We start from the raw sequence: 115,343 nt of genomic DNA, 5'->3' as shown, positions 1-115,343 counted from the left end.
TGATAAAATTGATTTTGATCAGGGAACCATTCAGATAAATAAACGTGCCCATCCACTGCTTGACAAAAGATTTCAGACCGTCACCCCGGAAGATCCTTACACCCTGACACCTGCAGAACAACATGTGGTTGCACGGTTGAAAACAGCATTCCTGAACAGTGATAAATTACAGCAGCATACACGCTTTCTTTTTGCCAAGGGCAGTATATATAAAACCTGCAATGGAAATTTGCTCTACCATGGTTGCATTCCCATGAACAATGACGGCTCTTTTATGTCACTGCAGATAAACAATAAGAATTATGCGGGAAAGGATTTGATGGAAAAAATGCATCGCCTGGCCCGGCAGGGTTTTTTTACCACAGATGATTCCCCAAAAAAACAAGAGGGGTTGGACGCCATGTGGTACTTATGGTGCGGACCCTGTTCGTCTCTTTTTGGCAAGGAAAAGATGACAACCTTCGAACAATATTTTATTGCAGATAAAGCCACTCACAAAGAGCCACGTAATATCTATTATACCCTGCGGGACGACGAAGGAACGGTCCGACAAATCCTCGAGGCCTTTGCGCTTAATCCCGATACAGGGCATGTTGTAAACGGGCATGTACCGGTGATCGTCAAAGAAAAGGAAAGTCCGTTAAAGGCGGGCGGCAGACTGATTGTCATCGACGGTGGGTTTGCGCGGGCCTACCAGAGAAAAACGGGAATCGCCGGCTACACCCTGGTTTTTAATTCATGGGGAATACTGCTGGCCACTCACCAGCAGGACGAGGCAAATTCCTCTGCCGACATGGAAATTCACGATATTAACTGTACGACTGAAATCATTGAAAACCAGAGTCGCCGTATTCGCATCAAAGATAGTGATGCAGGTCAAGAAATTCAACACCGTATTGACGAACTGATGGCTCTGAAGAACGCTTACCAAGAGGGACTGGTGTAACTGCCCCCAAAAACCTTGTGAATACAAGAGCATTTCAATTGGAAAAGCTTAATAATATGGCTGCCAAAAAAAGAAGGAGATGGACACCCCTCATATATCCTTTTCGGCTGACTTTTTTCTGGAAGATGTCTCCAAGCAGAAAACCGAAGATTACCGCCGGAAAATGCGGAACAGATTGTTTCAAGGTATTTAAACTCAGCACCCCGTTAAAGAGAAACAGAACAAGCAGTCCCAGTCCAACCAATAAGAAATAGACACTCAGCATTCCCTTTGCTTTTTCAGTATCCGGAAACTTAGCCGCAGCATATATGACGGCGGGCGGACCGCCAGCCGTATAGGCACCCATAAACCATCCGCTTAAAACCCCCAGAAAAGCACCGCCTGGAACGGTTTCTGCTATGCGATGGAGAAATTTTTCACCCATTGAATACCTGGCCGTTAAAATAGATATTACCGTAAACATTGCCAGGGTCCGTTTCATGACAATTTCAGAAAACCAATGAAAAGAAAACGCCCCGAATAAAACCGCAATGGCTGCACCTAAAAAAAAAGGTTTTATTTCCGTCCAGCTGATCCGGTGTCCATACCGGTAGGTATTGATAAAAAACAGGGGAAAAGTAAGGGGGAACTGGATGGCGACAGCCAGTTTTATCGGTAATATCAAGGCCAGAAGCGGAACCGCAATCAAACCGTATCCAAATCCTGCAAAACTAAAGGAAAAGGAGGCAACACCAAGAATTAAACTTATTAACAACTCATCCCGCTTTCAATAGATTAAATAGTGGCTGACCGAATTCCAATCCCATTCAATTTTTTGACAAAAATACCTGCTATAGGGGTTATTGTCAAAGTTTGTTTATGGCAGCAGGCAGCGGTCACCTTGAGCATGAGACTTGAAAGTTCAACAGGAATGGCTGATCCTGGAAATTTTTTCGTGATAGGTATTGAGCATATCTGCTTCAAATTGTTCATTGGAGTCATAACTTCGCCCGAAAACCGGCTGCCACAGATCTATATGCTCCATGCACATATAAAAGAAGACAGCGTCTTTCCAGGAATCCGGGAAGGCTTGATAAACCGAGGAGAAAAGTTCTTTTTTGAGTTCAAGGGGATAACTCAGTTTCCCGGCACAATCCTCCATGGGCATCTGCAAAATGGAGCTGTCCGGCATTCGCGCCCGGAGCCTCTTCAGGACCGGTTTGATAAAAGTCAGCGTCCCCAGGGAAACCATGACCACCTCTTGGGGCTGAAAACTGTCTGCCAGACGGGACACCAGGGCCAGATAGTCTTTGCGCCACCCCTCATACCAGACAATGGGATGGAAATGAAATCCTACTGGGATGCCTTTATCCGCTAGTTTCCGGGCACTTTCCAGCCGTTTATCCAGGGAGGCCGTTCCCTTTTCCTCATGCTGAATCACCGTTGGCGTGTTAAGGGACCAGGTAAAAACCATGTTGGCAGGCGGCCGGTTTTCCAGGAAATAATCGATCCGGCCGCTCTTGGATTTCATTTCAAGGATTACATTGGGATGCTCTGCAGCAAACCGACAAAGGGCGTCCAGAAGCCCAAACCGGTTGCCCCACATCAGGGAATCGGAAGACTGGCCAGTTCCAATGTGATAAAGTTTGTCCGTATCCAGCTCCATGGTTTCCAGATGGGACATGAGATTCTGGATGAAACGCACCTGATTCCCATGGTAAAAGGACTGGATGGAACAATAACTGCAATCAAAACCGCACTGCTGCACCGCATCCAGGGTGTTCAGGTTACAGCAGCGGGTTTTCTCGGAGGCAACCGGACATTTTCCCATGATATTTCCCTTAAGCTGAACCTCAACCATCTGCGCTTCTGGAAATTTTTGTTCACCGGCGGAAAACCGGCTTGCTCCGCTATACCGTTTCTGTCCGTTTTTCAACGTTTCATACCCCTGGCGAAACTGCTGAAAAACCTTACCTGCCGCCTGTTTCCCCTTTGCCTGCCCCACTGCTTCCGGTAGGTAAAACTGCGCCAGGGATCCGGCCTTCCAGCAGATCAGGTCCGCGCTGTATTCAGTCAGCATCCTCAGCTGCTGAAAGGAAAAGGCATAGGTTTCGGACATGGTGAGCAGCCACTGCTGTTGATCCCCAGGAAGACTGTGAAAAAGAGTAATCTGTAAAAGTTTATTTGATGCCATGGCGTCCTTATACCTGAAAAAACACCCCCCGTCCAGTTTGAAGGTTGGAAGCATGCGCTATAAACCAGATGGGCAATTCGGCTGTAATTTTCGCGTCCCTGGAAATTGTAAAAGAGTTAGACTTTTCATAAAAAAATAGATATTTGTACCTATTGTCTTCTCCTTCTTCAATGGCTGAGCTTGCTTGTATTAAAAATTCCGAACACTTGACTGGAAGAACAATGGAAAAAAGACTGCTTATAGTTGATGACGAGCCCCGTCTGACAAAATCATTCAAGGTTATTTTTGAAAACCGCGGGATTGATGTCCAAACAGCCTCCAATGGACATGATGCCATTAAAATTTTTAAAAACCATCCTTTTAAGGTTGTACTATCCGATATTCATATGGATAAAATGAACGGTATTGAGATGATGCACGCTTTAAAAAAGATTGATTCCTGTGTACAGATCATCTTTCTTACCGGGTACGCCAATCTTGAAACTGCGGCAGATGCTTTGAAACAGAACAATGCCTTTGAATACCTGGTAAAGCCTGTCAAAAGCCTGGAGAACCTTTACAAAACCGTTGAACAGGCTGAAACCAAATATGACCAGGAGAGGTATCAGCTCACCCAAAAAGAAAAAAATGAAACCGGGTTTGCCAGATTCAAGGACATCTTTGATTCAATGGAGGCCATCGTCTATGTGTCGGATATGCAGACCCATGAATTAATTTATGCCAATAAAAAACTAATGGAGACATTTGGGTACGATGATCCCCAGGCCTTTGAAGGACTCAAATGCTGGCAGGTTATCCAGAAAGACCAGACGGGTCCCTGCCCCTTCTGTACAAACAAAAGACTGGTTCATCCTGACGGCAACCCTTCTGAGCCCTATGAATGGGAATTTCAAAACACCCTCAACAACCATTGGTACAGCATTGTTGACAAGGCTATCCAGTGGTATGATAAACGAGTCGTCCGGCTTGAAACTGCGTTTGATATCACAGAGAAAAAAGGACATGAAAAACTTTTCCGGGAATTTGAAAAAGCCATTGAAACATCCAAAAAGCTTGAAAGCATTGGAACCCTGGCCGGCGGTGTTGCCCATGATATCAACAATACCCTGGCCTCAATTATCGGGAATATTAACCTGGCCCAGCTCTGCTGCACAGATAACGAAACACAAAAATATCTGCGAATCGCGGAGAACGGTATCATGCTGGCCAAAGACATATCATCAAAGCTGATGGCCTTTGCAAAGGGCGACAGGCCGTTAAAGGCCAAAATTGATATTGAGAAACTGATCCTGCAAGCCCTTGAAAAAAGCTTGGATCCTGAGAAAATTACCTGTTCCTTTGAATCAAAGCCGATTCCTGATTCTTTTTATGCGGACCCAGGTCAGCTAAGGGTTGCAATTGAGAATATCCTCCAAAATTCCGTTGAATCCATGGATGGCTCCGGCCATATCGATGTTGCTGTGAAATATCAGGAACAGCCACGGACTTCACCCCGGATTTTCATTACCATTTCAGATTCAGGCTGCGGGATATCCCGGGAATATCTGGATATGATCTTTAATCCCTACTTCACGACCAAACCATTGAACAACCGGAAAAGCACCGGTCTTGGTTTGAGTGTTGCCTGGTCCATCATCTCCAGACACGGGGGAAATATTCATGTCGAATCAGCCGTGAACAAAGGAACAACCGTCCACATCTTTCTGCCGGTTACTAAAAATGGGATTGAAAAAAAACCAAAGGGTTAAAGCATACTGCTTTAAAATTGTCCCCCACATCCTGTCAATCACACACCACGATAAAACGCCAGTTTCCGGGCCATTGGCATAAACGGCGCCATGATCTCTTTTCTCTCGTTCAAAGTCATTTTCTGATCCGACGCCCCTGCCTTTACAAGTTCTGAAACCTCTTCAACGCAGCTGCATCCCACAATGGCCAGGGTAATGTCATGGGACAGGGCAAAACGGGTGAGCAGTTCGGCTGTAATTCCCGCTTCCCTGGAAATGTAGTGTTTTGCGCCCAGCACTTTCATACCAATGACGGCAATCCCTCGTTTGTGAGCGGCCTCAAGGGTATGGGTTAAAAATCCGCCGATGATTTCCTCCACGGGATTTACCGGCATGAGCACCGAATCCACCGGCCATTGTTCAACAGCCCGGGTCAGAATTTCAGGGTCATGGTGGCCGGTAACCCCGATATGCCGGACCAGCCCCCGCTCCCTGGCTTCAACAAAGGCCTCCAGGGCACCACCTTTTCTTGAAATCAGATCCAGGTCTTTTTCATCCCGCACATCATGGATCTGCCAGAGATCCAGGTAGGTTGTGTTCAGGCGCTTCAATGTCTGGGAAAGATCATCCAGGGCGCCCTGGCGGGTTCTCTGGGCGGATTTACTGGTATGAAAAACCTTTTCCCGTTGTTGAGGATGTTTTTCCCAGAATGCCCCATAGTAAAGTTCACTGTCCATATACACCCTTGCAGAATCATAATAGGTTATGCCCTGATCAACTGCAGCAGAGATGACCGCCTGGGCCTGATCTTTCATCCCGGTTGTCCTGAGCACGCCCTCTCCTCCGAGCCCCACAACGGTCAGCCTTTTATCCGTGTGTTGAAATCCAGGAACCGAGGGGGATTGGATTTGAGGAACCATTGGGTTTGTCATTGTTGTTCTCCTTTGATTTTTACCTAAAAGGTGCAAAGTTTTATCTTTTTCCAGACCATGTAAATATGGGGAATGCCCGCTTCAAAGCAAGGTTCAGCAACCGACCGCTTTAAAGCTGAATTGCGTTGCCTTTACGATAAATCATAATGCTTTTGACTGGCATGTTCAACAATACTTTCAAAACGCCTTGACCTTGAATCTTGTTAATGGGCACCCGCAATGTCTTTGCCCGGATTTCAGACAATGGACACATTGCCCATTTTGTTTAAAAAAAACTATCAATGAAGAACTCTTGAACTTATGAACGAATTTGAGGTAAGGTATACCATTATTATTTTCAACCAAAGGAGTTTCTCTAATGAAAAGCATTATTGTTGCATTATTGATAGCCACGCTCATCACCATGTCGGGATGTGCCTTGAAAAAAACCACTTTTGGGGATCGTATCCTTGCTGAAGGCAAATCCAGAATCGAAATAGCCGAACAGTGGGAACAGGGTAAAAATGATTCCAAAAAAGGGGAAGATCAAGTGCTGAAGGGACGAAAAATGGTTGAAAAAGGCCGCTCTGATTTGCGCGAAGGGGAGCAATTGATTGCCGCTGGAAACGTTGAAGTACAGACCAATCGTCAGGCCTACCAAGCGCTCTCCCAGATTTCTCAAGCCACGGATTCAGCAGAGATGGCTTTTGGCAGAGCGACTGACCTTAAAAAGATTGCAAAGGACTGGGAGGATGGAGAAGAAAAAATTCAAGAAGGCAATGACCTGATCCATCGTGGCAATACCCAAATAAATGAGGGCGAATCTGAAATTCAAAAAGGTCAGCTCCTGATCAAACTTGGCCGCAATAAAATGCAGGAAGCAGAAAACAGCTATCACCAGGAACTCCAATAGCCGGAAAAAACAGGAGGGAACGGATCGGGAATGAAAAACAACCTCACAAGACTGACCTCCACGGTTTCTGCCATAAAAACAAATTTTCTTTTTAAAACTCAGCTGCTGCCCACCCATGTATTTGTTCTGGAATCAGACAAGGGGCTTGTTCTCTTTGATACCGGAAGCCCGGGATGCGGGCGATTGATTGTTGAATCATTAAAAGAGGCTGGGCTGGATCCGGGATCCATCCGGGCCATCTGCCTGAGCCATTGGCACAGGGACCATGCCGGAAGCCTTGCAGAGCTGACCGAACATCTGAAACCTGAATCCCAGATCGATATCTTCATTGGCCAGGCTGACCTGCCCCTGTTAACAGGCAGACAGGCCCAGGTGTTGTGGCTGCACCCCCTTCTGAATCTACCCGTACGCCACAGCCCCGGGCGATGCCCCTCCCCGTCCAACGGCCGGTTCATAGCCCTTGACCCGGCCGGGTGTGCACAGCTTGAACAGCAATATGGCATACGGGCAATCCCTACCCCGGGGCACACCCCCGGGCACACGGCCTTCCTTCACCGGCAGACAGGATCTCTTTTTTCCGGATGCGCCATATCGCTGCTGAAACACAATCTTGCAGGCCTGGTTCCCATTTTCCATAACAGAAAAGAACAGATCCGTTCCGGGACCCGCCTGGCTGAACTTGAATTTAAATATCTGTTCCCGGTACACATGTTCCTGAGAAACGATGAAATTCCTCTGGAAAAGCGCCTGCCCTGCACCGGGAAAAAAGGATTCGCAGCAAGGCTGATGGGAACCCATTTTCTGTTCAGGTACGGGGAAGAATAATACGGCTTTGACCCGGTGATGGTCGCCATATGACAAAAACCCGCCGGAATCTCAAATGCGTCGACCAGGAGACCTCCCTGACAGGTCTTTCAAAGGATTAGCTCACCTGGAAGCACCACCTGAAGTAGGCTTTCCAGCCGCTGCTCCGGGAAGAAAAAGCCAGATACCCAGTATGAACCCACCGACCACTGTTCCCAGCACACCAATGGTATGAACCTTGTCGCTCCACTCCAGGGAGATCAACCACATGGCAAACGCACCCAGCATGAAATAGATGAAAATCAGGAGCGAGGATGCAGCCCCGGCATATTGATCCACCTGCTCGAGCACCAGGTTGTTGCTGGGGGGGCGGCTGAGGCCAAAGGAAAAGGAAAGAAGGGCCATGGGCAAGGCCAGGCCCCAGGGACCGGGGAAAAGATGAGCCACCATTCCCAGCCCTCCGAGCATAATTCCTGCAAAACCCAGGGTCAGTATCCGCCTTGACCCGATCCGGTGCAGCAGACGGGTACACAAAAAGGCGCCGGCCATGATGGACGCCGCGTTAAGGGCAAAGAAATAGCTGAATACCTGCTCCGACAGGCCGAAACGGGTGATATAAATATCCGCCGATCCCCCGATGAACGCAAAATGCGGGAGCACGACCAGGGACATCATCAGGGAAAAGCCCAGATAACGACGATTACGAAGCAGGCGCAGGTAGATTCCGGCGGTCTGAAATACCCCCATGGCTGAGGGGACCTTCAGGGTTTCGGACATGCGAAATACGCCGATCCACGCGATCAGCCCGACAATACTCTGGATCACAAATATCCAGCGCCAGGAAAACCGGGTCAGCACCCATCCCCCAAACACAGGAGCCAGCATGGGAGCCAGGGCCATGATCACGCCGATATATGCAAGGATGCGTCCCCGTTCATGGGATTTATAGACATCCTTTGTGATGGCCATTGAAAGGGCCGATGCAGAAGCTGCCCCGGCGCCCTGGATCACCCGGGAAATAATCAGGACAAACACCTGGTCTGAAATGGCGCACAAAAGGCTTCCCATAATAAAAATGGCAATCCCCACCAGCAGCAAAGGCCGACGGCCGAACCGATCCGACAGGGGGCCATAAAACAGCAGGAACACGCAGTAACTTATAAAGAAACAGACCAGGGTCAGGTTGAGCATGGCCAGGGGCTGGTTCCAGGCCTTTTGAAGCAGAGGTATGGCCGCCAGATACATGTCCGTTGAAAGGGGAGGAAACGCCGCCAGCAGCGACAGCAGTAATAATAATTTATTTTTTGAAAGCATACTTCTTTACACCTGTTTTTGAATATTCCATATTGCCGACAAAGATTCCACTCGTTCAGCAACAAGAGTTCGTTGATTTTTATTGGATGAAACCCCCACCAAAGCATTGCAAACAGAGACGTTTCATTGTTCGTTGTGGCCAGAGCAGATATCATGCTCCGGCCATGCCGGTTATATATTAAATTCGTATCATACCAGCAACCGGAGTAAGGGATTACCCTCTACTTTCGGTCAGCCACTATTTAACATATTCTGAATGAAAAATATTCAACTTGTTTAATCAGACTCGTTTGGATAAGCTAATCAGATACCATGGAGGCAGAATGAGTTTAAACTACAAGGAATTGGATTTTCAACAAACGCCCCTCGGAGAGTTGATGCTGCGGCGACGCCGCTTGCTGCAACTCGGGGGACTTGAGATATACGAGGTCAAGCTTGGTGAGGATTTTCTCATGTCAAGCCTGTTCCATGAGGCAGAATCACAGCTGTCCAGTCTCGGGCTTGGCGTATTGAAAAGAAAAGAACTCGACGTTGTGGTCGGCGGTCTCGGACTCGGTTACACGGCTGTTGCCGCCCTGGAAGATAGGCGCGTCACCTCACTTGTGGTTGTGGAATTTTTAGAGGCAGTCATCCAATGGCACCAGAACGGTCTTGTTCCCCTGGGCAGGACATTGACCCAGGATCCCCGCTGTCGACTGGTTCATGCAGATTTTTTTGCCCTGTCCCAGGACGTATCAAAAAACTTTGACCCGGCAGATCCGCATAAGAAACACGATGCCATTCTTCTGGACATAGACCATACCCCCACGCGGGTTCTGCACCAAACAAATACCCGCTTCTACAGTGAACAAGGACTGAGGGAACTGGCGCAGCATTTAAAGCCTGGCGGGGTTTTTGCCCTCTGGGCCGATGGTTTTCCCGAAGCATCTTTTACCCGTCAACTGGCAGGCGTGTTTGCAACGGCCGAATCCCACACCATAACGTTTGAGAATCCAATAACGGGCGGTTCTTCCGAAGGTGCCGTTTACGTGGCCCAGACAACCCCATAGAAAGATTGCAGTCCAAGCCCTTTTCCCACCATTTTCTGCCTTCCAAAGCATAGAGAAATGGCCCGAAGCGAGTATTAAGTTCCGCTTTTCATCTCCAGACCAAGGAAAGCAGCACCCTGAAAAGTTTCCCCCTGGGAAATTTATTTTTAAACTTCCTGAACTTTTCCCTTGTAAATTAAAGTAAGAAACTGAATTGAGTTGACAAATGAAAAACATTTGGGTACTCAGAAGAACTTTTTGTTCCTATGTATCAATACATTTGAATCCATATTTTTTAAGGAGTCTTTGAAATGATAAAACCGTTGTTTCGTAAAACTCGTCTCATCATATCCCTGGCAGCCCTGATGACCCTGACCTTTTGCCTGCCGGCATCTGCTGAAAACATTAAGTTCGGCCATGTAGCGCCCCCCTTCCACGGTCAGGCAAAGGCGGCCGATGCCTTTGCCGCCTATGTAAAGGAAAAGACCCAGGGACGCATTGACATTACCACCTTCCCCACGGGTCAGCTGGGTGGTGAACGCTCCATGGCAGAGCAGGTACAATCGGGAACCCTGCAGATAGCCGCCCTGACCACGGCAGTGCTTCAAAATTTTGTTCCCCAGTGCGCCATCCTGGATATGCCCTTTATCTTCCCGGACAGACAAACAGCCTATGCCACCCTGGATGACCCGGAGGTCCAGGAACGAATATTTTCCTATTTTCCCAAAAAAGGATTCATTGCCATTGGCTGGACCGAGAATGAAATCCGTGACTTTACCAACAACAAACGCCCCGTACGTACCCCCGAAGACATCAAGGGGCTCAAGGTCCGGGTAATGAATTCACCAGCCTATATTGACACCTTCAAACAGCTGGGCGCTTCACCCGTGGGGATTCCTTTCCCAGAGATCTACAATGCCCTCCAGACCGGGGTAATTGACGCCCAGGAGAACCCCCTCATGACAACGGTTCTCATGAAGTTCACCGAGGTGACCAAGTATGTCACCAAGACCCAGCACTGTCTGACCGAATGCATCATCGTGGTGGGCATGGATTACTGGGAAAGCCTCGCTGACGGGGACAAACAGATTTTCATGGATGCAGCAAAATTGGCCACCGGCGTTAACCGTTCGGTCAATGCAGCCCTGCATGAATCCTTGCCCAAGATCAACATTTCCATTGCCGACTATGCCAAACAGCATGATATTGAAATCATTGAACTGACACCGGATGAACGTGAAGCCTTCCGGGTCTCCATGACCCCGGTCTGGAACAAATACCGTAAAAGAATCGGTGATGACATCTTTGATTTCATGCTCGATAAAATCAAATTGCACCAGCAATAAGCTTTAAATTCCCCCTTGCCGAAAAATCTTTCCCGGCCAGGGGGTTAGCATTCAGGAGAACCATTTAAATTGCAGCGGATCCATGATTTCATAGACAGGGTGGAAAACATAACCCTGGTCTGGACTATTATAGGACTTGCCCTGGCGGGATTCATCCAGGTCATTACCCGGTATCTGTTTAATTACAGCTTTTCCTGGTTTGAAGAACTGGGTCGGTATCTCGGTGTGTTTATCGCCTTTCTGGGCGCCGCCATCGGGGTTAAAACCGGCAGCCATTTCACCATGGATCTGATGGTGACAAACCTGAAGCAGCCCTGGCAGCAACGGGTAAAGGGCATGACCAGCACCCTTTCCGCCCTGTTTTTCTTTACCGTATCCTGGTATTCCTGGAAAATTGTCCTGCGGATGTACGGATATGCGACCACCTCACCGACCATGCAGATCCCCATGTACATTGCCTATCTTCCCATTCCCGTCTTCTCCATTGTCATCGGGGCACGGTTTCTGATCAAGGCATGGGAATTTTTAAAACAGGGGGAGGCCGGATGATACTCACCATCTGCATCTGTTTTGGCTGCCTGCTTTTTCTCGGGGTTCCCATTGCGGTGATTCTCGGGATCACCACCATGGTCTGCCTGATCTTTTTTACCTCCACCCCCCTGCACATCATCACCCAGCAGCTGTTTAATGCCCTGGACAATTTTGTGTTGCTGGCCATTCCCTTTTTCATCCTTGCAGGGTCCATCATGACCCGGGGCGGAATTGCCAAAAAACTGGTGGCCTTTGTCAATGCCCTGGTGGGATGGTTTCCGGGCGGGCTGGCCATGGCCGGAATCCTGGCCTGCATCTTTTTTGCCGCCATTTCCGGTTCATCGCCGGCAACGGTTGTGGCCATTGGTTCCATCATGATCCCGGCCCTGATCAAGGCCGGATACGGCGAACGATTCTCCCTCGGGCTGATCACGGTCTCCGGATCCCTGGGCATCGTCATTCCGCCGTCCATTCCCATGATCCTCTACTGCCTGGTCATGAACGTGTCTGTGGCGGAAATGTTCATGGCAGGCATTGTCCCCGGACTGCTCATTGGTTTTGCCCTCATGGCCTACACCTTCTTTATTGCCCGGAAAAACAATTGGCGGGTTGAAACCCGGGCATCCCTTGCCGAGATCGTCCGCACGGCCCGGGAAGGGGTGTGGGCACTGCTGCTGCCCTTTATTGTCCTGGGCGGGATATACTCGGGTCTGTTTACCCCCACGGAGGCCGCTGCCGTCTCGGTTGTCTATGCCCTGGGGGTTGAGCTATTTATTTACCGGGAATTTAAATTCACCGAGATCACAGGGGTATGCCAGGAGGCGGCCGTACTGTCTGCCTGCCTGCTCTTTATCCTTTCCACGGCCATGACCTTTATCTGGCTTCTGACGGCAGAACACCTGCCCCACCAGCTGGCAGATATCATTATCCAGCACATCAACAGTCCCTGGATGTTTCTGCTCACGGTGAATGTCTTGTTTCTCATCCTGGGCTGTTTCATGGATGATGTTTCAGCCATGCTCATCCTGGCTCCCCTTTTTTTAGAAACCCTGAACCGCTACAACATTGACCTGGTTCATTTTGGCATTGTCATGGTCCTGAACATTCAGATGGGTATGCTCACCCCGCCATTCGGGCTCAATCTGTTTGTGGCATCAGGCATTACCAAAGCCCCGCTTCTCACCATTGCCAGGGGTGTTGCCCCCTTTCTTGCCATCATGCTTACCTGCCTGATGCTGGTCACCTACATTCCATGGATCTCCCTGGCCCTGCCCGGGTGGATCCTTCGTTAAGGAGTACCCATGATAACCGATTCGATTAAACAAGAATTCATCGCCATTGTTACGGAAAAACGTTACCTGGACCGCCAGGAAGAACTGACCTGCTATGCCTACGATGCCTTTCTCGTAGAAGCCATGCCCCATGCCGTTATTTTTCCTGAAACCACAGACGAAGTCTCCCAAATATTAAAAGTGGCCTCCAGCCACAACATACCCGTCACCGCCAGGGGGGCCGGCACATCGGTATGCGGTGCGCCAGTTCCGATTCTTCATGGCATCGTGGTCTGTTTTTCAAAAATGGACAAAATCATTGAAGTCAATACAAGGGATCGGTATGTCATTGTCCAGCCAGGGGTGATCAATGCCGATGTGCAAAAAGCCCTGCAGCCCTTTGGATTTTTCTATCCTCCGGATCCCGGATCCATCAACACCTCCACCATCGGCGGCAACATCGCCCAGAATGCGGGTGGCCCCCGCTGCCTCAAGTACGGGGTGACCATGGACTATATTCTCGGCATGGAAGCGGTATTGGCCGACGGAAAGATTGTCCAGTTCGGTTCCAGAAACGTCAAGGATGTCACAGGTTACAAAATGGCAGCCCTGTTTTGTGGATCTGAAGGTACCCTCGGTCTTGTGACCCAGGCTATTTTAAAGGTGGTCCCCCTGCCGGAAACCACCAAAACCCTCATGGTTAACTTTAATGACCTGGATGACACAGCCAATGCGGTCAGTGATATCATCGGATCTGGTATCCTGCCGGCCGCCATGGAATTGATGGACAAGTTCACCCTCAACGCCATTGAGGACAGTGCCGGGCTGGGGCTGGACCGTGAGGCTGCAGGGTCTTTGCTCATTGAAATTGACGGAACAGCAGAAGCCTGTGAAAAAGAGATGGGCCGGATTGTTGAGCGACTCAAGGCCAACAATGCCGCCAGGATCCAGGAGGCCACAAGCCAAGCAGAACAGGCCCAGATCTGGACGGCCCGTCGATCGGCCTACGGGGTATTTGCCAGGCTGGCACCGAATTTGATCTCCGAGGATGTCACCGTTCCCGTAAGCCAGGTGCCTGAAATGATCCGCCGAATCGTTAAAATTGCCAAGAATCATGGACTCAAGGTCGGTGTCCTGGCCCATGCCGGGGACGGCAACATGCACCCCATGATACCGGCTGACAAGGGCAACAAAGAAGAATGGGCCCGGGTTGAACAAGCCTTTGATGAAATCTTTGAGGCTGCTGCGGATCTCGGCGGCACCCTGTCCGGGGAACACGGCATCGGCCTTGCCAAAGTCAAGTACCTGCCCCTGGTAATGAACCAGGATTCCATCAATCTCATGACCCGGATCAAACAGGCCATTGATCCCCAGGGCATTCTCAATCCGGGGAAATTTGTATGAAACAGACGACCAAATCCCTCCAGAACTGCGTAAAATGCGGCCTGTGTCTGGCCACCTGTCCGGTTTACCGGGTATTAAAAGAAGAACAGGCCTCACCCAGGGCAAGGCTTCAATTGATCAACGCCTTTGAGGACAATACCCTTGGGGCATCCCCCCTGTTGAAAGAGCTGATCTCCAAATGCCTGATGTGCGGTTCCTGTGCAGTTACCTGCCCTTCGGGCATCAACCACTATGAAAAATTCATGGACATGCGCCAGAAAATGGTGGCCGATCTTGGGGACACCCCGGCCATAAAAGGTCTGATCTACCTTTTGTCCAAGGAATACCGCATACGCATGGGTGCCGGCATGGCAAAGATCGGCCAGCGACTGACCCCGGATTTTCTGGCCCGCAAGTACAGGCTGGGCAACATCCCGGTCAAACAATTTCCCCAGCTCAATGAAAAGCCCCTGCGAAGCGGATTGCCTGAAAAGATTGCCCCTGTTGGCAAAAAAAAAGGGTGTGTGGTCTATTTTACGGGCTGCGCCACCAATTACATGTATGGGGATACAGGACGATCCGTGGTCGGTGTGCTTACCCTCCTGGGGTACGAAGTGATCATCCCCCGGGACCAGACCTGCTGTGCCATCCCCATGATGTTCCATGGCGCCCAGGAACAGGCCTTTGAAAACATCCAGACCAACGTCACTGCCCTTGCCGCCTATGACTGCGATGCCGTTATTGTGGACTGCACCACATGTGGGGCCGCCCTGAAGGACGAATACCCGAGACTCCTTGATCGAATGCTCGACCAGAACATTGAACAGAACGTTGAAAGTACAGGAAACAATCACAATGCTTTAACGAAAAAAAACCCGGTCCAGACTTCAGCATTAAAGACCCTGGCGGCAGATGCCCGGCAAATTGCAGATAAAACCATTGATATCCTTTCATTCCTTAGCACTCACATTGCTGAACTTGAATTCAAACCCCAGGAGGATTGCCCGGAACGTGCCGCCTACCATGCCCCCTGTCATTCACGAAACAGTTTTCATACCCTGGACCGGGTCCGGGAAATCTTAAAGGGGTTACCGACCATTGACTACGTATCGACCCCGGGTGAAGCCGACTGCTGCGGCGGAGGTGGCACTTTTTTTTATGAGCACCCGGACATTGCCGATGCCATGATCCACAAAAAAGTGGACCAGGTCCGATCGGCCCGGGTTGATTTATGGCTCACAGACTGCCCGGTCTGCCGGATCAACCTGGCAGGCAACCTTGATGAAAAAGATCCCATCAAGGTGCTTCATCCCGTAACCATCATTCACAGGGCATTGAGACAACCATGAAGATAACACTTGAACAAGGCAGGGGACACCTGAATTTTGAAATCCCTGATGAAAAGGTCATTGAGGTTCTCACTGGCCAAGATGTACCGCCCCTTGATCATGTGAAGATCCATGAAATCATCGATCAGGGCATAAGGCAGTGTTCCCCGGTCAATATAAACCAAAAAACCATTGCCGTTATCATCCCGGATGATACCCGGCTCTGGGCCCGGGGCGATCTTTTTGTTCCGGTCATTCTGGATGCCCTGGCAGCCCTGGGGGTTCCTTGGGACAAGGTTTGCATCATGATTGCCCTTGGCACCCATCCAGAGATGCCGCCTGAAAAATTTAGCGGCCTTGCCGGAGCCGGGTCAATGGAACGTGTTAAAATCATCAACTCTGCAGGCCTCCGGCCCGAAGATCTGGTCAACATCGGCACCACATCCAGGGGCACGCCCCTCTGGGTGACACGCCAGGCCTGGGATGCCGATCACATCATCATCTTTGGCGGAATTCTCCACCATATGCTGGCCGGATTTGGCGGGGGACGTAAATATATACTGCCCGGTATTGCCGGGGAAGCATCCATCCGTCACAACCACAGTCTTGCAATGGGCAGCAACGGCATTCCCCTTCCCCAGGTTCGCCAGACCCAGCTCCAGGGGAACCCTGTCAGTGAAGACATGCAGGAGGGGGCTGATCTTTTTTTAAGGGATAAGACCGCCTGTTATGTAGCCGTGGCAGCCAACGGCCAGGGGGAAATATTCCATGCCGCCGTGGGCGATGTTGAGCAGACTTTTATGGACGGATGCACCCGGCTTAACCATGCCTGCTGTGTAGCAATCCCAGCCAGGGCGGATTTTGCTATTTTTTCCGCCGGCGGCCACCGCACCGATGGCCAGCTCTACCAGTCCACCAAGGCCCTGTTCAATGCCGTGAACGGGGTCAAGGAAGGCGGACATCTCCTGTTTACAGCAGCATGCAGCCAGGGAGAGGGCAACGAAATTTTTGCCCAGGCACTCAGAACATTTAAAGACGAGCCTGAACGACTGGGCAGGCACCTGACAACGGATTTTAATATGCCCGCCTATGTGGCCCTGCGGGTGATTGACCTTCTCAGGCGTTTTCGCATCACCCTGGTGTCGGATTTTGATGCACCCACCACCCAGGCCCTTGGGTTTGAGTTTACCGATGATATTGCAGACTATGTCAAAATGCTCCCGGGCAAAGGATACATCATCCCCTTTGCTGAAAACATTCTGCCCCGGGTCAATGACATGGAAAAAGCCTCCCCCAAACAGAATACCGGCCCCAACCATCAGGGATAACAATCGGAACAAAAAATATGGACGAAAAAATCATATCCGTTAATATCAAACGATTCCGGACTTCGAAAAGGTTGACCCTCCAGGAACTGGCCGACAGAACAGGCCTGACCAAAGGGTATCTTTCCAAGGTGGAACGCTCCCAGAAAGCTCCTCCCTATTCGACCCTGAGCAAAATTGCAGCAGCCCTGGAGGTTGAAATCACCACCCTTCTGTCCCAGGGAATTGATTCTCCAAAAAATGTCCCACTCTGCCTTTCAAGAAAAGCCCAGCGCACCTTGATTCCCGGAACCGAACAATTTCCAGGATATGACTATGAGTTACTGGCAGAAAAAAAACCCGGCAAAAACATGGAACCCTTTATCATACATGCACCCTTTGAAGCACAAAGGACTTACTCCCACGAGGGGGAAGAATTCATCTATGTCATGGACGGCCAACTTGAATTTTATTACGGGGACGACACCTATCACCTGGATCCCGGAGATAATGTTTATTTTGATTCAGTGATACCCCATGTGGGCAAAAGCATGGGGCATGAGAAATCAAAACTGCTGGTGGTCATCTATTTTTACAAGCGCAATCACCAGTAAACGATGATCAGATAGAACCCACGATTCACCCGGAGTGCCGCACTTTTTTTGACAAAGATCAAGTTCACACCTGTATATCTGTTACAAAACTGTACCCAATTCAATCTTTATTTACCCGGTCACAGTATCCTGAATCGGATGCAGGCTTTCCGGCAGAAACGGCACCATGGTGAGACTGGCCATGGGACAAAAAACAACACATGGCCTTGTCTTCCTGATCTAGACAAAAGGGTCTCAGCCTTTTTCTCAATCCCTATCACAGCGGCATCTCAAACAAACCAAATCCGTGATCAATGGCAAAGACGTTAATCTAAATTTTTCCTGACCGAGCCACCACCACCCCATATTAACATTTACGTAATTTTTAGCATTTTATCTACGTTTTTGTAATTTATTTTTATAAAAAAAGCTATTGACATCAATTTTCAGGGCGATTAAGACTGTCAACAGTCAACATTAAAACGGCAATAGAAAAACCCCACAAGAACAGACAGGGACAATGTCCCCGTCAAAAGACATAAAGGGCATAAACTTGTTTTTGTCTTTTTAAAAAAGCCCAACAACACAAAAAGGAGAATATGGGAAATGAGAAAACCACTGTTATTCGGCACGATTCTGATGCTGTTCATGGTATTTACTTCAGGCGCTTTTGCCGGAGACACTCTAAAAAAGATTTCTGACAGCAATAAATTCATTGTAGGCGCAAGGGATGGTGCCATCCCCTTTGGCTTTCATAATGCTGAAAATGAACATGTCGGATTCAGTATAGACCTTGCAAAAGAACTTCATAAAGCACTTGAAGAACGACTTGGAAAACCCCTTGAATTTGAGATCAAGGTTGTGAATCCCAAAACCAGAATTCCACTGGTTGCCAACGGAAACCTGAATATGGTTTGTGGCGCTGCCACCCATACGGTTCCCCGTGAAGACACGGTTGATTTTTCGTTAACATTTTTCCTCACCGGCAGCCAGCTGCTTGCTAAAAAAAGTGGCGGTTATATGGTTGCAAAAGATCTTTCAGGCAAAAAGATTGGTGCGGCCCAGGGCTCAACCAATGAAAAGACCATTCGCAACCTCAATGAATCCGGTTATTTTAATCCACCCGTAAAATTGGTCGTTTACCAGGAGCATACCCAGGGAATGCTGGCCCTTAGAAATGGCGCCATCAATGCGTACTGCGGCGACGGAAGTCATCTTGCGGGCATGAAGGCAAAGGCAATGGACCCTGATAATTATGTCATTCTGGGTGAATTGCTCTCCTATGACCCCTACGGATTTATCCTTCCGGAAAATGATTCCAACTTCAAGGATTTCGTCAATGAACAGTTGATCCGAATGTTTGTTGACGGCCGATACATGAAATACTATGAAAAATGGTTCGGTCCCGAAGGCGAAGTCCCCTTCCCCATGACAGCCGACTTTAAAACATTACTCAAACTTCAGTCCTGGCCCCTCTAATCTTCCAACTTTCTCTAGGGATAAAACCAAAACCGGGAAGGGTGGCACAACCCTTCCCGGATATGGAGTAACAGATGCTAGTCTATGATTTCAAATGGTCAATTTTATGGGAAGAGCCATATGGTGGCTGGTTGCTGAGCGGGGTGGCGACAACGGTCAAACTGGGCATAATCTGCTGCTTCCTGTCTTTACTGATGGGAATCATCATCGGAACCTTTAGAATTACACGCAACCGACCACTCAGAATATTTGCAGAAGCCTATACTGAATTTTTCAGGGATATCCCTCTACTGGTGCAACTTTTTTTCTGGTACTTTGCCATGCCCACACTTCTGCCTGAACAGACAAGAATCTGGATGTACCAGGAAATCCCAAATTTTGAATTCTGGATCGTAGTTGTGGGTCTTTCCCTGTATTCATCGTCCAGAATGGCCGAGCAGATCCGGGCCGGAATTAATTCAATTTCTCCAGATCAGTTAAATGCAGCCCTGAGTTCGGGTTTCAGCCATTATCAAGCCTATCGGTATATCATTTTACCCCTGGCCGTAAGACTGGTTATTCCACCACTGACAACAGAAGCATTGACTGTGTTTAAAAATACTGCCCTGGCCATGACGGTGGGCGTGCTGGAGACAACTTTTATGAGTCAGCAGGTGGAAGCCTATACCTTCCACGGCCTGGAAGCCACTACGGCAGCCTGCATAATCTATATGATTATTACTTTGGTCGTGGTCGGAATAATGGGCCTTTTGGAAAAAAAATTGGCGATTCCTGGCCTGATTATTAGAAAAGGGGCCTGCTGATGAATTTTGAATGGCAAGTTATCACCCATAATTTCACCTTCTTGATGGGTGGTCTTCTCACCACCTGTGAGTTGGCAGTCATTGCAATTACAGGCGGGCTTTTCCTTGGTATTCTGTTGGGTATGGCCCGGTTGAGCACCATCAAGGCCATTTATTACCCCGCAACTTTGTTTATTAACCTCATGCGAACCCAGCCGCTTATCCTTGTGATCTTCTGGCTCTACTTTCTGATGCCCCTTATTCTGGGTAAACCCATTGGTGATTTCACCTCAGCCTCAATTGCATTTATTCTTTTTGAAGCATCGTATTTTGCTGAAATCATACGGGCCGGCATACAATCCATCCCAAAAGGACAGGCGGAAGCCGCCTATTCCAGCGGTTTTACCTATTGGCAGACCATGAGATATTTTATCATCCCCCAGGCTTTAAAAAATATGCTTCCATCACTTATTACCCAGGGGGTCGTTGTTTTTCAGGACACCTCCCTTGCCTATGTTATTGGACTCCGGGAATTTTTAAGGTCTGCAAACGTAGTGGACGCAAGGGAAATGAGAAGTTTTGAACTTTATCTGTTTGTGGGCCTTGTCTATTTGCTTGTCTGTTTCAGCATAAGCAGAATAGGTAAAAGAATGGAGCTTAAAAGAGGAATTGCATAAATGATAGAAATAGAAAATGTCAGTAAATGGTTTGGCAAGCTCAAGGTCCTTGACAATGTCAACGAGACCATTAGCAAGGGTCAGGTTGTGGTTATTTGTGGTCCTTCAGGCTCCGGGAAAAGCACTCTTTTAAAAACACTCAATGGGTTGGAGCCTTTCCAGGAAGGAGATATTCGTGTGGATGGAATTTCCCTTAAAGATCCTGGAACAAATTTTATGAAGCTCAGGCAAAAAATGGGCATGGTTTTTCAAAGATTTGAACTCTATCCTCATATGAAGGTAATAGAAAATATAACCATTGCACCCATCAAACTTTTAAATCAGAGCAAATCACAGGCAGAGCAAAAGGCCATTGAACTCCTTGAAAAAGTGGGTATTACAGAACAGGCCCACAAATATCCGGGCAACCTTTCCGGGGGTCAGCAGCAAAGGGTCGCCATAGCACGGGCCCTTGCCATGGAGCCGGATATCATGCTTTTTGACGAACCCACTTCTGCCCTGGATCCTGAAATGATCAAAGAGGTCCTTGACGTTATGGTTAACCTTGCCAATTCAGGTATGACAATGGTTGTTGTAACCCATGAAATGGGATTTGCAAAGGAAGTGGCCGATGAAATCATTTTCATGGATCAAGGTCGAATTATTGAAAGAGGAACAGACAAATCCTTTTTTGAGAATCCTGAAAGCCAGCGGGCAAAAGACTTCCTGGAAAAAATCATACATTAGCCGGTTCGGAAAATCACCAGCTCAACTTTCTGAGAAGTAAATCTATCTCAAAACCCCCACCAATTGGGGGTTTTTTGTCATCAGATAGTCCGAAATATGCAACAGCTTGCCCCATGATCACGTCAAACATGGCGGTTATGCCCTTTGTTGTTACCGTTAAGGTTCAGCCGGTTCGATAGCAAAGTGACGATCAGGAGAAGGAGCTCAATGGTTAATGTGAAGACGGGTGACAGATTTTATTCAAGCTTGATCATGGCTTTGACTTTTTATACGGCCGCTTTGATATCTATAGATTCAATCTTCACCCGTTGTCTCCTCAACCCGTTTATCAATTGAGGAGATTATAATACAGGTTTTTAGAATTGATTTTTTGCCCCTGAAATGCTGATTTTGACCTTTTATTTTTTAGAGCGGTCCTGGTATTTAGGAGGCTAAACAAACTATAAGCGGAAGGGGACACCGCCACCTCTACACCGAATTACAGCGGGACGATTAAAGTCGATTGAATCGCAATTTTTAACGAAAAACCCTATCAGGTAAAAAATGCAATTTTTACTATTTTCTTAGCTGAATAGTTACATTATTTCTTAAGATAATTTCAATTAGTTGATTTTCGTTTAAAATGTACCTGAGCAGGGTATAAATAAAAACAGCAACTCCGAGCATCTCGAGCAACTCTTCACAAGTATAGAATATGGAATAAAGAAGCCCTTTGGTACCATATAATTCTGCTTGCCATCCACCAAGCATTTCAAAACCTATGGCGCCTAGAACAAATAATCCACCAGACAAAAGGAATAACATCATGATACTTTTGGGTACTTCAAGTAGAAATTTAATATACGAAACGACAAAAATTATTAAAGCGATGCCATAAGGTATAATCCATGCGTAATAAAAAAAGGCTGAAGTATCGAAGAACCTTCTAGTTGGTGCAATAAGCCTTTCATGAATCGAGGATATTTCATCAATCGATAAAAATAGAAATATAAAAGACAATACTCCCCATGAAAAAAATGTTTTTTGAGATTTCCAACGAAAATAAGTGATAAAAGCCAGTATAATGCTGGCAAAGATTAATGTTATTGAAGAATAAAGAGTTGGGATGTTTTTTTCGGTATTAAAGTCAAAAAGATTAAATAATCCTCGCAAATAATCATGATTAAATAATATTCTGTGAATTATTCCCATAATATTAGCTATAAGTAACAAAACAATAATACATAGGAAGAATGTCAATGTTTTCCTAGGGTTAATCTCAATAGTCAAGGTGGGCTCTTTTTATAATAAGTAATTGTGCAGATCTGGATAACATAACCCTTGTAAGGCTATCCGACCAAATGCGCACCTTAATGTCTTTATATGAAACACTCGCCAAAGCATTGTCAATGAAGGTGTTTCAAAGTTCGTTGAGGCCGGAGCCATACCTCGCTCCGGCCATGCCGGTTATACAGATACGTTGATAGTATCACACGAGAAACAGGCCATTAAAATCGTGCCATAACATAATCCAAATATACCGCCTACTGATTACGCTGCCAGCAAACAACAAAACCCCATCACTCAGTATTCTTGAGAAATGGGGTTTTGTATATTCATCGTATCTGCTTATCCCTACCTGTTTTAAAGGTTAAGAACGCTTCAGATCTTCATATTTAAGTAAACATGCAGAAAAACGATAACAAGTAATGGGTTAATAGTCAAGTTCTGAATATGGCTGTATTCACTTACAATCATTTCGATATAGCAAGCTGATGGACAAGAATAATTCTAAAAACGTCGGTGTAGAAACAGGGGATATTCGTGTAGAATGTTCACAAGTCTAAATTAATGCCATCTATTTCCGGCTTCTTCCTTGTTGACCTCGTCAAATGCATAATCCCCCGGTAGCACCTCAAGATCAAACAATAAACCCTGATAAGCTCGGAATTTTTGGTAACTACTTCTGAGCTTTGGGGGTACACCGGCGCGACCTCCGTATATCCTCGCTTCGATATGGAAGGTGATACGCCACCCATTTGCATATCAAGGCAGCGGGCTGGGCAGCATTGGCGCCATGAAATGGGACAAGGCCTGGGATACCACCGGGGTATTTCCTGAATATCGAGATTTCCACATTCAGGCAAGCTCAAGGGTGGGAGCGCAACTGACCGAGATCAAATACAAAATTGACCGGCTAACCGGCGGTATTTCCGGGAAGGTAGCCGTGACCCTTCTGCGTCGGAAGACAAGGTCGTTATTGATAATAACTCAACTTTCGGAGTTTAGTCACTCTAAATTTTAAAAATACAACAATTTGAAATAACTATTAATATTGACGAGATTCACTACCTATGATACGTGTTCTTTACCCCTAAAAAACAACAATCAAAGATAGGAATCTCATCAAAATGCATATTACCTCGACAGAATATCAAAATCAAACCATAAATCCTGAAAAGCTCGGAATTTTTGGTAATTATTTTTCCAAATTAAAAGTTGGAAGCATGCTCAACAATTCAGGTATAGTCAAAACCAAAGGTGCTTCTCCCCTGGAATTGTTCACTATCGTTTTCAATCTGGCGTTTATTGGCAAAAACTTCTTCCAAGGCGTAGTGCGGAATAAAAAAGTGGGAGTCGGAAAAGATGCCGTGTATGACTTTTTAAATTCGCCCACCTATAACTGGAGACGGTTTACAACTCTTCTTAGCAGCCGAATTTATTGTATAATTAAGGGTCTTCTGGATAATTCTTCTGAAGAGGTTCTTATCTTTGATGACTCGCCATACGACAGAAGCCGTTCCAAAAAAGTGGAACTTCTTTCCCGTGTATATGATCATGCAACTCACAAATATCTAAAAGGCTTCAGGCTGCTTACTCTTGGCTGGTCAGATGGTAACAGTTTTCTCGGGATTGATTTTGCCTTGTTATCATCAGCAAACAAAAAGAATCGATACAATGAAATCAATCCAGATATTGATAAAAGAACGTGCGGTTATCAACGCCGCAAAGAAGCGATAACAAAATCCACAATGCATCTGGAACCAATGGTAAAAAAGGCCCTCAAGATTGGTATCAGGGCGAAGTATCTTGTAATGGATAGTTGGTTTTCAATGCCTTCGGTGATTTCGAGCCTTCGCAAGCATATCCACATTATCTGCATGCTTAAGGATCATCCAAAATGGTTTTACGAGTACAATGGAAAGAGACTCAGGTTAAGTGACCTTTATGGAAAATTAAAGAAAAAAAGAGGGAAGGCCAAAGTTAAGGCCAGTGTCCTTGTTCGGTTACCTGACGGGAACAAAGCCAGAGTCATATTTGTCCCCTGTGATAAAAAACGAGGATGGCTCGCCCTTTTATCAACAGATATTACCATAGCAGATGATGAAATAATAAGGCTGTACGGTAAACGCTGGGATATCGAAGTATTTTTTAAAATGTGCAAACAGCATCTAAAACTGGTTAAAGAGATCCAAATCCGGAACTATGATGGTTTGATCGGACACACTTCCCTGGTAATGGCCAGATACAATATTCTGAGTCTGTTCCAAAGGAAAAGCGTTGATCAACGATCATTTGGAGATTTATTCAGAGCCTGCAATGAAGAATTGGCCAACATAACTTTCCTTGATGCACTAACGAGGATAATGCAATTAGCCATGGCTACGTTACGAAAGGTTCATAACTTGTCTGAGAAGATCATAAATTCCATGCTCGACCTGATAATGGGTGAAGCACTTGTATATTTCGGCCTTTCCAATCGGTAAACGCCCCTATTGGAAGGGGAATAGAGATGAATTTACTTCTCAGAAAGTTGAGATAATAATACAAAATCCTGACGAAAAACGATATATTTCTTGAATAAAGCTGCACGTCATGTAAAGTATTTTTCACTAAATTTAATGGGGGTTAAACTAAACTTGGAATTTTCCATATCATAGATATAAAATCGTTTAGCAACCATCCCTGATTAGAAACAGCGGTCTTTTATATACAGAAGTAAGAGGGTGGCAGGGATAGGTTTGACCCTTGCTGAATAAATAAACAATCCAACGAATCGGATGGTATTGCTTATTTGGGAACCATGGTCACGGTGAAACAATAAGACATGGTCACGGTGAAACAATAAGAGATGAAGTCCAAAAGAACAGAAAACATGACCCCATTGCTTCAGCGAGCAGGGAAAATAAAGGCTCGACGGCTGGCTATCGGTATATTTTTGGCACTTGCCGTTGGCGCAATTGCAGGCGGAATCCGTTACTGGTATGGGTATTTTGTGCTGGGTCAGGGGACCATGGTCGGACTTTTTATTCCTTGGGCGGCAAATATGTTATGCCCAAAAGATCTGCCCCCTGGAAAAACCCTGAAAATCCCCGGGTCAATGATGCAGGTCCTGATCCTGTTCATTTGTTTCATGATTGCCCATGCAATTGGTTTTGGTATGGCCCAGCCGTGGTTTGACCCCTTGGGGTGGCTGGGTCGGGTCCTCCAAGATCAAACAAGGGAAACGGTATGGGGAATCAGCCTTATGGGGGGCGTTGCAGCAAAGAATTTTCAATTGGGGGTTAATGGCGGTTTCTGGATTTTTTTAAATCTGTTTGACCTTTTTTTCATGGGATTCTTTCTGCTTGTGGGCGTCAACAGTCAGCCGGAGGGCAGGCAATGATTAAATGGGTCCGGGGGGTGACAATTATTGCGGCACTATCGGTCATGGTCACAGGCGTTTTTATCCTGGATGCTGAAGAGGAACTTAATCAGGCATATCGGGCATATGAACGCCGGGATATGGACCAGGCCATGCGCCATGCAAGAAGGGCAAATTTTTCCAGTGGAGATAATAAAAAAATTATCAGGCGTGCACTCAAACTTGAATACGCCATTGCCATCCGACTTGACCACCATGAAAAAGCAATGGGTTACCTGGATCAGACAATTTTACTTCAGCCTGCCTGTGGCCTGTGCTATCTGCAAAGAGGTGATCTGGAGTACCGACGAGAAAATTATACCGCCGCCCTCCATGACTTTGAGAAAGGCTTTGAAAATGCAGCGTCTGTAAAACCCGTAACCAAAGCCTATTATTATGTCCGGCAGGGATTGTCTCACTTGGCGGTCGGAGATAACAAAAAAGCCCAGGCAGATTCCCAGAACGCCCTGGAGTCTGATCCAGGTTCGGCTTTGGCCTTTTTCCTGGAATCAAAAATAAGGGATAAAGATGGGGATATTGAAGGCGCTAATGGGAATGTACAGGAAGCGTATCGCCTTGGTCAGAAGAAAGCCAGGTTTTTTTCTTCTCCTGAAGGGGATCTGTGGCTGAGATACTATGCTGATGTTTTGATCCGGTATAAAAGGTCACACCGGTAACCATGAAAAGGATCTTCGAAAAGTTTATGGAAGATCTTTTCCTGGAAACAGATTAAATTTAATGATTTTGTTAGTATGGCTACCCCTTAATTATTTTTCATGGAGACTTGATAATGGTGGTTGATTTCAAGATATACAGGGCTTGTATCATCGCATGTGTCTTGATTTTGGGCGCTTCACTGCAGGTTGGGAATGCTTCTACTATAAATGCATTCCCAGAGGCGAAAGAGATGTGGATGAGTGGCAATTTAGATGGCGCTATCCACCAGATTATAAAAGACGCTGAAAAGGCAAATAGTACCAGTGATGTTGAATCTCTGGTCAGAGCCATGACCTTGCAAAAGGAAAAAATGGATGCCTGGGTGAACAAGGCCCGCAATTTGATACAGCAGAAAGAACTCAACGATGCCAGAAACGCCTTATCCCTGGCACCCACTATCAGTGTTAATTATCCCCCGTATATAAGCGTTCTATCTGAAATTCAAGCCCTGGAAGATGAGCTGAAATATCCAAAGCAGATCCTTTTTAACGGCAAAACAATAGAACCTGTATTCTCAGCATATGATTATGACGCAAAACTGGCTGATTATGGATCCTTTGAGAATGGCGTTCTGCATATAAATATTCCTGAAAATCACAGCTGGGGAAGAGTTGGCCTGGTGTCAAAAGAACCGCTGGCTGTTTTTGACTCTGTGGCGGACAAACAGGGTTATCGTTTTGAATTCAATTTTATTGACAGGCTTACCAGTGGCTATGTCATTGAATTGGATGCAGTTGATTCCCAGGCAGATATAAAAATCACTTACAAACCAGAGGGCAATGGGATGGCATCTATTCGGTTGGACGCAAGCAGTGGCCTCAGTCAGAAAGCCTTTGTCTCCAATGACAAGTCCAAACGCCTTTCCCTTGTCCTGTATCCCAATCAGTACTGTTATGCACAAATGGCAGATGCGCTGCGCGTCGAGACCTCGTTTTATAGCCAAGGCACCCCAAAGAAAGGCTATCTTGTAAAAGTCTACTCCCAATCTGAAAAACATAAACTCCCGGCCCAGATGGGGCTTGAATCCATATCCATGGCCCGGATACCGGTAAAAACAGTTGAACCCCTGTCAAACCTGTCTGATTCAAACACGGCAATAACCCTGTTTGACGGAAAAAATTTTAATAGGCAGTGGATCCCCTACCCCCGGGTCAAGCACAGCGATATGTTTGGTAATTTTGTCACACTCACAAAGGGGATGCTGGTTGCAGATGTCGGCCCTAAAAACAACTGGGGAGAAGTGGGCATCGGCTCTCCAGAACCGCTTATCTGGCTTGACAAGCTCGATCAAGAGGGCACACAGATCCATACAACCGTCAGGTTTGACCCTGAAAAAACAACCGGATTTTCAATTGTTGCCGGAGATATCAACTCTTCCTGGAAATCTCCCGGCAACAAGATTTTTATGCTGACCTGGACACCGTTGCCGGAGAGCCAAACATCCCAAATGAAACTGAAAATCCTGAATAAAGAGGTTTTAACCGAAATTCTTCCCATAACGGCTCCATCCCAGGTCACATTTGGTTTTACGCAAGGCATGCTCAGTATTGAAACAGACGGACTTGAGAAAAAATCGGTTGCCTGTCCGATGCTTGTTGCAGACTACGGCCTGCACATGTGGGTTACCTCCCTGGCTGGCAAAAAGGATGCTCCGGTAACCATGGCTTTAAAAGAGATTACACTCAACAGGGTCATTGAAAAGAAGAACATGACGGCAAAAGTTATTCCCCCAATCCCCCCCCTGCCAGTTAAAACCCTTTTTGGGGCGGACCAACTCAAGGACTGGGAATGTTTTGAGGGTAAGGACCGCATTGTTGACTGTGCCATGCAAGACAAAAAGGTCAACATTAATGTAAGCCCGGAAGAAAAGACCATAAAAGGGATACGCTCTAAAAAGGATGTCATTGTCCTTGATAAGAGAAGAATTGACAAAGGCAGATTTCAAATCGTGCTAGCGTTTGACCCAGGGCAGACAGATGCCTTTGATATCGGACTTGGCAAACACCATGTGGTTTTAAAAAAAGATGCAGACGATCAATACCTGTTCAGCCTTGGGGACAGGCAGCGCACAATTAATACAAAATGGCTTCAGACCCAATGGAACGGCAGGATAATGGTCCAGCTTTCCAAACTGTGGATAAAGGCCGTTCTGGATGGGAGTGTCGGAATTCATCTGTTTGAAAACCCCAAACTGACAATGCCCATTGTTGTTTCCTCAATACCGCCCAAAGAAATATCAACAGATGGCTGTCGTATGGCACTGCAAATGATAACCAAGCAATGGGTGATGCCCGAGGACGCAACTGCTGCACATCGATGGAATTATGTAGATGATGAAGACTTTAACCCCGATGAATTTTTAAGAGAACTGAAGGGGGCATTAAAATGAAAACACTCGGTTATATTCTGTTTTTTTCACTGTTTTTTTGGGGAACAGTTAATACTGCCTGCCTTGCAGAAGAAGATAAAAAGCAGGTTAAGAATACAGCGGAATATGTATCTCAGCTGAATCATGAAAAAATGAAAAAACTGATGAACTCGGTTGGCAAACCCATGCCGGATGCATTTTACAATTGCCTGTGCCGTAAAGATGGGGGCGGCGCTGCCAGTGGCGTCAGTGTCTCCTATCATCCGGCCCCCCTTGAACCGGTTGATAAACGATATTCCTGCAATAGCAACGGTCCCCCCTGCATGGCCCGCGGAATGGGATGCTGGCGGTTTCCATTGCCCAGTGATCAAAGAATATGGGAGTATTGCCTTGAAAACTATAAACTTGAAGGTGACGTCTCTGTGGTGGATACGCTGACCCTTGCAGCAGATAACCTGCCTCCGCTTTCAGCCGCGGACATGCCCTTTGAAACGGGTCCGACGGTTCAGCAAACCCCTGCCCTGCCACGGTTAACCCCATCTGAAGAAAAGCTGTGGCATAAACTGACAAATTATCGCAATAACTGCCTGCCATCTGTTTCTCAAAAAATTGAGGATATTGTGGTGTGGAGTACCAAGGGTACATCCATTGTCCAGGAAGCTTTAAAGATTGCTGACCAATCTGATAGTCTTTGCGAAGAAGCGATTGCTGTCTCTCTTTTTTTAAAAGGCCAGGATGGATTGTATCCTTCAGAACTTGCTGTGGAATTAATAAAACCCTGGATACCGTCAGACCCCATATTGAATTTAGTAAAACCCTGGGGTGAAATAGATGTGATGGATGCCATCTTACCGCCCCATCTTAATAACCTGAGGAACTTAAAAAGCAATATAGAAGTACTGGATAAGGCCTATAGTACAAACCGGTCAAACCAAGAGTTCAGGGACGCGTCCAAACTCTTTATTGAAAGCCGGTCCTGGTCAAAGGACAATCAGGAGTTGTATGTCAGAACGCTTGAAAAGGAATTAAACCAGACGGATCAGGAGATCGTCGACATCCGGAATACGCTTGGCAAGGAGATAAAAGCCATTTATCCGACGGAAAGAGAAGTTCAAGTGTTTGGTCCGATGTTTTTACCCAATACAAAAGTACCCAATGATGCCGTTGTCTGGCAGCGATTCTCGGAAAACCGGGATCAGATTTTACGGAAAGCAGAAATTAATTTAGGCTCCCTGTTGCGAAAACGTGCAGGCTTGGAGATGAAAAAAGGGGTGATCAAAAAGTACCGGGGTCCGTTGCGTGAAAAAGGATGTGATGCGTTTATGCAGGAGATGAAAGGCGATTGTGACAAATAAAAAACGGCACGGGAAAGCCGGTGATTTTGAAACGTTCATGCTGTCACTGCGGCCTGAAGGTTGGCAAGAAAAATAGGTGAAATACCAGCGGATTCAGATCTAATCATAATTGCAAAAGGAAAAGATATGGATAAATCTAAAAGAAAGGGATATTCAGATAAAATTGGTGACCCGGCATTTGCAAAATATATAGAAAACAGTTCAAAATATGCCTGGATATTTTCTTTCATTATTGCAAGTGCAGCAATTATTGGTTTTTTCATATATGGCCAGACAAGCCGTGAAATGGATAATCCCCAGGCGTTATACATAGGTCTTGGGATCGGCGGCATGTTCATGGCGATTGCTTTCTTAACGAATCGTTCCAAACAAAAAAGCACGACATGGGATGGGACGGTTTGTGACAAACAGATAGAAAAGAAAAAACGAAAAGTGTATAACACGGGTAATGACTATTATATTCAAGACTATCAGCTCTTTAAAGTTATTATTCAGTCAGATCACCGGAAAAAATATGAACTTACTGCAGAAAATGATGACACGGTCTATAATTATTATCACATTGGTGACAAGGTCCGTCACCACGGCAAACTTAATTCCTACGAGAAATATGATAAATCAGATGATACCATTATTTTTTGCAATGCCTGTGCAAGTTTGAATGAAATGTGTGACGATACCTGTCACCGATGCGGCTGCCCGCTGCTTAAATAATAGTTGATATCAAACGTTGGTATTGTTTTTCTCCCTCAAGCCCCCACGCCACCCCACAAGCGGGTCCAACTTGCTTTTCTTCCCGTTGACCTTGAGTCGAAGCTCTCTCAAGAAACCGGCGAATGCTTGCCATCACTCGTGTAGCAACGGAGAGATAACGAACTAGGATAGATCGACCCAGAGATTCCCCTGGCCGAGATGCGATATCTATCTCCACGGAAAAGATTCAGGAGGCTCCTTTGTTGTTTTGAACTGCACTGACTATTGACAAGTGCAAAGATCTTGAGTTAATACATCTTGGCGATAAACATTCAATTTGGCATTATTTACAGGACCCGGGGATTTTTGTATAAGCCTTATCTTTAAAATGGCAAAGAAGTCTCAAATCATCAAGTAATACAGGAGGTTTACATTATGTTGAAAAAGTGTTTTTTGCTGTTACTCATTTCCTGTCTGGCCATTCCGGTATCTGCAGCAGAGCGGCGAAAACCTGTTTCAATAGAAGGTAAAAACGTATTACCGTTGCGGGTTCTGGCCAGACCGCGTTCTCACATATACAATAGCAAAGATCTCAACGGCGGCACGGTAAAGGAAAATGTTCCTGCGTTTCAGCCCTATTATGTATACACCCGGCCAAGCGCTGAAGACATAGAACTTCAAGACGGCTGGTATGAAGTCGGTTCTGACAACCGGGGAAATGCTCTGGGATGGATGCAGGCCAAAGACGTTTTTGAGTGGAAACAGACCATGTGTCTGGCCTATACCCACCCGGAAGGACGAAAACCGGTTCTCATGTTTGCCCGGCGCGGTCCCCTGGCCGACTTGGTTCAAAAAGATACTGACACCCGTCTGGCAGAGGTGGATAAACTATACCATGCCCTGAATACAAAACAGATACCAGAGAATTTCCCCATCCGGTCAGTAGAGCCCAAGCAGGCAGTGGATATCGCAAGCCAGTTCTATCTTCTGCCGATTTTATCCTTTGAAGAACTGGAAATAGACGGGCGAGAAGGCAGGCTTCTGCAGATCGCAGCCGCAACTGCCGGGGGGCCAGATGCCAGACAGTCCACAGATATCAGTCAGAATAAGGACTATCTGGATGAGGCCAATCAGGATGTGGCTGGGGTTGGCGCAGAGGTATTTAAGGCAATGAAGATGGACGTGGTTTTTGTTTCTGACACCACAGTTTCCATGCGTCCCTATATTCAGGCGACTTTAGATGTGATCAGGCAGGTGGCCCAGGACCTTGGGTCAGACCCGGCCACGGCCCAAAGCCTGCGTTTTGGGGTATGGGGATACCGGGATCCTGTGGACAAGATCCCAGGTATCGGTTACACTACCTTTAATTACACACCGGCGCTTTTACCTGCAAATGATTTTGTGCAGGCCCTTTCCAAGGTGGATGTGACCCAGGTGGACAGTGATGACTATGCTGAAGATGTTTTCAGCGGTATCAATGACGCCATTTCACAAACTGCCTGGACCCAGGGCGCCATAAGGATCATCGTCCTTTTGGGGGATGCGCCCGGACACGAACCCGGACACAAGTACAATGCCTCGGGGCAGTCTGCCCAGACCCTGAGGGCCATTTCAGATGATGCATCCATCTACCTGTATGCCATGCATGTAAAAGCCCCCAGAGCCAAAAAGTATCATGAATCGGCTGAGATGCAGTTCATGAAACTGAGCGCCAACCCCGGCATGCAGGGTGGGAATGCTTATTTTTCCATGAGTTCTGAGAACATTGAGGGGTTTAAACGAATCGCCTCGGACATTACCTATGCCTTGACCACCATGCTCAGGACGGTCAAGCAGGGGGATATCGGGAAAAGTTTCAGTAACGCTGACGGCCCAGGATCTTCCCCGGGCGGTGCCCAGGGTGAAGCGGCCGCCCCCAGCGAGGAAGCCATGCTCAGTCAGCCTTCAGCCTCGATGGCATCGGCAACAGCCACCACCGGAACCACAGGTGAGACCGCACCAGAAACCGGCACCAGGGTGTTGCCGGTGGCAGAGGAGAGCGTAGCCCAGGAGCCAAGTGCCCAGGATCTGGCCTTTCAGATGGTGAAGGCTGCCATGGTGGAGTGGGTGGGTAAGCAAAGCGGTGCCCAGGCCCCCAGGGATATTGTGGCCTGGGCAACGGACAAGGACCTGGTTGTGCCCAATATTCAAGCCATGGAAGTCAGGCTTTTAATCAACAAACGTCAGCTGGATTCATTAAATACCATTTTAAAAGAAGTCATGGCAGCGGGAAGAAGGGGCCAGATCGGGGGGGAGGATTTTTTCAGTGCACTCCAGGCCACATCTGCTGCTGCCTCCCGTGATCCCAACCTCATAAAGAACGCAAAAACCATGGCAGATACCGGCCTCATCCCTGAATTCCTCTCAGGTCTGCCCTATAAGAGCAGACTGATGAGCATGAACAACGATCTGTGGATGAGCTGGTCCGTGGATGAGCAGGATGAATTTCTAAACGAACTGGAATCCAAAATTCAGGCCTATCAATCCATCCATGACAGGCCCGAAGGCTGGGTCGCCCTGAGCCCGGAGGATGACCCGGATGAACATGTATACCCTGTGAGCCTGGAGCTCCTTCCCTGAGGGAGTGTAAAATGCCAAAAACAGGGGATGCACTTCACCTGAGTCAATTGATGCATACACGGTCCCAGGCCCGGGTGAGTTTTCAGCTGATTGTGCCTGGGATGGACCTGGAGCCTGGACAGTTTGCCGCCCTGGTCGGCCCCAGCGGGTGCGGAAAATCAACCCTTCTGGACATTCTGGGGCTGGTGCTCAAGCCGGAAAAGATAGGGGCGTTCCGCATTGGCGGCACCCAGGTACCCATTGATCTGGTCGGCTTGAGCCGGGCAAACCAGGCAGCTGTCCGCAGCAGATATATAGGCTATGTACTGCAGACCGGCGGTCTGTTGCCCTTTTTAACCGTCCGTCAGAACATTGCCCTTCCCCTGCGCCTGAACCGGCAGTATGACCATCAGCTGGTGGAAAGCATGGCCCGGAACCTGGGCATAGAGGGACAACTGGATAAACGGCCGAGTTTTCTTTCCGGAGGCCAGCGCCAGCGGGTTGCCATTGCCAGGGCCCTGATTCACAAACCCAGAATCGTACTGGCAGATGAACCAACGGCTGCCGTGGACGAATTAACGGCCATGGAGATCCGGGACCAGTTCCGCCAATTGAGTCAGAAATTCGGTACCACAACCATCATGGTCACCCATGACCGATCGTTGCTCAGGGATCAGGTGGACCGGATATTCGGTTTTAAGGTGGCACGAAAATCCAGGGAATTGACAACCTCTACCCTTGAGGAACTTGAAACCCTATGAAACAGCAGCGATCAACCGGTCTGATTCCAGGGCTGGCATTGGCAGATCTTAAACACGAATGGATACTCAGCCTCTGCCTCTTTCTGGCCGTTGCTGCCGTGGTTGGCCCGCTTTTGCTGCTGTTCGGCTTGAAAAACGGTACCATGGAAACCCTGCGGTCCCGTCTTCTCCAAGATCCCCGCAATAGAGAAATCCGCCCCATGGTAAGCCGCTCCTTTACCCCTCAATGGCTGAATACGCTGCAGAATGATCCCAAAGTCTCTTTTCTGGTGCCCACCACCCGCAGTATCTCGGCCAGTGTGGAACTTAAATTCCATACAGACAAGCTTGTTCTGGAAGCCCTGCCCAGTGCCCAGGGTGACCCGCTTCTGGAGGAGAACCAGGCGGTTCCCCCTGGGGAGCGTCAATGTGTCCTGTCGGATGAGGCAGCCCGAAAGCTTGGGGCAGGAGCCGGGGATGAAATTGAGCTTTGGGTCAAACGATTAAAGGGCAGCCGGATTGAAACGGGCAGCACCCGCTTAACCGTCTCCGGGGTGCTGGACCCAAGGGGAACCAGCCGGGATGTGGTATACTTTCCCCTGGGGCTTTTAGAGGATATAGAGGGGTTTAAAGACGGTCAGGCTGTGCCGGATATGGGCTGGGAGGGATCGGTTCCCCTGGCCCAGCCTGTGTTCGACGGTGTGGTGTTGGGGCTGGATACCCCCATGGATCCCGTACTCAAGGTCCGACTGACCTCGGGTACCGGCTTGAGCCGGCTTGAGGAACTGGAAGAGGACCAGCAGATGTCCCGTCTGGGTTACCAGGTAAAAAACAAAACATATGTTTATCTGATCACCACCACCCGTGCCCAGGGAGAGGATGTCTTAACCGCTGTCACCCTTCGCCTGCGGGGCAGAAACGCCCTTGTACTGCCCTGGGTGGAGCCCATGGAGATTGAGCTGGCTCAGGATTTAAAATTGCCTGTACTGGCATTGCCCCAGGCAGACGGATTAGACACCCCCTGGGGCAAAGACCTGCCCATGGGTCCTGCCTGGCGGCAGATTATTCTGCCCAAAGAGATCCATTTAAAGCCCGGCAGTCGGTTAACCTGCCCGGGGAAATCTTCCCTCAGCCTGAAGGTTCAACCGGTGGATGGGGTGTTCTCCAAAGGCCGCCACGGCCTGGTGCCACCCCAGCTTGCCGGAATTCTGAATTTAAGCCTGAGGCGCGAAATAGACTGGCTGCCTGAAAAAGACCTGTTTATTTTAAAGCGAAGGGGCTATGCCGCTTTCAGGATGTATGCAAAGACCCTGGAGCAGGTGGAGCCCCTGAAACTGGAACTGGAAGCCCAGGGTATTCCTGTCCACACCGAGGCCGCGCGAATCCGGGATCTCAGGGAACTGGACAGGCACCTGGGCATGATTTTCTGGCTCATTGCCCTGGGCGGTGTTCTGGGGGGTTCAGGATCCTTGACGGCCAGCCTATATGCCTCTGTGGAACGCAAACGAAGGGACCTGGGTGTTCTGGCCCTTATCGGTTTTGGCCGGGGCGGGCTTTTGTGTTTCCCCCTTTGCCAGGCCCTTTTTTTATCCCTGGGCGGATTAGGGCTTGCCTTTGGGTTCTACTGGGGAATGGCAGGTTTGATCAACCAACTTTTTTCCACTCAACTGGCAGCAGGGGAACGGTTCTGCCAGCTGGATTATGTCCATCTGATTTATGCGGCATCCGGGGTGATTCTTCTGGGACAAACCGCTGCTGCACTTGCTGCCTGGCGGGTCATCACCATTGACCCGGCCGAGGCCCTGAGGGATGAATAATGATGAAATTCTGTCTGCGACTGGTTTTTGTATTTATACTGATTTTTTTTCTCAATATCCCGGCCTATGCTGAGAAAAGCCCTGACAACCCGAGTCCGGCCGATGATGATCTTATCCTCCCCCTGCCCCATAACCGGCAGATGGTTTTCAGGCCAATTTTCCTGGGACAGGGGGAGGCACCTTTTGCCCAGCGCAGTTTCCGCATGGGTGACCCGGATGGCGGGTTTAAGGAACATCCCACAGAGGTGAGCCTGAGCGGCTCTTTTCTGGGCCAGGGAAAATCCGGAAAAGACTGGCTCTACTACATGGCCAAATATGAGGTCAATCAGGGGCAGTGGGCTGCTGTCCTGGGCCTGGCAGCCCCGGACCAGAATGCAACGGACAAACCCATCACCCGTATTACCTGGTTTGAGGCCCAGCAGTTTTTAGACAAATTAAACCAGTGGCTGTTTGCCAATGCCCTGAATAAACTGCCCAAATCCGGAGCCAGTCCAGGTTTTGTGCGCCTGCCCTCGGAAGCTGAGTGGGAGTTTGCCGCCCGGGGCGGTGCGGGTGTGTCCGCAGATGTTTTTGACCGCAGAGTCCCTTACAAAGACCGCCTGAGCAGCTGCGAGTGGTTTGCCGGGCCCAAATCCAGCCACGGCAAATTAAAGGCCATGGGCCGCCTCAAACCCAACCCCCTGGGCATCCACGATATGCTGGGCAATGTATCTGAAATGACCGGCGGACTTTACATGATCGAGTACTACCAGGGCCGGCCCGGCGGGTTTGTTGCCAGGGGGGGACATTATCTCTCTTCGGAAAAAATGCTGCGTTCCAGCCTGCGTACTGAAGAGCCCTTTTACATTGCCCGGGGCAGTGCCCCACCCGTACCCAATCAAAAAGAGACCATGGGCCTGCGCCCTGTTCTGGCAGCGGTTGTTTTCGGTGACCGCAGCGCAGCCCAGTCCTATGCCGATGCCTGGGACAGCTATCGAAAGGGTGCTGGCGCCGCCACCCCTGCTGCAGTGAGTACAGCACCCACCAGCCAGAAAACCCAGGTCAGCATCGACCAGGCCGGCCAGTATCTTGCCCGGCTGGAAGAGATGGCCGTGAATAATCCTGGCATGCAGCAGGAGCTGGGCAGGCTGAAAAGTGTCATGGCAGATGTGCAGTTCATCCAGGCCAAGGCAGATGGTGAAACCGCCTATGCCTGGTTTAAAATTGCTGCGGAACGAGGTTTTTTTGTTTACCTGGAAAGTAAAAAACTACCCATGGTGAAACAGCTGATAGATGCGGCAAAGACCGGCAAGCGAGAGGCCATGATAGAAAAACTGACCACCCGCCTGGCTGAGATTGAAGCAAATATCAGCCAGTCCATGGAGAATTACACAGCCTCCCTGCGCCAGCTGGAGACGTTGGGGCAGGCAGCCAGGCAGACAGGTGAAAATCGGTACCTTAAATTCCTTCTGGAAAATGATGCGGCCGAGCAGGTCCGGGCAGCTAAACTGGTGACAACCCATCTTGAGGCCCTGGTAAAAACCAAACGCACCACCCCTGAAGCGTGGCAGAATGATTTAAGTTCCCTTGGTTTATAAGGAGGTTGTTTTGAAAAAGAGTTGGGACATCGTGTTGATCAGTGCTGGAATTATCCTGTTTTACCTGATTCCGGGGTATGCCCTTGAACAGGGGGAGCCGGTTAATGGATTAAGTCTGGAAGGGATCACTTTTTTTGAATTTGACACGGACAAAAAAACAGACTCAAAAAAATTTGAGTTGAAACTGCCTGTGGCCATGGAAACCCAGGGCCTCTGGGGACCCTTGGGCCAGGAGAATCCTGTGGCCGCCTATTTCTGGGAACGATACAAAGAATCGGGCATGAAACGTGAAATTGAATACAACCCCAATGCAGAGAAACAGTTTAAAACCCCGTTCATCCGCCTGACAGCCATGCAGTCCCCGGGCACCCCGGTAAAGATAAAACTACTGGCCCCGGCACCCCATGAGATCACCATGCCCCTGTCAGGGGCAGGCAGAGCAGGCCGCAATATAAGATACCAGGTCATTAAACGGATCTGTAATTTTAGAGTTCTCAGCAGCGAGGGGGATGTTTTTCTTGATAAAAGCAAGGAAAAGATCAGCCTTGTGGAAGACAAGGATGCCATGGAGATCAGCTGGACCCCTTCCAGGGTTGAAGACAAATACGGATCAAAGCTGAAGGCCCCTGTGGTATTGGAAATTAATCTGCTTTACAACGTAAAAAGAGAGATGATTGTTGACGGCAAAGTCCATGACGCATGGAGCCGTAAGGAATGGATAGAACGGCGGGTGGCCTGGCTTGCCCTGCCCGTCTGCGGCCAGGAATTTGGAGAAGATGATGAGCCCATTGCCTGCCCAGGCAGCATTCATCCGGGTTCTTCATGGAAGGAGTACACCCTGGGGCCGGTCAGCCTCCAGGTCCCTGACACCTGGGACAGCAAAATCCGAAACGAGAGCGGCCGGTTTGAACTGGGAAACGGGCTGGCAGGCATTAATGTTGTCAGAGAAACGGGCGGTGAGAAACAATTAACGTTCATGACTGAGGTGACAGAAAGAAAGATCAAGATCAGCGGACTGGATGCAGTTGAATATTCAGGTCGGGTCAAAGACGGCAAAGTCAGGGCCCGACTGATTCTGTTTGAGGACACGCCTTCCGACAGCAAGGTGATGGGTATTGCAACCATTCTCAAAGATGAAAAATACAGGGAAATTCTGGACGCATCTTTAAATTCTGTAAAAATAGACAGCGGAAAATCAGATCCCCCGGACAGGTCTGCCGCACCGATTTCCAATCTACCTGAATTGTCAGATCTCGGCAAGGGCGCCTACAGCTATTCACCCAACAATATTCCCCAAAAGGAGTATGCCAAGGCAGAGCCGGCAGTTCAGGCTCCCCAGACAGGAGCTGTGGTTTCCGTGGGGAGTGTGCCGCCTGACAATACCGTGGGGACCGGCCAGGCCGCCACTGCCAGGGCCAGCCTCAAGCTGCGAAAGGTCAAGGGAGCTAGTGATTTTGTGGGCCGCAATGAGGTGTTCCAGGGGAACGGGTCCCCGGACAGCCAGCTTAAACTGGAGATTGAGGTCCCGGACAGAACCATCACCAGCCTTGTGCTCAGACAGGCAGACACCCAGAAACCTGTCTGGGATACCATTCCGGATAACAAAACCTGGCTCATGGCAGTAACCCAAAAAAATAAAGCCATTAACCGGACAGACGGATCCCTGCAGTATACACCGGGCAAGGGAAAAGAAAAACTGGTCCTCTGGCTTCAGGACAATCATATGATTGCCGCAGGAAAACAGGAACTGGAGCTTGTTATAAGCTTTGACAATAATGAGTCTCTTATCATTCCCATGGAAAGATAAGGCCAATAACAAAGGAGTATGGATATGTCTCGTATGTTTCGATTTGTTGCCGTGGTTCTCATTCTGGCAACGTGTTCAATGGGGTGCATCACCACGGGCACCACGAGTGACGCCCAAAGGACCCGGAAAGAAGGCACGGCAGTGGGTGCTGGCACCGGAGCCGTCCTGGGCGGTATCATCGGTGCACTGGTGGGGGATTCTAAAGGCGCCCTGATCGGGGCGGCCATCGGGGCCACCGCCGGCGGTGTTGCCGGCTATGCCTATGGCAATCATGTGGCCTCCAAAAAGGCTGAATACGCCAAAGAAGAAGACTGGCTGGATGAGTGCATTGTCAGTGCACAGAAGATTAACCAGGAGACCCTGGCATACAATAAAAAATTAGGTTCCGATATTGCCCAGCTGGATGAGAAGACCCGCAAGCTTTCACAGCAGTATGCGGCCAATCAGGCAAGCAAAACAGACTTGCTGGCCCAGAAAAAAAGTATAGATGCGGCCAGAAAAACGACCGACGACAAACTGGCCCGGGCAAAGTTTGAGCTCGATTCCCAGAAACAGGCCCTGGCCCAGGTGGAAACGAAGAATGCTTCTGACCAGTCCAAAGCCCTGGATGCTGAAATTGCAAAGCTTTCAACCCTGATCTCCGAACTGGAACAGCACAGTGAAAACCTGGCCAGCCTGTCCGGCCGAATGGCGGTTTAACAAGCGAGGTATTCACCATGACATTCATCATTCGCACGGCCCTGGCCCTGATTATACTCTTAACCCTTGGATCCTGCGTGTCTAACGAGACCGATCCGCGCAAGGGCGGATTGTTCAGCTACAACCCCAAGGCCTATGAAAAACGCCTTGAAGAGAAAAAAGCAACCCTCTCTGAAACAGAGGCAGCCACTGAACAGGCAAAGCAAGAGGGGCAGAACCTGGCGGCAAGCAAGCAGGAAAAACAGGCCCGGCATGAGGCCCTGAAAAAAGAACTTGCGGTCCTGTATGCTGAATCCGCTAAACTGCAACAGCAGCTGGACCAGACAAAGACCGCCAATGCCGGCCAGGAAAAAAAGTTGAAAGTTCTGAAAACCCAAGTGGCCGACCTCCGTGCCAAGACCATAGCGACCAATAATTCAGGTGCCTCTGATGCTGCCAAGCAGGCTGAAGTTGCCCGGCTGCAGAAACGTATGGACGAACTCCTGGAAGAGGCGGCGACCTTAAGCGAGTTATAGGTATATGCGATTTGTAGCCATCATCATTCTTGGGTTGCTACTGTGGCCGGGCGCGATCTGCCCGGCCCATGCCGACAGCATGGCCTGGACCAACAACCAGGCCATGCTGACTTTTTTCGAGGCCGTGACCAAGATCAAGAAACATGGTCTTGACTCACCCGGCCCAGGCAGAATTGTCACCTCAGCCTTAAAGGCATACATGGAGCAGTATGACCCCTATGGCGACTATTTATCCCCGGCAGAATACAGAGAATGGAAACAGGCTCAAAGTTTTCGCTACTACGGTGTTGGCATGGAGATTCTCCAGCGGGACAGCCGATTTTACTGCCTGCCAAGGCCAGACAGCCAGGCTCAGACAGCCGGCATAGAACAGGGGGATGAACTGGTGGCCGTGGATGGCCAGCCTGTTGCCAGCCGGTCCATATACCGGGTGGCAGGCAGCATCCGGGGGGAAAAAGACACCCGGGTCAAGCTGACAATGAATCGGAACAGCGTGGTTTTCCAGGTTAATATTGAACGAGGCCCCCTCAAAGACAGGTCGGTGTGGTTAAGTCAGACAGGCAGGCTTGATATCCTGCGCATCAGCCATTTTACGCCCCAGAGTTTATCTGAGATAAAAGCAGTCCTGGGCGAACTGGATCAAACCCGGCAATTGGTACTGGACCTGCGCAACAATCCAGGGGGAGATCTGTTTGCAGCCGTGGATATTGCCGGCCTGTTTCTGCCCCCGGGCAAAAAAATTATTTCCATAGAAACCAATACAGGAAAGGTCGATTACACAGCCAAGGGCCAGATCTGGACCGGTGAAAGGCTGGGCATCTGGCAGAATCGTTTTACAGCCTCAGCCTCGGAAGTATTGATCATTGGCCTGGCTGACAATCTTGCGGCAAAAAGTTTTGGGTCCACAAGCTATGGAAAAGCCCTGACCCAGAAGGTAATGGAATTGTCCGATGGTTCTGCCCTGGTCATCAGCAGGGGACGAATAACCGGTCCCAGGGGCATAGGCTGGCAGAACCATGGACTTACACCCATGGTGAGGATACAGGATTCAGACAACACCTGGGTCCAGATTACCCAGCAAGCCTTAAGATAAAGGTGTGTATTATGGGAAAAACCCACATGATGTTTGATAAAGAGTCGGTTCATCTTATTGTTGATTTAAGCCCGTTAAAGAAGAATGAACTGACATTTCTCATTTTAGGAGGTTAAATCATTATCATGAAAAAACGGTTCTTTCTGGGTTCTCTAATGTTGTTATGCCTTGGTGTCATTACAGATTTTGCTGGGGCATCGATTAACGGGGTATACAAGACCGACTTCAGTGAGATGTCACTACAGGCAAACGGGAACCAGGTCACAGGAACATACAAATACAAAGACGGTAAAATCAATGCTGATCTTCAGGGCAACCGGCTGACCGGAACATGGGTACAAACCAATGCCAGGGGGCGGCTGGAATTTGTTTTTACCGATGATTTTTCTTCTTTCATGGGGAAATGGGGATATGATGATGCCGCTCTTAGCCGGATATGGAACGGCCGTAAAACAGATATTCAGCTGCCTGAAAGCCCAGCACCCGAGGGCAGCGGTGGAATTTTTCCAGATACGATTTTGGATACCGTGGAAAAAACCACCACACCCCCCTCCCAGAACCCGCCGGTTGTCAAAGAAGAAGGAGTAAAACCTGGACAGCCCGAACAGACCGAGGGCGGTGAAGTCTTTCTACGGCCGGGTCAGGCGGCCATGCGTGACGATCTTGAAATTACACTGCTTAGCCTGAAAAAAACAAATCAGTATATTAATCAACCCAAAACAGATCATTTTTACGCAATCATTCGGGTAAGGGTTAAAAACCTGGGCAAAGAACAAGACTCGGCGCTTATTTTCAGCCAACTGCAGTGGAAAGATCCGAAAAGCAGTATAAGCCACAGCTTCCAGCGAACCACAGGTGTTAAGCTGGACAAGACCAGGGATTATGAATTACCACCGGGAGTTGAGGGTGAATTTGAAGAGGTCTATATGCTTCCCAATGGTATGTCAGAAACACAATTTGTCCTCTCGAAAGGATGGACAAAAACCATCGCCATCTGGCTGCTGCCTATTGAATAAGGGGGTGGGTAAAACCTGGACCTGGGGAAATTAAGGCCTCACCATTTTTTAAAACTGTCAGGCGTTCTTTCATTTGTCCCAACTGTGATTTGGACAGCGCCTCCTGGCTGTGGGTCCCAGTTACTGCCATTCCATTTATATATTCCGAAACCACCAGGAACAGGGTTGGTACCAATGATCCATACCGCACCATCAGGGCCGGCACCAATATCCGCTGCGGATCCAGGCATCCGCTTCCAGTTACTTTCCGTCCATTGATAAATATTGCCGTTGGAATTAACAATCCAGGGAATTTGTGTGGTGGCTAATATTGTTTTTCCAGCGATGACGTTTGGTTTTTCAACTCTTTTCTTCGTAATTTCAGGAACTTTCGGCATTGCATTGATCCGTTCCAGTTGCTTGACATCAACCGTATCAATGGCATCCGCTTTATCTGTGGCATTGACCTTCGGGGTTGAAACCGTCTGATTGGGGATTCCTGTCTGTATTTCTTCTTGGGTCGGGATACCCCATGAAGAGTCGGCGGCAAAGGCAAGCAGGGCAAGGCTGTGAATAACCAGGGCCAATACAATCAGGATAAAGATTTTGTTTTTCATTTTTATTCCTCCTCTGGTTTAGCAGGTGATGCGGTCCAGGCAAAGGATTTTTTCGACCCTTTAACCATATGGCCGTTAATTGTTTTTCCTTTGGCCTGACCGATCAGTTTTATCTCCTTGGATATCCCAGAAGGAAGACCTCCCGCATTCCATTTCCCATCCTTTTTTATCATCTGGAACGTGGTCCCCTTGTTCAATTTCGCCTCAAGTTTTCCTGTATCAGGGTTCAGGGTGCCGAGGAATTCACCCTCGATAATGACTTTGACTCTTTTGTCGCCATTTTCTTTTTCCTGGATGCATTTGAACTTACCGGAAACCGTCTTGTTATCTTTGCCCACATGTATTTGAATTTCCCCGTCAAACCCTTCATCCTTTCCCATGGGGCCTTTATAAAAATGTCCACCCTTAGTCGCCTGTATCCTCTGGTTTTCCGACGCTTTTTTCTGCGCTCTTATTTCATCGCTTTTTTCATATTTACGCTTTTGTACAGCTTCATCCATTTCAAAGGTTACAGAAACTGGGGGCAGATGCGTTTCTACCTTTGGATTGGATCGAATATCCCCAAGAACCCGAGTTTTCCCCCATACATACACCCCGTTTTTAAGATTCGCTTCCTGGGAAGTTCAATGGGCAGGGGCAGATGGTTTAAAGTCAGCGGGGTGGTCCTGAGAAAGTCGATATAAACAAAATATTGTTTAAGCCCTGATTTAATTCGGTCTGCCTGTGCTTTTATCTGTTTTTCTGCAGCCTCAGCTTCAGCAACAGCAGCGGCCTCTTCCGCCCTTATCCGCTCCCGGGTTTCTTTAAATAATTTTTTTAACGGTGTGGTATCATTGTTTTCATAGGCATTGATGGCGGATAAAGCCTGTTGTGAGTCGACACCGGCACTGACCAATTTCTGGAAAATAGTTGATCTGCTTGAGGCGGTCTGGCTTGTGGCATAGGCGTCGAGATGGGCCTCGGCAAGCATTCCTTCAGCATAGGCGTCCATGTTGGTCTGATTGGCCCGCTGGATATCTTTACGGGCAGCCAGGTAATCCTGGGAGGTTTTGACAACATGCTTGCCTGTGCCGATCGTGCCTTGTGTTATATATTGATCCACAATGGTCACCGTGACCTCACCCAGACAGGTTTTTCCCTCCATATAGTCTTCCACAGTCTGGCAGGTCTGCCCTATATCAGCAATTTGCATCACTGCACCAAAGGTTTTTAAGGCTTTCTGCTTTACAGAAGGCGGCTCGGCAGAACCGATTTTTTTTATCTCAATGTCCGTTTTTTCTATTGTTATTTTGGTTGTATCTGGCGGGCTGTCCGGAAGGACATGGGTCTTTTTACGGGCCGGGCCGGAGGACAAAAATTCGTCATTGACCGCCTTGGTCTGCTTCATCTTGGTGACCGTGTCCAAGATTTCTTCTTCAATATTCCTGCGAACTGGATCATTGGGCGGCTTGGACGCAGCTTTTGCCCTTAAGTCTACAATATCCCGTTTGGCCTGTTTAAAAGTGGCCTGTTCTGCTGCGGCAAAAACATCTTCGCTGGCCCTTCGCATCCGTTCTGCCACCTTGGGATCCTCAATCTTGATCCGGTTTTCTTTAATACCCCTTAGTTTCTTTTTAAATTCAACCGGCGAATCCGAAATGCCATTTTGTTTGAGGATCTTTCCCAGTGTCTCGTCATTCACCCGGCCCATGTCCAGGGTTTTGCCGGTTCCCTTTGCCATGCCCTGCATTTTTTCCGGATGGCGAACCAACATATCTCCATCCGAGGACAGCCCCTTGGACGCTTTTTTTCGATGGTCCTGAACCTCGACATATTCGGTGCCGATCTGCTGTTTGACAAGCTTACCATCCGCCCGGGTTTTCATGGACTCGGATACATAGGTTTCCGGATTCCGGGCATCCACTTCCACTTGTATTTGATGGTATTCGGTTCCGGCCTTGGGCCTTAAGCCCTCTTTGTTTATGGTCAGCTCAAAATCACCTTTTATTTCCAGGGTACCTGCTTTTGAATCCACATCCACAACAGAGGTACTTTTATTTTTAGGATCATACAGCCCCATGTCCTGAAGAACCTCTTCAACCTTTTGGGTTGTGTTTGAACCGCCGCCCATGTCCCGGTCCCCAGCCATTGCCCGGTGCCCTTTTTCGCCAAACTTGGTTCCGGCAGTATCTGTAAGCTGCCCGGAAACAGGACCGTTACTTTTTTTCACCCTGGCATTGGCTTCCATGATAAGAACATTCTGAATCTGGTCTCTTTTGGTAGAAAGAAGATGACTGCGCTTCATATGGCGGGTAAGTTCGCGTTTTAAAAGGAGCTTTTTTTTAAGATCAGATGTTTTCAGAGACGTGATGCGATCTATCCGGTTTTTATGAAATGCTTTTTCAGCTTTCCACGGGGTGCTTGTTTCTACCCACATTCCTCCGGTGGCAAGCAGTTTTTTTTAGTATAAAGAACACTTGCAGAACTTGAAGATATGACAAGAAGAGCTATAAGCAATGCGATCAATACAAATCCTAAAGTTATTATTATGGCTTTTGGCAATCGATACGGCATCAGTTTGGTCTCCTTTTAATCTAATCTGCCACATACACAAAGCTGTATTGTGTAACGTTTCGAATAGATCGGCTCTTTTTTATTATAATTCAAAATCAGCCTGAATGTTATAAAATTTGAACCTTGCTTTTGTCGATGCAGATAGAAAAATGCTGGTGACAAAAGATTCGCTTATCTATTAATTTTATTGATAAACAAAGACCTATACTGACTGTATCATTGCAGACGTTAGGATAGCAATTGATGAAACATTTCTACAGTTCATGATGATTTCCTGTGTAAATATTGAGTTGTTTTTTGCAACTATCGAGTAGCGTTCGAATCGATGCCGCCTTAGTCCGGAACGACGGTATCAGCGCGACTGATGGCGTTTCACCTCGTGAAACCGTGAGCCACCCCGCAAATTCTTCCATTGTGATATTGCGATTTTTCAGTTCAACTTCGAATCGCTCACAACTTCCGGGGGAGGATATTTCCGACATACGCCACGCTTCGCGCACTTCCTTATCAACATGATCAATCCATCGCATATTGCCGTTGTCGATGGCCTCTTGTATGACTGGAATACGATTGATTCCCTACGACATGCGCGAGCGAACGGCACCTTCAACCCTTTGGTCCCATTTATTTCAGTCTTGGGGATATTTAGCTAATTCGCGGCCTGTCTTACCTTTGCCGGTATGGCAAACAGCTAATAGAGTGGCCCGGGCGCAGACAATTGCCTGCACATTAAATTCCCTTGACAACTGGTCTGATGAGTAGTACGACCATTCCAATATGAAACCTCTCCTATCAAAAATATCCACCGGTGAAGCAGTGGTAAACTATTTTAAATCGGAAATCGAAGCCGGCCGGCTGTTGCCGGGTGACCAGCTACCCAGCGAACGGGTTTTGCAGGAACAGCTGGCCATCAGCCGATTCAGCCTCAGGGAGGGCTTGGCCCGCCTGAGTGCCTTGGGCATTATCGATATTTTTCACGGCAAGGGCGCCTTTGTGTCTAAAACGATCAACCCGGATAGTATCGGTATCCTGCTAGTGCCCTTTCGATCCAGCAATCCCGACGGATTTTACGAAGACCTTTTTGAAGCCCGCATGTTTATCGAAGGGTCTCTGGCCGTTCTGGCAGCCCAGCGGCGCCCGGCAAAACACCTTGCAGCCATGCGTGAAAACCTGGCCCAATCCGAAGTGAAGCTGGACAATCCTGAAGAATTCGGCAAACTGGACTACCAGTTTCACCGGCTGATCTCCACCATGGCAGGCAACAAGTTTTTAACCCAGATGCTCGACGTTATCGATGATTCGATTCAATCTTTCCTGATCGAACATGCCAAAAATCGATTAAGCCGTGACAACGCGCTTAGCGTCCATCGAGAAATCTTTGGGTGCATTGAAAGAAAAGACGCCGAGACCATCGGCGCGTTAACGCGCAGACATATCAAAGGCTGCAAAAATAATTTTGAGTCCGCTAACCTGGATAACAACAAGGAGGAATTATGAGCAATCTGCTAAACGGAATAGAAGACATCCTGCTGATGGGTCCCGGCCCCTCCAACGTCCCCGATGAGGTCTATGCGGCCCTGGGCACAAAGACCATCGGACATCTGGATCCTTATTTTATCACCATCATGGATGAAATTAAGGCTCAGCTGCAAAAACTGATCAAAACCTCGGCCAAACTAACCCTCCCAGCGTCGGGCACCGGTTCCGCCGGTATGGAAACCTGCTTTGTCAACCTCATCGAACCCGGAGATGACATACTGATACTCATCAACGGAGTGTTCGGCATGCGCATGCAGGACCTTGCAACGCGCCTGGGCGCCAATGTCGACACGCTCGAATTTGAATGGGGCACTCCGGTAATTGTGGATGCGGTAAAAAAGAAACTTGATGCGAAAACCTATAAGATCGTTGCCGTAGTGCATGCCGAGACCTCCACCGGCGTCCGCAACCCGGTGGCGGAAATCGGCGCTCTGCTTGCAGCTACTGATACGATCTATCTGGTGGATACAGTGACCAGTCTCGGCGGCATTGATGTGAACATGGACGGCTGGGGCATCGACAGCCTTTACAGCGGCACCCAGAAATGTCTCTCCTGCCCTCCCGGTCTGGCACCGGTGGCCTTCTCTGAAAAAGCCGTGGCAGCACTCAAAGGGCGGAAAACCAAAGTGCCCAACTGGTACCTGGATCTAACCATGATCATTAAATACTGGGAAGGCCACACACGGGCCTATCACCACACTGCCCCCGTCAACATGCTCTACGGTCTGTACCAGGCCCTTGACCTGATCCTTGCCGAAGGCCTTGATAATGCGTTTGAACGCCATCTTGAAAATCACCGGGCTCTGGTGGCCGGCCTGGAAGATCTGGGGCTCCAGATGCTGGTGGCAGAAAAATACCGGTTGCCCATGCTCAATGCCGTCAAAGTGCCCGATGGTGTTGACGAAGCTGGCGTTCGCACTGCGCTTCGGATGGAGCACAAAATTGAGATTGGTGCAGGCTTGGGCCCCCTGGCCGGCAAGATTTGGCGCATCGGCCTCATGGGCCATACGGCCCGGCCTGAAAATGTCCGCCGGGTACTGGCAGCACTCAAGACAACCCTGGCCAGGTAATCCCATTGATCAGTAATCGATAAACGCCATTAAAAACAAACCTGCCCTGTGCATAGAATTCATCACTATCCATGCACAGGGTATTCTTGTTTTATAAACCGCTGTTTCGCGTGGCTGAAATTGACTCGATAGTTTGGAACGGATCCTCTCCAGCTGGACAGTTATACAGACAAAGACATTGCAGAGATAGGTCGCATCATTGCCAAAATGAGACATATCGCTGACAACAATGGTTCCGTATCAGACCAAGCGCCACTGGAGAAGGCTTTTCATGACCTTCTCTTTTCCCGCATCGACAACGATCTGCTTGTGGAATTTTGTCACCGTTCCTGCCAGGGGATTTCGAAATTTTTATTTTACAGGCATTGGGTGAAACTCTTTTCAGCCCAGAAAGTTTACGAAAGACACAAGGAAATTGTAGATGGATTAAAAACAAAAGATCCCCTTAGGGCCATGGAAACATTTTATAATAAACTCTTGTCGAAACATCATTGTGAAAGTCTCGACTTTAGAGCCCTCTTTGGTTTCCCTGATCGGAACATTGTAAACCAAAGGGGATAGGATTTTTGCCCTTCCAGGCGTTAAGAAGCGCAGGCTGTTTGAGGACTTTAGCCCGCAGTTCCTGCGCTTTAGTCTGGAAGGGCAAAAATCCCCCCGACGTTTACCGTTCCGGTCAGGGTAACCAAAGGGGGCGGAATGGTACTATCGCCTGCCCTGTATCATCGTGTTTCATATTTCGTTGTGTCCGATAGGACATGTGGGTTTATAAAAAAAATTAAATTATTCAAAACGGTCTTAATCGCTGTATAAATCCATATCTGGAAAATACTTTTCTGCACACCCAGGACAGATCCCATGGCTGAACTCAACATCAGAACGTTTTCGTACGTATTCTTCAATCCCCTGCCAGGCACCATGGTCATCCCTGATTTTTTTGCAGTATGAACAGATGGGTAAAATGCCTTGAAGTTTTTTAACCTCGGACAGCGCCGCCCTCAGATCAAAAACCGTAGAATTAAGTTTCGACCGGGATTCAATGAAATCCTTTTCCGCCCGTTTACTGTTCATCATTAAAAAAATCAGGTTCTGCCCAACTTCGCTGATCAAGCCGAACTCAAAATGGATTGAGGACCAGATGCCAGCATCAAGAATATGTTCCTGATCATTAATCTGCCATAGAATGGCCCAGGTCAATAAGGTTAAGCCCCGGGCAGCAATAAAAATGCCGGCCGAATAATAGAGCAGCTTGTTTTCAGGCGGTGAGTACCGAACCAGATTCCATGAAATCAAAACAGACAAGAGAAAAAGGACATTACTGAGAATAAAGGTTCTGATTTCAATGCGGTCATCGGCAAAATAAAAAAACATGGCGGCAAGCGCAACCAGGATCGGGAGGGTGTAGAACAATCTATTTAAAGATTTTTCCACAAGGAAGCGTTTAATGGCATCCAGGCGAATCACCGCAACCAGGGAAAAAAAACCGTTCACGGCAAAAATGCTTAATCCAAGGGGAATCGTTCCACGCAGAAATATCGCCATAAAGCCCAATGTCATGATCAAAGGACTAAGTGCCCATAACCGGAATCCACGGTAGGTCGTTTGATCCTGGCTGTATATGAGAAATGCGATACAGAGAAATACGCTGACAAGCATATTCGACAGCATCAATGTCTTGATGTCAATCATAATTGTCTTCGGCTCTTCTTCAAAGATTCCCAGGCATACAGAAACACGCCCATCCAGATGCACGTAAAGGTGATCAGGTTATGCCGGGTAAATGATTCTTTGTAAACAAAGACCCCCAGCATAAAAGCAATGGAAGGGGCAAGGTATTGCAGGATACCGAGGGTGGATAAGTTGAGTCTTTTGGCTGATTCTGCAAACCAGAGCAATGGCAGACTGGTAACGACACCGGCCCCGATCATCCAGAGGGTCAGTCCAGGATCTTTCAGGAAAAAGCTGTTCATGGTGACCTGCTTGAAAATGATATATGCCAGGGCCGGAACTAACAGAACCATGGTTTCGATCAAAAGACCAGGCAGGGGGGCAGCCTGTATCTTTTTGCGGGCATAGCCATAAAAGGCAAACGAAACAGCCAGGGCCAGGGCAAACAGGGGCAGATCCCCATAGGCTGAAAGCGAGTAAACAACCCCTGCCAGGGCAAAAAAAACAGCAATATATTGAAGGCGGCTGAACCGTTCACCCAGCAGAAAAAACCCGATCAATACGTTGATCATGGGATTGATATAATACCCAAGACTGGTTTCCACTACCCGGCCCGAATTAACCGCCCAGATATAGACAAACCAGTTTGTCCCGATGATAAGACCGCTTAAAACAAGAGCTCTAAGTTTTGCGGGTGTTCTTGCGATACCGGCAACTTCCCCCCATCTTTTCTGCAGGGAGATGATGATGCCAAGAAAGATACATGACCAGACAATTCGATGGCAGAGAATTTCAAAAGGAGTAACCGCCTGCATCTGTTTCCAGTAGGCGGGCAGAAATCCCCATGACGTAAAAGCCGCCAGACCGAACAGGATTCCGCAAATTGGTTGAGTCATGTTGTTTCCCAGATAAAAAATCAATAATCATAACATTCTCAAATTTATTTGCAAGAAAGAATCAAATTAATTGCGTTTTTTGTTTAAATTGGCAGTGTTGCCCTATTTACACAACCCTCCAATCCCAGCAAATGTATCCTTTTGAAAACAAGTTCTGAATGTGGCTTTTCCCCAACGTTGCCCCTGGGAAATCAGTTCCAGAAACTGTTCTCCCTTTGATATCATCAGCAACCCTAAATTTAAATTCTGTTTAAGCCGTAAGATGTAACCGAACAGCCCATGCCTTAAAATGATGAGTCTCACACCGGGGAGGTTTTTTCCGGGAGCCCTTCAACTTTGACAATTACCAGGGTAATATCATCTTCGGGTTTTGTACCGCTCATAAACTGATTCAATTCAACGTAGACCTGATTGAGAATGTCGTCCGCAGACTCCCCAGCATACTTTCGAATCGTGTCACGCAACCGCTTTTTTCCAAACATCTGCCCGTTGGTATTGATCGCCTCCCAGATACCGTCGGTTCCAATGGCAATGATCTGACCATTGTTCAGATCGTTTTTCTGATGTGAGATATACCTAAAACCGTCGATGACACCAAGGGCAAGCCCACTTCCTTTTAACTCCTCAAACTCACCCGTGGACGGTGTGTAGATAAGTGCAGGATCATGCCCGGCGCGAACCCAGTTTAACTCCCGTTTGTCCGGGTCAATGGACAGATAAAACAAGGTCATGAATTTACCTGAATCAAGGATATCCCCCACCAGGTGATTGTTCATTTCAGATATAATCTCGGAGATGGTTCCGGGCTGTGCAGCCCGCATTCTGAGAAAGGCTCTGGCCGTTGTCATCAAGAGAGCCGATTCAACACCGTGACCTGAAATATCACCGACAACAATACTGAAGGCATTCCTGCTGGAATCGTGTCTCCAGAGAAAATCAAAATAATCCCCCCCGATTTCGTCACATGACACATTCCGACCGGCAATATCAAGCCCCCTGACATGGGGTTTTTTACTGGGGAGCAGGCTTTTCTGAACCTCACCTGCAAGTATCAGCGCTTTTTTATGCTCGGTCATATCCGTGCAAAAGGCCACATTTCCGATAATTGTTCCCTGGTCATCCCTTAAGGTGTTACCGTGGGCCAGGATCGGAATCCGACGACCGTCCTTAGCGATGAAATGACTTTCATGCTGACGATGTTCCCGCATAAAAAGGGTTTCCTTGTTGGCCAGAATATACCCCCTGGAGGTATCCGGCATCAGATCAAGGGGGGTTTTGCCGATCAACTCCTTCTTTGTGTACCCGACCATCCGGCAATAGGCCTCATTTACATCGACAATTTGAAGATTTTCATCCATCAACAGAAACCCCTCCGCTGCTGTCTCGACAATGCGGCGAAATTTTTCTTCACTTTTTCGTAATTTTTCTTCTGCTGATTTTCGAACGGTAATGTCTATTAAAATTCCCTGATTATAAATTTTAGTGCCCGATTTATCTCGAACTACTGAAGTTTGATCGTAAACCCATCGTATCTCACCGGATTTTGTGACCAGGCGGTACTGCTGGCTGTATTCTTCCAGATCTGCCTTTTGAAAACGGAGTACCTCTTCTCTAACGCGATCCCTATCGTCCCTGTATATAATATCCCTGAATTTTAACTTCCCGTTGATAAATTCTTCAGGTGCATATCCAAAGTTACGAAGGTTAACAGAGATGTAATCCATCTGAAAAGTATCACCGGCTTTGCGCCGAAAGAGGATGACCGGGCTACGATCAACGATCAATTGCGCCAGGCCCAGTTCCTTAACCGCAGCATGGTGGTCGGCACATTCCCGGGCAAGATCTTGATCGCGCTGTTCAAGGCGTGACTGCAACAACCGGCACTGGTCCTCAACCCTGTTCAATTGTTCTTTTAATGCATCAACCCCCAGCGCTTTGACCCTGTATCTTTGCAATTCAACGAGCAGTTCATCCCGTGTTTTGCTTGAATCTGTCTGCATCAACTTCCTTCCCCACGGCACCATGGCCTTAAAAAAATGTAAAGGCCGGGAACTCCACCCGACCTTAAACAGGAACAACCTTTTGTAACAGATGAACATCCCCAGTTACTGATTCTGGGCGGCAAATTGATGTTCAGTTCCCATGGGGACAGGGAATGCCGTTCATCTCTGGGAAAAAGGGGTGACCCCATCGGTATTGTCACCCCCGGGAAAACCATTATGACAGCTTGTAATCATTCCCAAACTGCTCAAGCCTTGCCCCCAGAACCTCAAATTCATCCTTTCCAACCTGGGACATGCACACCCGCATTCCCTCATAGTCACTACCCGTCCCCGAAAGGGCAATGGCGCTGATGCCATAGTATAAAAGACGCTCCACAAGTTCTGCACCCGTCATCCCCGGAAAACAGACGGTAAAATAAAAGCCGTCGCCAAGGGGGTCATCCAGATCCCTGCTGTATACGATTTCAAAGCCTGCTTTTTTAAACAGCGCCTTGATGGCAACCGCCCTTTCGCCATACACACGGACACTATCCACAAAGTTAAAGTCACCGTCATTGGCGGCCTTGAGCATTGCAGCAAGGCCGTACTGGGCGGAATGGGAGGTCCCCGAAGAAAAGGAATAAAGAATCTTGTAAATCAGGGTATAGCCAAATTTATCATTGCCAAACCGTGTTTTCAGACGGGAATAGCGACCTTCGTACACATCCGGAGATATGGCAAGCAGCCCGACCCGTTGGCCCGCATAGCTGAACGCCTTGGAGCTTGAGATCAGCAGGATATAATTTTTGGTATACTTTGCAATGGTAGGTTGAAAGGGCGCCTTTCCCGGTATGGAAAGATCCTTTCTGAAATCCATGGCAAAGTAGGCCAGATCCTCGATGACAATGACCCCATATTTATCGGCAATCTTTGCAATGATTTTAAGCTCATCATCGTTAAGGCAGATCCATGAAGGGTTGTTGGGATTGGAGTAGATGATTCCCGCAATATTGCCCCGGGAACAATAGGCTTCAAGCTTTGCTTCAAGCTTGTCCCCCCTGTGATTGTAGACATCAAAGGCCTCATACTTCTGGCCCAGCACATCCAGCTGCTGTTTTTGAACCGGAAATCCTGGATCAAGAAAAAGAAGGGTATCTTTTTGAGCATCCATGTTTCCAAGAATCATGAAGGTTGCATACCCTCCCTGCATGGACCCCACCGTTGGAATGCAGCAGGCTTCAGGCAGATCCACATCCATGAACATCTTGATAAATCGGGACGCTTCCTTCTTGAGGGGCAGAATCCCTTCAAGCATGGGATATTTTGAGGCCACGCCGTTTTTAAGGGCCTCAATCTCTCCATTTATACCGACTTCCGGGGGGGCAAGCCCTGGGACGCCCATTTCCATGCGAATATATCTTTGACCCGATGCCTGCTGAATTTCATTGGCAACTTTAACGATCTCGCGAATGGTCCCATTACCAATAGATGGGACCCCGGTTGCTTGAATTTTTTCCTTAACGACATTAAAATCAATGGGAGTAATCTGGTTCTTAAAATCCGTTAACATGACGAAAATAACCCTTTGCATAAACAATAGTTTTCCCAGATCCATTCAGATCAGGGGGACATGGCCAATACTTGACCACTTACTACTACTTTTTGTCGGTGTGGGCAATTTTTTATTCAGGGTCAAAGCTTGTGCTCCCCCTGATCCGGCGGCGGCACATCACCCAATGATGCTGTGTGGACCCTGTGAGCGACGATTTCCATTCAGAAAAGATGCCGTCTGGATCTTGGATTAATTTCGACGATGTTTTTTCATAAACTCAGGCTCAGTCACGACATGGATAAGGGTTCCCATGGTTCCGGTTGTAATTCCGTTTGTACCGGTGGCAATGATTTTATGATCGCCAAAGGAGAGACGAACAGACAGTGATTTCCCTGTCCCGAGATTACCGTTAATGCTGCTTGTCCAAATGATATCATCGGAGAAATCACCGTTCAGGGACAGGGCACTGCCCTCAAGTTGGATGGGAAAATCAGAGGGATAAAAATATTGGCCGTATCGGGGTGTCCGAATAAATACCTGCGTTGACGTATCTTTTTCTATCCCCTCTTTTTTTAAAAAATTCATATGCGCTTCCAAATTAATCTTTGGAATGAAGTCCAGCTTTTTTTCCAGGTGTAATCTGCGAATCTCTCGTTTAATTTCAGGTAAATCTTTGTAATCTGATTTCCCATGGTCACTAAACACCTTTATAACCTTTATGACCTGGTCATATTCCCCTTCCTGATATAATTTTTTCATCTGTTTATACTGCTCTTCAATCGTGGCAACAAATTCTGCCTTTCTTTTTTCTTGTTCAATTTGCTCTGCGTGTTTTTTTATGGATTCAGACCGCAGATCACCGACAAATTTAAATATCAGACCCGCTAAAACCATAAAGAATACAACAAGCATCAGGGCGATCTGAATGGAATATTTAACTTTACCGGAAATCATATTTTACGCGTCCTCCCGCTTTTAGGCTGATGTCTTTTGACCTTGTTTTATGAAACTCCCTTCATAGCATAATATAGGAGGTCTCCCTTGACAACGCCTTTCCACAGTTTATTTATTGTCATGTCAATGGTTTGCTTGTCAACAATGAATAGCCTGCCCACGGGATGAAGGGACGGCCCAGGAGATCCATGAATAATAATTTTAGACCAGCCCCATCCCCTGCTTACCCCCTTGCCATGATTCACAGGATGCATGACACCCTGTACCAGAACCCCATACTGGGAAACAGCTTGGAGGCGGGGCATGGAAAACAAAACTGAACAATCCCTTTCTCCGGGTCTCACGATCTTTGTAGTGTCGGCAGTACAATTTCTAGCCCCCTTTATGATGTCCGCCGTGGGGGTAGCCCTGCCCGCCATCGGCCAAGAGTTTTCCGCAGGAGCTGTTGGGCTGGGCCTTGTGGAAATGGTCTACATCCTGGCCGTGGCCCTTATCATGCTGCCGGCCGGCCGGATAGCCGACATTCATGGCCGCAAAAAAGTGTTTGTGGCCGGTGCCATCCTCTTGACTCTTGCCACGCTTCTCCTGGGTCTTTCCCCCACCATCCAGATCTTTATCCTCTTCCGCTTTCTCCAGGGGGCAGGAGCTGCCATGGTTACAGCCACCAGCGTGGCCATCCTCTCCTCGGTTATCCCTCCGGGCAAGCGTGGCAGAGCCATGGGCATTGTTGTGGCGGCCGTTTATGCAGGACTCTCGGCCGGCCCCACTCTGGCAGGATTCATGGTAACCTACATGGGGTGGCGGTGGATCTTTTTTTCGGCCCTGCCCATGGAAATTGCCGCCCTGATCCTCACCCTCACCCGCCTTAAGGGGGAGTGGAAGGGAGCGGAGGGCAAGTCATTTGACTGGGTTGGCAGCCTCATCTACATGGCCGCCCTCTTTGCCGTGATCTTCGGCGTCACCCACCTTAAGGATGGCAGTGCATATACCAGGCTTCTCGCCGGTGGGATTGCAGGGATGATCTTTTTTGTCGCCTGGGAATCGAAGATCACCTCCCCCATTCTGAACGTGAAGCTCATCTTTAATAACCGGGTCTTTGCCATGAGCAACGCCGCAACCCTCATCAATTATGCGGCCTCGTTTGGCGTTACCTTTTTCTTCAGTCTTTACCTCCAGCAGGTCAAGGGATTCTCTGCCCAGACCGCAGGGTTTATTCTCATTGTACAGCCCCTTCTCCAGGCCTTTTTATCACCCATCTCTGGAAAATTTGCAGACATTTTTCCACCGGCCCGCATCGCCACCTTTGGCATGGGGCTCTGCGCAGTGGCCCTGGCCATGTGCACCACTATCCAGGTGGAGACCCCCATCTACCAGATACTGATCATTCTCTCACTTCTGGGCATCGGTTTTGCCTTTTTCTCTTCCCCCAACATGACCACAGTCATGGGCAGTGTTGACCCCAAAGACTACGGCATCGCCTCCAGCCTCATCGCCACCATGCGCACGGTGGGGATGCTCACCGCCATGACCGTTATCACCATAATTCTCACCATTTTCATGGATGACGCTCCGGTAACGCCCGACACTGCAAAGGCATTTGTAAATGCCATGGGCACAGGTTTTTCCATCTTCTGCGGCCTGTCCATCCTGGGCATCCTATGTTCCATGGGGCGTATGGATAAAAAAAAGACCGCCAGTATCAAGTGCAATTCAAAGAACAGGGGATAGACAATTGGGGGCCAGGCCCGGACCTGTCGCCAGGACAAAGCATAACATTTTTTGCTTGATCTCAAAATCGGTTTCATATATTACTATAAAAAAAATAGGATATGGTTTTTATATTTCATAATTGGCCAAAATGGCCAATTAGAGCAGATAAAAACAATAGAAGTTATGCAATAGGCAAAAGCCATCCAGACTTGTATCTGGATGGCTTTTTTTATTTTTGGGGAAGGAAAAAATGATTACTTTCAAAAAAAGATGCATGCCTGAACCCAGGTTACTTTTACCCAGACTACTGGTAATAGATAACTATGATTCCTTTACGTATAATTTAGTCCAGATGTTTATGCACTATAACCTTGCCATTAAGGTCCATAGAAGCGATAAAATTTCAATCAAGGGGGCGATACAATTTGATCCCGACTATATACTGATCAGTCCCGGCCCAAAAGACCCGGCCCACTCAGGCATTTCAATCCCCCTGATTAAAACCTTTTACCAAAAAATTCCTGTACTGGGGGTTTGCCTGGGAATGCAATGCATCAATGAAGCTTTTGGAGGGACAACTCCACGGGCACCCATCCCCATGCATGGAAAAACCAGCAGCGTCCATCATAATAACCAAGGTATATTCAAAGGAATGCCTTGCCCCTTTGTCGCTGCCCGTTACCATTCATTAATGATTAAACCGCCAGAACCAACGAGCCTCACCATCACCGCCCAAAGTGCAGACGGCGTAATCATGGGAATTTCCCACCCCCATCTGCCCCTTTCCGGTCTTCAATTTCATCCAGAAAGTTTTCTGACTGAAAACGGTTTTTTACTTATAGAAAATTTTCTCAAACAGGGAGCTCTTGATAATTCATTGAGTCGTGAACAGTATGCTGCAGGATAAAATAAAAAACATGGCCGGTCAGATCCACGGCGTTCATATTGAAAATATTCATTTAACCGAATCTTTCATTGATTTTTCCGCCCGGTTTGCCTCCATGGAAGGCAGTGTCATTTTGTTGAGCGGCGGCGAACTTGACAGCGCACGATACCATATACTCGGCGCAAAACCATGGTTGAGTTTTTTGGGCCGGAACCGTAGCATGGAGATTACAATCAAAGACCAACGCCTTTGTTTTGAAGACAACCCCTTTGATACACTTCGCATGTTATTGGATACTTTCAGCCTTGGAGAGTACCAGAAAAGTGCCAAACTTCCAGAACCAGTTTCAGCCGGACTTTTTGGATACTTTTCCTATGACCTCAAAGACCACCTGGAAAAACTGCCAAAAACATCCGTAGATGACCTGGGTCTTCCCCATATCCGTCTTTTTGCACCGTCGATAATCGTTGTTCATGACAAAAAAAACGCCATCACGCGTCTTTGCATCCCTAAACGTATACTTTCCGGTCAAAGCACCCTGGATGATGACCTTGATTTTTTTAAACGTATTATGGATTCAAAGCCACCGCAAAAAGGAACTTTCTGTGGTGACCAAAGGGGGTTTAAATCCAACTTTTCAAAGAAAGATTACCTGGAATCACTTGTTAAAATCAAGGAGTACATTGCATCCGGCCATGTTTATCAGGTCAATATGTCCCAACGCTTTGAAATGGATTTCAAAGGCGACACCTTCAATCTTTTTGCGACCCTTTACCATGCCAATCCAGCGCCTTTTTTTGCATATATAAATGCCGGTGACCACCAGATTGTTTCAACTTCTCCTGAAAGGTTTGTTCAACGAATCGGAAAATACGTTGAAACCCGGCCGATCAAGGGAACAAAACCCAGGGGAAAAACCCGGGCAGAAGATCAAAAACTCAAAACACAACTAGCTCAAAGCAAAAAAGATGATGCTGAACTTTCAATGATTGTCGATCTTTTACGCAACGATATTGGAAAAGTCTGCAAAGGCGGTTCAGTGAGGGTTTCAGAACACAAAAGACTGGAAGCCTATAAAAATGTTTACCATCTGGTATCTGTTGTTGAAGGTATTCTGGACAAAAATTATGACTCCGTGGACCTTATTACCGCCACTTTTCCAGGAGGGTCCATTACCGGTTGTCCAAAAATCAGGTCCATGGAAATCATCGACGAACTTGAACCCGGCAGACGGCATATTTATACAGGATCCATAGGGTATGTAGGCTTCCATGACACCATTGATCTTTCCATCGTCATTCGAACCCTAACCATATACAACGGCAAAATTATCTTTTCTGCAGGCGGGGGTATTGTATTTGATTCCGATCCCTCCAATGAGTTTGATGAAACCCTGCACAAGGGCCGAACATTGATGGAGGTCTTCCAGGACAAAGGGGAAAAAACCGTTAATAGAAAGGTTGTCTGGCTGAACGGTACAATAAAACCCGTGGACCAGGCCACAGTTCCCATTACCGACCTGGGACTTCAGTACGGCTATGGTTTTTTTGAAACCATCAGGGTTGATAGGGGAAAGCCCCGACACCTCAAAGAACATTTAAAACGATTTGATACAACCTGGAACCATTTTTTCTGCAAGGCCCCCCCTGATCTCAGCTGGGATAAAATTATAAATCAGGTATTAGTCCAGAACAAACTGACATCAGAAACAGCCGCCGTAAAAATTCTTGCCACACAGGGAAACAGGGATTCAGCCCCATTTAATCATACGCTTCTTGTTACCGCCAGACCGTACACCCACCGCCTGGAAGAAAAGAACCAACAGGGATTACATCTTTTAACCTATCCGAATCCGCGTTTAACCCCCCTTGCAGACTACAAAACTCTCAATTATTTATACTATTTCCTGGCCGGAAAATGGGCCAAGGGCCAAGGGGCCGATGAAGCATTGATCATGAATCCGGATAATACCGTTTCTGAAACAAATACGGCCAATATTCTACTGATCAAAGACAAGGCCGTAATAAGACCTGTTTCTAAACATGTGCTGCCGGGGATCATGGAAGCGGCAGTATGTGAATTCCTTGCCCAATGGGGTTATAAAATTGAAAATAAGCCCCTTAAACCGAAAGAACTTTATTCAGCAGACCAAGTCCTTATCACAAATTCACTGATGGGGGCCGTACCCATACTCAGTCTGGATAGAACCATGCTGGCAAAACCTTTTGATCTGTGTCAAAAAATCAACACCACTGTTCTTGACCTTGATGTATCGGCATCGCCGCCTTTAACCATAAAAGATGGAAGCTGAATGCAACAGCCAGGAAGGTTCCAGGCCTTCCTGGCTTGCTTTGCCCTTGCCCATGGGGAATCAATCTATGATATTTGCGTCATCTCATTAGTTAATTTAACCATGTTTTTTGTCCTCTTTTTTTAAAAGATATTTTCATGGATGAAATCCTTTATTTCCCTTCTTTTAGGAGAGCTGCCTTTTTGGTCGGGATAACCTGCAGGTATCAGACTTACCAGTTCATACCCCCCAGGCAGGCCCAATATGTCAGCGGCCTTATCATGATCAAACCAGCCCACAACGACTGTTCCCAGACCAAGGGCGTGGGCTGCGTTGCATTGATAATTAATTTTATAGACAACAGGTCTAATATTCTGGTTATGAAAAAAGATACAAAGCAAAAATTAATTCAGGCCGGTATAGAGGCCATGCAGGAAAAAAGTTATCATTCTGTTGGTATTAAAGAGATCCTTGATTCCGTTGGCGTACCCAAGGGGTCTTTTTATTATTATTTTAAATCAAAAGAAGATTTCGGGATTGCAGTAATAGATGAGTTTGCACGTCAACATGCTGCAACCATTCGGTTTTTTCTTGAAGACAGGTCAAAAACGCCATTGGAGCGATTAAAAGATAGTTTTGTATCATGCCTCTCTTTTTACCCTGAAAAAGAATGCGGAAGCGGTTGCCTTGTTGCAAAACTGAACCATGAAGTGATGAATCACAGCCCTGATATGAGTGCTGCAATACGTAATGCGTTTGATATGTGGCAGGCCCTGTATGCAAGGATGATAAGGGAAGCTCAGAATGCAGGAGAAATTGATCCTGGTGTTGACCCTGAAGAACTTGCCGCCTTTATTCAGAATTCATGGGAAGGTGCGGTTATGATGATGCAGGACCATAAGAACTATGGTCCTGTCAAAAACAATATTAAGTTTATATTTGACAGACTCCTCAATAGACTTTCCTGGAATTAAACTCCCGCCTTAATTTCATGTGTTTATATTTTAAACTATTAAATAATGCCTACTCCGAAAGTAGAGTGAATAACAGCCGTGCCCCATCCTTCTTTTAGGGTTAACTTTTAATCCCTGATTTCCCCGCGGCAGCAAAACGTCCAGACACGCACATTTTCTTTGCCGGGTGTTGTATTATCGAATTTTTCTATCCTGTTCATAGAACTTATAAAAACTAACAATTTGCGATAACAAGCCAGTACCGGGTATAGATAATGTGCCTTTTGATGCAACGCAGAAGACGAGCTGAAAGAAAAGCTATATTGAGGAATTATTTATTTCTGAGTCCCTGACACTTCTGTGGATAAAACAAAACAAGGAGCAATCTATATGAAAGCGAGGATAGGCTGCTGGGTCTCTAAGATCGCATTGAGAGCCGGCAGCATAAAAACAGCAAATGATCCTGCTGCTTATAGGCTGAATTTCTCGTATGATGGGAGGTATCTGTGATTGATTATATCCATATTAATTCAAAGATTTTAAAACTGCTTGATGAAGCCAACGAACTAGAAAATGTAAATGCCTTTGCCGCAAAAAAGGCGGATGCTATCATCAATGCCCTGCTCATGGGAGTTAAACCTGTCAGGGCTGGAAAACTTACCAGGAACGGCGATGCCAGGATCAAGAGGTGTTTAAAGTACGACCTGGGTCAGGGTTTTCGGCTTGTCTGTGTTAAAGATGGACGGGATTTCTATGTTTTGTTCACAGGCAGCCACGACAGTTGCGACACATGGATGGATAAACACCGGAATCTAAAACTCTCCGGGATAATGGATGTCATGGAGAGCTTAAAAGTCAGACCTCAAAAGGATAGTCTGTCTGAAACGGCTTATTGTACAAAAACAGATGATAAGGACGATTACGACGATTACGACGATTTTTTTGAACGACAAATTCCCCAGAAGGTTTTAAGAACAGTATTTCAGGGGCTTGTAAATTCATAATGATGGGGATAGGTTTGAAACCAGTCTCCAATCAGTTTTCCGGGCTTGATCCTACGATGTATCACATTTCTAATGATGATTGAGTCAAAAATAGATAAAAGAGGAGGACAATATGAAAAATGGAGAAAGGCTGGTGATTATCGGAGGCGGTGGAGGTGGATTCGCGACCGCCATGCGGGCCAAGGCACTCATGCCGAAAATCGACATTACGCTTGTGAGAAAGGAAAAACGATTTATCGTGCGGTGTTCGCTACCGTACGTGGTGTCTGGCCTCGTTACGGGGGAATCCATCGTCAATCCGGATAAAAAGTTCATCGACGCCGGCATCAATGTCATAGTCGATGAAGTAACACATGTGGACACAAAGCAGAAAAAAGTGCGTCTCTCCAACGCCCGGGAGATTCCCTACGACAAGCTGGTCATGGCCACAGGGGCCACCCCGGTGGTTCCCCCGATTGAGGGCAGCGATCTGGACGGTGTATTCACCTTTAGGAGCCTGTCCGACGCTGAAAAAATACTAGATTTCATGGAAAAGAAAAAACCCCGGAAAATGATTTTTATCGGGGCGGGATTCATAACCATGGAGCTTGCCTCCAATCTTCTGATCACTCCTTCAGAGCGCTATGAAATAACCATTGTTGAAATGCTGGAGCATCCCCTGCCGCTGATGCTGGACGCCGAGTTCGGTACAAAACTTCAGGAGTACCTGACCGAAAAGGGCCTGAAGATGAAGATGGGACATAGAGTGACAAAAATTCTCGGTCGGGATCAAGCGGTTTCTGCGGTTGTACTTGAAAACAATGAGCAGCTGGAGGCGGATTTGATCGTTCTGAATGTCGGGGTGAAGGCGAATCTTGAGCTGGCGAAACAGATAGGGCTGGAAACGGGTGCCTATGGTATAAAGACGAACGAGTACATGGAAACCTCCGAGCCTGACATTTTTGCCCTGGGTGACTGCGCAGAGAAAAAGCATTTCATTACCGGAAAGCCCGTTCCCGGTGTACTTCGCGGCCCCGCCATAATCGCAGGGCGCCACGTTGCCAAAAAACTGGCAGGGTATGATGTGCCATTCCCGGGGGTGCTTGACAATGCTGTAGTGAGATTGTTCGATAAAAGCATCGGGTTCACGGGACTCACCGAGACGCGGGCCAGGGAAGAGGGCTACGACCCTGTGTGCGCCACGGTGGAATCAAGGAGCAAGCACATGATGATGCCAGGGATGAAGCCCTGGACGATAAAACTCGTGTTCGACAGGAAGAGCAAAAAACTGCTCGGTGGCCAGATACTGAGCGATTCCGAAGCGCCGGTAAAAGAGATAGACACCGTCAACGCCCTCATCCTGGGCGGAAAAACAGTTTACGATCTCTGCTCAATAATGTGCGCCGGCCAGCCGGATCTGTCTTCGGAGCCGAGTGCAGAGCCGATCAGCATTGCTGCGGAGCAAGTGCTCGTGAAGATGTGAGATTTCAATGATTTGCACATTCACAATGATGGAAATAGGTTTGCAACCTGTTTCCAATCAGTTTTCCGGGCTTGATCCTAAGATGAAACACATTTCCAATGATGAATGTCATATTCGATGAACAAGTACATGAAACCTCCGAGCCTGACATTTCCCCAAATGGTCACGAATCACATCCCTGGTTTGTCCCAGTCTCTTTGCGATCCGGTCCTGGGGGAGACCAAGGCGATTCATTCGAAAGATCTTAATATTCATGTCCAGCTGGTTGGGTTGCGGCACGAAGATCTGTCAAATAGGTGTCCACAGTCTGCTTCGAACGCCCAATGGCCTTTCCGATTTTGCCAGAGCTGAGATCGGGATTTCGGGTATAGGCACGTCTGGCAGTATCCCTTGCGTCATCTTCCGTCTGCTTTTGCGGAACCAATGACTTTTTCAGCAACAGACAACCGTAGATCCGTCCCGTTCAGTTGCGTTATGACGATAGCCTCGACCTCAGCTGCCCCGTTGCCTTATAAGCGCTCCATCAGTGGGCCCCATCAAACAGGAGGTAGACAACTGGCGTGTCGAGAACAGCCTCCATTTCAACCGGGTCAAATAAAAAGCCATCCCGGATATTTTTGGCAAACATCCCCACACGCCTGTGATCAACTCCCTTTCTCGGATAGATCTCTTCATCAAGGATAATTTAGAACTGAGAAGGAAATTGATATTGAAAGTATCTAAAAATTGTATCCACCAATGAATTACAGATGGATTGGTACGTATTTTTAAAATGAATTCTTCGATGGAAATCAATTGCTCAAAACATTTTAATAGGCAAGAGACAATTTTAGGATCGTTCTTAAACACGCGCTTGTTTTGGGACTAACATATTTTAAAAATCACTCTCTGAACATGAACTACTAATTGACAATTAATATTCTAATAGATTAAATAAATCTGAACAAATAAACAGGGAAATAATATGAGCTAATTGTTATTTAGGTTGATCTCGATTATAGTGATAATCAAAAGTTTGGATCGGATACGAAATTTGAAGATGAAGGTTGAAGATGAAAAAAAAAATACTTGTTACCGGTGGGGCAGGATTTATCGGCTCTCATTTATGTATGAAATTATTAGAAATGAATAATGAAGTTATCTGCATGGATAATTTCATAACTGGTAATATAAATAATATCAATGTATTACTAAAGAATCCTCACTTTGAGATTATCAGGCATGATGTTACAATTCCATTGGATTTGGATATTGATGAGATTTATAATCTTGCCTGTCCGGCTTCTCCTGTAAGTTACCAAGAAGATCCAGTTCAAACAATTAAAACCTGCGTTACAGGTGCAATAAATATGTTGGAGCTTGCTAATAAACTGAAGATTAAAATACTTCAGGCTTCTACAAGTGAAGTTTATGGGGATCCGGAGATTCATCCCCAGGTAGAAGAATACTGGGGTAGAGTCAATCCAATTGGCATAAGATCCTGTTATGATGAAGGGAAAAGGTGCGCTGAAACTCTTTTTTTTGATTATCACCGACAGAATAATCTAAAGATAAAAGTTGCCCGGATATTCAATACTTACGGTCCTTTTATGCAGCCAGATGATGGGCGAGTTGTAAGCAATTTCATAATCCAGGCCTTGAAGAAAGATAATCTGACAATTTTTGGAGATGGCAATCATACCCGTAGTTTCTGCTATGTGGAGGATCTTGTAGAAGGATTGACCAGTCTAATGAATAGTCCTAATGACTTTACCGGACCTGTCAATCTTGGCAATAATAATGAAACTACCATTATAGAATTAGCTGAATTGATAATTAAATTATCCGGATCAACATCAGGTATTGTATTCAAAGTATTACCTCTGGATGATCCGCAGATCAGGTGTCCAAATATTGTTAAGGCTGAAAAAATACTAGGTTGGAAAGCTCAAATTAGCCTGGAAGAAGGTCTTCTGAAAACGATTGATTATTTTAGAAACTTGTTAAATAGTGATTTACAAACAAGTTTCAATGGAGCTTGATAAGATTGTACTCTTCAATTTGGGATAGGCTGCATTCAGCGATTCTCGAGTGTATGATACTTTAAAAAAAGCTTATAATTATGTTCTACCCAGTTTTCATTGAATACAAATTGCTCATTTGAGAAGTAGAATTTATAGTCTAATTCAGACTCTGCTTTAGATCTAAACGTCTCATTTCTTTCTTTTACAATTGGGATCGATTTGCACATGAGCGCTTCATAAAAGCGCATGCTCCAGAAATTGTCTCCTGCAGGACACAATGTGAATTTACTCGCAGCCATTTTCCTGAAATAATTGTCATCGAAAGAGTTTCGAATTTTCACGGGATGTTCTTTAGGAACGAAACCTACGTTACGAAGAGTATAGTCAAAACTTCCCATGTTTTGATAGTTTTTTTTAGTAATCTTATCTGTGAATTGAAGATAAGAGGATTCGTTAAAATTGAATTTAATGAAATCTAATATCCAACTTCTATTTTTTTGTGTCTTTTCATCAGTTTTAAAACCACCGATGAAACAGAAATCGATTGTTTTATTATGATCAAATTGCTCAATTGCTTTGTAGAAGCGTTTGGGATATAGGGCAAAATCCTGACAGATAGGATTCTTCAATAGACAAGATAGGAAATGCCGGAAATAGTTTTTCTCTCTCTTTGCTTCATGGTACCACATTGATAGTTTTGGAGAAAAGTTGTAATATGTATTCATTCTGACTCCTATCATTTTATCTTTTCTGCTATCCAATAAAATGGTATTCCAACATCTTCTGGAACAACTTAACACGAAACTTATCTTTCTATTATTACTCAATAAAAATGATAATGTAAACAACTTGTCAAGCGGTATGAGTCTAATCCTGAAACTCGATTATCAAATTTTTAGTTGCTCAAGAGTGGCATCACTGCCACTCAAAACCCGGGGGATCTTCCCACGGCTGAGCATTTAAAACACAAGATCGTTCAACTTTTCATGGCGTCATCTATTAAAACAACCCTCTGAACAAAAATTAATCCATACCCATATGTTAAGATGCGAATACTCTAACGCCTACCCCCCAAATCGTTCGCAAAATACTATAACGCTATGATTAGGGCAGCCCGCCGCAAATACCCCGCCAAATAGAAAATAAATCATACCCCGCTTACCCCGCCGCTTTTACGACAAAATCAATTTTTAGGGCTATATTTTCATCCAGATTTAAATTTGGAGAAAATATAATGGCAAAAAGTTCAAGTGGAAAACGCCCCTGCTGTATTTGCCGCAAATGGTTTAAGCCGGATGTCCGCCAAAAAGGACGACAGACAACATGTGGAAGGTCTGCCTGCAAAACTGAACAGCACCGAAGAAACTGTCAAAAATGGAACAAAAAAAACGGTGAATATTTTAAAAATAACTATCTGGGTAAAAAATTAGAAAAGATTGAGGAAGAATCTTCTAAGGAATTTAAATCCAGCATACCTCCCCATGAACACCCCCCGCCCAACTGCCTGGCAAAGCCCGTATTGCCATATGAAATTTTAGAAAACGAGTATGGAACAAGAAATATGATCGTCATCCAATATGTAGCTTGGCAGATTCTGAATCAGTCATACGATTCAAAAACTGCGTTCAGATAGGGGGGGGGTGTTTATGGATAAAAACCTCGACTAATCGAATCGGAGTTTCAAGACGCATCATAGACTTAACCAACTGTAATTCATTGATATCCCAACAAAGTAATCGACTTAGGGTTTTAAGACGCATCATTAACCTAAACCTCTGTAAATAAAGGAGATACGAACAGACTAATACATAAGGGTGTTTAAGACACAACAGACAAGGATGGGGCTATTATAGTAGTTTAAAAATAGGATTTTTACACCTTGCCTTGAGCTTAAGGCAAAGTGCCTTGATAACCCCGACAAATGTGAGGACTCATGCCAAAAAAATTTTCATCCCAAGAGTTGTTTGAATTAAGAAATTTTATCCCTGTGGAGATGTTGATAAGGGAGCAACTGGAAATGCCATCAAAAATCAGTGAAGGCTTTTTCCGTTTTCTGTGCCCGATCTGTAATGAATTCCAGACAGCCATAAACCCAGCCACCAACCTGGCCCGGTGCTTTCGATGTGAAAAAAACTTCAACACCATCGATCTTGTGATGACTGTTCAGAGAATCGGGTTTAAAGAGAGCGTTCTGTTCTTAAAACGCCTGATGGTCAAAGTTCCGAATCAGAACAAAGATGCCAGACAGGGGTTGCAAAATTTTATCGGAGGCATCGGCCAGACCATGCCGGGAGGATTAGGATAATGGAACAGGATCGGTTGACCCGTCTGGAGAATCTTATTGCCCGTAATCAGAGTCATTTCCATGAAATAGGCAAAGCTCTGAAAGAGATAAAAGATACCCGGCTGTATAAACTCAATCTTTTCAGTAGTTTTGAAACTTATGCCAGAGTGCGCTGGGATATGGGCAGAGCCCAAGCTTATCGCCTGATAGAATCCTATAAGGTTATCAACAATCTGTCTCCAATTGGAGACATTCTTCCCAACAATGAATCCCAGGTGCGCCCCCTGGCCCCATTGGATCCCATCGAACAGCGTAAAATATGGAAGGCATTTTTAAAAACCGCCATGGAGATAACCGCACCAAACATCAAACAGTTCATTGATTCCGCAAAAGAAAACGACACCGGCAGTAAAGACGAACCTGTGGATTTAACCGATCAGGTCAGCAAAGCCTATATGGATGCTGTCCAGGCAATGCTTGACCAGGTTCGACTGGCCCAACAGGATCACTGGCAAAAGACATCTCGCCAGGCTGGGCTATTGTGGAACCGGGTCATTCGGGAAAAAATATTGACAAGGGAGAACGGCAATGGACACGGATAACCTGAAGGTCATACCTACTCTGACGCTTGATGACCGTTTCAATCTTTTGCTCCATAAAAAGATCATGAACAAAAAAGGCTCGGCCAAACGAGCAAGTAAAAAATATTACAAAGATCAATATCAAAAAACCGGCATTATTCCGGGGCCACTCCTACTTGTGGAAAAGAAGGTCATGGAGGGCCGCAAGTGCAGTGGACGTCCCCGTTCTTTCTCCGAACAGGTCCGCAGACGTTTTATAGAAATGGTAAAAGAGTCGTGTGATCCGTCAAGCCAACGGTTCATCTTTATTACCCATAAGGCAAGAACCATTAAAAATTATCACCACTGGCTTGAGAAAGAGTTCAAAAAGAGGATCTCCATCCATGCCCTCAGGCACTGTGTTTACCGTGAAAACCTCAAATCATATTTGAATAAACCAGATTTCGAGGACGATATTCCGGTCAAAAATAGTTTTAAACCAGAACCGGTGTTTGATCTGATCCAGATGGATGGCTGTATTTTTAGATATTTTAAGATCAGAAACGACAAGGGTCATTGGCAAAAGCCCCAGGTCATAGAATTTTATGATACGGGCTCTCGTTATATGTTTGTCCTGGATGCGTATTTTTCCGAAAGCAGTTGGAACTCCGTGAACCTGTTCACCAAATTTTTACTGGATAGGCCATTTCCCCAAAAAAAGATTCGTATCCGGCCGGATAATGCCAAGGGCTTTTTAAATCTTAAGCGCCCCATCAACGACTTGAATTTGAAACATTCCACCCCGAACGGGTTTTATATGGAACCTGATTTCTCAAGGATCCATGCTCCCAAGGATAAGGCTCACCTGGAATCATCCCACCGCAGCCTTCATAATTTTGAAATCCGAATCATCAAGGCGTTTGAAAAAAGGATCGTAAAGACAGAGCCCGGGTACATCTTCAAAAAAGGAAAACAAGAAAAAATCACCGTTACCCTCCTTGATATAAATTTGGATGAGTTAAAAACAAGCTCACTTATGGAGAAATATCGCCATGAACACAACTGTACACGCCACTATTTCTCTGAAAAAGGAAAAGTCAGTGCCTGGGTGCCGGATAAAAAGCTCACAGACTTTTTTAAAACATTTACCAGCACACTGACCTTTTGTACTGATCAGGTCAAGGAGCACATGAAATATGGATTTAGAAAAACAAAAGCCACGGTATCAAAGCAGAAGACCATCAGATTTGAAAATCAGGATTACTATGTGACCATGGGTGTAGACAAGTTCAGCTCCCATAAAAGTACACCCGTTCAGATATCCAGATACAATGACAAGCTTTTCCTTTTTGAGCCCAGGGAGGATGGTATTTTTTGGGGAGAAGCCCTTGCCCGAAAGCCCTTTGAAAAGCCGTTAAAAGTATTGACCATATTGCCGGACAAAAATGAGCTGGATCAGATCATCGCCTTTTTGGAGCACAACAGCATGGTCGTCGATCGGCCCCTCCTGATTAAAAATTATAAAAAAGGTCTTTCCATGCCCATGGCAAAGCAAATCCTTCAGCATAACCAGAAAAGATACACCACCTATATAAAAAAGATGCAGCAACCCACGAATATAAAAGGGGCAGTGCTGTTCAATGCTTTTATTCTCGATTGTGAAAGCCATTATCGAAGAATCCATGTGGCACCGTATGCGTTTTCTGGAGAAATATGACATGAAACGAAAAGAAGATTTTATAAATGACAAACGCCGCATTTCTTATCTGGGGGCCACATATAACCGAATCTATCGTAGGCAGAGCGTCTTGATCGAGGGTGATTATGGCGTGGGTAAAACCCGTTTCTTGAAATTGCTGCAACCGAAAAAACTTCATGCCGTCTGGGTGGAGTCACTGTTCAACATACATGAAACCCTGGCATCGATTTTAAAGAAGCTAAATTACGACACAATCGCCACCTACCGGCGAACCCCTCAATATTTGGAAATGATATGCAGTCTGTCCAACTGCTTTATTTTAATCGACGAGGCAAACGATCTTGATCCCCGGGTCTGGCCCTACCTCAAAAGGGTTATCGATGCCGGTGTTCCCATTGTATTTGCAGGATTACCAAAGGTGAGGACCTTTTTAACCCGCGAGCATCCAGACATCCTCAGCCGCTTGAAAACGCTTATTCTATACCCGATTGTGGTAGAAGATTTCATTGTCGAGTACAAGGATATTGAACAGGAGGCCATTGAACAGATTTATATGACGACCAAAGGCGATATGAGAAAATTCAGAGAAATTTGTACAGACTGCAGGGACAGAGCAAAGGAGTTGAAATACACCTTTGTTGACATCAATCTTGCCTTGGAATTTCTCTCTGATCTTCCTCCTCAATAACGAACATAAGGCACATGGAAAAATTTCACCAAGAAATAATGTGAGGCCAGAAAGGACTGATTTTGCTGTTCTAAAACTTTAGATCGTCCAGATTAGATACCTCGGACAAGATAATTAAATCAGGATAGACCATTACGCTTTTTTAGCGAATGGTCTATTTTTGTTTACAACTTCTCAAACTTCATTGACTGATTTTTGAAATACACATTCCGTGCAACACTGCTATAAAATAGCATTAACCTACTGTAAAAAATGATGTTTATTTGAAGCGTTAGAGTATTTTGCGAAAACACGATTAGGGCCAATGCTATGCAAGTAGCTGATTATAAATGTTATTGAGGCCTTTTTTATAAAAACAGGGCAGATAAAAAGCGTTAGAGTATTTGCATCTTATCACCCATACGATTAAACTTTAATGCACGATAAAAAGAGACGTGGATTTACCCGACGGTTTTTTTTTGCGAGTTAGGGTTTTGATGTTACCATCCCATCGCTCAGTTCCCTGAGAATATCATCTGTCAGTGCTCCGAATTTTGGATTGGCCCGGCTCCGGGGACGTTCCATGTCCACCTGAATTGTTTTGCGAATCTGCCCGGGGCGGCAGGACATGACCAGAATCTCATCGGCCAGAAACACGGCTTCATCCACGCTATGGGTAACCAAAACAATGGTTTTATGGGTCAGCTCCCACACCCGTAATAGTTCTTGCTGGAGCAGGATACGGGTGTGGGCGTCCAGTGCGCCAAAGGGTTCGTCCATGAGCAGTACATCCGGCTCATTGGCCAAAGCCCTTGCAATGGCAACCCGCTGTCGCATTCCTCCAGAAAGCTCATGGGGGTATGCGTCCTTAAACGCCTCCATGTTGACCATTGAAATGTAGCCCATGGCATCATGGTGGCGCTTTTTTTTGTCAACATTTGCAAACTCTGGCCCTGCAGCCACATTGTCCAGAACCGTCATCCAGGGGAAAAGAGAATATTCCTGGAACACGAGCCCGATTTGAGCACAGGGTTTTGTTACCGGGGAGGCGGCATAATGAACCGTTCCTGCTGAAGCTTGTTCAAGACCAGCCGTGATGCGCAGAAGGGTTGATTTCCCGCAGCCGGAGGGACCTACAATACAGGTAAAAGAATTTTTAAAGATCTTCAGGCTGATATTATCCACTGCAAGGAATTGATCTCCTTTCTGGGTGGTAAACGTCTTGGAAAGACCTTTGATGCCTATTATTTCCTGGTGTTCTTCATTCATTATTCTGCCTGTTTACGCCATGAAAACTTTTTAAGTTCAATGTGTCGGAAAACCATATCCATGAGCCCTCCGACAACTCCGATTGAGATCATTCCTGCGATGACAATATCGGTTGAGGCAAGGGTAAAGGCGTGGGTGATCATATAGCCGATACCGGAAAGTGAACCTGGCAGCATTTCTGCTGAGACAAGACACATCCATGCAATGCCAAGGCCGATCCGCATCCCGGTTATAATTGAGGGCATGGCGGCTGGGATCAAAATTTTTCTAAAAATCTGGTTTTCACTGGCACCAAGGACCCTGGCCGAATCAATGAGGGTGACGCTGACATTTCTCACACCATGGATGGTGGCGGTAAGAATGGGGTAAAAGGCGCCGATGAAAATAATGAACAGCATGGAGAATTTGATGTTGTTCAGGTAGATAAAACTTTTTCCTGTTTCAACCCCGGTGAGGGTAGCCAGGCTTGCAATGCCGAACCAGGCCATGACCAAAGGAACCCAGGCAAGGGGGGGGATGGGCCTGAACAGGCTTAAAAATCCGTTAAAAAAACGGAAAGCCAGTCCATAGTATCCCATGACCACCCCCAGGGGAACGGCTATTGCTCCAGCAATTGAATACCCCATAACCACACGAACCAGGCTCACCAGTACGTTGCTGGCAAGGGATCCCATGCCGATCATATCCTGTGTGGGGTGAAAAAGGAGTGTGCCCACCTCCCATACACCGGGCAGGATCACCTGGTTGTCTATTCTGGAAGCAAGAACAAGCCATAAAAAGATCAGAAATATAGGGGCAAGAACCGGTATCACCAAGGACACGACATATTGCTTGATATCGACTGTGGAAAAAACACTGCCAAAGCTACCCCAAAAATTTTCGGTATTGGATAAAATTGCCATGGGGTTTATCTGGCCAGACTTTTTCGAACAAATGAGAAATCATAAAGAATGGGCGTTGCTGCTGCAAGATCCGTATCCTTCATACTTCCTTTGAATTTATTCATGCTGTTGAGCATATCCAGAAATACCCCTTCCCCCTTCATCCAGTTTTCAGTGGGATCCGTGGTATAGATGATAGTGGATTTTTCAACAGCTTCTTTTGGAACGCCAATCCAGTCGGCTGAAATTTTAGCGGCTTCAAGCTTATTGGTATTGCACCATCTTGCGGCCAGGGTCATCAAATCAGTCATGGCCTGGACAACTTCAGGTTGTTCGGCAATCATCTGCTCACTGGTTCCCATGACACAGCAGGGAAAGTCGGTCCATTGGCCTTTGGGGGGCAGATCTCTGGAAGAAAGACCGATATGGCCGACATGTTTGTATTCAGCCACGGCAGGATGGGGTGCCGGTCCCACCCAGCAATCAACCTGACCGCTGAGCAGGGCCGGAATCAGGTTTGCGGTGGATTTGAGATCCACCATCAGGATATCGGCATCGACATCATTGGGATTACCTGTGATCGTATATCCGGCATTGTGCAATGCCCCTTCAAAAACCACACGGGGAGCGCTGGTGGGGGAGTGATAACCTATCTTGAACGGGTTTTTAGAATTTTTGATGGCCGCAGAAACAGCTTCATATCCGGTACTTTTGCTGTCAGCAGGAAAAACCATGCTCATGCCATCCACATGAAGGGGACACAAAATTTTAATTTTAGACCCCTTGTCAATACCGCTCATAAAGGCGGTGCTGGAGGCAAGACCGAAATCCAGGCGGTTCATGGCAAAAAGGGTGGATGTCTCGGAGCCGCTTTTAGAAACAATAAGATTGAGCACGGCCAGGGGAGTCCCATCGGCAGACATGATTTTGTATTTTTGCCGGGGAACCATGGTGGTCAGATATGCCCCGGATTCCTTAAGGGCTTCCCCTTTTAAAGCGGCAACCATCAGGGGGGTGTGGTGGGTGGTAAAAATATACCCCAGGTACAGGCTGGGGATTTTATTGTTGGCGGCATGGAGGGGGCTTGTTCCCAGGCAAAATACCAGTGCCAGGAAGGCTATAAAGGTACATGTTTTTTTTAAAAGGGTGGTTTTGTTGTTCATCGTTGGTCTCTCCGTTATTATATTAAATAAAATTACTTGTTACTCGGATAATTCAATCAAGGCTTCGATCCGGGTCTGAAGTTGTCCTTCATCGGATTCGGAATAGTCGGTTTCGATATGCAAAAAATTCAGCTCGAGGGTGTCTTCGACAAACCTTTGGAGGGTAGTGGATTCAGCATTGTATGTGTGACATCCCAGCCAGGTCATATCCAAAACGGCATCGACCTTGTAAAGGTCTGCTATTTCCCGGATGGATTCCGGTCGATGGGGGTTGGGTGTCATGCAGGAACAGGGGATTTTAAGGTATCGGCGGGCAATGGACTCACGGGGATCTCCGGTTTCATCCACCGCCAATGTCATGCCCTTGAGTCCGGAGCAGTTCTCCATGGCAACGATCCGGGCCCCAAGGTGCTGGGCAATCCGGATGACTTTTTCAGATCCTTTGCCCACCGGACATCCGGTGAGCAGAATACGAACCCCACCCTGGTCCGGAAGGTCGGGCTGGCTTAAAAAGGTTTCCAGCTCAATCTTCAGGGTTGCTAATTGCGCAAGGTAGGTTTCAGGGTGCACACAAAAACTTTTACTTTCATGTACAGCCAGCATGTCCATTGCCGTCAGGGGAGAGCGTCGGTCCGCGGCCAGAAGGGATATGTCCCAAAGGGCTTTTCGAATTTCATTCTGCTGCCGGATCTGATGTTGCAGACTTTCTTCAGTGACGGCAACTCCAGAGCATTCAAACAAGAAGCGTTCAAGTTCTCTAAGACCCTCCATCCAATAGGCAAAGGCGGCATTGCCTTGCTGGGTGTGGGGAAGATGCATCAAATGCAAAGGTTTGAGCTCTTTCATCAACTCGTACATTTTCTTTTTACCGTCACAGGTTGTTTCGGCAACAAGGATGTCTGAAAAACTGAAAAAAGAGCAGGTGTCGGTCACTGCATATCCATAGCTTGACTTGATCAAGGGACATAAACTGGCAGGAAGTTCCCTTTCCGCATCTTTGATGGGTGCCTGCTTTTTACCACACAGGCCTACCGGGACAATACCGGCGGCCCGGATGAGTTCATAGGGAGCATAAATGCAATAGATCCCTGCTATTTTTCCGCCTTGATTTTTCCATTCATCAAGCTCAGCAATGCTGATTTCTGAAAAAGAAAGAAACGGTTTAAGATTCATGTATTCACCCCAAGTCTCAGTTAAAGGATATTAAGCCCAGATATCTATGGGGATTGTACAAAAATGTCAAAACGCTTATTTCAATAAAACTTTAGGAGTGAATAGAAATTTTATATGCGAAACAAGGCAGGCACTGACACAAAATGTTGTGTCAGTGCCTGTTTGAATGCATCTTTTAACGCTTTAATCATTTTTCATACGTTTATTGACTAAAAGTCATCTTCCTATCGGCCCTATCTATACATCAAGGTAAAAACGGCACCGATTCCTGCACAGAAAACATTGCAATCTATATAAATGTGGAGATCTACTTTTCCATATTTCTTGTTCATTTATTATCGACCTTCTTTCTATTCGACTTCTTGCCTGAAATATATTTCAAGAGAGAAAATCCTTGGTCATCCCCATCTCTTATGGCTATCTTTCAAAAAGGCCCAAACCATAACTGCAATAACGAGAGTGAGTGGTACGGCACTAACAATTGAAACGGTTTGTGCCGGTTGAATGCCACCAATCAGCAACAATGAAATTGCGATTAAGCCAATCCCAATAGACCAGAAAATACGCACCCAAATCGGGGGTTCTTCTCCATCAGGAAGACGTTTTGAGGTCGCAACTGCCATGCTAAAGCAATTTCCGTTTAGCAATGTCTGCATGGAAATGAATCCATAAACCATCAGAATGGGGAATAGGAATTTTGCAAAGGGGAAGTAGTCCCATAGAGATACAATCGCCTCTCCCTGACCGGAAGTAGCAATAATCCCTCCAAGGTCGATGGTATTGTTTTGAAAAATATAAATACAATAATTTTGGAAAATGGCAAAGAATAACCAAGAGCCGACCGTTTGCGCCAAGATGGAGCCAATCACTAATTCTCGAACCGTTCGTCCCTTAGATATTTTAGCAAAAAAGATGCCGTTTGCTAATGCGAGTACAATATACCAGCACCAATAGAATACGGTCCAGTTTTGCGGGGTACCGGACTTCCCGAAAATATCCGTATTTAAAATCAAACGCCAGCTGCTTTGAATGTATACACCAACACTATCGGTAAAACTGTTACACAGGTAAGCGGTGGGGCCAACGAACAACAGAAAAATCAATACCCCAAAACCAACGATTACACGAACATTACTGAAAAAACGAATCCCTTTTTTCAACCCGGTATACAATAGAAACGCCATTAAAATGGACCATAACATGATGATTCCGGCCTGCACTGCAAAAGTAGGTTGAACCCCGAAGACACGGGAAACGATGCCAAAAAACGTTGGTACGTTCACACCAACACAAGTTACGACAGAGCAAAGAAGGGCAATTACAAACAAGGCATCCATAATTTTTCCAATGGCACCATTTGTGTGTTTTTCTCCTAGAATGGAAACACATGAAGCACTGGGGCGGACATCGTTATTTTCACGTACATAAAATTGATATGCATAGAGGACACCGGCAAGAGTAGCAATGATAAAACCAAAGGGTCCCCAATGGAATATAGGATAGAGCGCAGCATACTCCATAGCCTCTACGCTATATGGTTCTAACCCCCAAGCAGGAGTTTGGGCATAATAGAACCATTCGATGGAGGTCCATGTTAATACACCGAAACCCGCAACGGCAGTAAAGACCATACCCAACCATGCAAAAGTTGAATATTCCGGTTCTTCAGCTCCAAAATGCTTTTTCCCAAGTGGGGAAACGCAAAGAAAAATACAAATTGCCATTGCGGAGAGAATGTACCATTCAAAAAACCACCCCATTTGATTGGTAACAAAGCTAAAAGCAGAAGACATACTCTTTCCTGCCCTTACTGGATCTCTTATGACCCAAACAACCAGGGCAGCAATGAAAATCAACGGCGGAAAAAACAGCCAGCCGTCAATTTTTGATTTTCTTTTTTGAACTTTTGTTTCGATGCTCATAATAACCTCTTTGTGTGTTTTTTGAAAATTATTGACCATAGTTTTCTTCATATCGTTTTTTATATTTTTATCAATATCAGGAGAGAGGAAAGTTTTGGGCGCTTATCCAAGCCTTCTCTTGAATTCTTTATTTGCACGCGCCCCTATATCATACCCTCCTGCATTGTACCAATGATAGCTTTCACATTCTGAAATTTCATTTTTAAAAACATCATGACAGTATTTAAACGTATCTTCTTCCATTAAATAGTTTCCATCTGGGCCAACTCTCATTCGGAAGTTCTAATTTAACATCCACCAACGCAGAAACATTTTCACAGCCTATTTTGCCAATAAGATGAGCCATGCTCAAAAACGATATTTTGCCGAGCCCGAACATTTAAGTTTTCAGTTTCTGATTTAACCTTACCAACGTCATCAGGTGTATATAAAACAACTGCAGACCCTACACCTGAATAATTCTCAATTTTATCAATGATAGTTCTGCCAGAACTGGCCGTTTCATGGAGGATGATTGCTTCAAACCCAAGCTTTTCTACAAATATAGCGGCTTTATTTTGTGCACTTTCGTCATGGCCATGAACAATAAATACTCGTGTAGGTTAGGAACCCTTATATTTATTGTCAGTAGAGAGGATGGATGTAAGTGCATTCATATACCCGACTGCACCCTCAGTGACATCTTTGGCCCGACCTATAGCTTGATGGGTGTAAGAAGGGCCACCAATTACTGCTACAGAAGAGTTTTGATGCTCCGTTCTAATTTGAGGAATAAAAAATTCTATAGTTCGTTCGCTCTCTGATATTTTTATTCTTTCAATATCATCAGGCTGTACAGTTTTGCTATTTATCACAATTGGCATTCCTTGCTCGTACGGTTCGATAAATCTTGAGATCAACTATTCCTTAGAGAGATCCGTTTTGTACTCATCATAAAACTTATCTGATTTTGGTCTTACTATTACGTAGTGATACACTCTGACTACTTTAAAAGGCTAACGACAAAGCGAACCAGCGGCGGGTATGTATCCACAGCATTCCAGAAAACTTAAAAATTTATTCATAGCACTAAACCATAAAAGCACCCAACAGTAAACTGTCTGAGTTAAGCGCTGGGTTCGGCAACATTTTGTTTATTTTGAAGGTACAACCTCTTTATAGCAATAATTGCCATTCCCAAAATTACCACTGTGTAAAAGGAAACTCCTGATATCCGGACCAAGAATTCGAGATACGCTGGAATAGCTTGCTTAAAATTAATTGAGTAATTGGCTTCCTTCACAAAGGCAGTTTTTACAATGGCATCATAATGAATAAAAATGAGATGACGACTCCACACGAATAATATCGCAAGTATTGATATAAACGAGACGCAAATTACTGTTGTGCGGTACTTAAATGCCTCGAGCAGTTGTCCCTCCTGAGTTGCGATAAAAGCATTCATGCCAGCCACTATAGCCACGGCCCAAATCTGTTCCTCATAGGCCCTCGACATACGATCTTGAAAAAATGCTAAACAATCAACGTCCATATCAATATCCTCCTTTTTGCCAAAACAAGTGCATGAACAGACCAGGGTAGCATTCATGGCGTGGAATTATTTGACTCTGAAATCCATGCCAGATATAAAAGCTCTAACGGGATAACATTACAATATTAAGGATATCGAGTTTCAGTTTATCATTTTTGAAGCTCCGTAAAATTTTATTCAAAGAGCCGAACCTCAAATTCAACAGTATTTTTAAGCCGACGCCCATAGCAATTCTCTTTCTGCGGTATCAAAGCAAAAATTTATTTACAGATAATTTCATTCAAAGAATAAAATAAATATCAAAATCATCCACCAATACTGCAGAATGAAAACGTTCTTGATGATAGATCCCCAACGGTGGGGGTGAACGTTTAGGGCCCCAGAGGATGGTGAGGATCACCATGGGGTCGATCAGGAGAGTGATCCGGGGTTACGCCATAAACAACAGTATTCCCGGCGTTAGCCGCCCCCGGCTGGTCACAATTAAATCCCCTGTTAAACGACATAAAGCAAACTTCCTCTAACATGGAAGGTGAGTATAAATATCACTGAATCCTTAGGTCCTATAGAAAGGATTATTCATTTTGTAAAGGATTTAAAAAGAAATTCCGCTCCGAAAATTCATCCGGGGAGAATTAGAACGGTTGCAATCACCTAACTGCAGTGTTGACCATGTGGACATCCGTAAAACAACCGACAGGATTAAAATTCCTTATAAATCCGGGCCAGGGGGTGGCCCTTTGCCTTGATCGACAAATCAAGAAAATAGCCGTAGGGGGTCTGAATTGTGTCGTAGCCGGATGTTTCCAGACGCACCTGGGCATTGTTCAGCACGGCCTGGGCCATGTCCGGGTCTGCCTTTTCCTCCCCAAGGTGGGTAAACGAATGGAGAACGATCTGGTTGACCGACCACTTCCTTGCCAGCCATTTTGAATTCTTCACCAGTTTTGTCTCAGCAGAACTTGCCGGATCAAGATCCTTTGGTTCCACATGGATAAAGGCGACAACAGCATTGGTGCAGCCAAAGGGTTGGGCGTCGGGAACTTCTTCAATGGTTTTTATGGCGGGATTCCAGTCAAAGTTGTCGCAATACCAGAACAAAACTCTCATGAACATCTGCCCCTTTCCTTGATTGTTACGGCCGGCAATACAATCTGCCTCCAAAGGTAGAACTTGTACCAGACTCAAACTGAAATGCCAAGGTCTGCCATTGCAAGCTTAACGGTTTTTTCCCGGGTGAGTAACATTTCCACTGCGGCACTGGAGAACACATAAAAGGGGCCCCGGCCCTCAAAGGTTTCCCTGGTCAAAACGGCATCAATGGAATGTTTAATCAACAGTTCTGCAACCAGAATCCCCTTGCCGTGGTCCACTGTGACAAAGGGATTTTTGATAATTTTCTCCTCAGTCACGGTCTTATCCTTGTGGCGAACAGTGATAAGCTTGAAACAGGGGGCCTCTCCAAAATGACTGGAGATGTGCTGATGGTCGGTATCTGCCACGGGCAGGGCATAGATGAAGGTTTCTTTCTGGGTCGGTTCGTAAAAGATGAGGGCCCGATCCACATGTTTTATCTCTTTTCGGATATTTTTCTCAATTTGCTGGGCAATAAACCAGGCCTTGTCAAGGTCATGGGTTTTCAGAATGACTTTGGCTTCAATGAATTTGTAACGTCCTGAATTTCTGCCTATCAGATGTTCAATTGACAGAACCTGGGGCTCGGCAAGGATCACCTTCTGGGCAAGATTCAGGGTCGGGTAATCCAAAGAGGCATCCAGCAGCACTCGAATACCGTCAATGAGAATTTTTCCGCCGCACCAGACAATGATGGATACAATTATAAATGCGCAGATTCGATCCAGGTCAACGCCTGCTAAATTTGATACCAGCCCGATCAACACCACCATGGCTGCAAACATATCGATGCTGATATGTTTTGCGTCCGCAATTAAACTCGGTGAATTAATCTCTCGGCCCACCCGGGTGGCGTACCGGGAGTATCCAAAGGTGAGACCAATGACGCAGACCATGCCGACAATGGCCGGCCATAGGTTTTTGAGGTCCTCACCACTGCCGTGTACCGCCTCCATAAGAATTTCATAGGCGGCAAAAATGATGGCAATGGCAACGAGGACCGATGCAACGTTTTCAACCTTGTAAAGGCCATAGGGAAACGCCCTGGTCTTGCGTCTGGCAATGATCAGCCCTGCAAATACCGTGGATGACGCCACAAGATCCGAAAGGGAATGAAAGGCTTCGGCCTTTAATGCAATGCTGCCCGAAAACCCGGCAAAGATGAATTTAATCGCGAACAGCAGCAGGTTAACCCCGATGGCCAGGAGGGCCACTTTTTCACTTTTTTCCATTATTCTTTTCCCTGGTAAAGGTGTCAGGGCAATTTTTGACGTGTAAATGTTAGGATCAGCAACAGCATTTTGTCAAGCAAACGATGCAGAAAGGGAACTTGATCGATACCTGTGATCAAACGAGCAGTTATCAAAACAAATTGCATTAGGCCGGGATTTCCTGTAGTTATATTCTTTTTGATGTGCATATCGATTTTTTGGGGAAGTATCATGGCAAGGCAAAATCAAGTATCGGAGTCTCTTAAAATTCTGATTCCGTTGTATGGAACCTATCTTGTATTTGCTTTATGTATCTTCCTGATCTTCATTCCACAAACAAAACAGCAATTGTTGAATCAGAAAAAAGAAGCCATCCTTCAGTTGACGGATAATGCACTGAGTTTATTGCGTGACATTGATTCAAAAATTAAAAACGGAGAAATGGCCTCTGATCTGGCACGGAAAAAAGCCATAGACCATATTCGGGATCTCAGATATGGCCTGGAAGGTAAGGATTATTTCTGGATCATTGATATGCATGGCACAATGATCATGCACCCCTTTCGACCGGATCTTGAAGGAAAAGATTTAACACGGTTTAAGGATACTGCCGGAAAATATCCCTTTGCCAACATGGTTGAAACCGTGGCAAAGAACTCCGCCGGCTATGTAAACTATCGTTGGCAATGGAAAGACAACACCGAAAGAATGGCCCAGAAGACCTCCTATGTTAAGGGTTTTCCAGCCTGGGGATGGATCGTCGGGACAGGTATCTACCTGGATGATATCCATGGAGAGATTTCAATTATTACCCTCAAATTCATTCAGATTTTTGTGGGAATCCTGATTTTTATCCTCCTTTTGTCTGTCTATATCACCCACCATGTGCTCCAAATCAATAAAAGAAAAAACCAGGCTGAAGATGACCTGCGTAAAAGCGAAAAACGCTATCGGTTTCTGGCCGATAATGCAACGGACGCCATCTGGATTCTGGCGCTTTCCGATTTTAGGTTTTCCTATCTTTCCCCTTCCATCGAACAGATTCTGGGATATTCCCCGGAACAGTATAAAACGATGACTTTTGGCTCTAATATGACCCGGGACAGTGTGTCACTCATCCATTCCGTCATATCAGAAGAGTTAAAACAAGATAACAGGGACGGCATGGATGCAAACCGTCGGCGCAACATTGAACTACAAGTAAGTAAAAAGGACGGCTCATGGATCTGGGTTGAAGTGAGTGCCCGGTTTTTACGGGATAGAAATGGCAATCCCGACAGAGTCTTGGGTATTACAAGGGACATCTCCCAGCGCAAGGACCTGGAACAGAAGTTATTGCAGACCAATGCAGACCTGCACCTTGCACAACAGCTGTCAAGCATCGGCAACTGGTCCCTGGATCCTGATGCGGACGTTCCTTTCTGGTCGGATGAAATTTATCGAATCTTTGAACGGGATTCAGCACTGGGAGCCTTCTCCGCTGTTGAGCACCTGGCCATTTTTACCGGAAAATGGAAAACGCTCTTTGAAACCGCAATAAAGGATGCCAGGGAAAGGGGGATCGAGTTTAACCATGAGGGTAAGGTGATACTACCCTCAGGACAGGTCAAATGGATTCACGCCATTTGTAAACCCGAATGGGTGGCGCCCAAACAACGCTATTTTCTCCGGGGCACGATCCAGGATATTACCCATCGGAAAACCATGGAATCGCACATTCAGCAGACCCAGAAGATGGAAGCTTTGGGAACTCTTGCCGGCGGTATTGCCCATGATTTCAATAATATTCTCTCTGCAATCATAGGCTTTACCGAACTTGCCAAACTTGGCGCAGCAGAGAATAAACGATTGAAAGACAACCTGGATAACGTTCTGACAGCAGGATTGAGGGCCAGGGAACTGGTGAAACACATATTAGCCTTTTCCCGCAAGGCTGACGTTCATAAGGATATCATTCAAATCGTTCCATTGATCAAAGAAAGTTTAAAATTTTTAAGGGCTTCAATACCAGCCAATATTGACATACAGACCCGATTCATGATTACAGACGCCACCATCCTGGCAGACCAGACACAGATTCACCAGGTGCTGATGAACCTGTTCAACAATGCCGCCTATGCCATGAAAGAAAAGGGCGGCGTCCTTGCTGTAGAACTCGATAATTTTGATATGGTCACAGACATCCCCCCTCAATTCAACGAGTTGCAGCCAGGCAGCTATGTCCGACTGAACATTTCAGATACCGGGGTCGGCATTGAGAAACATGTGATGGAAAGAATTTTTGAACCTTTTTTTACAACAAAGGTCCGGGGCGAAGGAACCGGCATGGGACTGTCCCTGTCCTATGGCATCATCAAGGCCATGAAGGGTCATATTTCGGTATCCAGCGAACCCGACATGGGTACGACGTTTCAGATCCTTATCCCGAAACAGGAAAAGGAACTCACTCCAGCAGTAAAACATTTGCCCCCTTCCAAATCAATAAAGGGCAATGGAAAGATCCTGCTGATCGACGATGAACCCGCCATCATCGGATGGGCATCGAAGGCCCTTTCAAAAATGGGTTATCAGGTGGTCGGGATGACCAGCCCCCTGGAAGCCATTGAAACCTTTAAAAGCGATCCTGAAAATTTTGATCTGGTCATAACCGATCTTACCATGCCAAGGATGACAGGGCTTGAACTGTCCAGTATAATAACGGCAAAACGGCCCGACATCCCCATAATCCTTTGCACTGGGTTCAGTGAAGAATTGAGCCCCGACAAAATGAAACACCATGGCATTTCCCGGGTCCTGATGAAGCCCATGGTTGTAGACGAGTTGTCTGACGCCATTGAGGAAACCCTGACCAGCAGAAGACTGAAGGAATAAACGATGATACATGTGCTGATAATTGATGATGATTTGAGTATCTGTCTTTTTCTCAGCGAACTGCTCAAACAGATGGGATATGCCTTTAAAATTGCTAACACGGCTGTTGATGCACAATTGCTGTTCAACAACCACGCATTTGACCTGGTGCTGCTTGACCTGGAACTACCCGATGGTAATGGATTGGATCTGCTGCCTCAATTCACGGGCGCACGTCAATCACCTGAGGTGATCATCATTTCTGGAACCGGTGATCTCAGGGGAGCCGCACTGGCTTTCAAATATGGCGCATGGGATTATGTACAAAAACCTTTTTTACTTGATGAAGTCTCCCTGCCCATAACAAGAGCACTTCAATATCGAAAGGAAAAACTGGACACGCCCCATCTGATTCCCCTGATTCGATGCGGTATCGTGGGGGAGTCAGATGCCATCCAGAAATGCCTGATAGAGGTTGGAAAGGCTGCGGCATCCGATGCCAGTGTGCTCGTAACAGGCGATACCGGAACCGGCAAAGAGCTGTTTTCAAGGGCGATTCATGAAAACAGCAGGCGGGCATCCAAACCATTTATTGCAGTAGACTGCGGAGCGCTGCCGCAGAATCTGCTGGAAAGCACTCTGTTCGGGCATGAAAAAGGATCCTTCACAGGCGCTGCCAGACGACAGGACGGATTACTGGTTCAGGCCAATGGCGGGACATTGATGCTGGACGAAATTGGGGAACTGCCCCTGGATGCACAGAAATCATTTTTACGCACCCTGCAGGAAAGATGTGTACGTCCCATCGGGGGAACATTGGAAATCCCCGTTGATATCCGACTGGTTGCGGCTACAAACCTGGATCTGGATCAGCGGGTAAAAGAAGGACTGTTCCGTCAGGATCTGTTGTACCGAATCCGGGCTATGGAAATAAAACTGCCTCCCCTCAGGGATCGCCGTCAGGATATTGAAGAGATAACCCTTAAAAAGGTCCATGAACTTTCACACAGATACAACATTGCAAACAAGGCTGTTTCATCTGAATTATTAACCGTTTTGACATCCCATGACTGGCCCGGTAATATCCGTGAATTAATCAATGTTCTTGATTATGTTCTGGCCTCGGCGGGCAATGACCCCACACTTTTTCCCAAACATCTGCCACCGGAATACCGGCTGTCCAGACTTGAATTTGAACCGATTTTACAGGAAAAATACAACCCCGAATCCGCCGGAGGGTTTGATAAGGAAGAGGGCTTTCCAACCCTGGACGAATACAGAAACCGACTTGAAAGAAATTATTTAAAGGAACTGCTCAATCGGGCAAAGGCTGACCGGAAATCAGCCTGTCTCATCTCCGGCATTTCCCAGTCCCGTTTATACGGGTTACTGAACAAACACGGTCTTCCCGGATTTGGTTCAAAATAATTATTTTCTTCCTTTGTTTTCCCCCACCTTCTGAACCCGACCATTCCTGATTCCCATAAACAGGAACGAATCTGTTCCTGTTTATGGGAATTCACCGGCCACATCTTCTTTAAAGCCGATCAGACATCTTTCAACTATCTGTAATTATTCAACCAACGTTCCTGCCTCTCACTGGGCACACATCCTGCAGCATAGAACCGGTAAGAAGGCTGATACGTTCCAACAAAAAGGATTTATTAATAACTATGAATGTTATATTGTTTACTGACAGCCCACAGAAAATGGAAACGAGGCTCGAACAACTGATTCAAGACGAACTACCGAAAATAAAAGTTGAAACCATCTGTTCCATCGAGTGTGTTTCACAGAACCTTCGCCGTCCTTTAAACGGGATATCGGTGATCGTTCTTTTTATTGTTTCTCAAAGCCAGATAGAGAATTTCCTCATATTAAAACCTTTTTTTGACAACACCCGTTTGATTCTGGTTCTTCCAGATAATAATAAAGGCCTTGTGGCAAAAGGATTACAACTCAATCCATGCTTTGTCACCTATCTGGATAACGATCCCCATGATATCACCTCTGTTTTGAGAAAAATTGAACAGTTGAAAACGGGTAAACAGCCATTAAGTGAAGTTGAAAATGAATCACGCCACAACCTGATGAAACAAACCCGATTAGCAACAAAGCGTTAACATCATTCCATGGAGGTGTAAAACATGAAAAACCGGTCACTTAAGTTTAAACTTATTGTTGGTGGGATTGTTGCAGCTATTGTACCACTTACGGTTGTCGGACTTTTTTCAATCAGCAAATCATCCAGCGCCCTCCTTTCAATTGCCAGTGGGCAGGCTGAAATGATCGCCGGCAACCTTTCAACCATGGCAAATTTATCCATGGAGCAAGAGGTCAAACTTGCCCAGTCAATGGCTGTTGAGCCCCTTGTTGTGGCTGCAAGCTCAACCGTATTGGAAATCGGGATTGACAATGCCGGGGATGAGTTGACGGCCCTGGACAATTATTTTGCGAATGTGCATAAGCAGATTGGTGGGGGGTATGAAAGTTTCTTTGCCATCGATACAAAGGGCCAGGCAATCGCAGACAGTTTGGGTGGTTCTTACAGGACCATGAAACTGTCCCTGGCGGACAGGGATTATTTCCAGACGGCAAAAACCGGAAAACCCTTTATCGGGACCCCTATTCTTTCCAAGGTAAGCGGCCAACCTGTTGTTGTGGTGGCCGTACCCATACGAACCGCTGGGGCCATGGTTGCCGGGGTTTTTGCATCCGTGGTAAAACTCGAAGCCCTGTCGGATAAGATTACCCAGGTAAAAGTAGGCGAAACAGGTTATCCATATATGCTCAGCAGCAAGGGGGTTGTCATTGCCCACCCCAAAAAAGAGTTGATTCTTCAACTTGACGCCACCACACTTCAAGGCATGGAGCACATCATCAGCGCCATGATTTCCCAGAAATCAGGGGTGGAGCATTATACATATAAAGGCGACGAAAAAATTGCTGGTTTTGCACCGGTGACTGGGACCGGCTGGAGCATCAGTGTCACCCAGAATAAATCCGAATTCATGAAGCCGGTCCGCGCCATCCAGACCATGGTCCTGATCCTGGGGACTGTTTTTCTAATCATCACGCTGATAGGGGTTTTCTGGTTTGTTCGGGGTATCATGGCCCAGCTCGGCAATGATCCCTCGGAAATCGCTAAAATTGCTGCCAGCATTGCCCAAGGGGATCTCACCGTTGGGTTCGAGACAAAGGGTAGAGCCATCACCGGGGTGTATGCCAATATGAAGGAGATGACAGAGAACCTGACAACCATGTTCAAGGATATTTCTTCCGGGGTTCAAACACTGACATCGTCTTCAACCGAGCTTTCGGCCATCTCCCAGCAGATGGCTTCCGGTGCCCAACAGACATCCGAACGATCCAACAGTGTCGCATCCGCCGCTGAAGAAATGACTGCCAGCATGAATAGTGTGGCCGCGGCAACGGAACAGACCTCCACCAGCATACAGATGATCGTTACTGCTGCAGAAGAAATGTCATCCACCATCAGTGAAATTGCCGGCAATACGGCAAAGGGAAGCCAGACAACAGCAATGGCAGTTAAAAAAGCCGAAGAGGTCTCCCTGAAAGTCAACGAACTGGGTAAGGCGGCTTCGGAAATCAGTAAGGTGACTGAGACCATTGCCGATATTTCCGCCCAGACCAATCTTCTGGCCTTAAATGCCACCATAGAAGCCGCAAGGGCAGGTGAGGCAGGTAAAGGGTTTGCCGTGGTTGCCGGTGAAATTAAAGCCCTTGCCCAGCAGACCGCCGACGCCACAAATGAAATCGGCTCACGCATCGGGGACGTTCAAGAAACAACCCAGGAATCGGTTTTGGCAATTAAATCCATTGTGGAAATCATCAATGAGATCAACACAATTGTAACATCTGTTGCTGCGGCAATCGAGGAGCAGTCTGCGACCACCCAGGAGATCTCCAGCAATGTGAGCCAGGCAGGTGCCGGTGTTGAGGAAGTCAATCAGAATGTCAACCAGACATCGGTTGTGGCCAATGAGGTTGCCCAGGATATCAACCTGGTCAGCCAGGCAGCAAAAGAGATGAATTCAGGAAGTCTCCAGGTCAATAAAAGTGCCGGAGAATTGTCAAAACTGGCTGAAACCCTCAATGTGATGCTCAGCAGGTTTAAGCTGGGTTAAGGGCCATGGAGATATTAAAACACGCCAATAGAATGCAGAATTTTTGCTTGGTTTCAAGGCGCGTGAATAAGAGCATATTGAAATATGTGCCTATTGACGCAACGCGGAAACCAAGTAAAAAGACGAATTGTATGGTGGGTTTTATTGTTTCCATGGCCTTAAGCTTCTAAACAGAAAGAATAAGGAGAAGAGAATTGAAAGTTATTGGATTTAACGGCAGCGCCAAAAAACGAGGAAATACCGCCTGTTCTTTGAACACAGTTTTTGCCCAGTTGGAAAAAGCCGGTATTGAGACGGAGATGATCCATGTGGGCAAGGAAAAGATCCAGGGATGCATCGCCTGCCACGGCTGTGTAAAGAACCAGGATGAAGCCTGCACCCTCAAGGACGATCCGGTGAATGAATGGATTCAGAAGATGAAAGCAGCCGATGGCATTCTGCTTGGTTCTCCGGTCCATTTTTCAGGTGTTGCAGGGACCATGAAGTCTTTTCTTGACCGGGCCTTTTTCGTTTCCTCGGTTAACGGCGGCCTGTTCCGCCACAAGGTCGGGGCTGCTGTTGCGGCTGTCAGAAGATCCGGGGGTATTCCCACGGTTAACTCCCTGAATCACTATATCACCTACTCTGAGATGATCATGCCATCTTCAAACTACTGGAATGTGGCCCATGGTCTCACCCCGGGTGAAATGGAGCAGGACGGTGAAGGCAAACAGATTTTGGAGGTGCTGGGCCAGAACATGGCATGGATCATGCGAGTTATCGAGCATGGGAAAGAACAGTTTCCCGCCCCGGGACCGGTGGCTAAAACAATGACCAATTTTATCCGTTAGAACCGGAGATGAGATGGGGTTTTGACTCCTCGAGAATCTTCATCCCACTGCTTTGAATCAACACAGGACAACGCCGTCAAAACGGACAAAAGAAATTCAACCCCGGCTTCCCCGCTTTTTTTATCAAAGGTTTCATTCTTTCCATGGGTCAACCGGGGGGGAATTTTGTCTCTCTGGGACCGGGTACCCGGTCCCATGACGATGGGATAGAACCGCTTCTTGAATTCCGGCGCCATGCATCGGGTAACGATGGTGGCATCTGAAGCACCGATGTTATAGGTCTGACAAATATTAAGACCGGGAACCTGAGACGCCTTTAATATCCGTGAAAGCCTGTGGGATGAAAATACATCATCAAAATTCATCCCCTGGGAAATGGAAAAATCTTTGACTTCCGTGTAGGTGATGCCCTTGAGCTGGGCATGGACATCCTCAATGGTATCAAAGGAACGGTTGCTGATCACAAGGTGGTGGGTGGCAGGTCGTTCAGACCGGCCCGTGTAAATTTTCGGGGGAACAACGGAAAAATTAGATTCATCTCCTGCCCACACAAGGTCGTTGGCCCGGGCCTGTTCTATTATTCGGGTCAGTATGTTCTGCCCCCTGGGAACCGAACAGACATGCCCGCCCTTCTGGGTTGCGATACGACAATCACTGCCTGGCCCCTCCAAATCCGGCCGGATACTCACCGGATTCCAGTGGGCCAGATGGTCAAGTATACGTTGCAGCCGGTCTATTTTATCCGAAACCCGGATCACGAAATTTCCTCGCTCTGCCGTATAAAAACTGAAAATGGAAGGGTTGGCAACCGTCATGGTATTTTCCAGAACAATAAAAAATGTGTCTTGCCTGGAAACCGGAAGTGCATGCCCAAAATTTTCACCGATTGCGCAGGCACTTTTCATTCCAGGCCCTTCCTCTTTAAAGGTGATGGTGAAAATCAGGTTGGACAGCTTCATTTTCCCCATACCGGCAAGCCGTGCAAGGAAAAGTTCAAAGGCAATGCCGGCCTTGCAGTCGCTGACCCCCCGGGCCACCATCTGTTGTGCATCCTCATACAGGGAAAACGGCAAAAAAGGCTTATCCCATTCAGAAGCGTCAGCATCCACGGTATCCATGTGGGCGCTCAAGTAGATGACATCCTGGTCAGGATCAAGGTTTAAGGGGCAGACAATCAGGTTGCTATTTCGATCTCTGTAAGAGCGATAGTCCCTGAGATTGGATGCGAAAAAAGTTTCGCACCAGGCCATGGCCATTTCAATCTGATCCGGCCGGGTAAACAGGGTGGGAAAGCCCACCACCCGGCGAAGACACTCCAGGTAAATTTCAAAATCACGTTGGTCCATTGTAAATTCAGCCGCTGCCATTGTTAAGGGACTCAGATTTGTGGAATTATTTACATCTGAGCCCCTAATTATTGTTGGAAAACCCATCAAGGCCGTGCCGTGGAGAGGTATCATCGGTGATGATGGTCTGGCAGGCATTTGATCATTTTTCAGACTGCCGATTGAACCGCCCGTTCAGCACTGGACAATGCCCCTTCAAGATAACCGCCCAAATGGTCTGCGGTTTCTGTACCGGCAAAGTGAAAGGTGTTGTCCCAGATGCTTTTTTTCTCGGAAGGCGGATGGTATTCAGGATGATTGTGGGCAGACAGCTGGTCATATTCAGTGGCTGTAAATTCTTCCCTTGACCAGTCCTGATAATAGACGCTCACGGGCCGTCCGGCCGACGACCCGTAAAGGTGGGCAAGCTGGCTTAGAATGGCCGGAATCATGGCGTCTTTATCCTTTCGCCGCAATGCCGGGATACCCACAAATCCGGTCAGCCCATAGGGCCTGTCTGCCTCGCTGGACCCGTCATGAATCTCCCCCAGGGGACCGCACAGGCTGAACCCCTGGCCACAAAGGCCCATATTCCGCCACTCGGCCCCATCGTACAGGGTAAAAAATTTTGCATGGCCTGCCATCCAGGTACTTGCTTTCAGCATTGCCTGGGTCAGATTGTAAGACAGATCCGGTGTAAACAAAATCGAGCCGGCAGCAAGCCGGGGCGGCAAAGCAAGAATAATGCTGGATGCCTCCAGCCGGCATTGGGGTTCCTGGTCAAGGCGCCCCACAGTGACACCCACACCCTTATCCAGCCGTTGAATTTCACAGACCGGATGATTCAGCCGGATGACATCTTTGGGAATCCGGGCACAAAGTCCATTGACAAGGGAGATCATACCCCCCGTAAGCCGCCATCCGGGCGGATTCATTGGATAGCCCTCAATGGTTTCAACATGGCCATCTTTGGCCTGGAACCGGCCCAGGCCTGTTTCAAACTGGGGATAACCTTTAAGACCCAAAGTCTGTACCAGCGCTTTTATCCTCGGGTTGACCATGGGCCAGTACCAGGAAGGTCCCAGGTCAGCAAAAAAACCTTGATGCTCCGGACTTAAAATTCTGCCGCCCACACGGGATCGGGCTTCAAGCAGAACTATGGATCGTTTCTTTTCCGCAAGCAGAAAGGCCGCATAAATCCCGCTGAGGCCGCCCCCAATGATGATGGTATCAACTTTTTCCCTGTGCATATCCGTGCCCTATTTCTCGTTTTCTTTCAGCTCTCCATCAAACCGCCAGGTCTTTTTCAAAAGTGTTATGCACCTGTAAAAATAAAAAATCAATGTTTTCACCGTTGAAATAAAATACTTACCCCCGCAATTTGAATTTACCCTAAAAACGTTTCACTCGATTATCAAGTTCCAGGGATCGAAAATCTTGACAGTACGACCATAATCATTTAGATATACATCGCCTGTTGAACTTTTGTTCTATGATTTGGAGAGGTGGCCGAGTGGCTGAAGGCCCTGCTCTCGAAAAGCAGTATCCCGGCAAAACCGGGATCGTGGGTTCGAATCCCACCCTCTCCGCCAAATCTGGACCCAATTCCCTGGCCTTTTTCCATGCATCCCACGGCAATCAAGAAAAAACAATCTCCATCGATCAATACCTGATGCCATCTTTCATTTTCTATCGCTTTCCCGAACGGACACTTAACAGCGGAACAGGGCAGTGGCGGAAAAATTTTTCCGCATTTGATCCAAAAAGGATGCCGGCAATATTTGAACGGCCCTTGGAGCCGACCACCACGAGATCGACCTGTTCCTCTTCAATGACACGATTTAATTCCAGAAAGGGAACACCCACCCGGATCACCTTTTTAACAGAATCGTAGGTACACGATATTTCCTTGAGCAGTGCTTCAATCTGCAGGATACGTTTTGCTGTTTTTTCTTTTACATAATCGTCTGCAAGTTTTTTTACATCTTTTTCAATGACGCGGTCAAATTGCTTGTCTGAAATGGAAAGAAGGGTGTCCACATCCCTCCGGTTAATAATATTGACGATAATCAACTCTGCCTGGCATTTTTCCGCCAGGCTGGCAGCATGTTCCAGGGTATGTTTCGAGTACTCGGAAAAATCACACCCAACCATTATTTTCTTGAAGGTTATCATTTTTTACTCCTTAATCTTTCTGGCCTTGATCATCTTTTTATTAATAATGGCTTGTCTGCCTGTGTCATTTATCAAGGGGCACAAACCGGGCCGTGGCGATGTCCAGGGGCCAGATCACTTCAAACCTGCCGTTAATAATCTGCAGCACCAGTGTGCGCACGGTGTTCTGCCTCTCAAAACCGTCATAGGCGTAGAACTTTACAGGACCGAAGGGTGTGGTCATGTATGTTTTATCCAATGCCGCCCGGATACTCCCTGGGCTTAACGAGTCAGCACGTTTCAATGCGTCTGCCGCCACCAGCAGCGCGGAATAGGCTTCGGCACCGTGATAATCAGGAGCATAGGAATAAACCTGCAGAAAACGATCATGGTATTTTTTTGTCCCGGGGTATGGCAACTGGTGGGACCACAGGGTGGCTGTTAATAAATGACTGGCAGCTTTCCCCGCCCTCTTGATGAATTCATCGCTGGTAAATCCGCCGGCCCCCCCGCACAACAGAACCTCAATTTTAACTTCCCGGATGGCTTTAACCAGGGCGACACCATCATCCAGACGGGAAACCATATAAATAAGATCCGGCGGATCGTCCACCTGCAGTGCCAATATAGAACGGAAATAGGCCGGGTCTGTCCGTTCCCGGTCATATCCCACGCTCGAACCCATGGCAATGCCGTTCTCCTGGCAAAAGCCCATCATATGGGTCGCACCATCCATCCCGAACATGCTGTTCTCATAGAGGATCGAGATAAATTTCGGCTTGATCGACTTCATCCAGAAATCCTCCAGGCCTTTGGTATACTCACTGATCGGCGGATTCAGCCGGTAAATATTTTTCCATCTTTTCCGGGTGATCCTGTCTGCCGAAGCCGTACAGACAAGGAAAGGCACATCCAGGGTATTGGCAGTTTCTGCCATGGCATAGGTCGGAGCGCTCGTATGTCCGCCGACCAGCATCACGGCTTTATCAGTGACAACCAAGTCCCTGACGATCTTTTCGCCCACGGATTCTTTTCCCTGATCATCGCCATAGACAAGCGCCAGGGGGCGGCCATTAATCCCGCCGTTTTCGTTGATCAGTTTCCTGGCCATTTCAAAGGAATCCTTCATCATTTGCCCGTCTTTCATCTGTTTTCCAGACAGGGGAAGGGGAACTCCGACAACAATGGGCTCAGCCCCATGGGTCTCAACCGGTATCACAAGCATTAGAAACACGACAATCAACACGCTTTTTATGCAGGCTGGCATTTTACGCTCCCTTAAATTAAATAAATTAAAAGAAGTCATTAGATATTCACCTTACATCCCACGCCTTTAATTACTGGGCCCAGACCGGCAGCACACCGACTTTGATACCAAATACCGCCGTCCCCACCAGGAGGAACAGGGTCGTTATAAGGACAATGCCGATGAGATTAATCAACAGACCTGCCTTGACCATTTCGCCTATTTTAACCCGCCCACTTCCAAATACAATGGCGTTGGGAGGCGTGGCAACCGGCATCATAAACGCACAGGATGAGGCAAGGGCCGCCGGAATCATCAACAGGAGGGGATTGGTCTTCATGGCCACCGCAATGGAGGCCAGAATAGGTAGAATCATCTGGGTGGTGGCAGTGTTGGATGTCAGCTCGGTCAGGAAGGTCAGGCTGGTGCAAATAACCCCAATCATGGCGACGGTACTGAATCCTGCAAGAACTTGAAGCTTGTTGCCGATAAAATCGGCAAGCCCGGTGACTTGAAACCCTTTTGCCAGGGCAAATCCCCCGCCGAAAAGGATGACTATATCCCAGGGAAGATTTTTAAAAACCGTTACGTCCATCAGTGTTGCCGTTTTGGCCTGGGGGTTACGCGTGGGGAAGAAAAACAGAAGAAAGGCCATGAAAATCGCCACCGTGCCGTCATCAATCAGTTTCGCAGTGGGAAGCAGGTTTGACCATCCAGGTATGGTCATAAATCCCAAAACAAGATTTTTTCTGAACACCCATAATAACGCCGTTATAAAAAAGACCATGGCAACAACCTTTTCTTCGTAGCTCATGGGCCCCAGGGCTTTGTATTCATCATTCACAATCTTTGGATCCACCTTCAGGTGCTCTGCCGGCCGATAGATGAGTTTTGTAAGCACAACCCAGATGGTAAGCACCATGCACACAGATATGGGAACCGCCATGATCATCCAGATGCCAAAGGAAATGGGCGGGGCTTCAGGAAATGTGAGTTGAAACGTACGCTGCAGTACAAGGTTGGGAGGGGTTCCCACCAGGGTGGCCATACCGCCCATGGATGCAGCATAGGCAATTCCAAGCATTAAACAGAGTGCAAAACAGTGGGTGTCGGCCTCACCAAACTCTTCTTCCATTTTCAGGATGATGGACAGACCAATGGGAAGCATCATGATGGTGGTGGCGGTATTGGACATCCACGCCGACAAAAAGGCGGAAGCGGCCATGAATCCCAGGATGATTCTGGAAGGCCCTCCCCCGATGGTCCGTATGGTCAAAAGCGCCAACCGTCTGTGCAAATCCCATTTCTCCATGGTCAGCGCAATCATGAAACCGCCGATAAAAAGAAAAATCGTACTGTTAAAATAAATGGGTGCCGTTGCCTTGCCTGCTAAAATGCCCATCAACGGATACAGAATCATGGGAAGGATGGCCGTACCTGCCAAAGGGATCGCCTCAGTGATCCACCATATGGACATGAGCAAAGCAATGGCAGCCATGCGGGTCACCACCGGCTTTCCCGGCACAAAATCAAAGGACAGGACAAGAAAAAACAAAACAGGACCGAATATCAATCCAACCATTTGCGCTTTTGATCTCGTATGTTTGCTAAATTTCATCTTAAACTCTCCTCTTCTGTTTTATCGATGTAAAATCCTTGTGGGGGATCTTTACGGGAAACAGGTTTAGTAACATATGGGAGTTACAAGGTCCGCCATCTGGAGTTCCATGGGTCAGGAGTGTATTATTGCACTTTTGTTAGGCTTAGAAAGGGGGCCAGATATTGTCAAAAGAATGGAGCCTGATAAAAGATTCAGCCTCCAATAACACAAGCCTGCCCCCGATCATCAAAATTGAAGTCCGAAAGTTGAGATAAAAATTAGAGCAGACTCAAACTGAAATGTCAAGGGTCGCCATTGCCCCAAATCCACTGCCTGTTTTTTTATACCCCTCTAAAAACGATTTAAGGGATTTTCTACGCGCCTCAACCGCTAATCGTTTCTCCAAATGAAATGAATCTAAATATAGGCACAGTAATTGTTGCCCCGATGACAACTAAAGGACGAAACTACCCAACAAGGGTCATGCCTGTCTGAGTTTTTTTCTTCATACGTGAATGGAAGCACGCCTTGAGTCATTTTTTTAGGTGGTGGATCAAGGTTGCAGGTTTAAGGGCCATGCCCTGGCAAAAAGTCTTTTTAGGATGGACTTTCTTGACAAGCAGTCATTGGAGGCGAGGGTTCGTGATGGAGGGTTGATGGTTTTCACCGGTTGTCATTTCAGCAATGGGAATTCCCAGTGCGGCGCCCAGGAAAAAAGGATAGGGAACGGCCGAAAGGTTTTTATCTGAAAGGATATGGGCGGCATCTTTTCCCTGGTACTGGATCTGGCAATGGGTACAGGCCGTGCAGATATGGGCAGCGCCTTCCCGACTGGCGGTTTCCGCCTTATGGGTAATCATTTTCAGGGCCAGCGCTTCATTGTCTTTGGCCACTGGGCTGCCGCAGCACTCTGTTTGTTTTGACCAGTCAATGGCCTCAAGGCCCGTGATATTCACCAGTGTCTTGAAGATTATAGGTGCAGAGGGGTTGTCAAACCCGGTGACGGAAAAGGGACGCAGGGCGTGGCATCCATGCTGGAGTGCTATTTTTTCAGGTGCCAGGGGCCTTGTGATCTTTTTTTTCAGGGTGTCGATCCCAATGTCGTGGTACAAAAATGAGAGCAGATGTTTGATCCCGGCAGGTTCCCCTGGGGGGGAACCAGGGGAACCTGGGTAAAAAAGCCCCTGGTCTGCCAGCAACCGGTCAATTTTATCCCGAAGCGCTTTTCTGTTTTCGTACCAGTACAACCCATATTTAAGCTGACCAAAACAGCATTGGCAGGGCGTCATGATGTCCAGTCCATATTTTTGGGCCAGGACCAGGTTCTTTATGGCCGAAAAAACACTCACTTCAAGGTTTTTGCCCCGAGATGGGTTCCCGCAGCAATTAAACGGCAGCCGGACAAGGGTCACCCCCAGTGCGGCCATGATCGCCTCCACTGCCTTTCCATAGGACTTGAGCGAAAAAGTAATTTGACATCCGGGAAAATAAGCCACTTTCATTTGTCAGCCCCCCTGAGAGGTTAATCGAGTCAATTTAATCTGCTCTGCCCTTTTCTGCCCCTGGACCCGAAGCTCAAGAAGAATGTCCGTGATCCGTATGCCCTGGGGACACAATTCCTGGCAGGCATAACAGGTAAGGCAATTCCATACCATGGGGGATGCCGTGGCCATCTCTTTTTTCCCCAGCCGCAACAGGTTCATCACCTGGTGGGGCCCCAGGTCCGTTCCATCAGGATCATAGGCCACCACGGGACAGGCATTGGTGCAGATGGTACACTGGACGCAGTTTTCAAAGGCCTCCACCTGGTCAGCCAGACCGAAACAAAAAGTATTGGTGTCCGGTTCCTGTGAAGGGAAAGTTATTCCTGTCCACTGGTCAAGGGGGGTGTCAAACACCTGGGTATAATTATCCGGACAGCCTAGATGTTCCATAAGGGAATCAGCCGATTCCCACAAACGAACCAGGTCAATACCTGCCGGGCAGATATCCCCGCACCTGCCACACCGGGCACAATCATCATTTCCCGACCGTAGAAGGACCGCGGTTCCGGCGTCCCCTATCCCTTTTTCTGCCATGGTCCGGATGGCCTCAATTTTTACATGGGGCAGAATTCCAGCATTGCCCGTGATCTGATAATTCGGGTACACATTGCAGACCTGTGAACAAAACCTGCAATCTGTGCAGGCCGTGAGGCTGAAAAAATCCAGCCCCTCACCCCCTTGTTCCAGGGACTGGGGCGTAACCCGCTTGCGGCTGCTTGCCACGGGAATGGCGATCAGGTGAAACATCCGGGTAAAAGGAACCAGGGCCAGTAAAACAAGGGCAATACCAGCATGGAGCCAGTACAGGAATTTGTCCACCCGGAACCGGGCCAGTCGGTTGCCCCCCTCCCTTACAAATCCTGCCAGGGAAGTTGAGACAAAAGCGCTGTCAGGCCTGTCGTGGCAGTCCATGCAGTATTCCTGGTTTAAATCGCTGCCCGACTCAAAAACCCTTGCCTTAAACGTCGTGTCTTTGACCACCAGGTGATACTCCTGAACCCAAAAGCCCTTTAAATCCATGAGTCCGTTTTCTTCGTCCAGTTCGGAATAGTCTGCCACCATCTCGTCAAACCGGGGTTCAGATATGATCTGGAAGGATTCCAGCAGAAACCCGGATCCCACAAGGGCCAGGATCAACAGGGATGCACTTATACCGGGCCTGTTTATATGAAAATTGCCTGGCCTGAACCGATTCATCCGGCGAAGCAGAAAAAGGATACATCCCAGACCGACAAAGACGCCCGCAAGATTTCTCAAAAACCTGAAGGGTGCAATTCCCGGCTGATACCAATAAAACAACCCCGAAGTCACATCATCCAGGGCATGGACGACCAGGAGATAGACAAACCCGGAAACGACCAGAAAATGAACCAGCCACCTCAGTTTTGCTGCCTTGAACAATTTCGTCTGGAATACCGTGTTCAGCAGCCCTCCCCGTACATCAAGGTCAAATTTCGCCTTTTCCTGGAACGCCCTGCCCTTTTCAACGAACCGGCCTGCCCCTGGAATGGACCGGAAACGATAAACAAGACCTGCCAGAAAAATGATCAACGCACTGCCCAGGAGGATTCTAAATATCATGATTCCACCCCCCAGTTTTTCCGACAAAAACCATCCACTGCAGTACAGGCAGAGACCAGGGAAACCCCGGCCCCGGATTTAAGCCGCACCCAGTCATTGTGGGCCAGAATACTGCCAACGGCGTAAAGATGGGAAAACACGGGCTGGCCCTTGGCGTTGAGGGGCCTGAATCCCGGGTCTGTTTCAACTCCGGCCTGATTGATTTGATGGCCCTGGCGGGCTAAAAAATTGGTTTCGTGCCAGAGGTTGCGCATTACAGGCTGGTGCACGTTCAAGTTAAATACCGGCTCCACAATCCGGTCCCGGCGGGCGTGGAGGCCGTTGCCCAGAAATCGTCCCGTGGCAAGCACCACGCCCCTGGCAGAGATAGACAGGCTGCGGCTGTCAGTGGTACCGGTACAGATAAATTTTTTACCGTTAAATACAGGATCTTTGATCATGATATTGCTTAAAAATGTCACGCCTGACGCGGCCAGCAACCGATCAAAGGCATTTTTCAGCCGCAACCCGGGAATGGAGGGAGGAATACCCGGAATTTCAAACAGATCCAACCCGATCATGGTTTCCAGTTTTTTCTGGAGACCAAGACTGTCATGGATACCGCAGACAGCCGGCATCCCCGCAATATCGGCTTGATCTGAATAGGCAAGCACCTGACTTGCAAAGACCTCCTGTACCCGGGGATCTTCAAACCGTTCGGCCAGGACAAGGGGAGGGATGCTTGTGTTGACGCCCGGGATTTCAACACTCAGGGGAATGACATGGGCCAGGCGGTTCTTCACCTTGGCTGCCACCTGACGTGCGCTGAATCCCTGGAGGCCTTTGATATCAATCACGAGCAGCCGTTTTTCATCCCCCAGAAGATGGGTCCCTTTTTCCATGGTTTTGGGCACCATAAAACTGGGTTTCATCGTTCCCAGGGAAGTTAGCACCGGAAGGTTCCGGCCAGGGGACAGATGATAGTCAAGACCTGCCTTGCCCAGAACATCCTTTAAAAACCCAAAGTATTGAACGATCTGTTCATGACGGGCGCCCCCATAAGGATGGGCCGAATTATTTGCCAGGAGCCAGGCAAGCCCCTGGGCTGGATCGTCCAAAGAACCCTGTGCATCCATGGGATAGACCCCCAGATAATCCATGAGCCCGCTCACCAGAATCAGCCCTCCGGAGTTTCCGGCCAAAACCGTTCTCAGCCCAAGGTGGGCTGCCCGGACAGCCGCCACCATACCGGCCAGGCCCGCTCCGATGACCAGAAGGTCACAATCCATGTCCCTGTGTCCGTTCATCTTTGCCCTCCTGTTGGCTCTCCGGTTTGATCCCCTGACTCATATGGGGGTTCAAGTTCAAGACAGAACAGACCGCAATGGATCATCTCCTTCAGGGAAGACTGGCCAAGGACGGTTCCCCACAACAGGGCATGTTCCCCCTTCCACCGTTCATTTAAGAAACGCCGGAGCCCGTCGGCCCCCTGGGGCCCTTCCACCTCTTCCTGGTTGTACAGATGGGACAGCACCCGGACACTGCAGAAAGCGCCCTGGCAGGGACCTTTACCAATACGACTTCTCAGGGCAATGGCCAAAAGGTCTGGCTTTGCCCAGTTTTTCCGAATGGTGGAAACAAGGGAGTCAATGGCGCTGGCCGGTACCATTTCACATTCGCACAACAAAGGGTCTCCCTTGGTCCGGGAGAAAAACTTCTGGCCCAGGGCAACCCCTGGCTCGGTCCATCCCCCTCCTGCAGTTCTGGGAAGGATCAAATCCCGGGTTTGACAAGCAGCAGAAATGCCAAGTTTGCCACAGACCATGTCTGAGGTTCTTTCCGCCATCAACCGGAAGGTGGTCAGTTTTCCCCCGGTAATGGTAATAAAATTATCCACCCCGTCCCTGGCATGATCCAGAAGGGAAAACCCCCTGGACACGGTCCGGTCATCCCCCCCACCTGCACTGACCAGGGGGCGGACCCCGGAATAGGCCCTGATAAACCTGCAATGCCCCAGGGCCGGTATCATCGGTTCACCCTGGTCGATGATCATGTCCACCTCTTCAACGCTGGGAAAAAGGTTGTCTGGAGATGCCGTTCTTACAGATGTGGTGCCAAGGATGGAAACCACACCGCCGGGCATGAGGATATCGCCGTTGCTGGGATGTCTTAGACGATTAATGGCCCGGGTTGCCATTCGCCTGCCCGTGACCAGCAAACTGCCCTTGGAATAGACCATGGGGATATGAACCCCGGCCCGGGCAGCCACACAATCAGCCCAGGCACCTGTGGCACTCACATAGATATCGGCCTTGATGACAAACAATTCCCGGGTTTCCATGTTCAAAATTCGGGCACCCGCGATACGATGGTGTTCAACGATAAATGATTCCAGCCGGGCATGGTCATAATATTGCCCGCCCCGGTTCAACGCATCATTGAGGTTTTCAATGGAAAGTTTAAAGGGGTCAATAGCCGCATCGGGCACCCCAAAGGCGGCGATCAAATTAGGGGACAAACAGGGTTCCATCTCCCTGACCTCTTTTAGATTCAGGGACTGGCAAGGGATACCCGAACGCTGGCACAGGCCGGGAAAATCAGCGATATACCCCTCCTCATCCCCGGATACCGCCACAAAAAGTCCACCGGTATCTTCAATACAATGGGGGGCTATCTGTTTTAAAAGCGACCCTTCTGCCAGGCATTCCATGGCAGCCTCGGCATCGGTATAGACATATCTTGCGCCAGAATGTAAAAGCCCGTGATTTGCTCCGGAAGCGCCGGCATTTAAATCGCTTTTCTCAATGAGGATAAGCTTGACTCCGCGAAGGGCAAGATCCCTGGCAATACCAGTACCTGTTGCCCCGCCTCCGATCACCAGCACCTGGGTTTCGATTGTTTTTTCCATTGCCGTTCCTTTTTTGTCCAGGAAAGCGGTTATCAATCATCCAAACGTCATGAAGATTTAAGATTCAAAGATCAGGTCCCCCACCTAGGGATATCAGCAAGTGTTGTGCCAATTTCTAAAATTCTTACCCCCAGGGCCCCTATTCCCTTATAATCGGTTGACACGTGGCCACAAAATTCGGGAAGAAAGCATCTCCATGGGCCACGGCAAACAGAGGGGCGATCCGCTTGCCCTTGTCCATCCACAGGTTGATCCCTGGAAAATGAATGCGATATTTTTTTACAAGATGTAAAAAGAGCTGACAATTTCATGGCCACAGATCTGGGCATGGACTGCACCTGACCTAAAATTTTTCCTTGACATCCTCCATTCGAATAAGTAACTATCACTTACCATAATTATCAACATGGAGATAAGACTATCTTCACACGACAACAAACTGATATAACATACAATAAGTCAACAACGGGGCAGGTAAATAAAACATACCTGAAAGGCCCATGGAACAGTTAGGGAATCCATTTCCACCGGGAAAGAGAAAAATCCTCAAAGCCCTGCGACACCTTCTGGAGGAGAGACACTTCGCCTCTATTACCATTGCAGAGATTGCCAGAACCGCCGGGGTTACCGAAGGGCTGATCTATAAATATTTCAAGGATAAACGGGACATCCTTCACCAGGTGCTGTCCGTCCATTACGAAGACTTCCTCGCCCAGATCCGGCGGGATCTTAAGGGCATCGACGGCCCCCTGAACCGTCTCCAGAAGGTGATCTGGTCGTGCATCGACCGCTATGCCAACCACCGGGTCTTTGCACGAATCATTCTCCTGGAGGTGAGAAACAGTGACGACTACTTTGAAAGCAAGGCATACCAGCAGGTCAGGATCCTCAACAAAATCATCATGACCCTCATTGAACAGGGTGTAGCAGCAGGCGAAATACGACGGGATATCCCCGCCACCTTTATCCGGAATACCATCTTTGGCGCCATCGAACACTCTTGTATGAACCGGGCCATCTTCAACAAAGCCATTTCAACGGACGAGACGGCCCGGCACATAACCGATTTGATTTTTAAAGGCATCAAACCATAATAGAACAGGGGGACAGGAAAAAGCATGGCAGAACAGATCGCAGACCAGCGGGACATTGAGTTTGTTCTTTATGAACAGCTGGACACAATGGGCATCCTTGCATCGAAAAAATTCAAGGACATCAACAAAACCATGGCAGACATGGTCGTCAAGGAGGCAAGGACCCTTGCCATTAAAGAGATCCTTCCCACCTTTACCGAATGCGACCGACAGGGCGTAAACTTTGACCGAGGATGCGTGACTGTTCCCGAGTGCTTTAAAAGGGGACTTGACCTCCTTCGCAAGGGAGAATGGGGCGCCCTTACAGCCGATCCTGAATTCGGGGGCCAGGGGCTCCCCCACACCATTGCCCAGGCAGCCCTGGATTATTTGATCGGTGCCAACTACACCATGATGGTCTATGTGATCCTGGGACATGGTGCGGGCAAAATGATCGATTATTTCGGCACTCCAGCCCAGAAAGCGCTCTTCCTTGAAAAGCTCTACACCCTTGAGTGGGGTGGATCCATGCTTTTGACCGAACCCTCTGCCGGATCTGATCTGGGAGCTCTGACCACCACTGCCACAAAAAACGACGATGGCACCTACTCCATCACGGGCAACAAGATCTTCATCACCAACGGCGAGCAGAACCTTACGGATAACATCATCCATCCGGTACTTGCCAGGATTGAAGGCGCTCCTGCCGGTACCCGGGGTATCTCCATCTTCATCGTTCCCAAAATCTGGGTCAACGAGGACGGCAGCTTTGGCGAATCCAATGATGTGGTATGCACGGGCGTTGAAGAAAAGATGGGACTCCACGGAAGCCCCACATGCAGTCTATCCCTTGGCAGCAAGGGCCAATGCCGGGGATTTTTGCTGGGCAAGGAAAACCAGGGTATGCAGATCATGTTCCACATGATGAACGAGGTACGTCTGGAGGTGGGAACCCAGGCAGCCACCCACGCCTCATGTGCCTACCTCTACGCCCTTGACTATGCCCGCACCCGATGCCAGGGCCGTTCCCTTGAAACAAGCCGGGACAGTTCAGCCCCCCAGGTCCCCATCATCCAGCACCCGGACGTCCGTCGCATGCTCACCAAGATGAAAGCCCATGTGGAAGGCATGCGAAGCCTGCTCTATTACACGGCCTTCTGCATTGACAAGGGCCATTGTGCAGACACCCAGGCGGAAAAGGATCGTTACCAGGGTCTCACTGAAATTCTCACCCCCATTGTCAAGGCCTATTGCAGCGAACGGGGCTTTGACGTGTGCGTGGATGCCATGCAGGTATTTGGCGGTTACGGCTATACCCGGGAATACCCCATGGAACAGCTGGTCAGGGACTGCAAAATCTGCTCAATCTACGAGGGAGCAAACGGCATCCAGGCCATGGATTTCCTTGGCAGGAAACTGACCATGGCCAAGGGCGCCTTTCTCACATCCCTTGTTGAAGAAATTAAAAAAACTGGCCAGAGGGCAATGGAGACCGAAGGGCTGGAGATGATGGGAGAAAAAGTAACGGCTGCGGCAGAATTGCTTGAAACCACCTGCACAAAAATGACCCAGGGTATCAGGGGCCCACAGTTCAAATCCACCTTTGCCTTTGCCCATCCTTTGCTTGAAGCCACAGGGGATGTGATCATGGCGTGGATGCTGCTGTGGCGGGCAAACGTTGCCCAGCCCTCCCTGGATGATATCTTGAACAAATCAAATGCCAATTCACTTGATGAAATTTTAGCAAACAACAAAAACGCCGCCTTTTACCATGGCAAGATCACGACTGCCGAATTTTTCATCAACACTCTTTTACCGGCAACCATGGGAAAGCTTAAGGCCATTGCCCAGGGAACGAACCCTGCCGTCACCATGCATGCCAACTCATTTTAAACCCATAAGGAGACAGAACAATGAAGGAAGTTGTAATCGTTTCAGGATGCAGGACCGCCATTGGCGGCTTTGGTGGGACACTAAAGAATTTGAGTGGGGCATACCTTGCCTCAATCACCATGAAAGAAGCGATCAAACGGGCCGGGATTGATCCGGCAATCATCGACGATGTGCGGTACGGCACCTGCATTGAATCCTTCGACACCCTTAACACGGCAAGGGTGGCAGCCCTTCTGGCCGGTATTCCAGAAACCATAACAGCCGTCACGGTCAACCGGGTATGCATCTCGGGCATGGAAGCCATGATTTCAGGCATGGCCATGATCCAGGCCGGCATGGCTGATGTCATCCTTGCCGGCGGCACCGAACATATGTCAAGCGCCCCCTATGCCGCTCCAGGAGCAAGATGGGGATGCCGCCTCCAGGATCAGACCCTGGTGGACACCCTGATCCACGCCCTCCACTGCGGATCCCATGTGATTCCCCATCCCGAAGACGGACCGGTTGACGAAACAAAGGCGCCCTTGAGCATGTTTGTGGGCAAGCCCTATATCATGGGCCACACGGCCGAGTTCATTGCCCAACATCTGGGTATCACCCGGGAAGAGTCCGACCAGATCGCCCTGAGAAGCCACAATTCAGCCGAACGCGCCACCAGCGACGGCTCGTTTGCCGAAGAAATCGTGCCGGTTCCCGTTCCCCAGCGAAAAAAAGATCCCATTCTCTTTGACAAGGACGAACATTTCAGGCCCGGCATGACCATGGAAAAACTTGCCAAGCTGCCCCCGGCCTTTGTGCCCAAGATCGGTACAGTCACGGCAGGCAACGCCTCGGGACTCAACGACGGGGCAACCGGCATGATCATCATGTCCCTTGACCGGGCAAAGGAACTGGGTCTCAAACCCATTGCCAGGATCAAGGCGGTTTCAAGGGGAGCCTGTCACCCCTCGGTCATGGGCCTCTCTCCTGTTCCTGCGGTCAAAAATCTGATCAAAAACAGCAACCTTTCGTTAGAAGACTTTGAGCTCATGGAAGTCAATGAAGCCTTTGCGGCCCAGTACCTTGGTTGCGAAAAAGAACTTGGCCTCAACCGGGAGATCACCAATGTCAATGGATCTGGTATCGGCCTTGGCCACCCCGTGGGTTCCACGGGTGCAAGAATCGTTGTCACCCTCATGCATGCCTTGAAACACAGAAACAAGACCCTTGGCATGGCAACCCTGTGCGGCGGCGGCGGTGTGTCCATGGCCTGCGCCATTGAAATGATCTAAATCATACGACCTGCACACCAGGAACTGACGGCTTCACCTTCAGTTCCTGGTGTAAAAACAGACATCGCCAAGATGAAACATATCAACCCGAAAATTCAGCTGAAACCGCCTTTATGGCATAGGCTTTCCCGTTGCATATTCAACAGCCTTCTCAGCATGTACAGTGGTGGTATCAAAAAGTCTTACCCGGGTATCTGACTGATTGACCAACATTCCAATTTCTGTGCACCCCAGTATAACCGCCTCAGCACCTTGATCTGCCAGGGAACCGATGATGCGCAAAAACGCAGCCTTTGAATCCGATCTGATTTTTCCCAGGCAAAGCTCCTGATATATTGTGTCATGAACAATTTTTCTGTCATTATCATTGGGCACCAGGACATTCAGGCCATGGGTATCCCTTAATCTTCCCCTGTAAAAATCCTGCTCCATTGTAAAAGAAGTTCCCAGCAGGCCAACGGTTTTTATCTGTTCACCAGCAAGGGTTTCTGCCGTTGCATCAGCAATATGGAGAAGGGGGATTTGAATGGCTCCTTGAATTTCAGGGGCAACTTTGTGCATGGTATTTGTGCAGATGAGGAGAAAATCCGCACCTGCTGACTCCACATTTTTTGCAGCTTCTGAAAGAATTCTGGCTGTGCCGTCCCAGTCTCCAGCCTGTTGCAGTTTTTCTATGGGTTCAAAATCAACACTGTACAGAACAATTTTTGCTGAATGCAGACCGCCAAGGGCGTTTTTAACCCCCTCATTAATGGCACGATAGTAATTAAGCGTACTCTCCCAACTCATACCACCTATCAGACCGATTGTTTTCATACCTTTGTTCCTTTTTCCTCGACGCCTGTGAAGGCGTTGTCCATTGGAAAGACGTTCAAATATAAATTGAATATCTCCATTCCGGTCAGCGACATTTTAAACTCCTTTTTTTGGGATAAACCCGACTATTGATCTGAGCCGGGTATCAAATCCAGGGCCTGCTGGATATGGTCGACAAAGATATCAACAATTTTTGGATTATAGCCCACACCCTTTTCTGTGACTGTAACGGCAATATCGCGTTCATTAAACGCATTCTTCCAGGAATCTTCATCACCGTTTAAATCCTCTGCCACATGGACACCTGCCACGAGCATCAAAGGGATCAACGAGACCTGGCGGACACCGGATCTGGCAAGTTTTTCAATGAGCAGGTCCTTGGAAGGCTCCTTGTCCACAACCCCCACATGGATGCCAGGGCCATATTCATTTTTCAAAATGGTATCCAGGGCAAGATATGAGGTCCAGGCCGGATGATCGGTTCCATGGCCGACCAGGACAGTTGCCTGTTGGGGGTCAGAGGATATCTCCAGCGAAAGGGCCCTGCTGACCTTTAGATAATCATCATAGGCGGTTAAAAGGGGCAGCCCCATGCTGGTTCGAATGTCGCTCTGGTCAGCATCTCCCACCAGGCGATAAAATTCATGGCCCCAGGTCAGGTGCATGGACTGGACAACGGCCCAGGGATATCCCTGCTCAAAAAGTTCGTCTAAAACGGTTGAAGGATGCTTGACCTTAGCTGCAGAATCACCCTTGAGCCTGTGGCGGACAATTCGGGAGGTATAGGCCCATCTGATGTCATGGTCTGGAAATTTTTCCCGGACAATCCCGTCCATAAAGGCATAGGTATCCAGGGCCCTGGAGGTGGTTCCAAATGCAGATAAAACAATAGGTGTTTTCATCATCTAATACCTTATCAAAGATGTTGATGAGATGGACATACACCTCACCGGATTTAGATCGAATCAAAAACGGTTGAATGATCTTGGTGTCCGCAGTTGTATAGGCATCAATCTTATCTTTTCGGGTGTTGTCCGTGTCTGTAAACTGGCTGCGGCAGGAACGCACGGTACATTCAACTCGGGTCGTGCCTGCAATTTTTGATAAATGATGGAGGGATTTAATCCCCCCATCATATCGGGTGCTGAATGATTACTTTACTCGTTGATTATGTCCTTGATATGCTGGCCATAGATCTTGACCCATTGATCATTTTCGCCCAGACCTTTGACAATGCACTCAACAGTTATACCCATTTTCGTAAAAATCGTTTTCCATGAATCCTCTTCGTCACTTGCCATATCATTATTGGCATGGTCACCGGCAACAACCATCAACGGTTTTAAAACAATTTTTTTAACATTGGTGTGCTTGAGCCCCTGGGTAACCGTATCCAGGGAGGGGAAACCTTCAACGGTTCCGATAAAAATATTTACATCTGGATACATCCTGCGCATCTGGTCCTGCAGTTCTGCATAGACCCCAGTGGAAAAATATTCATTTCCATGCCCCATATAAACAAGAGCGGCACCACGGGATTTAGCATATGCAACATCTTCGGCAAGGGCCTTTGCAGCGATTTCAATGTCTTCATGGTAATCAGGGCTCTTTCCAGGCTCACCAAGGGCAGGCCTTCCAAGGACAAGTTTATCAAAGGGCATGAATTTAGCTTTCAGGGTCTTTATGCTGTTAAAGCCTGCAACATAGGATTTAAGGTCAGCAAATTCTTCACCGGCATAAACATGGGTGGGTTGAACAACAATGGTTCTGTAGCCCTCATTTTGAAGATCTGCAATGGTTGCAAGGGGATTTTTTATATACAGAAATTCTTCTGGGACGCCCTTATTTTCCGATTGAAAGGCCGTATCCGTTTGACGTTCCTGCCAGATTTTTCTGATGATATTGGAAGTAAATGCGTGCTTTACAACAACCCCTGGATTCTCGTTTCTTACCAATTCACCAATGTTGATAAGTGATTTTAACGCATCTGGATATGAGGTACCGAAACTTGCAAGCACAATGGCTTTTTTCTGGGATTCCGAGGCAGAAGCAACAGACGTCAATGCGAGCAAAACAACCAATGAGAAAATAAAACAACCGATTTTCTTAATCATTTTTAAACTTTTCCTTTAAAAAAGAGACCCTGATGCTCAACACAATTCATATCTGCCCGCCTAAATAAAAATCATTTCAAACACGTACCAGGTCATAAAAATAAAAATTCCCTGCCTTGAAATCAAGGCAGGGAATCCCGTATTGAAACCCCTGATGTGATCAGGGGATCCTTTTTCCCATAAATAAACGATCCGTCCCATTCCCGGTCCATGGAAATAGAGACAACTCTCAAGGCAGGTCTTCTGACTTTCGGATCATCCTATACGCATGAACTTCATGCAAACCGCGCCTTCCCATTTTTTAAAAAAACAGTGGCAATTTGCGGTTTTCGTCCCCGATTACAGCGACGGGCTCGTTCCTGAATTCCACAGGATTCCCATTTTAAGCTGTTGAGCACCTTAAAAGCGGGCTGCAAAAAAACGCTGCCCTTTCTACGATTGATAGTAATAAGAGCAAAGTTGTTTTTTTGTCAATAAAAATATGACTGATATTTTCTTGACACCCTTCTGTCTCCTTGATACTTGAATCGGTGAATCAGGTACCCATTTAAAATGCATGGGTAAAAAGGGAATCCGGTTTAATTCCGGAACGGGCCCGCCGCTGTATACGGGGACGAACGCCAGAGAATGCCACTGTGGAGCGCCATGGGAAGGCCTGGCAAGTAGAATGATCCAAAGTCAGAAGACCTGCCTGATTCACAGGGATGAGATACCCATGGTAACGGGATCCATCAGTGATCATAAGGACAGAAAGGGAAGCCCTTGATCGATACCCATCGGTTAGGGGCTTTTTATATTGAACGTCCCGGCCACTTGAATTTTTTATATTTTTTTTAATCCGATTGCTTTTAAAGGAGGCAGAAGAATGAAAAGAAACATGGTGTGTCTGGCAGGTTTGTTACTGTGCCTGTCCATTGCCCAGACGGCAATGGCCGAAGAAAGAAGTATGGACATGGACGAGATGGTCGTCTCGGCCACCCGTACAGAAATATCCCTGGATAAAGTAGGCGGAAACAGCGTCACGGTCATCACATCCGACGAAATCCAGGCAAAGCACCTGAACAGTGTGGCAGAATTACTGAAAACAGTACCAGGTATCAGCCTGGTTTCCAGCGGTGGTCCCGGCACAGCGACCTCTGTGTTCACCCGGGGGGCTGACTCAAAGAACACATTGATACTCATTGACGGCATCATGATCAACGATGTTTCCGGGGCTAGCAGGGGGGCGGATATTGGCAATATCAATGTGGACAACATCGAACGGATCGAAGTTATTCGTGGGGCCATGAGCGTCATGTACGGCAGTAATGCCACCGCCGGTGTCATCAACATCATCACCCAGAAAGGAAAGAAAGCACCTTCTGCGTCGGCAAAATTTGAAGCAGGCTCCTATGGCACATGGAAGGCTGGAGCCAGCGCCGCGGGTGCAACAGACAAGGTCAACTTTGCCATTTCAGCATCAAAGACCCGGATCGACGGTTACTCCGTTGCCAACGATGCGAACAACGATATTCCCCAGGGGACAAGCACCGACGAAGATGACGGGTACGAGAACATGACCCTGTCCGCCAATGCAGGTGTTTCCATCACAGACGATTTTAACATCAGCGCAGTCCTGCGCCATATTGACTCGGACGTGGACACGGATGCATACAACTGGGGCGGCTATGCTGAAGATGGTGATGCCAATACCGACTCCAGGCAGACCTTCGGCAAGGTAGACATCAACAATAGATTTTTCAATAACTTTCTGACTTCAAAGCTCACCTGGCAGATGAGTCAGCAGGATAGAGATTATTTTGAAGACGGTGACAAAACATCCACCTACGATGGTGACACTCAAACCGTTTCATGGCAGGGGGACTTAAACTTTAATTCCCACGTACTCTCCATTGGTGCATCCTACTATGAAGAGAGCATGGAATCAGAGTCCTTTGGAACCTGGGCGTCAAAGTTTGATGAAAAAACAGTGGATACCAAAAGCTACTGGATCCAGGATCAATTCCTTGCCGTGGACAATCTGGTTATCATTGCTGGCGTGCGTGTGGATGACCATGAAACCTTTGGCAATAAGGCAACCTATAGAGTGGCACCCGCCTACACCATCTCCGCCACCGGCACCACCCTCAAGGCAAGCTATGGCACAGGTTTCCGTGCACCATCCCTTTACGAACTGTATGATCCCAACTATGGCAATGCCGATCTTGATGCCGAAGAGAGCGATGGATGGGATATCGGCCTTGAACAAAAGCTCATGAATAACACCCTTACCATGGGCGTCACCTACTTTTCCATGGATTATGACAACCGCATCGACTTTGACACAACCACCTGGACATACACCCAGGCCGATGGTGAGACCCAGACCCAGGGTGTTGAATTTTTTACCGGCTGGGATCCCATGGACACCCTGGGATTCATGCTCAGTTATACCTATACGGACACTGAAGATCCAGATGGTGAGGCGCTGGTTCGCCGTCCTGAAAACAAGGTATCTTTGAACACCCGGTATGGATTTCTGGACAAGGGCCTCTTGAACCTGGAGGTTCAGTGGGTGGATGACCGAAAGGCTTCCTCCTCTGCATACGACAAGAATGGCAATGCCGTTGGCACCCTGGATGCCTACACCCTGGTTAACCTGGCAGCCTCCTGGACATTCAACGACCATGTTGAGCTGTTTGGCCGGGTGGACAACCTCTTTGACGAATATTATGAAGAGGCTTTCAGCTACGCCAGGGCCGGTGTGTCCGCCTATGCCGGTATCAAGCTGACCTATTGATATGGATGTCCCACCTGCAGCAGGAGTAAAACAATGAACAAAAAAGCATCAATGACGACATTGAAAGCCATTATCATGGTTCTGATAATGGTAACAACTTCAACTGCAGGTGTGGACATCACCGATAGCCGGGGAAGGCAAGTCCATTTTGACACTCCCCCCATGCGGGCAATCTCCATTGTTCCGTCGATTACCGAGATCATCTGCAACCTGGGGGCGGCAGAATCCCTTGCGGGAGTGACTTACCACAGTTCCCTGCCCTGCCAGAAAAGCCATAAACCCATCGTGGGCGGCTTCTCCTCCCCCAGTGTTGAAAGGATAAAAGCATTGAACCCCGATGTGGTGTTTGTCTCAGGTTTTCAAGAAAAAACCGTGGAACAGCTGGACGCCCTGAACATCAAAACCCTCTGCCTGGACATCACCTCCTATGACCAGGGCATTCAAAACATTGAAACCCTTGCCCGTATTTTTAACAGGGGAAAAAACGGCAAAACCCTGCTTGCGGCCATGGAAGAAGACATGGCCGTTATTGCTGAAAAACTTGCAAAACTGGACGGCATGGAGAGAAAACGGGTCTTCAGGCTCATGGGCCGGGACCGGGTGATGACCCCCACGGCCAACGCCTTTTTAAATCAGCTGGTAATCCGTGCCGGTGGTGTTCCCATGGCACCTGAAGGGGATGGCATGGTCGCTGAAGTCAGCCTGGAACAATGGCAAAAGTTCAATCCCCAGGTGATCTTTGGATGCGGGGAGGATAGAAAGGCGGCGGAAAAATATTTCAACCGACCAGGATGGAAGGATGTGGATGCCGTCAAAAACAACCGGATCCTCTACTTCCCCTGTGAGATGACCTGCCGTGTTTCCACCTATACCGGTTACTTTGTCCAGTGGCTGGCAGCGTCCATTTACAACGAAGCGTTCTTCACCCCGGGCAACCAGGTCCATCCGGATGAACTGCTTACGAGTGAACCCATCCCCATCCACCAGAACCTGGTCAAGGAAAGCCGCAGAGTAACCAGTCGCATTGCCGATTTCAAGCAAAAAACCCTGGTCATTGATTTTACCACCCCCCAGGAGGTGCTCTCCACCCTGGAGGGGTTTAAAACAGGAATAACCACGGTGGCCAACCACTATCTGCCACCGCCTGCCTGGAATATGCCCCATGGTGCAGATCTGGCCCCGGTGATATCCCGCATACTCACCACTGTCAAGAGGGACCCCGCCTCCTCTGCCCTTTTAATGACCGGGGCAGACATGGACCATCTCACGGTAACGGATAAACTTTACCGTGATATGACCGTCACGGCCGTTGTCACCGCCGGTGTCTGTTCCAATGCCCAGCGGGCCTCCCGTTCCACAGGCTATTGTTATGAGCCCGGAACCATCAACATCATCCTCATGACCAACATGCGGCTTTCCCATCGGGCAATGACCCGGGCCATCATCTCGATCACCGAAGGAAAAAGCGCTGCCCTGGCCGATCTTGACATCAGAAGCACAGATGATCCCCTTAATCTCCAGGCAACGGGCACTGGAACTGACAATATCATTGTGGTCCGGGGAGATGGCCCACCCATTGACGGTGCCGGCGGTCACACAAAAATGGGGGAACTCATTGCAAAAGCCGCTTATGACGGTGTTAAACAGGCCATATTTCTACAAAACGGTCTACTCACCAGGCGCAATGTGTTCCAGCGCCTGAAAGAACGTAACATCACCCTCCAGACCCTGGCCAAAGATTCGGACTGCCAGTGCTGTAAAACCCGCCCAGATTCCACCATGGCAGGCGAGCTTGAAACCCTGCTGTTAATGCCTGAATATGCAGCCCTCGTGGAACAGGCATTTGCACTTAGTGATGCCGTGGAACGGGGACAATTGAACAATCTCCTGGCCTTTTCCTCCACGGTAAAAACCATGACTGAAAAAATTGCAGGCCACCCCATTGAGAAGATCACGGCCTTTGAATCCACCCATTTTCTGCCTGAACCCCTGGAAATGATTTTTAACGGATTAATTAGCGGTATTGCCGCACGCCACAACATGGCCATGTAATTCGCAAACGTTACCTTAACCATCAGGTAACGTTTTGATTGCGTTACTTTCCGGGACAGACGCCGCTGTTTCAAGGGCTACACTTATTTTTTTCGTAGACCCCACATGTCCTGGCAGACACAACCAAGCATGAAACTCGATAATACAGGGCAGGCGATCGTACCATTCCGCCCTTTTGGGTTTCCCTGACCGGAACGGTAAACGTCGAGAGGATTTTTGCCCCTCCAGACTAAAGCGCAGGAACTGCGGGCTAAAGTCCTCAAACGACCTGCGCTTCTTAACGCCTGGAAGGGCAAAAATCCTACCCCCTTTGGTTTACAATGTTCCGGTCAGGGCGACCAAAGAGGGCTTGAAAGTCGAGACTTTCACAATGATATTTAGACGGGAATTTCTTATATCCGGCACGATTATTGATTTATCAACTTTACGTCTATTTTTAAAAGATTTGCAAACAGACTGACAAATATTTAAAAAGGGCGTAACTTGAAAAGAAGACAAGGGTAACATCAATAACCAAATACAAGGAAACGATCATGGAAGAACACTCTTTTAAGAATACAGCTATCGTGGCCTGTGGAACCATGAGTCCTGAAATAAACCATCTGGTTAAAGAAGGTTTTCTGGATACCGACAACATTTTTTACACCACCCCCGGGCTGCACCAGGATATCAATGAACTTGAAGCCCAGTTGATAAAGTTCGTCGAAAAAGCCAAGGCCGTTGCCCGGGGTGTAATTGTTGTTTACGGTGGCAAGTATTGTTATGTCAATCCAGACAACCCGACACGTTTAATGAAAAACATCATTGAAGAACAGGGCATTAACGTCACACGAATCGAGGCGTCACACTGTATGGGCATGCTTGCCTCCGACGATGAAATGAAACAGATAACAGCTGAACTTGCCGGTGGTGAACCAGTCTGGTTCATGACCCCGGGCTGGGTAAAATTTCGAAAAAAAGTCTTCAAGGGCTGGGACAAAGGCTTGGCCAATGAAAATTTTCCCAGGCATACAGGGGGAGCGGTTGTTCTTGACGGCATTGGCTATCTGGACCAGTACATGGGCGAAAATCCGGAAGAGTTTCTTGAATATTGCGACTGGATGGGCATTCCCATGCAGGCATACCCCATCACTTTGGACCGGTTTAAAGGGTTGCTTACGGATCAATTAAAGGTGTTGAACCAGAAACTGACAAGCTAGTGACTGACCGAAAACCCGTGTTTGGGCGGCTCGAAGAGTAGCTGTGCTCACAAAAGTATCCATGTGCAAGGCGCAAAAAATTCTGAAACCGGAGCGTACTTCTGTACATGAGGGTTTCAGAATTTTGAAGCAACGCCGCAGATGGGTGAGTTTTCTTTCAAACGCTAAATATGAAGAATTTCAATATCAGTGTCAACAATCCGGGCAAGCCCGATTTCATCGGCCAGATTCAACACCTTGTCCACCTTTGAATTGATCAATCTTGAGTCGTTGCCCGTCATTGAGAATCCAATTTCAGCCCACAACAGGCTGTCGTTATGGTCGGTTTCAGCAATGGAGATATTAAACACGTTCTTTATCCGGCCAATAATCGCCTTGATGATTTTGCGTTTTTCCTTTAACGAACCCACACCATACAGCTTGAATTTAATTTTGCCCGTTCCAACAACCATGACTATTTCCTTGACCCGGTTTAAAT

The 115,343-nt window shown here is 47.5% G+C and carries 98 protein-coding genes, 1 tRNA gene and 2 riboswitches (2 of these 101 only partly in view); of the genes, 60 read left to right on the top strand and 39 right to left on the bottom strand.

Annotated elements, in window-relative coordinates:
* A protein-coding gene (locus HRM2_RS04225; protein ID WP_012663214.1) for a fructose-bisphosphatase class III crosses the window boundary here: on the top strand, positions 1 to 946 show its final stretch. It extends 1,010 nt beyond the left edge of the window; only the last 946 of its 1,956 coding nucleotides appear in the window; its start codon lies off the left edge, out of view; its stop codon occupies positions 944 to 946.
* Between the two features lie 34 nt (positions 947 to 980).
* Here HRM2_RS04225 and HRM2_RS04220 read toward each other — a convergent pair whose 3' ends face one another.
* Together HRM2_RS04220 and HRM2_RS04215 are read right to left on the bottom strand one after the other, a co-directional pair.
* Positions 981 to 1,700 (bottom strand): sulfite exporter TauE/SafE family protein, encoded by a 720-nt coding sequence (locus HRM2_RS04220; protein ID WP_012663213.1) that lies wholly within the window; start codon positions 1,698 to 1,700, stop codon positions 981 to 983.
* 147 nt (positions 1,701 to 1,847) lie between these two features.
* Positions 1,848 to 3,119, bottom strand: coding sequence for an SPL family radical SAM protein (locus HRM2_RS04215; protein WP_012663212.1), 1,272 nt, complete (start codon positions 3,117 to 3,119; stop codon positions 1,848 to 1,850).
* A 221-nt stretch (positions 3,120 to 3,340) separates the two neighbouring features.
* Between HRM2_RS04215 and HRM2_RS04210 the strand changes: the two genes are divergently transcribed.
* Complete coding sequence (locus HRM2_RS04210; RefSeq protein WP_187149330.1) at positions 3,341 to 4,867, top strand: hybrid sensor histidine kinase/response regulator; 1,527 nt, start codon at positions 3,341 to 3,343, stop codon at positions 4,865 to 4,867.
* Between the two features lie 38 nt (positions 4,868 to 4,905).
* On the opposite strand, the gene HRM2_RS04205 is transcribed toward HRM2_RS04210, so the two are convergent.
* Positions 4,906 to 5,778, bottom strand: a complete 873-nt coding sequence (locus HRM2_RS04205; protein ID WP_012663210.1) for an aldo/keto reductase — start codon at positions 5,776 to 5,778, stop codon at positions 4,906 to 4,908.
* A gap of 358 nt (positions 5,779 to 6,136) precedes the next feature.
* Between HRM2_RS04205 and HRM2_RS04200 the strand changes: the two genes are divergently transcribed.
* Positions 6,137 to 6,670: a hypothetical protein gene (locus HRM2_RS04200; protein ID WP_012663209.1), complete on the top strand. Its 534-nt coding sequence runs from the start codon at positions 6,137 to 6,139 to the stop codon at positions 6,668 to 6,670.
* 30 nt (positions 6,671 to 6,700) lie between these two features.
* On the top strand, positions 6,701 to 7,495 hold the full coding sequence (locus tag HRM2_RS04195) for an MBL fold metallo-hydrolase (protein WP_012663208.1): 795 nt from the start codon (positions 6,701 to 6,703) through the stop codon (positions 7,493 to 7,495).
* A 102-nt stretch (positions 7,496 to 7,597) separates the two neighbouring features.
* Here HRM2_RS04195 and HRM2_RS04190 read toward each other — a convergent pair whose 3' ends face one another.
* Entirely contained in the window at positions 7,598 to 8,788 is a 1,191-nt protein-coding gene (locus HRM2_RS04190; RefSeq protein WP_012663207.1) for a multidrug effflux MFS transporter, read from the bottom strand.
* Between the two features lie 323 nt (positions 8,789 to 9,111).
* On the opposite strand from HRM2_RS04190, the gene HRM2_RS04185 reads away from it, so the two are divergent.
* From HRM2_RS04185 to HRM2_RS04130, 12 genes are all read left to right on the top strand, one after another.
* On the top strand, positions 9,112 to 9,837 hold the full coding sequence (locus HRM2_RS04185; RefSeq protein WP_012663206.1) for a spermidine synthase family protein: 726 nt from the start codon (positions 9,112 to 9,114) through the stop codon (positions 9,835 to 9,837).
* 290 nt (positions 9,838 to 10,127) lie between these two features.
* Positions 10,128 to 11,162 carry a TRAP transporter substrate-binding protein gene (locus tag HRM2_RS04180; protein ID WP_012663205.1) on the top strand — a complete coding sequence of 345 codons (1,035 nt, stop codon included), beginning with the start codon at positions 10,128 to 10,130 and terminating at the stop codon, positions 11,160 to 11,162.
* 69 nt (positions 11,163 to 11,231) lie between these two features.
* Positions 11,232 to 11,711 carry a TRAP transporter small permease gene (locus HRM2_RS04175; protein ID WP_012663204.1) on the top strand — a complete coding sequence of 160 codons (480 nt, stop codon included), beginning with the start codon at positions 11,232 to 11,234 and terminating at the stop codon, positions 11,709 to 11,711.
* Complete coding sequence (locus tag HRM2_RS04170) at positions 11,708 to 12,985, top strand: TRAP transporter large permease (RefSeq protein ID WP_012663203.1); 1,278 nt, start codon at positions 11,708 to 11,710, stop codon at positions 12,983 to 12,985. Before HRM2_RS04175 ends, HRM2_RS04170 begins: the two co-directional genes overlap by 4 nt.
* A 9-nt stretch (positions 12,986 to 12,994) precedes the next feature.
* Entirely contained in the window at positions 12,995 to 14,368 is a 1,374-nt protein-coding gene (locus tag HRM2_RS04165) for an FAD-binding oxidoreductase (protein WP_012663202.1), read from the top strand.
* Positions 14,365 to 15,696, top strand: coding sequence for a (Fe-S)-binding protein (locus HRM2_RS04160; protein ID WP_012663201.1), 1,332 nt, complete (start codon positions 14,365 to 14,367; stop codon positions 15,694 to 15,696). The genes HRM2_RS04165 and HRM2_RS04160 overlap by 4 nt, the downstream gene beginning before the upstream one ends.
* On the top strand, positions 15,693 to 17,003 hold the full coding sequence (locus HRM2_RS04155; protein WP_012663200.1) for a lactate racemase domain-containing protein: 1,311 nt from the start codon (positions 15,693 to 15,695) through the stop codon (positions 17,001 to 17,003). Before HRM2_RS04160 ends, HRM2_RS04155 begins: the two co-directional genes overlap by 4 nt.
* A 17-nt stretch (positions 17,004 to 17,020) precedes the next feature.
* Positions 17,021 to 17,593 carry a helix-turn-helix domain-containing protein gene (locus tag HRM2_RS04150; protein ID WP_012663199.1) on the top strand — a complete coding sequence of 191 codons (573 nt, stop codon included), beginning with the start codon at positions 17,021 to 17,023 and terminating at the stop codon, positions 17,591 to 17,593.
* 585 nt (positions 17,594 to 18,178) lie between these two features.
* Positions 18,179 to 19,051 carry an ABC transporter substrate-binding protein gene (locus HRM2_RS04145; RefSeq protein ID WP_012663198.1) on the top strand — a complete coding sequence of 291 codons (873 nt, stop codon included), beginning with the start codon at positions 18,179 to 18,181 and terminating at the stop codon, positions 19,049 to 19,051.
* 74 nt (positions 19,052 to 19,125) lie between these two features.
* Positions 19,126 to 19,854, top strand: coding sequence for an amino acid ABC transporter permease (locus HRM2_RS04140; RefSeq protein WP_012663197.1), 729 nt, complete (start codon positions 19,126 to 19,128; stop codon positions 19,852 to 19,854).
* Complete coding sequence (locus HRM2_RS04135) at positions 19,854 to 20,510, top strand: amino acid ABC transporter permease (protein ID WP_012663196.1); 657 nt, start codon at positions 19,854 to 19,856, stop codon at positions 20,508 to 20,510. The genes HRM2_RS04140 and HRM2_RS04135 overlap by 1 nt, the downstream gene beginning before the upstream one ends.
* Positions 20,511 to 21,236 carry an amino acid ABC transporter ATP-binding protein gene (locus HRM2_RS04130; RefSeq protein ID WP_012663195.1) on the top strand — a complete coding sequence of 242 codons (726 nt, stop codon included), beginning with the start codon at positions 20,511 to 20,513 and terminating at the stop codon, positions 21,234 to 21,236.
* A gap of 555 nt (positions 21,237 to 21,791) precedes the next feature.
* On the opposite strand, the gene HRM2_RS04125 is transcribed toward HRM2_RS04130, so the two are convergent.
* A complete protein-coding gene (locus tag HRM2_RS04125; RefSeq protein ID WP_012663194.1) occupies positions 21,792 to 22,505 on the bottom strand; it encodes a multidrug resistance protein (efflux pump/antiporter) in 714 nt (237 codons plus the stop codon).
* 1,121 nt (positions 22,506 to 23,626) lie between these two features.
* Between HRM2_RS04125 and HRM2_RS04115 the strand changes: the two genes are divergently transcribed.
* The 15 genes from HRM2_RS04115 (at position 23,627) to HRM2_RS04040 (ending at position 42,894) form a co-directional block, all read left to right on the top strand.
* Positions 23,627 to 24,982, top strand: a complete 1,356-nt coding sequence (locus HRM2_RS04115) for an IS4 family transposase (RefSeq protein ID WP_012663192.1) — start codon at positions 23,627 to 23,629, stop codon at positions 24,980 to 24,982.
* 389 nt (positions 24,983 to 25,371) lie between these two features.
* Complete coding sequence (locus tag HRM2_RS04110; RefSeq protein ID WP_148214558.1) at positions 25,372 to 25,881, top strand: hypothetical protein; 510 nt, start codon at positions 25,372 to 25,374, stop codon at positions 25,879 to 25,881.
* Positions 25,878 to 26,576 (top strand): tetratricopeptide repeat protein, encoded by a 699-nt coding sequence (locus tag HRM2_RS04105; RefSeq protein WP_012663190.1) that lies wholly within the window; start codon positions 25,878 to 25,880, stop codon positions 26,574 to 26,576. Before HRM2_RS04110 ends, HRM2_RS04105 begins: the two co-directional genes overlap by 4 nt.
* Positions 26,577 to 26,812: 236 nt before the next feature.
* Entirely contained in the window at positions 26,813 to 29,005 is a 2,193-nt protein-coding gene (locus tag HRM2_RS04100; RefSeq protein WP_041273041.1) for a hypothetical protein, read from the top strand.
* Positions 29,006 to 29,136: 131 nt separating this feature from the next.
* Positions 29,137 to 30,339, top strand: coding sequence for a hypothetical protein (locus HRM2_RS04095; protein ID WP_232364192.1), 1,203 nt, complete (start codon positions 29,137 to 29,139; stop codon positions 30,337 to 30,339).
* 60 nt (positions 30,340 to 30,399) lie between these two features.
* Positions 30,400 to 31,053 (top strand): hypothetical protein, encoded by a 654-nt coding sequence (locus tag HRM2_RS04090; protein WP_232364191.1) that lies wholly within the window; start codon positions 30,400 to 30,402, stop codon positions 31,051 to 31,053.
* A 414-nt stretch (positions 31,054 to 31,467) separates the two neighbouring features.
* Positions 31,468 to 33,651 (top strand): vWA domain-containing protein, encoded by a 2,184-nt coding sequence (locus HRM2_RS04085; RefSeq protein WP_012663185.1) that lies wholly within the window; start codon positions 31,468 to 31,470, stop codon positions 33,649 to 33,651.
* Positions 33,652 to 33,662: 11 nt separating this feature from the next.
* The gene (locus HRM2_RS04080; RefSeq protein WP_012663184.1) at positions 33,663 to 34,391 is read left to right on the top strand and encodes an ABC transporter ATP-binding protein; all 729 of its coding nucleotides are present in this window, start codon (positions 33,663 to 33,665) and stop codon (positions 34,389 to 34,391) included.
* Complete coding sequence (locus tag HRM2_RS24960) at positions 34,388 to 36,187, top strand: ABC transporter permease (RefSeq protein WP_012663183.1); 1,800 nt, start codon at positions 34,388 to 34,390, stop codon at positions 36,185 to 36,187. Before HRM2_RS04080 ends, HRM2_RS24960 begins: the two co-directional genes overlap by 4 nt.
* The gene (locus tag HRM2_RS04065; RefSeq protein ID WP_012663182.1) at positions 36,187 to 37,764 is read left to right on the top strand and encodes a formylglycine-generating enzyme family protein; all 1,578 of its coding nucleotides are present in this window, start codon (positions 36,187 to 36,189) and stop codon (positions 37,762 to 37,764) included. Before HRM2_RS24960 ends, HRM2_RS04065 begins: the two co-directional genes overlap by 1 nt.
* A 10-nt stretch (positions 37,765 to 37,774) precedes the next feature.
* A complete protein-coding gene (locus tag HRM2_RS04060; RefSeq protein WP_012663181.1) occupies positions 37,775 to 39,571 on the top strand; it encodes a hypothetical protein in 1,797 nt (598 codons plus the stop codon).
* Positions 39,572 to 39,595: 24 nt separating this feature from the next.
* Positions 39,596 to 40,270 (top strand): YMGG-like glycine zipper-containing protein, encoded by a 675-nt coding sequence (locus HRM2_RS04055; RefSeq protein ID WP_012663180.1) that lies wholly within the window; start codon positions 39,596 to 39,598, stop codon positions 40,268 to 40,270.
* 17 nt (positions 40,271 to 40,287) lie between these two features.
* Positions 40,288 to 40,785, top strand: coding sequence for a serine/threonine protein kinase (locus tag HRM2_RS04050; protein ID WP_012663179.1), 498 nt, complete (start codon positions 40,288 to 40,290; stop codon positions 40,783 to 40,785).
* 4 nt (positions 40,786 to 40,789) lie between these two features.
* Positions 40,790 to 41,878, top strand: a complete 1,089-nt coding sequence (locus HRM2_RS04045; RefSeq protein ID WP_012663178.1) for a S41 family peptidase — start codon at positions 40,790 to 40,792, stop codon at positions 41,876 to 41,878.
* A 125-nt stretch (positions 41,879 to 42,003) separates the two neighbouring features.
* Positions 42,004 to 42,894, top strand: a complete 891-nt coding sequence (locus HRM2_RS04040; protein WP_041273040.1) for a DUF4352 domain-containing protein — start codon at positions 42,004 to 42,006, stop codon at positions 42,892 to 42,894.
* A gap of 38 nt (positions 42,895 to 42,932) precedes the next feature.
* Here the strand turns inward: HRM2_RS04040 and HRM2_RS04035 are convergent, their stop codons facing one another.
* Genes HRM2_RS04035 through HRM2_RS04025 form a run of 3 tightly spaced genes read right to left on the bottom strand, consistent with a single transcriptional unit; the run spans position 42,933 to position 45,906 of the window.
* Positions 42,933 to 43,490: a tectonin domain-containing protein gene (locus HRM2_RS04035; protein ID WP_012663176.1), complete on the bottom strand. Its 558-nt coding sequence runs from the start codon at positions 43,488 to 43,490 to the stop codon at positions 42,933 to 42,935.
* A gap of 2 nt (positions 43,491 to 43,492) precedes the next feature.
* The gene (locus HRM2_RS04030) at positions 43,493 to 43,990 is read right to left on the bottom strand and encodes a hypothetical protein (RefSeq protein ID WP_148214557.1); all 498 of its coding nucleotides are present in this window, start codon (positions 43,988 to 43,990) and stop codon (positions 43,493 to 43,495) included.
* Positions 43,991 to 44,025: 35 nt separating this feature from the next.
* Entirely contained in the window at positions 44,026 to 45,906 is a 1,881-nt protein-coding gene (locus HRM2_RS04025; RefSeq protein WP_012663174.1) for a hypothetical protein, read from the bottom strand.
* Between the two features lie 914 nt (positions 45,907 to 46,820).
* On the opposite strand from HRM2_RS04025, the gene HRM2_RS04020 reads away from it, so the two are divergent.
* The 3 genes from HRM2_RS04020 to HRM2_RS04010 all read left to right on the top strand — a co-directional run bounded on the left by HRM2_RS04020 (position 46,821) and on the right by HRM2_RS04010 (position 49,213).
* Entirely contained in the window at positions 46,821 to 47,540 is a 720-nt protein-coding gene (locus HRM2_RS04020; protein WP_012663173.1) for a FadR/GntR family transcriptional regulator, read from the top strand.
* Positions 47,537 to 48,652, top strand: a complete 1,116-nt coding sequence (locus HRM2_RS04015) for a pyridoxal-phosphate-dependent aminotransferase family protein (protein WP_041273038.1) — start codon at positions 47,537 to 47,539, stop codon at positions 48,650 to 48,652. Before HRM2_RS04020 ends, HRM2_RS04015 begins: the two co-directional genes overlap by 4 nt.
* A 207-nt stretch (positions 48,653 to 48,859) precedes the next feature.
* On the top strand, positions 48,860 to 49,213 hold the full coding sequence (locus tag HRM2_RS04010) for an FCD domain-containing protein (RefSeq protein ID WP_012663171.1): 354 nt from the start codon (positions 48,860 to 48,862) through the stop codon (positions 49,211 to 49,213).
* A gap of 234 nt (positions 49,214 to 49,447) precedes the next feature.
* Here HRM2_RS04010 and HRM2_RS24955 read toward each other — a convergent pair whose 3' ends face one another.
* From HRM2_RS24955 to HRM2_RS03985, 5 genes are all read right to left on the bottom strand, one after another.
* Complete coding sequence (locus HRM2_RS24955) at positions 49,448 to 50,191, bottom strand: hypothetical protein (protein WP_232364190.1); 744 nt, start codon at positions 50,189 to 50,191, stop codon at positions 49,448 to 49,450.
* A gap of 143 nt (positions 50,192 to 50,334) precedes the next feature.
* Complete coding sequence (rarD, locus tag HRM2_RS04000; RefSeq protein ID WP_012663169.1) at positions 50,335 to 51,213, bottom strand: EamA family transporter RarD; 879 nt, start codon at positions 51,211 to 51,213, stop codon at positions 50,335 to 50,337.
* A gap of 299 nt (positions 51,214 to 51,512) precedes the next feature.
* The gene (locus HRM2_RS03995; RefSeq protein ID WP_012663167.1) at positions 51,513 to 53,213 is read right to left on the bottom strand and encodes a SpoIIE family protein phosphatase; all 1,701 of its coding nucleotides are present in this window, start codon (positions 53,211 to 53,213) and stop codon (positions 51,513 to 51,515) included.
* A 217-nt stretch (positions 53,214 to 53,430) separates the two neighbouring features.
* On the bottom strand, positions 53,431 to 54,765 hold the full coding sequence (locus HRM2_RS03990) for an aminotransferase class I/II-fold pyridoxal phosphate-dependent enzyme (RefSeq protein ID WP_012663166.1): 1,335 nt from the start codon (positions 54,763 to 54,765) through the stop codon (positions 53,431 to 53,433).
* Positions 54,766 to 54,996: 231 nt separating this feature from the next.
* Positions 54,997 to 55,659: a hypothetical protein gene (locus tag HRM2_RS03985; RefSeq protein ID WP_232364189.1), complete on the bottom strand. Its 663-nt coding sequence runs from the start codon at positions 55,657 to 55,659 to the stop codon at positions 54,997 to 54,999.
* A 230-nt stretch (positions 55,660 to 55,889) separates the two neighbouring features.
* Here HRM2_RS03985 and HRM2_RS28045 point away from each other — a divergent pair, with 230 nt between their 5' ends.
* The 4 genes from HRM2_RS28045 (at position 55,890) to pabB (ending at position 60,608) form a co-directional block, all read left to right on the top strand.
* Positions 55,890 to 56,021 carry a hypothetical protein gene (locus tag HRM2_RS28045; protein ID WP_269719609.1) on the top strand — a complete coding sequence of 44 codons (132 nt, stop codon included), beginning with the start codon at positions 55,890 to 55,892 and terminating at the stop codon, positions 56,019 to 56,021.
* Positions 56,005 to 57,429 carry an MFS transporter gene (locus tag HRM2_RS03975; RefSeq protein ID WP_012663164.1) on the top strand — a complete coding sequence of 475 codons (1,425 nt, stop codon included), beginning with the start codon at positions 56,005 to 56,007 and terminating at the stop codon, positions 57,427 to 57,429. The genes HRM2_RS28045 and HRM2_RS03975 overlap by 17 nt, the downstream gene beginning before the upstream one ends.
* Before the next feature lie 232 nt (positions 57,430 to 57,661).
* Positions 57,662 to 58,318: an anthranilate synthase component II gene (locus tag HRM2_RS03970; protein ID WP_012663163.1), complete on the top strand. Its 657-nt coding sequence runs from the start codon at positions 57,662 to 57,664 to the stop codon at positions 58,316 to 58,318.
* Complete coding sequence (pabB, locus tag HRM2_RS03965; protein ID WP_012663162.1) at positions 58,305 to 60,608, top strand: aminodeoxychorismate synthase component I; 2,304 nt, start codon at positions 58,305 to 58,307, stop codon at positions 60,606 to 60,608. The genes HRM2_RS03970 and pabB overlap by 14 nt, the downstream gene beginning before the upstream one ends.
* A gap of 122 nt (positions 60,609 to 60,730) precedes the next feature.
* Here pabB and HRM2_RS28270 read toward each other — a convergent pair whose 3' ends face one another.
* Positions 60,731 to 60,988 (bottom strand): nitroreductase family protein, encoded by a 258-nt coding sequence (locus HRM2_RS28270; RefSeq protein ID WP_083776511.1) that lies wholly within the window; start codon positions 60,986 to 60,988, stop codon positions 60,731 to 60,733.
* Between HRM2_RS28270 and HRM2_RS03960 the strand changes: the two genes are divergently transcribed.
* The 4 genes from HRM2_RS03960 (at position 60,968) to HRM2_RS03940 (ending at position 66,027) form a co-directional block, all read left to right on the top strand.
* Positions 60,968 to 61,561: a TetR/AcrR family transcriptional regulator gene (locus tag HRM2_RS03960; RefSeq protein ID WP_187149329.1), complete on the top strand. Its 594-nt coding sequence runs from the start codon at positions 60,968 to 60,970 to the stop codon at positions 61,559 to 61,561. The two genes, HRM2_RS28270 and HRM2_RS03960, sit on opposite strands and share 21 nt — an antisense overlap.
* Before the next feature lie 485 nt (positions 61,562 to 62,046).
* Positions 62,047 to 62,544: a hypothetical protein gene (locus HRM2_RS03955; RefSeq protein ID WP_012663160.1), complete on the top strand. Its 498-nt coding sequence runs from the start codon at positions 62,047 to 62,049 to the stop codon at positions 62,542 to 62,544.
* Between the two features lie 112 nt (positions 62,545 to 62,656).
* The gene (locus tag HRM2_RS03950) at positions 62,657 to 64,006 is read left to right on the top strand and encodes an FAD-dependent oxidoreductase (protein WP_012663159.1); all 1,350 of its coding nucleotides are present in this window, start codon (positions 62,657 to 62,659) and stop codon (positions 64,004 to 64,006) included.
* Positions 64,007 to 65,058: 1,052 nt separating this feature from the next.
* On the top strand, positions 65,059 to 66,027 hold the full coding sequence (locus tag HRM2_RS03940) for a UDP-glucuronic acid decarboxylase family protein (RefSeq protein ID WP_012663157.1): 969 nt from the start codon (positions 65,059 to 65,061) through the stop codon (positions 66,025 to 66,027).
* 35 nt (positions 66,028 to 66,062) lie between these two features.
* On the opposite strand, the gene HRM2_RS03935 is transcribed toward HRM2_RS03940, so the two are convergent.
* On the bottom strand, positions 66,063 to 66,734 hold the full coding sequence (locus HRM2_RS03935) for an exostosin domain-containing protein (RefSeq protein WP_041273036.1): 672 nt from the start codon (positions 66,732 to 66,734) through the stop codon (positions 66,063 to 66,065).
* Between the two features lie 509 nt (positions 66,735 to 67,243).
* On the opposite strand from HRM2_RS03935, the gene HRM2_RS03930 reads away from it, so the two are divergent.
* From HRM2_RS03930 to HRM2_RS03910, 5 genes are all read left to right on the top strand, one after another.
* Complete coding sequence (locus HRM2_RS03930; protein ID WP_012663014.1) at positions 67,244 to 67,642, top strand: hypothetical protein; 399 nt, start codon at positions 67,244 to 67,246, stop codon at positions 67,640 to 67,642.
* Between the two features lie 300 nt (positions 67,643 to 67,942).
* A complete protein-coding gene (locus HRM2_RS03925; protein ID WP_012663013.1) occupies positions 67,943 to 68,314 on the top strand; it encodes a CHC2 zinc finger domain-containing protein in 372 nt (123 codons plus the stop codon).
* Positions 68,314 to 68,895 (top strand): hypothetical protein, encoded by a 582-nt coding sequence (locus HRM2_RS03920; protein ID WP_012663155.1) that lies wholly within the window; start codon positions 68,314 to 68,316, stop codon positions 68,893 to 68,895. Before HRM2_RS03925 ends, HRM2_RS03920 begins: the two co-directional genes overlap by 1 nt.
* Entirely contained in the window at positions 68,882 to 70,570 is a 1,689-nt protein-coding gene (locus HRM2_RS03915; RefSeq protein ID WP_012663098.1) for an integrase, read from the top strand. The genes HRM2_RS03920 and HRM2_RS03915 overlap by 14 nt, the downstream gene beginning before the upstream one ends.
* A 1-nt stretch (position 70,571) precedes the next feature.
* Positions 70,572 to 71,240, top strand: coding sequence for an ATP-binding protein (locus HRM2_RS03910; RefSeq protein WP_041273016.1), 669 nt, complete (start codon positions 70,572 to 70,574; stop codon positions 71,238 to 71,240).
* A gap of 465 nt (positions 71,241 to 71,705) precedes the next feature.
* Here the strand turns inward: HRM2_RS03910 and HRM2_RS03905 are convergent, their stop codons facing one another.
* From HRM2_RS03905 to HRM2_RS03865, 11 genes are all read right to left on the bottom strand, one after another.
* On the bottom strand, positions 71,706 to 72,488 hold the full coding sequence (locus tag HRM2_RS03905; RefSeq protein ID WP_012663154.1) for an ABC transporter ATP-binding protein: 783 nt from the start codon (positions 72,486 to 72,488) through the stop codon (positions 71,706 to 71,708).
* Positions 72,488 to 73,390 (bottom strand): ABC transporter permease, encoded by a 903-nt coding sequence (locus HRM2_RS03900; RefSeq protein ID WP_012663153.1) that lies wholly within the window; start codon positions 73,388 to 73,390, stop codon positions 72,488 to 72,490. Before HRM2_RS03900 ends, HRM2_RS03905 begins: the two co-directional genes overlap by 1 nt.
* A gap of 5 nt (positions 73,391 to 73,395) precedes the next feature.
* The gene (locus tag HRM2_RS03895; protein ID WP_012663152.1) at positions 73,396 to 74,532 is read right to left on the bottom strand and encodes a CmpA/NrtA family ABC transporter substrate-binding protein; all 1,137 of its coding nucleotides are present in this window, start codon (positions 74,530 to 74,532) and stop codon (positions 73,396 to 73,398) included.
* Between the two features lie 39 nt (positions 74,533 to 74,571).
* Positions 74,572 to 75,705, bottom strand: a complete 1,134-nt coding sequence (locus HRM2_RS03890) for a double-cubane-cluster-containing anaerobic reductase (protein ID WP_012663151.1) — start codon at positions 75,703 to 75,705, stop codon at positions 74,572 to 74,574.
* A 398-nt stretch (positions 75,706 to 76,103) separates the two neighbouring features.
* Entirely contained in the window at positions 76,104 to 77,678 is a 1,575-nt protein-coding gene (locus tag HRM2_RS03885) for a BCCT family transporter (RefSeq protein ID WP_083776508.1), read from the bottom strand.
* 51 nt (positions 77,679 to 77,729) lie between these two features.
* Complete coding sequence (locus tag HRM2_RS26915) at positions 77,730 to 77,870, bottom strand: hypothetical protein (RefSeq protein WP_187149328.1); 141 nt, start codon at positions 77,868 to 77,870, stop codon at positions 77,730 to 77,732.
* A 71-nt stretch (positions 77,871 to 77,941) separates the two neighbouring features.
* Entirely contained in the window at positions 77,942 to 78,214 is a 273-nt protein-coding gene (locus tag HRM2_RS28265; RefSeq protein ID WP_202944706.1) for a TIR domain-containing protein, read from the bottom strand.
* Between the two features lie 15 nt (positions 78,215 to 78,229).
* Positions 78,230 to 78,481 (bottom strand): hypothetical protein, encoded by a 252-nt coding sequence (locus HRM2_RS27325; protein ID WP_148214556.1) that lies wholly within the window; start codon positions 78,479 to 78,481, stop codon positions 78,230 to 78,232.
* A gap of 251 nt (positions 78,482 to 78,732) precedes the next feature.
* Positions 78,733 to 79,158: a hypothetical protein gene (locus tag HRM2_RS03875; protein ID WP_012663149.1), complete on the bottom strand. Its 426-nt coding sequence runs from the start codon at positions 79,156 to 79,158 to the stop codon at positions 78,733 to 78,735.
* 702 nt (positions 79,159 to 79,860) lie between these two features.
* Positions 79,861 to 80,274, bottom strand: coding sequence for a threonyl-tRNA synthetase editing domain-containing protein (locus HRM2_RS03870; RefSeq protein ID WP_012663148.1), 414 nt, complete (start codon positions 80,272 to 80,274; stop codon positions 79,861 to 79,863).
* Between the two features lie 68 nt (positions 80,275 to 80,342).
* Positions 80,343 to 81,524: a cation diffusion facilitator family transporter gene (locus HRM2_RS03865; protein WP_012663147.1), complete on the bottom strand. Its 1,182-nt coding sequence runs from the start codon at positions 81,522 to 81,524 to the stop codon at positions 80,343 to 80,345.
* A gap of 210 nt (positions 81,525 to 81,734) precedes the next feature.
* On the opposite strand from HRM2_RS03865, the gene HRM2_RS24950 reads away from it, so the two are divergent.
* The 5 genes from HRM2_RS24950 (at position 81,735) to HRM2_RS03835 (ending at position 89,331) form a co-directional block, all read left to right on the top strand.
* Positions 81,735 to 84,374 carry a cache domain-containing protein gene (locus tag HRM2_RS24950; protein WP_012663146.1) on the top strand — a complete coding sequence of 880 codons (2,640 nt, stop codon included), beginning with the start codon at positions 81,735 to 81,737 and terminating at the stop codon, positions 84,372 to 84,374.
* Between the two features lie 3 nt (positions 84,375 to 84,377).
* Positions 84,378 to 85,781 (top strand): sigma-54-dependent transcriptional regulator, encoded by a 1,404-nt coding sequence (locus tag HRM2_RS03850; RefSeq protein WP_012663145.1) that lies wholly within the window; start codon positions 84,378 to 84,380, stop codon positions 85,779 to 85,781.
* A 281-nt stretch (positions 85,782 to 86,062) separates the two neighbouring features.
* Positions 86,063 to 86,476 carry a hypothetical protein gene (locus HRM2_RS03845; RefSeq protein ID WP_232364187.1) on the top strand — a complete coding sequence of 138 codons (414 nt, stop codon included), beginning with the start codon at positions 86,063 to 86,065 and terminating at the stop codon, positions 86,474 to 86,476.
* Positions 86,477 to 86,500: 24 nt separating this feature from the next.
* Positions 86,501 to 88,501, top strand: coding sequence for a methyl-accepting chemotaxis protein (locus HRM2_RS03840; RefSeq protein ID WP_012663143.1), 2,001 nt, complete (start codon positions 86,501 to 86,503; stop codon positions 88,499 to 88,501).
* 194 nt (positions 88,502 to 88,695) lie between these two features.
* Positions 88,696 to 89,331 (top strand): flavodoxin family protein, encoded by a 636-nt coding sequence (locus HRM2_RS03835; protein ID WP_012663142.1) that lies wholly within the window; start codon positions 88,696 to 88,698, stop codon positions 89,329 to 89,331.
* On the opposite strand, the gene HRM2_RS03830 is transcribed toward HRM2_RS03835, so the two are convergent.
* Entirely contained in the window at positions 89,328 to 90,677 is a 1,350-nt protein-coding gene (locus HRM2_RS03830; RefSeq protein ID WP_187149327.1) for a M20/M25/M40 family metallo-hydrolase, read from the bottom strand. The genes HRM2_RS03835 and HRM2_RS03830 overlap by 4 nt on opposite strands.
* A 149-nt stretch (positions 90,678 to 90,826) precedes the next feature.
* Positions 90,827 to 91,906 (bottom strand): flavin monoamine oxidase family protein, encoded by a 1,080-nt coding sequence (locus HRM2_RS03825; RefSeq protein WP_012663140.1) that lies wholly within the window; start codon positions 91,904 to 91,906, stop codon positions 90,827 to 90,829.
* A 249-nt stretch (positions 91,907 to 92,155) separates the two neighbouring features.
* Between HRM2_RS03825 and HRM2_RS03820 the strand changes: the two genes are divergently transcribed.
* Positions 92,156 to 92,248 (top strand) — tRNA-Ser (locus HRM2_RS03820).
* A gap of 97 nt (positions 92,249 to 92,345) precedes the next feature.
* On the opposite strand, the gene HRM2_RS03815 is transcribed toward HRM2_RS03820, so the two are convergent.
* The 3 genes from HRM2_RS03815 to HRM2_RS03805 all read right to left on the bottom strand — a co-directional run bounded on the left by HRM2_RS03815 (position 92,346) and on the right by HRM2_RS03805 (position 95,674).
* Positions 92,346 to 92,831 carry a universal stress protein gene (locus tag HRM2_RS03815; protein ID WP_012663139.1) on the bottom strand — a complete coding sequence of 162 codons (486 nt, stop codon included), beginning with the start codon at positions 92,829 to 92,831 and terminating at the stop codon, positions 92,346 to 92,348.
* A 64-nt stretch (positions 92,832 to 92,895) separates the two neighbouring features.
* Positions 92,896 to 94,077: an ABC transporter substrate-binding protein gene (locus HRM2_RS03810; protein ID WP_041273032.1), complete on the bottom strand. Its 1,182-nt coding sequence runs from the start codon at positions 94,075 to 94,077 to the stop codon at positions 92,896 to 92,898.
* Positions 94,078 to 94,147: 70 nt separating this feature from the next.
* Complete coding sequence (locus HRM2_RS03805; RefSeq protein WP_012663137.1) at positions 94,148 to 95,674, bottom strand: SLC13 family permease; 1,527 nt, start codon at positions 95,672 to 95,674, stop codon at positions 94,148 to 94,150.
* 351 nt (positions 95,675 to 96,025) lie between these two features.
* Here HRM2_RS03805 and HRM2_RS26480 point away from each other — a divergent pair, with 351 nt between their 5' ends.
* A complete protein-coding gene (locus HRM2_RS26480) occupies positions 96,026 to 96,151 on the top strand; it encodes a type II toxin-antitoxin system PemK/MazF family toxin (RefSeq protein WP_332306315.1) in 126 nt (41 codons plus the stop codon).
* Between the two features lie 128 nt (positions 96,152 to 96,279).
* On the opposite strand, the gene HRM2_RS03800 is transcribed toward HRM2_RS26480, so the two are convergent.
* From HRM2_RS03800 to HRM2_RS03785, 4 genes are read right to left on the bottom strand one after another with little or no spacing between them, the layout of a single operon-like run.
* Complete coding sequence (locus HRM2_RS03800; protein WP_049770399.1) at positions 96,280 to 97,158, bottom strand: CoB--CoM heterodisulfide reductase iron-sulfur subunit B family protein; 879 nt, start codon at positions 97,156 to 97,158, stop codon at positions 96,280 to 96,282.
* 3 nt (positions 97,159 to 97,161) lie between these two features.
* Entirely contained in the window at positions 97,162 to 98,781 is a 1,620-nt protein-coding gene (locus HRM2_RS24945) for a 4Fe-4S dicluster domain-containing protein (RefSeq protein WP_049770398.1), read from the bottom strand.
* On the bottom strand, positions 98,778 to 100,067 hold the full coding sequence (glpB, locus tag HRM2_RS03790) for a glycerol-3-phosphate dehydrogenase subunit GlpB (protein WP_012663135.1): 1,290 nt from the start codon (positions 100,065 to 100,067) through the stop codon (positions 98,778 to 98,780). The genes HRM2_RS24945 and glpB overlap by 4 nt, the downstream gene beginning before the upstream one ends.
* A complete protein-coding gene (locus tag HRM2_RS03785) occupies positions 100,064 to 101,668 on the bottom strand; it encodes an FAD-dependent oxidoreductase (protein WP_012663134.1) in 1,605 nt (534 codons plus the stop codon). The genes glpB and HRM2_RS03785 overlap by 4 nt, the downstream gene beginning before the upstream one ends.
* Positions 101,669 to 102,168: 500 nt before the next feature.
* Between HRM2_RS03785 and HRM2_RS03780 the strand changes: the two genes are divergently transcribed.
* From HRM2_RS03780 to HRM2_RS03770, 3 genes are read left to right on the top strand one after another with little or no spacing between them, the layout of a single operon-like run.
* A complete protein-coding gene (locus HRM2_RS03780; RefSeq protein WP_012663132.1) occupies positions 102,169 to 102,762 on the top strand; it encodes a TetR/AcrR family transcriptional regulator in 594 nt (197 codons plus the stop codon).
* A 24-nt stretch (positions 102,763 to 102,786) separates the two neighbouring features.
* Complete coding sequence (locus HRM2_RS03775) at positions 102,787 to 104,634, top strand: acyl-CoA dehydrogenase (RefSeq protein ID WP_012663131.1); 1,848 nt, start codon at positions 102,787 to 102,789, stop codon at positions 104,632 to 104,634.
* A gap of 20 nt (positions 104,635 to 104,654) precedes the next feature.
* Positions 104,655 to 105,905, top strand: a complete 1,251-nt coding sequence (locus HRM2_RS03770) for a thiolase family protein (RefSeq protein ID WP_012663130.1) — start codon at positions 104,655 to 104,657, stop codon at positions 105,903 to 105,905.
* Positions 105,906 to 106,016: 111 nt separating this feature from the next.
* Here HRM2_RS03770 and HRM2_RS03765 read toward each other — a convergent pair whose 3' ends face one another.
* The 3 genes from HRM2_RS03765 to HRM2_RS03755 all read right to left on the bottom strand — a co-directional run bounded on the left by HRM2_RS03765 (position 106,017) and on the right by HRM2_RS03755 (position 108,835).
* On the bottom strand, positions 106,017 to 106,721 hold the full coding sequence (locus HRM2_RS03765) for an aspartate/glutamate racemase family protein (protein ID WP_012663129.1): 705 nt from the start codon (positions 106,719 to 106,721) through the stop codon (positions 106,017 to 106,019).
* Positions 106,722 to 106,846: 125 nt separating this feature from the next.
* On the bottom strand, positions 106,847 to 107,626 hold the full coding sequence (locus tag HRM2_RS03760) for a sirohydrochlorin cobaltochelatase (RefSeq protein ID WP_012663128.1): 780 nt from the start codon (positions 107,624 to 107,626) through the stop codon (positions 106,847 to 106,849).
* A gap of 252 nt (positions 107,627 to 107,878) precedes the next feature.
* Positions 107,879 to 108,835, bottom strand: coding sequence for a sirohydrochlorin cobaltochelatase (locus HRM2_RS03755; RefSeq protein ID WP_012663126.1), 957 nt, complete (start codon positions 108,833 to 108,835; stop codon positions 107,879 to 107,881).
* Positions 108,836 to 109,051: 216 nt separating this feature from the next.
* Positions 109,052 to 109,252: riboswitch (cobalamin riboswitch) on the bottom strand.
* 103 nt (positions 109,253 to 109,355) lie between these two features.
* Positions 109,356 to 109,544: riboswitch (cobalamin riboswitch) on the top strand.
* Between the two features lie 156 nt (positions 109,545 to 109,700).
* Here HRM2_RS03755 and HRM2_RS03750 point away from each other — a divergent pair.
* From HRM2_RS03750 to HRM2_RS03740, 3 genes are all read left to right on the top strand, one after another.
* Positions 109,701 to 111,614: a TonB-dependent receptor plug domain-containing protein gene (locus tag HRM2_RS03750; RefSeq protein WP_012663125.1), complete on the top strand. Its 1,914-nt coding sequence runs from the start codon at positions 109,701 to 109,703 to the stop codon at positions 111,612 to 111,614.
* A 33-nt stretch (positions 111,615 to 111,647) separates the two neighbouring features.
* Positions 111,648 to 113,666 carry a helical backbone metal receptor gene (locus HRM2_RS03745; RefSeq protein WP_012663124.1) on the top strand — a complete coding sequence of 673 codons (2,019 nt, stop codon included), beginning with the start codon at positions 111,648 to 111,650 and terminating at the stop codon, positions 113,664 to 113,666.
* 533 nt (positions 113,667 to 114,199) lie between these two features.
* Entirely contained in the window at positions 114,200 to 114,865 is a 666-nt protein-coding gene (locus HRM2_RS03740; protein WP_012663123.1) for a DUF1638 domain-containing protein, read from the top strand.
* A 164-nt stretch (positions 114,866 to 115,029) separates the two neighbouring features.
* On the opposite strand, the gene HRM2_RS03735 is transcribed toward HRM2_RS03740, so the two are convergent.
* On the bottom strand, positions 115,030 to 115,343 hold the 3' portion of the coding sequence (locus HRM2_RS03735) for a DUF503 domain-containing protein (protein WP_232364186.1). The gene runs 10 nt beyond the window's last position; the window shows 314 of its 324 coding nt (coding positions 11-324); its start codon lies off the right edge, out of view — the gene reads right to left on this strand; the stop codon is at positions 115,030 to 115,032.

Source organism: Desulforapulum autotrophicum HRM2 (genome assembly GCF_000020365.1).
GTDB lineage: Bacteria > Desulfobacterota > Desulfobacteria > Desulfobacterales > Desulfobacteraceae > Desulforapulum > Desulforapulum autotrophicum.
Note: the sequence above shows the minus strand (reverse complement) of the source record. Positions and strands in the feature narration are given on the sequence as shown.

Bases quoted from the DNA above. Each gene is read 5' to 3' on its own strand.
- HRM2_RS04215 (WP_012663212.1), bottom strand. From the start codon at position 3,119: ATGGCATCAAATAAACTTTTACAGATTACTCTTTTTCACAGTCTTCCT.
- HRM2_RS04210 (WP_187149330.1), top strand. From the start codon at position 3,341: ATGGAAAAAAGACTGCTTATAGTTGATGACGAGCCCCGTCTGACAAAA.
- HRM2_RS04205 (WP_012663210.1), bottom strand. From the start codon at position 5,778: ATGACAAACCCAATGGTTCCTCAAATCCAATCCCCCTCGGTTCCTGGA.
- HRM2_RS04200 (WP_012663209.1), top strand. From the start codon at position 6,137: ATGAAAAGCATTATTGTTGCATTATTGATAGCCACGCTCATCACCATG.
- HRM2_RS04195 (WP_012663208.1), top strand. From the start codon at position 6,701: ATGAAAAACAACCTCACAAGACTGACCTCCACGGTTTCTGCCATAAAA.
- HRM2_RS04190 (WP_012663207.1), bottom strand. From the start codon at position 8,788: ATGCTTTCAAAAAATAAATTATTATTACTGCTGTCGCTGCTGGCGGCG.
- HRM2_RS04185 (WP_012663206.1), top strand. From the start codon at position 9,112: ATGAGTTTAAACTACAAGGAATTGGATTTTCAACAAACGCCCCTCGGA.
- HRM2_RS04180 (WP_012663205.1), top strand. From the start codon at position 10,128: ATGATAAAACCGTTGTTTCGTAAAACTCGTCTCATCATATCCCTGGCA.
- HRM2_RS04170 (WP_012663203.1), top strand. From the start codon at position 11,708: ATGATACTCACCATCTGCATCTGTTTTGGCTGCCTGCTTTTTCTCGGG.
- HRM2_RS04165 (WP_012663202.1), top strand. From the start codon at position 12,995: ATGATAACCGATTCGATTAAACAAGAATTCATCGCCATTGTTACGGAA.
- HRM2_RS04160 (WP_012663201.1), top strand. From the start codon at position 14,365: ATGAAACAGACGACCAAATCCCTCCAGAACTGCGTAAAATGCGGCCTG.
- HRM2_RS04155 (WP_012663200.1), top strand. From the start codon at position 15,693: ATGAAGATAACACTTGAACAAGGCAGGGGACACCTGAATTTTGAAATC.
- HRM2_RS04150 (WP_012663199.1), top strand. From the start codon at position 17,021: ATGGACGAAAAAATCATATCCGTTAATATCAAACGATTCCGGACTTCG.
- HRM2_RS04145 (WP_012663198.1), top strand. From the start codon at position 18,179: ATGAGAAAACCACTGTTATTCGGCACGATTCTGATGCTGTTCATGGTA.
- HRM2_RS04140 (WP_012663197.1), top strand. From the start codon at position 19,126: ATGCTAGTCTATGATTTCAAATGGTCAATTTTATGGGAAGAGCCATAT.
- HRM2_RS04135 (WP_012663196.1), top strand. From the start codon at position 19,854: ATGAATTTTGAATGGCAAGTTATCACCCATAATTTCACCTTCTTGATG.
- HRM2_RS04130 (WP_012663195.1), top strand. From the start codon at position 20,511: ATGATAGAAATAGAAAATGTCAGTAAATGGTTTGGCAAGCTCAAGGTC.
- HRM2_RS04115 (WP_012663192.1), top strand. From the start codon at position 23,627: ATGCATATTACCTCGACAGAATATCAAAATCAAACCATAAATCCTGAA.
- HRM2_RS04110 (WP_148214558.1), top strand. From the start codon at position 25,372: ATGACCCCATTGCTTCAGCGAGCAGGGAAAATAAAGGCTCGACGGCTG.
- HRM2_RS04105 (WP_012663190.1), top strand. From the start codon at position 25,878: ATGATTAAATGGGTCCGGGGGGTGACAATTATTGCGGCACTATCGGTC.
- HRM2_RS04100 (WP_041273041.1), top strand. From the start codon at position 26,813: ATGAGTGGCAATTTAGATGGCGCTATCCACCAGATTATAAAAGACGCT.
- HRM2_RS04095 (WP_232364192.1), top strand. From the start codon at position 29,137: ATGAAAAAACTGATGAACTCGGTTGGCAAACCCATGCCGGATGCATTT.
- HRM2_RS04085 (WP_012663185.1), top strand. From the start codon at position 31,468: ATGTTGAAAAAGTGTTTTTTGCTGTTACTCATTTCCTGTCTGGCCATT.
- HRM2_RS04080 (WP_012663184.1), top strand. From the start codon at position 33,663: ATGCCAAAAACAGGGGATGCACTTCACCTGAGTCAATTGATGCATACA.
- HRM2_RS24960 (WP_012663183.1), top strand. From the start codon at position 34,388: ATGAAACAGCAGCGATCAACCGGTCTGATTCCAGGGCTGGCATTGGCA.
- HRM2_RS04065 (WP_012663182.1), top strand. From the start codon at position 36,187: ATGATGAAATTCTGTCTGCGACTGGTTTTTGTATTTATACTGATTTTT.
- HRM2_RS04055 (WP_012663180.1), top strand. From the start codon at position 39,596: ATGTCTCGTATGTTTCGATTTGTTGCCGTGGTTCTCATTCTGGCAACG.
- HRM2_RS04050 (WP_012663179.1), top strand. From the start codon at position 40,288: ATGACATTCATCATTCGCACGGCCCTGGCCCTGATTATACTCTTAACC.
- HRM2_RS04045 (WP_012663178.1), top strand. From the start codon at position 40,790: ATGCGATTTGTAGCCATCATCATTCTTGGGTTGCTACTGTGGCCGGGC.
- HRM2_RS04040 (WP_041273040.1), top strand. From the start codon at position 42,004: ATGAAAAAACGGTTCTTTCTGGGTTCTCTAATGTTGTTATGCCTTGGT.
- HRM2_RS04035 (WP_012663176.1), bottom strand. From the start codon at position 43,490: ATGAAAAACAAAATCTTTATCCTGATTGTATTGGCCCTGGTTATTCAC.
- HRM2_RS04030 (WP_148214557.1), bottom strand. From the start codon at position 43,990: ATGGATGAAGCTGTACAAAAGCGTAAATATGAAAAAAGCGATGAAATA.
- HRM2_RS04025 (WP_012663174.1), bottom strand. From the start codon at position 45,906: ATGTGGGTAGAAACAAGCACCCCGTGGAAAGCTGAAAAAGCATTTCAT.
- HRM2_RS04020 (WP_012663173.1), top strand. From the start codon at position 46,821: ATGAAACCTCTCCTATCAAAAATATCCACCGGTGAAGCAGTGGTAAAC.
- HRM2_RS04015 (WP_041273038.1), top strand. From the start codon at position 47,537: ATGAGCAATCTGCTAAACGGAATAGAAGACATCCTGCTGATGGGTCCC.
- HRM2_RS04010 (WP_012663171.1), top strand. From the start codon at position 48,860: ATGAGACATATCGCTGACAACAATGGTTCCGTATCAGACCAAGCGCCA.
- HRM2_RS24955 (WP_232364190.1), bottom strand. From the start codon at position 50,191: ATGGCGATATTTCTGCGTGGAACGATTCCCCTTGGATTAAGCATTTTT.
- rarD (WP_012663169.1), bottom strand. From the start codon at position 51,213: ATGACTCAACCAATTTGCGGAATCCTGTTCGGTCTGGCGGCTTTTACG.
- HRM2_RS03995 (WP_012663167.1), bottom strand. From the start codon at position 53,213: ATGCAGACAGATTCAAGCAAAACACGGGATGAACTGCTCGTTGAATTG.
- HRM2_RS03990 (WP_012663166.1), bottom strand. From the start codon at position 54,765: ATGTTAACGGATTTTAAGAACCAGATTACTCCCATTGATTTTAATGTC.
- HRM2_RS03985 (WP_232364189.1), bottom strand. From the start codon at position 55,659: ATGCTTGTTGTATTCTTTATGGTTTTAGCGGGTCTGATATTTAAATTT.
- HRM2_RS28045 (WP_269719609.1), top strand. From the start codon at position 55,890: ATGAATAATAATTTTAGACCAGCCCCATCCCCTGCTTACCCCCTTGCC.
- HRM2_RS03975 (WP_012663164.1), top strand. From the start codon at position 56,005: ATGGAAAACAAAACTGAACAATCCCTTTCTCCGGGTCTCACGATCTTT.
- HRM2_RS03970 (WP_012663163.1), top strand. From the start codon at position 57,662: ATGATTACTTTCAAAAAAAGATGCATGCCTGAACCCAGGTTACTTTTA.
- pabB (WP_012663162.1), top strand. From the start codon at position 58,305: ATGCTGCAGGATAAAATAAAAAACATGGCCGGTCAGATCCACGGCGTT.
- HRM2_RS03960 (WP_187149329.1), top strand. From the start codon at position 60,968: ATGAAAAAAGATACAAAGCAAAAATTAATTCAGGCCGGTATAGAGGCC.
- HRM2_RS03950 (WP_012663159.1), top strand. From the start codon at position 62,657: ATGAAAAATGGAGAAAGGCTGGTGATTATCGGAGGCGGTGGAGGTGGA.
- HRM2_RS03940 (WP_012663157.1), top strand. From the start codon at position 65,059: ATGAAAAAAAAAATACTTGTTACCGGTGGGGCAGGATTTATCGGCTCT.
- HRM2_RS03935 (WP_041273036.1), bottom strand. From the start codon at position 66,734: ATGAATACATATTACAACTTTTCTCCAAAACTATCAATGTGGTACCAT.
- HRM2_RS03930 (WP_012663014.1), top strand. From the start codon at position 67,244: ATGGCAAAAAGTTCAAGTGGAAAACGCCCCTGCTGTATTTGCCGCAAA.
- HRM2_RS03925 (WP_012663013.1), top strand. From the start codon at position 67,943: ATGCCAAAAAAATTTTCATCCCAAGAGTTGTTTGAATTAAGAAATTTT.
- HRM2_RS03920 (WP_012663155.1), top strand. From the start codon at position 68,314: ATGGAACAGGATCGGTTGACCCGTCTGGAGAATCTTATTGCCCGTAAT.
- HRM2_RS03915 (WP_012663098.1), top strand. From the start codon at position 68,882: ATGGACACGGATAACCTGAAGGTCATACCTACTCTGACGCTTGATGAC.
- HRM2_RS03910 (WP_041273016.1), top strand. From the start codon at position 70,572: ATGAAACGAAAAGAAGATTTTATAAATGACAAACGCCGCATTTCTTAT.
- HRM2_RS03905 (WP_012663154.1), bottom strand. From the start codon at position 72,488: ATGAATGAAGAACACCAGGAAATAATAGGCATCAAAGGTCTTTCCAAG.
- HRM2_RS03900 (WP_012663153.1), bottom strand. From the start codon at position 73,390: ATGGCAATTTTATCCAATACCGAAAATTTTTGGGGTAGCTTTGGCAGT.
- HRM2_RS03895 (WP_012663152.1), bottom strand. From the start codon at position 74,532: ATGAACAACAAAACCACCCTTTTAAAAAAAACATGTACCTTTATAGCC.
- HRM2_RS03890 (WP_012663151.1), bottom strand. From the start codon at position 75,705: ATGAATCTTAAACCGTTTCTTTCTTTTTCAGAAATCAGCATTGCTGAG.
- HRM2_RS03885 (WP_083776508.1), bottom strand. From the start codon at position 77,678: ATGAAGAAAACTATGGTCAATAATTTTCAAAAAACACACAAAGAGGTT.
- HRM2_RS26915 (WP_187149328.1), bottom strand. From the start codon at position 77,870: ATGGAAGAAGATACGTTTAAATACTGTCATGATGTTTTTAAAAATGAA.
- HRM2_RS03875 (WP_012663149.1), bottom strand. From the start codon at position 79,158: ATGGACGTTGATTGTTTAGCATTTTTTCAAGATCGTATGTCGAGGGCC.
- HRM2_RS03870 (WP_012663148.1), bottom strand. From the start codon at position 80,274: ATGTTCATGAGAGTTTTGTTCTGGTATTGCGACAACTTTGACTGGAAT.
- HRM2_RS03865 (WP_012663147.1), bottom strand. From the start codon at position 81,524: ATGGAAAAAAGTGAAAAAGTGGCCCTCCTGGCCATCGGGGTTAACCTG.
- HRM2_RS24950 (WP_012663146.1), top strand. From the start codon at position 81,735: ATGGCAAGGCAAAATCAAGTATCGGAGTCTCTTAAAATTCTGATTCCG.
- HRM2_RS03850 (WP_012663145.1), top strand. From the start codon at position 84,378: ATGATACATGTGCTGATAATTGATGATGATTTGAGTATCTGTCTTTTT.
- HRM2_RS03845 (WP_232364187.1), top strand. From the start codon at position 86,063: ATGGAAACGAGGCTCGAACAACTGATTCAAGACGAACTACCGAAAATA.
- HRM2_RS03840 (WP_012663143.1), top strand. From the start codon at position 86,501: ATGAAAAACCGGTCACTTAAGTTTAAACTTATTGTTGGTGGGATTGTT.
- HRM2_RS03830 (WP_187149327.1), bottom strand. From the start codon at position 90,677: ATGGACCAACGTGATTTTGAAATTTACCTGGAGTGTCTTCGCCGGGTG.
- HRM2_RS03825 (WP_012663140.1), bottom strand. From the start codon at position 91,906: ATGCACAGGGAAAAAGTTGATACCATCATCATTGGGGGCGGCCTCAGC.
- HRM2_RS03815 (WP_012663139.1), bottom strand. From the start codon at position 92,831: ATGATAACCTTCAAGAAAATAATGGTTGGGTGTGATTTTTCCGAGTAC.
- HRM2_RS03810 (WP_041273032.1), bottom strand. From the start codon at position 94,077: ATGCCAGCCTGCATAAAAAGCGTGTTGATTGTCGTGTTTCTAATGCTT.
- HRM2_RS03805 (WP_012663137.1), bottom strand. From the start codon at position 95,674: ATGAAATTTAGCAAACATACGAGATCAAAAGCGCAAATGGTTGGATTG.
- HRM2_RS03800 (WP_049770399.1), bottom strand. From the start codon at position 97,158: ATGAAAGTGGCTTATTTTCCCGGATGTCAAATTACTTTTTCGCTCAAG.
- HRM2_RS24945 (WP_049770398.1), bottom strand. From the start codon at position 98,781: ATGATATTTAGAATCCTCCTGGGCAGTGCGTTGATCATTTTTCTGGCA.
- glpB (WP_012663135.1), bottom strand. From the start codon at position 100,067: ATGAACGGACACAGGGACATGGATTGTGACCTTCTGGTCATCGGAGCG.
- HRM2_RS03785 (WP_012663134.1), bottom strand. From the start codon at position 101,668: ATGGAAAAAACAATCGAAACCCAGGTGCTGGTGATCGGAGGCGGGGCA.
- HRM2_RS03780 (WP_012663132.1), top strand. From the start codon at position 102,169: ATGGAACAGTTAGGGAATCCATTTCCACCGGGAAAGAGAAAAATCCTC.
- HRM2_RS03775 (WP_012663131.1), top strand. From the start codon at position 102,787: ATGGCAGAACAGATCGCAGACCAGCGGGACATTGAGTTTGTTCTTTAT.
- HRM2_RS03770 (WP_012663130.1), top strand. From the start codon at position 104,655: ATGAAGGAAGTTGTAATCGTTTCAGGATGCAGGACCGCCATTGGCGGC.
- HRM2_RS03765 (WP_012663129.1), bottom strand. From the start codon at position 106,721: ATGAAAACAATCGGTCTGATAGGTGGTATGAGTTGGGAGAGTACGCTT.
- HRM2_RS03760 (WP_012663128.1), bottom strand. From the start codon at position 107,626: ATGATGAAAACACCTATTGTTTTATCTGCATTTGGAACCACCTCCAGG.
- HRM2_RS03755 (WP_012663126.1), bottom strand. From the start codon at position 108,835: ATGATTAAGAAAATCGGTTGTTTTATTTTCTCATTGGTTGTTTTGCTC.
- HRM2_RS03750 (WP_012663125.1), top strand. From the start codon at position 109,701: ATGAAAAGAAACATGGTGTGTCTGGCAGGTTTGTTACTGTGCCTGTCC.
- HRM2_RS03745 (WP_012663124.1), top strand. From the start codon at position 111,648: ATGAACAAAAAAGCATCAATGACGACATTGAAAGCCATTATCATGGTT.
- HRM2_RS03740 (WP_012663123.1), top strand. From the start codon at position 114,200: ATGGAAGAACACTCTTTTAAGAATACAGCTATCGTGGCCTGTGGAACC.